Here is a 115,343-nt window from a genome sequence, read left to right as displayed (position 1 = left end):
AACGTCCGGGAATTTTTGAGATGAAAAAAGGAGAGAATTTCTCTAATTTATTGAATTTTGCTTCCGGATTCAATGAGTTTGCTTATACCGCTTCAGTGAATGTTTTACAAAAAACAGGAAAAGAGTTTAAGGTTGCGGATATCCAAGCTTCACAGTATGGTAGTTATATTCCTTTGAATGGAGATGTGTATCGTGTTTCAAAAATTCTGAACCGTTTTGAGAATCGTATTATCATTCAAGGAGCAGTATTTAGACCCGATACTTATTCCTTCTATCAAGGAATGCGTGTTACAGATTTGATCCGTCAAGCCGAAGGATTAAAAGAAGACGCCTATTTAAAAAGAGCTCGTATCATTCGTTTAAAGTCAGATTTGACTTACGAGAATGTAACTATTGATTTGTCCAAAGCAATGTCGGGTGATTTTGAAGCGAATTTAGCTTTAAAAAAGGAAGATGTTCTAACGGTATATTCTGTTTTAGATTTCAAAGAAGAATATAAAGTTACCATTGATGGTGAAGTAAACAAACCAAATGTATATGACTATCAGGATAATTTAAGTCTTAACGATTTGATTATTGCGGCTGGTGGGTTAACAGGTTCAGCCTCCAAACGTGTTGAAATTGCGAGAATGATCAAAGCTGAAAATATTGATGATACCAATCCTAAGAAAGTTGAATTGTTTACTATAGAAATTACACCCGATTCGAATGAACAAATTACTAATTTTGAATTGAAACCATTTGATGTTGTTAATATTAGGCGAATGGCTGTTACCGATAAACCAGAAATGGTCCTTATAAAAGGGGCAGTTGCTTACCCAGGAAAATATGTATTGGCCAATAAAAAAGAAAAAATCTATGATGTTATTGTAAGAGCAGGAGGATTAACATCGATGGCGAGTTTGAATGGAGTGAAAATAAAAAGACCTATAAAAGCCGCTCAAATTGAAGATTTAGAAAATGTGAATTTGAATTTGGGTAAAAAAGACAGTATTCAAAACAAATTAGAAAAGAAACTCAAAGAAGATTTAAAATACGCCACCATACCTGTAGATTGGACTAAAGTAGCCAAAAATCAAACCGGGAATGCGAATGTTACGTTATTGCCTGGAGACGAAATTGAAGTTTCTACTTACAATGAAACCGTAAAAGTGGCCGGGAATGTACTATTGACTTCTGAGATTCCATACGTAAAAGGCAGGGGCTTTAATTATTATCTGGATGCCGTTGGCGGACTTGATGCCAAAGGATGGAGAAAGAATGCCTATATTATCTATCCTAACGGTCAAGCTGCAGTATCTCATAGTGTTTTATTGTTTTTTAGGTCGACTCCAACCGTTCTGCCTGGTTCCCAAATTATAGTCCCAGAAAAACCAGAAGTCAAAAAAATGAGTGCTGGAGAATGGGTGAGTATTGCTTCTGTGTTAGTGAGTATGGGGGTTTTGTTGGTGACAGCTATTAAATGAATCAGATATGGGTTATATGTTGTGGGTTATGAGTTGTCGGTTTAAAAGTTTAAAAGTTGTTTAATGAGTTTAGACAACAGCAAACAGACAACAGCAAACAGACAACAGAGAACAGAGAACAGACAACAGACAACAGAGAACAGACAACTTACAACAGATAACCAATAACGGTTAACCAAAAACCGATAACAGAAAACATAAAACCGACAACGGAAATATGGAAGAACAAATACCCAACGACGAGATTTCGTTAAAAGAATTGATAGAAAAGGCTAAGGAATGGTATAGCTATTTACTTTCCCAATGGAAAATCATTGTATTGGCAGGGATTGTAGGAGCTGCTTTGGGGTTAACGTATTCATTTGTTAAAAAACCAATTTATACCGCTACATTGTCTTTTGCTTTGGAAGATGAAAAAGGTGGAGGCGGATTAGGAGGAGCTCTTGGCTTGGCTAGTTCTTTTGGTATTGATCTTGGCGGCGGTGGAGGAAGTATATTTACGGGTTCTAATTTGACCGAGTTATTCAAATCCCGCTCCATGGTAGAAGAAACCTTAATGACTCCTGTTACGGTTAATGGAAAAGTAATTTCTTTGGCTGAAATGTACATTCAAAATAACGAATGGAGAGACAGCTGGAAGGAGAATCCTAAATTCAAGAACATACAATTTTTACCCAATACCAAACGCAAGTATTTTACTCGTGTGCATGATAGTATTTTGGGTGAAATTTATCAGAATTTATCTAAGTCTTCTTTAGCTGTGGCTCAAAAAGACAAGAAAATAGCTATTATTTCTATGGATGTAGCTTCAACCAATGAAATGTTTTCGAAGTATTTCTGTGAAGCGCTTGCTAAACAAGTAGGGCAGTTTTATGTGACGACCAAAAGCAAAAAAGCCCGTGCCAATATGGAAATTTTGGAACGTCAAACCGATTCCATTCGTGCCGAGCTCAATGGCGCCATTACGGGAGTAGCGGTGGCTAATGATAATACTTTTATGCTAAATCCTGCACTCAATGTGCGTCGTACACCATCAGCACGAAGACAGGTTGATGTACAAGCAAATACTGCTATCTTAACAGAATTAGTAAAACAAACGGAACTGGCTAAAGTTACTTTACGTAAAGAAACGCCTTTGATACAGGTAATTGACCGCCCTATTTTGCCATTACCAAAGGAGCGTTTTGGCAAAGCCAAAGGGTTAGTGATGGGGGGATTTTTGGCTGGTTTTTTGATGGTGTTGGGGTTGATTGTTAGGAGGTTGTTGAAGGAGTTGGCAGTTTAAGGGTTTAAATTGTTTAAAGTTTAAAGTTGTTTAAAAGTTTAAAGTTTAAAGTTGATGAGGCTTAACCGCAAAGTTCACAAAGGAGTTGCAAAGAACGCTAAAATAGCATTTATAATTATTCTTATGGCCCGACCCTAAAGGGTGTTGAAAAAAGAGAGATGGATTTTCGTTTTGCCCCAGCCCTAAAGGAGCAGAAAATAGGGGATATAGTAATTAATAATAGAATAGATTTATTGTTTAAAGGTTTATATCCTGTAAACATAAATGTAGAATAGCTGTATATAAATGAAAACAGGAATAACTTTTAGTGCCTTTGATTTGTTTCATGCGGGCCATGTAAAAATGCTAGAGGAAGCCAAACGGCATTGTGACTATTTAATCGTAGGATTGCAAACGGACCCTACACTGGATCGTCCGGATAAAAACCAACCAGCACAAACTGTGGTGGAGCGTTACATTCAATTGAAGGGTTGTAAGTTTGTGGATGAGATTGTTCCTTATGCGACCGAACAGGATTTAGAGGATATTTTGCGTTCTTTTAAAATTGATGTTCGAATTGTAGGAGATGAATATCGAGAGCAAGATTTTACAGGAAGGATGTATTGTGAAGCCAAAGGGATTGAATTGTATTTTAATACAAGAGATCATCGTTTTTCGAGTTCTGGGTTGAGGAGAGAGGTGCATCAGAAGGAGATGAATAAAAAATGATAATTAAATATATATAATTAGGAAGATATGTTAGATAATAAAACAATTTTAATAACAGGAGGAACGGGTTCTTTAGGTAAAGCACTTACGTCTCATATTTTTAAAAATCACCCAAATATAAAGAAACTTATCATTTTGTCCAGAGATGAACAAAAACAGTTTCAAATGGCTCAAGAGTTTCCTGAAAGCCAATTCCCGCAGATTCGTTTTTTGTTGGGGGATGTAAGAGATGAACAAAGATTGGTGAGAGCTTTTCAAGGTGTAGATGTTGTAATACATGCTGCTGCCATGAAACATGTGCATTTGGCTGAATATAACCCGGATGAATGTATAAAAACTAATATCGGAGGAGCTCAAAATGTAATTCATGCGGCTTTGCAAACAAGTGTTAGTAATGTTGTGGCATTGTCAACGGATAAAGCCTGTGCACCGATTAATTTGTACGGTGCTACTAAACTAACATCGGATAAATTATTTGTAGCTGCAAATAATATTAAAGGAGCTAATCCAATTAAATTCTCGGTTGTTCGATACGGAAACGTAATGGGATCCAATGGTTCTGTTATTCCTTTTTTTATGAAAAAGAGAGATGAAGGCAAGTTGCCTATTACTGATGCGACTATGACTCGTTTTAATATATCCTTGCAAGGAGGTGTTGATATGGTAATGCATGCTATGGAACACGCTTGGGGTGGTGAAATATTCATACCAAAAATACCTTCTTATAATATTACCGATGTTGCCGAAGCGGTTGCTCCTGAATGTACGCTAGATATTATTGGAATTAGACCAGGCGAAAAAATTCATGAAGAAATGATTACTTCTTCAGATTCTTATAATACATACGATTTAGGTAAATATTTTACCATATTGCCATCTGTACCTCATTTTAATCTTAACGATTTTATTGCTACTTTTAGTGCGGTAAAAGTTGATGAAGGATTTAACTATAATTCAGGCACTAATACCGAATGGGAAACTGTAGCTAGTTTGAGAGCATTGATAAAAGAACATGTAGATTCAAATTTTTAAAAATGATTGATAAAGCAATAGCCTACGGTCGTCAAAATATTACAGAAGAGGATATTAATGTTGTTATAGCAGCGTTGCAATCCGATTATTTGACTCAAGGGCCTAAAATTTTGGAGTTCGAAAAAGCTTTTGCAGAATATGTTGGAAGCACTTTTGCAGTTGCGGTTTCAAATGGTACAGCCGCTTTACATTTATGTGCATTGGCATTAGATGTAAAAAAAGGAGATAAAGTGATTACTACACCCATCACCTTTGCTGCTTCGGCTAATTGTGTTCGTTACTGCGGAGGGGAAGTTGTTTTTTCGGATATTGATCCCGAAACCTATCTTTTGGATATTGAAAAAGTAAAAGTATTATTAGAAGCCTCTCCAAAAGGGACTTATAAAGGAATAATTCCCGTTGATTTTGCAGGAAGAGCAGTTGACTTAGAAGCCTATAGAAAGTTAGCAGACCAATATGGTTTGTGGATTATTGAAGATGCTTGCCATGCTCCGGGAGGATTTTCTACGGATTTTAATGCTGAAGTTCAAAAATGTGGGAATAGCAAGTTTGCTGATTTAGCTATTTTTTCTTTTCATCCAGTCAAACATATAGCATGTGGTGAGGGCGGAATGATAACTACTAATGACGAAATCTTGTATAAAAAACTTTTGTCATTGCGGACTCACGGGATTACTAAAAACGAATCCGATTATACAAATTCTATAGACTTTGCGAACGGTACAGCTATCGAAAGTAGTGCTTACCCTGCTTGGTATATGGAAATGCAAACGCTTGGGTTCAATTATAGATTGACCGATTTTCAAGCCGCTTTAGGGATTAGTCAATTGCAAAGAGCAGATGAAGGTATTATAAAAAGAAGAGAAATTGCTGCTACTTATGAAATTGCTTTTAAAGGAAAGTCTTTTGTAAAAGGACAATCTGGAGTTGTAGCCGGTCATGCGTATCATCTTTATGTTGTTGAAGTTGAAGACCGTTTAGGTTTGTATAATTATTTAAGAGAAAATAAAATTTTCGCTCAAATTCATTACATTCCTTGTCATTTGATGCCATATTATAGACAATTTGGATGGAAAGAAGGTGATATGCCAAATGCAGAAGCTTATTACAAAAACTGTTTGAGTTTGCCTATGTATCCGACTTTGACCTTTGAAGAGCAAAAGTTTGTTATTGATAAAATTGAAGAATATTATAAAAAATAATATATGAAAATCCGATACTGTACAAAATGTTTGTTTCCTGAAACAAAACCAGATTTGTTTTTTAATAAAGAGGGTGTTTGCTCTGCTTGCGTTGCAGCTGATCAAAAAGATAATTCAATTGATTGGAAACAAAGAGAAATTGATTTCAATACGATTATTGATAAATATAAAAAAGGGCCGAATGAAATTGGTTACGATTGTTTAATTCCAGTAAGTGGAGGTAAAGACAGTACGTATCAAGCCTATTTTATGAAAGAAGTTTGCGGACTAAATCCTTTGTGCGTTTGTTTTGAAACTACTAATCTGACGGAAGTAGGTCAAGCAAATATTGACAATATTTCAAAAATGGGGATTGATGTAATTTATTTCAAAAAGAATTACAAAGCCTATAAAAGTATGGTTGTTGAAGGATTTAAAAGAGTGGGAGACGAGATGTGGCCAAATCATTTAGGCATTTTTACTATTCCAATTCATATTGCTGTTAGATTTAATATCCCTTTAGTTATTTGGGGAGAAAATCCACAACAAGAGTATGGAGGTCCTGTTGAGTCTATTGAAAACAAACATCTAAACAGAAAATGGTTGGAAGAGTTTGGAGGTTTATTAGGGAATAGAATCCAAGATATGGTGGGCGTAGATGGTCTTACAGAAAAAGATTTAACACCTTATTTCTATCCTTCGGATGAAGATATTGACAGAGTAGGTGTGGTTGGTTTGTTTTTAGGACACTATTTCTTTTGGGATGCTCAAAAGCAACTAGAAATTGTGAAAAAACACGGTTTCGCTGTAAAAGAAGATGGACCTGTTGAAGGAACATATACTAATTATGAGAATCTGGACGAAAAAATGCACGGTTTACATGATTATTTAAAATATGTAAAATATGGTTTTGGACGCGCAACGGATCATGCATGTATTGATGTTAGAAATAACAGATTGACAAGAGAAGAGGGGTTGAAACTTGTTAAACAATATGATGGGAAGTATCCTAATTATGGAGTTGATGAATTTGTGAAATACTCCGGTATGACAAAAGAAGAAATAGATATGATTTTAGACTCTTTCACAAATTCTATTTTATTTGCTCAAGACGAAGAAGGTAATTTCTTGAAAGATGCCCAAGGAAATTTAGTAAGAAACTTTGATTTTGAATAAATAATGGTAGCAATAATTGATTACGGAATGGGTAATGTAGCTTCTGTCCAAAAGGCCTTGAATTTTTTAAAAATTGAGAGTGTCATTACTGATGACCATGAATTAATTAAAAAGGCTAAGACTATTTTATTGCCTGGTGTTGGTTCTTTTGTTCAAGGAATGAAAAATTTGAACGATAGAGGCTTAGTTGAATTGCTTACAGATGAGGTTGTTGTGAAAAAGAAAAATTTCATAGGAATTTGCCTTGGGATGCAGCTGATTATGGAAAAAGGTACGGAGCCTTTCGAAAGTATAGGGCTAGGTTGGGTAAAAGGAAGCGTCGTTAAATTTGAATTGCAAGATTTGAATGTCCCTCATATGGGTTGGAATAATATTCAGGTTTTGAATGAAACCTATTATAAAGAATGTCAAACAGACGATTTTTACTTTATTCATAGTTATCATGTCGTTCCCGAAAATAAGGAAGATATTGCTACAACTGTAAACTATGGTTTTGATGTGGTTTCCAGTATTCAGAAAGGGAATATTTTTGCTACACAATTTCATCCTGAGAAAAGTCAAAATGCAGGATTATCACTTTTAAAAACTTTTTTCGAAATAAATGCTTAAAGTACGAATAATACCTATTTTAACCTTTAATGGTTTTGGGTTAGTCAAAACTAAAAAATTTTCTAATCCTAGAATGGTTGGAAATCCTGTACAAGCCGCTCGAGTTTATAATAGTCGTGGTGTTGATGAATTAGTTTTTGTAGATATTTTTGCTAGTTCACAAAAGCGAAAAGTCAATTTAAAACTTGTTGCTGACGTGATAAAAGAATGCTATATGCCTGTAGCTATAGGTGGTGGTATTGAAACTATTGAGGACATAAACAATTTATTAAAAATTGGTGCAGATAAGGTTATTATCAAAACTAAAGCCTTGTTAGATGCTAAATTTATTGAGAAAGCGGTTGCTTTTTTCGGAAGTCAATGTATTTCTATTTCTATTGATGCTTATGCTACTCCTGATGGATACAAGATTTTTAATAAGTTAGATATTGAGATTTCTCTTGAAGATTTTGTAAGCTTAATGATTTCTTGTAAAGTGGGGGAATTTGTTGTTACGAGCGTTGATAATGATGGTATGATGGATGGTTTTGACATTGATTTAATCAATCGAGTTACAGAGTTGACCAATATTCCGATTATTGCTGCTGGCGGTGGTGGGTCGATGAAACATTACAATGCGTTGTTCTCTCAAACAAAAGTGCAAGCGGTAGGTTCTGCAAGTATTTTTCATTTTACTCAGTTTACTCCTCTGGATATAAAAAATGAATTGAAAAGTATTAATGTTCCGGTTCGAATATAAAAGTATAAAAATTGAAGAAAATTGCTATTATTCCTGCCCGTGGTGGAAGCAAACGTATTCCGCACAAGAATATAAAATATTTTTTTGGAAAACCTATTATCGCTTATGCCATTGAAGCTGCCCTAAAAAGTGGTTTGTATGACGAGGTAATGGTTTCGACGGATAGTGAAGAAATTGCGGAGGTCGCTAGAGAATATGGAGCGAAAGTTCCGTTTATCCGTAGTGCTGATAATAGTAATGACTTTGCCACTACAGTCGATGTATTAATCGAAGTTTTAGATTGGTATAAGGATATGGATTTGCAATTTGATTTTGCAACTTGCATTTATGCCTGTGCTCCTTTTGTAAATGCAAAAGTGTTACATGATTCTTTTGAGATGTTGATTAAAGAAAATTGTGATTGTGTATTCCCAATTCTAGCTTATTCACATCCAATTCAAAGAGCTTTAAAGCTTTCGGATATTGGGAAAATAGCCACTTTTGACGATTCTAATTCCAATGCAAGGACGCAGGATTTAGACAAAGCATTTCACGATGCAGGTATGTTTTATACTTTTGATGTCAAGAAATTAAAGGTAAATAAAAGTTTACGAACACAAGACACTTTTGCCATTGAAATTGACGAGCTTCACGCCCACGACATTGACACAGAAAATGACTGGGTTTTAGCAGAATTAAAATATAAATTGTTTTCGAATGAAATCATATAAGTGTTTGTCAATCCAGATAATTGAATTTGATAATTTTAAAATTGTTCCGCTCCGTTACGAAGATCGTTTGGATATTTTGAAATGGCGTAATGAACAAATTTATCATTTACGACAAAATAAACTGCTTACGGTTGAAGACCAAGAAAATTATTTTAATATTATTGTTGATAAACTCTTTAATCAAGAACAACCCAACCAAATTTTGTTTTCTTACTTAGAAAAAGATGTTTGTATAGGTTATGGCGGTTTGGTACATATTAACTGGATTGATAAAAATGCTGAGATTTCATTTATAATGGATACAGCATTAGAAAAGGATAATTTTCATGCCAATTGGACTAAATATTTATCGCTTATCGAAAAAGTAGCTTTTGAGGATTTAAAATTACATAAAATATTTACTTACGCTTTTGACTTAAGACCACATTTGTATTTTGCGTTGCAAGATGCCAATTTTATTGAAGAAACCCGATTGAAAGAACATTGTCTTTTTGACGGTAAGTTTATAGATGTAGTGATTCATTCTAAAATAAATAATAGATGTTAACTTTTCGAAAAGCGACTTTAGCCGATACTAAACTCTATTTTGATTGGGCAAATGATTCGAGCGTTAGAGAACAATCCTATAACACCAATACAATTGATTTTGAAAGTCATAAAAAATGGTTCGAAAGTAAAGTAGAAGACCACTCCTGTATGTTGTTACTTTTTCAAAATGAGGAAAAGTTAAATGTAGGTCAAATTCGCATTCAGAAAGAAAATGAAAAGGAAGCTTTGATTGGGATTTCTATAGCAGCGGAGCACAGGGGAAAAGGATTAGCAAAGGAAATGTTATTTTTGGCATCCGATTATTTCTTAGAAAATAATAAAGGCTATTTGATAAATGCCTATATAAAAGAACAAAATAGAAGTTCGAAGCAAGCTTTTGAGAAAGCAGGATTTGAGTTTGATAATATAATAAATTATGAAAACTGTATTAGTTTTCATTTTACAAAAAAAGGTTAAAAATGCTAATAGGTACATTTGAAATAAACAAAGGAAGCAAGGTTTTTATCATTGCTGAGCTTTCGGCAAACCATAATGGTAGTATAGACACTGCGGTAGAAACTATTCGCGCGGCAAAACGTGCAGGGGCAGATTGCATTAAACTGCAAACCTATACTGCCGATACTATTACAATTGATTGCGATAAAGATGATTTTTTGATAAAAGGAACCATTTGGGAGGGTAAAAACCTTTACAAATTATATCAAGAAGCCTTTACCCCTTGGGAATGGCACGAAGAAATTTTTAGAGTTGCTAAAGAAGAGGGAATCATCTGTTTCTCTTCTCCATTTGATAAAACAGCGGTTGATTTCTTGGAAACTCTAAATGTCCCGGCTTATAAGATAGCTTCTTTTGAGATTACGGATATTCCTTTGATTGAGTATGTGGCTTCTAAAGGGAAGCCAATCATTTTATCTACAGGCATTGCAGAGCAAGCAGATATTGAATTGGCTTTAGACGCTTGCAGAAGAATGGGCAATACTGATATTGCCTTGTTAAAATGTACTTCTAGTTATCCTGCGCCGATAGAAGAAGCCAATATGTGTATGGTTAAAGATTTGGCCGAGCGTTATAATGTGATCAGCGGTCTTTCGGATCACACTATGGGAGCAACTGTTCCTGTAGTTGCGACTTGTTTTGGAGCTAAAATCATCGAGAAGCATTTTATTTTGGATCGCTCAATAGGTGGTCCAGATGCTTCTTTCTCCATGAATGAAGAAGAGTTTACCGCTATGGTCAAAGCAGTGCGAGAAGCCGAAAGTGCTATTGGTGTTGTTGATTATACACTTACCGAAAAACAGGCGAAAGGAAAAGATTTTTCTCGTTCTCTTTATGTAGTTGAAGATATGAAAGCAGGTGATGTGATTACTGATAAAAATGTACGTTCTATTCGACCAGGGTTTGGGTTGCATCCTAAATATTATAATGAAATATTGGGGAAGATGGTTAAAGAGGATTTGGAGAAGGGGGAACGATTTGAAATTGAATATTGCAAATAGTACAAGTGTTTTTATGATTGATAAGCAAGAAGTTGTATTTCCTTATAAAGCAATTGATTATTATTATTTTTATATAATAGGAATAATGAGTTTAGGAATGTTTATTCCTGATATTAGAATAGGTGTTATTGCTTCTATAATAATATTGTTCCTTATGATTAAGTATTTAAGGAAAGTTTCATTATTCAAGAATTATATTGACGTTTTGGTATTGGTTTATATTGTTTACAATACAATTTCTTTTTTATGGTTTATATTTTCAGGTCTCCCAATTTCAGTTTTTATAAGGGAATATTCGAATTCAATACTCCCAATGTTTTTTTATTATTTTGCTAAGATTGATGATAAAAAAAATAAAAATTTTTATACAGTTACTCTAAAAGCTATTCTTTTATGTTTTGTAATCGGTATTATTTTGTTTCTCCAACAGCCTTATTATTATAGAGCTTATTTAGATTCTCTTGACGGTGTTGGGACTAATATAATTTCAACTACAGATAGTTTTAGGTCGTTAGTAGGACTAACTATGACAGGTTCTTTAGGCGTTGTTGGGGTGGTAATAAGTTTCAGTGAAATTATTGAGAGCAATGGTCGTAAAGGTAAACTTGCATTAACAATATGTATGATTGCCGTGGCTCTAACATTTAGGAGGTCTGCTTTATTTGTAGCTTTAGTTACTTTTTTTGTTTTTCATTATTTCGGTTATATTAAGTATAATCTGTTGCGAAAAAGATATCTACTAGTTGAAATAGTGGTTCTTTTCTTGATAATATTGTATTTAAATGAAAATTTTGGGGATTTGTTATTAATGCTTAATGAACGTATAAAGATGCTATCTGAAGCGGTAGATGAAAGGAGTGGTTCTTGGGTTGATGGATTAATGTATGGAAATCTAATTATAGGAAGCGGTTTGGGAGTATTTGGACATAAAGCAGTAGAATTCAGTAATAAATATGTGCCAGATGGAAATTATGTAAGAATGTTAGCGGAACTTGGTGTTATTGGAACCTCTATTTTTATGAGTATAATGATTGGTACATTTGTAAAAGGCTTAAAAAATCTTAGGATTCATGTTTTAGAATTAGGAATCATATTTGGATTGTGTCTTCAGGCTGTTGGTTCAGATATATTTTCTTTTCAATTAATTGTTCCGGTTTTATGGTATTCAGTAGGAAGAGTAAATAGTAATTAACGGACTGTTTTAAAAAGGATATTTAATCTTTTGATTTAATGTATTTAGCTTATGTGGTCGTTTGATTGTTTAAGTTTGTGTGTTTTGGAGGTTTAGGTTGAAATGTGTGATATAAAATTTGTTTTCAAAAGTAAAATATAGATGATTTATGAATAGTGCAGGGCATTTAATAAGTATTGTAGTTCCAGTTTACAATGTAGAGAAATACTTATGCAGATGTATAGAAAGTATTCTTTCACAAACGTATAAATATTACGAACTAATACTTGTAGATGACGGATCTCCAGATGGTTGTCCTAGTATTTGCGATAGTTATGAAAAAAAACATGAAAACATAATAGTTATTCATAAAAAAAATTCAGGTCTTTCTGCCGCTAGAAATTCGGGGATTGAAATAGCAAAAGGGAAATATATAGCTTTTATTGATAGTGACGATTATGTGCATGAGAGTTTTTTAGAGGTTTTGAAAAATTCTATGATTGAAAATAATGTTTTAATGTCTATGTGTTACTATAGAAAAGTTTATGATTCATTAAGAGTAGAGATATCTGACAGCAAAAATATTATAGTTGCAAATGATTTAGAAGCCATGGATATGCTTTTAAATGATCAGTCAAGATGTTCTGCTTGGGGTAAATTATACGACATTGATTTATTTAAAAATGTGAGGTTTCCCGTTGGAAAAATAATGGAAGATATGTTTGTTATGCCTACCATATTTGAAAAGGCTAAATTCGTGGCTATAACTTCACAAGATTTATATTTTTACAACCAAGAAGGGGAAAGCATAACAAGGTCGGTTTTTAATTATAAAAAACTTGATATGGTAGAAGCTGCATCTTTTTGGAGAAAACATACCAGTTTGCATTATCCTGAACTATTAGAGAAGGCTTCGATTCATTTTTTTACTGTTGTTATTAATAATTGTACGTATTTGACAAAAATGAATGATAGTTATGGGAAATCAAAATACCAAGAGTATAAAAATGAAGTGTTAAATAATTACGAATACATTCTTAATTCAAAATACGCAACGCGGAATACTAAGATCAAAGTAATTCTTTTGAAATTTCAATTATTTAGGTTATTGGTTAAAATAGTAAATAATGGTTGATGTTTTCTAGTGTGTGAATTATAAAAATATAAAAGATGTCAATGAAATCAATTTTTAAGAAATTATTTTTAAAATACAGAAAGAGTATTATTCTTGATCGCTCATCCGAAGTGAATTATGGTTTAGTAAATAATAGTATTAATCCTAAATATCCATGTAGGGTAATTGATTCTAAATGCAATTTTGAAATTGTTAATGAAGGTTGTGTAATATCAGAGTCAAGGTGTTATGGGGATATAATCTTAGGACGGTTTGTTACTATAACGGGGCCTGGTACTGTTATTAAGTCTTTAAAAGAGAAGATTTATATAGGAAGCTTTTCTTCAATTGGGCAGAATGTATGTATAGTAGATTTTAACCATTTATTTGAAAGGATGAGCAGTAGTTTCGTACACCATTTAATTTTTGAAGAAGATTTTAGAAACGATTTAATTTCAAAAGGTCCTGTTGTTATTGAGGAAGATGTTTGGATAGGTTCTAATACGGTTATATTGCCGGGTATTACGATAGGAAGAGGGGCAGTAATTGGTGCTGGAAGTATTGTCACAAAAGATATTCCTAGATATTCAATTGCATTTGGAAATCCAGCTGTTGTTCATTCTAAAAGATTTGATGGAGACATGATCAATTATTTAGAAGAATTGAAGTGGTGGGAGTGGGATATTAATAGAATTGTACGAAATAAAAATCTTTTTATTAATGATCTTAAAAATAGTAATATGGATAAATTAGATCTTTTGATGCTTAAAATTAAATAAAATACGAATATGATTAAGAATAAGAAAGTTTTATTGATTTGTAAGGAAAGTTTTTCTTTTCCTCTTTTTTTTATTGCTAAAAAATTATTGTCAGAAGGGAATGAGGTTGGAGCTTTCTTTATATATCCAGAAGAGAGTTATTTTAATAAGTGTATGTATAATGAAAATACATTTTATAAATACAAAGAAGAACTAAAAGATGTAAAATTGTATGGTTTGTCAGATTTATGTTTTAAATTCAATGAAGTATATAATAATAAATCAGTTGATTTGAGTTATTTGTCAAAGATTGAAAATGAATATTCCCATTTCAAGAATTTTAATCTTCAGCTGACATCTTCTCAATTGACTACGCGGCATTATCATTTTAGAAACTATTTTAAGTACTCATCATTTGCTCAAAATTTGAATTTTCTTGAATTAGGGTATAAGAAAGTAATTGAAGTAGTTGAGGATTTTAAGCCAGATCTTATATTAGATAATGATAATGCAGAACTTTTAAGGACCATTTTAAATGAGGTCGCGTTTAATAAAGAAATTCCATATATTACGGTTAATCATCCTCGATACGAACTTTATAAGATACCAACGTATTGTTTAGGGGTTAGAAATGAAGATTCTTTTATAGAAGAATATTATAAATGTCTAAAATTAACACCAAAAGATTTATCTGAGGATTATGAATATATATTTGAAATGAGGAAAAATTCAAATATAATGTCTCAAGAGTACAAAGGAACTATTACATCTACCTACACACCAAATAGTTTAATTTATGCAACCAAGTATTTGGTGGGAATACTAATGTATTTATATAATGTTTATTTAAAGAATAAAAATTTTAAATTATTAAAGAAAAATAGTATTCTTTATTCCAATCCTATAAAATTGTTTATATACTTTTTAAAGATTGAAATGAAGAGTCAGTATTTATTTAAAAAAAATAAATATTTTGAGAATCCAGTTAAAGATGAGGATTATGTTTATATGCCATTGCATTTAATTCCTGAATCAACAACTTTTGTTTTATCTCCTTTTTTTATTAATGAACTAAATATAATAGAGCAGGTTTCTAAATCACTACCAATAGGTTGGAAGTTATACGTAAAAGAGCATCGGGCAATGATTGGTGAACGAAGTTTATCTTTTTACGAGGATGTGAAAAAAATTCCAAATGTTAAGTTGGTTCATTTTAATTATTATAACGACCCGAAACCTTGGATTGAAAACGCTAAGGGAGTTGTAACAATTACTGGAACTGCGGCTTATGAAGCAGCTATGTTAGGCAAAAAGGCAATTGTATTTGGGGATGTTCCTTTCTCTTTGTTAAAAGGGGTGTTTAAGGTTCGTTCATGCGATGAATTACCGTCACTCATTGCTTCTTTTAAAGAGATTGATAATATACATTCATGTGCCGCATATATTGCAGCAGTAAAAAATTTAGGAGTTGAAGTGAATTTAACATATCTTATTCCTGAAGCAGAAGCTATCTTGAATAGTAATAAAAAATATAATAAAAGTTATTCTGAAAAATTCAAGAATGAAGTTGATAAGTTGTATCTTTTTTATGAAAAATCATACACGAAGTATATTGAGAATAAGTACATAGAAAATGATTCACAGTTGTTTTAGAAGGCTTAACTGTTTTTTTTTATATGAGATAATAAATTTCATTTGTTGTTTTCATTTAAGCTGTATAAAGGGAATTTGTAATTAATAAAAATTTAGGTGAATAAAGAAAATTCTATTGGATTAAACAAGAATGCTGTTAAGTCGGGATCAAGTTATATGTTTTCTGAAATCTTGGTAAAATCAAGTGCAATTATTACAACACCGATATTTACACGGTTGTTAACAACTTCGGATTATGGAATAGCTAGTAATTTTGCAGCTTGGCTTCAAATAGGCTCAGTTATTTTAGGATTAGGCTTGACTTATAGCATAGGTAATGCATATATAGATTTTCCTAATAGACTAAACAGGTATCTTGCTTCAATTCAAACATTAGGAAGCATTGTTTCAGTTTTATTTCTATTACTTGCGATTGTTTTTAGAACACAATTGGGTGAGATTATGGAATTGGATCAAGATCTTGTATTATTAATGTTTGTTTATCTATTGATTTTCCCATCTTTTGTATTTGCTCAGGAGAATTTTAAATTTACTTTAGCATATAAACAAAATATTTTTATTTCTATTTTCAACACGCTCGGGTCTATATTGTTTTGTTTTTTATTTATTTACATATTTAGTAATCAAAAATATTATGGTAGGATTATAGGGTTGATTTTTCCCGTATTTATAATGGGGTCTTTCTTTTTTATTAAAATAATTCGAAATGGTTGGAGTAAGCAGATCAACAAGTATTGGAAATATGCTTTAAAAATTTCATTACCAATGATTCCACACGCATTGGCAATGGTAGTGCTCACGCAATTAGATCGAATAATGATTATTAATATATGTGGAAATTCAGCTGGTGGACTTTATAGTTTTGGATTGACATACGCCTCATTAGCTTTAATTTTTTCGAATGCAGTTATGCAGGCTTTTATTCCATGGTTGTATGTGAGTTACCAAGGTGGGGATTATAAAGGCATTAGAATTTCTAATAACATTATAACATTTGTTATGTGTTTTTTGACCTTTAGTTTAATTTCAGTTGCTCCAGAAATGTTGAAATTGTTAGGTTCTAAAGAATTTTTGGAAGCAAAATATGTTGTTATGCCTTTAGCTATTGGAAGTTTATTTCAATATGTGTATAATACTTATTCAAGTCTCGAATTATATCATAAAAAAACAATTGTCATTTCGATAGGAACAGTTCTAGCGGGAGTGCTAAATTATATTTTGAATCTACTATTTATTCCTAAATTTGGATATATTGCGGCTGGCTATACAACTTTAGTTAGTTATTTTGTTCTTGCATTATTTCACATGTATGCTTGTAATAAAATCTGTAAAAAACGTGTTTACGATGACATATATATTTGGCTTGTTACAATTCTTACAACTATAGCAAGTTTTTTTATTGTTTATTTGTACGAATATTTTATTGCAAGATACTTAGTGTTATTTTTTGTACTATTAATAATAGGCTTTTTTCAAAAAGCTAAAGTTAGAATTGTATACGATTTAATAGCTAATCAATTATTAAAAAATTAGAATATTTTATATTAAACTAGTAAAGGCAACTTTAAGTAGTTGCAAAATGATTATATTATATGGAAATAATAGCATATTACCTGCCACAGTATTACCCGTTTAAAGAAAATAATGAATGGTGGGGTGAGGGTTTTACTGAGTGGACTAATGTTGGTAAAGCAAAACCTTTATTTAAGTCTCATTACCAACCTAAGGTGCCAGCAGACCTTGGGTATTATGATTTGAGAATTGCTAAGGTGAGGGAAAAGCAGGTAGAGTTAGCAATAGAAGCAGGAGTAACAGGTTTTTGCTATTGGCATTATTGGTTTGGTGATGGAAGACGATTATTAGATATGCCATTTCGAGAGGTTCTAAATTCTGGTAAGCCTGATTTTCCATTCTGTTTAGGGTGGGCTAATGAATCTTGGAAATCTAAGGTGTGGAATTCTCAAGACTCTAAAAAGGATGTGTTGTTGATGGAGCAAAGTTATCCAGGGAAAATAGATATTGAAAATCATTTTTTTGAAATTTTACCAGCAATTCAAAATTCTCGATACATGAGAATTGAAAATAGACCAATATTTGTTGTCTATAAGCCTTTTTTAGTACCTGATGTATCTGAATTTATAGATATATGGAATAATCTTGCTAAAACGCATGGTTTTGATGATGGGTTCTTCTTTATAGGTCATACTCTTGATAATAAGGAAAAAGATCCTATTTTAAAAATGGGTTTTGATGCTGTAAATATAGTAAGAACAGGTGAGTATCGATTTAATATGGATGTTATTCGGAAAATTCCACTAAAGCTATTTAGATTTAAGGTTTTAAAAAGACCTCTTAGACTGAGTTATTCATTTATCTCTAAATATTTTATTCAAGAAATTGATAAAACAGAGGATGTATTTCCAACTATTATTCCAAATTGGGATCATACTCCACGTAGTGGAAATTACGGGGTGGTTTTTCATAAGTCATCTCCTGTTTTGTTTAAAAAGCATGTTGTAAAAGCTTTAGAATCAATTAAGAACAAGTCAAATAGTCGTCAAGTTTTATTCCTTAAATCTTGGAACGAATGGGGTGAAGGTAATTATATGGAGCCAGATTTGAAATTTGGAAAAAAATATATAAAAGCATTAAGAAGCGCAATTGAAGAAAATTTTTGTAAGTAATATAATAGTTTATTTATATGAATAAATACATTTTTTTTAATGAGGTATATTATTTAACATCATTTTTTATGCTTTTTTCTTTATTATTAGTTTATTCTATATTTTACAAATGAAAATACTATTAGATAATATAATTTTCTCATTGCAAAAAACAGGAGGTGTTTCTGTTTATTGGTATGAAATGATTAATAGAATTTTAGATGAATCAGATATTAAGACTTCATTTATAGAAGAAGAAGGCTTTAATAAGAATATTTTTAGAAAGGAATTGAAAATTGAATTAAATGATACTATAAAAATTCGAAATAGATTAATTAATTTTTTGTCAAGATATCGAAAGATTAATTTAAAAATGAAGAATGAAAACTTTATTTTTCATTCAACTTATTATAGAACATTAAGTAATGTTGTAAAAAGGAGAAATAATATAAAAGAGATTGTTACGGTTCATGATTTTACGTATGAATATTTCAGTAATGGTTTGAAAAAATGGGTGCATTCTTGGCAAAAGCGAAAAGCTATAGCCGCAGCTGATGTGGTGATTTGTATTTCTGAAAACACCAAAAAAGATTTATTGCATTTTTTACCTCAATTTTCTTCTAAGGATATTAGGGTTATTTACAATGGTGTATCCACGGATTATTATAAAATTCCGCAAGTAAGTAGCGATAGTATTAATCCCTTTTTTTTATTTGTTGGTTCTAGAACCTCCTACAAGAATTTTGACTTTGCCGTCAAAGCAGTTGTTTCTATGGATAACTATCATCTTAAAATTGTTGGGGGGGAGTTATCTCCTAAAGAAAAACAATTATTAGATTACCAGTTAAATGGAAGGTGGACCCATTTGGGTATAATAAATAATAATGAACTGAATGCATGTTATAATGCTGCTTTTGCTTTGCTATATCCATCTTCTTATGAAGGATTTGGTATTCCACTTGTAGAAGCGATGAAGGCGGGTTGTCCATTTATTGCGTTACGATGCTCTTCAATTACAGAAGTTGCTGGCAATGCTGGTTTTTTGATGAATACTTTAAGTATTGATCAATTTAAAGAGGGTGTTGCATTTATTCAAACTGAAAGAGATGAAATTATTGAGAAAGGTATGAAACGATCTCTTCTGTATTCTTGGGATAAATGTTATACTGAGGTTGTATCAGTTTATAACGAATTGTATAAAGAATTAACTATTAATAAAGAAAATAAGTAAGCATGAAAAAAGTAATTGTTTTAGGAGGTGGCGGTTTCATAGGAGGTCATTTGGCAAAAAGATTAAAGAATGAAGGATGTTATGTTCGAATTGCAGATATTAAGAATCATGAGTATTTTGATCATCAAGAAATTTGTCATGAATTTATCTTAGCGGATCTGCGTGATCCTAAGGCAGTTGAATTGGTAATTGGAGAAGGGTATGATGAAGTCTATCAATTGGCTGCTGATATGGGGGGAGCAGGTTATATTTTTACGGGAGACAACGATGCTAATGTAATGCATAATTCAGCGCTTATCAATTTGAATGTGGTTCATGAGTGTGTCAAAAAAAATATTAAAAAGGTGTTTTATTCGTCTTCTGCCTGCATGTATCCTGAGCATAATCAATTAGATCCAGAGAATCCAAATTGTGAGGAGTCATCAGCCTATCCTGCCAACCCCGATTCAGAGTATGGTTGGGAAAAATTATTTAGTGAACGTTTGTATTTTGCGTTTAACAGAAATTATAAATTAGACGTTAGAGTGGCTAGATTTCATAATATTTTTGGTCCTCAAGGTACTTGGATGGGCGGAAAAGAAAAAGCACCTGCCGCTATGTCTAGAAAAGCTGCTGAAACTCCAGAAGGTGGTTCTTTTGAAGTTTGGGGTGATGGTTTACAAACTAGAAGTTTTCTCTATGTTGATGAGTGTGTTGAGGCGGTATTAAGAATGATGGAAAGTGACTTCTTAGGGCCTGTAAATATTGGTTCTGATGAGATGGTAACCATCAATCAATTAGCTGAAATGGCTATCAGAATTAGTGATAAAAATATTGCGATTAAAAATATTACTGGAGATGAGTTTATTCAGAAATACGGCTTTAAATGCCCTGAGGGTGTTAGAGGCAGAAATTCAGATAATAAACTTTATGAGAATAAAATTGGATGGAGAGTATCAGAGCCTCTAGAAAAAGGAATGATCAAAACATTTACTTGGATTAATGAACAAGTGAATAAATAGCTTAATAATAATATTTTAAAGGGTGAAATTTAAGCAAATAGTTAGTGCTTTAATTTCGCCCTTTTCTGCACAATACCTAAGCAATTAGGAGCTAATTTTATAATATGAGTAATAAAATTTTAGTTTTCAATCATATATTTTGGCCTGATAAAATAAATACCGCGAGACATATATCGGAATTAACTGAAGAATTAGTGGCGAGAGGTTGGGATGTTTCAGCAGTTGTAGGTAATCGATTTTATGGGAACCATAAAAAAATAATTACACCTAAAAATGGTGTTTGGAATGGCGTAAAATATAGTAGAACTTACATTCCTCCATTTAATCAAAAAAAAAATTTGCAAAGATTACTGACCTCATTTTGGTTGGTTTTATCATGGATTGTAAAATTGCCTTTTATCGGTAAATATGATGCAATTATTATTGGAACAAACCCTCCATTTGTTTATCTGCTAGTACCCTTCATTAAACTATTCAAAAGAAATACCAAAATTTTGATGTGGGGTTTTGATTTATATCCGGAGGCAATTATTGTGTCAAAAGAGAAATCATTTAGTTTTTTGGGGAAAGTATTAAAAAGTCTTGCTAAATTTTGTTACGGAAAGATTGATGTAATTGTAGATATTGGACCTTGTATGAGAGAAATCTATAGACAGTATAATCACTCTGCAAAAGAAGAAACATTGCCGCCTTGGTCTTTCGTGGAACCAATTGAAATGTTACTACCCCACTTTGAAACTCGTCAAAAGTTGTTTAAAAATGCAAATTTAACTTTGTTGTATACCGGAACAATTGGTAATGCTCATGAATTTGATAATTTTTTGCAACTTGCTAGAGAATTAAACAAAAGGAATGCTTCAGTAGGATTTTGTTTTGCTGGATTTGGGAATCGATTTGATGATTTAAAGTTGCAAATTGTTGATAATGATACAAATATAAGTTTTGGAGGTTTTGTTGAAACAGATCAAGAGCTAGAAGAAAGATTATCGTCTGCAGATATAATGTTAATAAGTTTAAAAGAGGAGTGGACGGGTATTTCAGTACCATCCAAATATTTTTCTGCAATTGCAATTGGAAAGGCTGTTCTTTTTTCAGGAGCGCAAAATTCTGCTCTTAGTGTTTGGACTAGAGAATATGATTTAGGATTTCAAGTACAAAAAGAAACAATTGATAAAGTTGCAAATGTTTTATGTGAAATAGCAAATAATCCAGAATTGATTTCAAAAATGAAAGAAAACTCATTTAAAATATATCAAGAGAATTTTTCTAAAAAAGTGATATGTGACAAATGGTCTTTACTTTTAGAAAGGACTATTAATTATCCTATGAAATAGGTTTTTAACAGTTTATTATGGGGAGAGTATTAGTTACTGGTGCAAATGGTTTTTTAGGGAAATATATTTATAAAAGTTTATTGGAAAGTAATGCACTTTTTAGTTTATCAAAAACAACTGGAGATTACAAAGTTATACTAGAAAATGAAACTCCAATTTTTAATGAAAATTACGAATTAGTTGTACATTCAGCAGGTAAAGCTCATTCCGTGCCTAAAACTGATGCTGAAAGAAAACAGTTTTACGAAGTGAATGTTAAAGGTACTGAGAATTTATTAAAAGGGCTAGAAAGCATAGGTGTACCAAAACAGTTTGTTTTTATTAGTTCAGTTTCGGTTTATGGTCAGGAGTTTGGTAAAGAAATAAATGAAGATTACAAGCTTGAAGCAAAAGATCCTTATGGTTTGAGTAAAATTGAAGGTGAAGTATTGGTGGCAAAATGGTGTGAAAAACATAGTGTAGTTTGCACTATTTTGCGGTTGCCATTATTGGTAGGAAAAAATCCTCCTGGAAACCTAGGAGCAATGATAAGAGCAATAGAAAAAGGCTATTATTTTAACATAGGTGGTGGAAAAGCTAGAAAAAGTATGGTGCTGGCACAAGATGTTGCCTTCTTTATACCAAAAGTCGCAATGATAGGAGGGACTTATAATTTAACAGATGGTTTTCATCCTAATTTTAAGGAGTTGAGCTCGGCTATTGCAAAGAATAAAAACAAAAAAGTACCTTTTAATTTGCCCCTATTTATTGTGAAGTTAATGGGATATGCTGGTGACTTGTTGGGGAATAAAGCCCCAATTAATTCCTCTAAAATTAAAAAAATCACTTCTGATTTGACCTTTGATGACACTAAGGCCAGAGAAGTTGCGGGATGGAAGTCTCAAAGAGTTTTAGATTGGTTTAGAGTTTAAAATTGTTTAATTTTTAACAGGAACTGGAAATGTATAAATGAATATAAAAGTATATTCTAATTAAAAACAAGAATGATAGAAAACAATAAAAACAACTATGTCCTCATTATGGCAGGTGGTGTGGGAAGTCGGTTTTGGCCTAAGAGCCGTAATCACTTTCCGAAACAGTTTATAGACATATTGGGAATTGGGAAATCGTTGTTGCAACTTACTTACGAGCGATTTGAGAAAATTTGTCCAAGAGAAAATATTTATATACTGAGCAATCAACAGTATTTGGGATTGATACAAGAACAACTGAACGGTATAGCGGTAAACAATGTTTTATTGGAACCAAGCAGGAACAATACAGCTCCTTGTATAGCCTATGCTTCCTATAAAATATTGAAACAGAATCCAGATGCCAATATAGTGGTGGCACCCTCGGATCATTTGATATTGAAGGAAACGGAATTTTTGAATAAAATTGAGCAAGCCCTTGGTTATACCGCAGCAAACGATGCTTTAGTTACCCTTGGTATTAGTCCAACACGACCGGATACTGGTTATGGGTATATTAATTTCCAAAAAGAGGGGATTGATGGTGTTCATAAAGTTGCCAAATTTATGGAAAAACCTGTTTTAGAAAAAGCTCAAGAATATTTGATCATTGGTGATTATTTATGGAATGCAGGGATTTTTATTTGGAGTGCCCAAAGCATCCAAACTGCTTTTCAAAAATATGCCTCGGAAATAGATGTTTTGTTTGCGAAAGGAAATGAAGTTTATAATACAAGTACTGAAATTGATTTTATAAATAAAAATTACCCTAACAGTCCGAATATCTCTATTGATTATGCGATACTGGAAAAAGCGGATAATGTCTATACCATTCCTGCCGACATTGGTTGGTCTGATTTGGGTACCTGGGCTTCGTTGCATGAGGTAGTGGAGAAAGATAAAGATAACAATGCTTTGAGTGTGGATCACTTTTATCTGGAAGATACTACCAATTGTATTATTCAATTGCCTAAAGGGAAAGCGGCTGTAATTAAAGGGTTGGATGATTTTATTGTGGTTGATGATGGTAAAGTGTTATTGATTTACCCGAAAGGGAATGAGCAGGAGATAAAGGCTGTTGCAGGGGATATGGTAGTTGAGTTTGGGGAGGAGTATTTGTAGAAGTGAATAGTGAATGGTGAATAGTGAGTTGTGAATGGTGAATAGTGAATAGTGAATAGTGAATAGTGAATGGTGAATAGTGAATAGTGAATAGTGAATAGTGAATGGTGAATAGTGAGTTGTGAATGGTGAATAGTGAATGGTGAATTAGCTTTTGGTGATGTTCCCTTTGGCAGTATAACAAGATTTTGGCTCTCGACAGTACTTCGACTTCGCTCCGTACAAATTTTTCTGGATCAATACCATTAAGATTAAGGATTTCTTGCTAGAATTATTCTAAATGCAGCTCTCGCAAAGGCGCAGAGACGCAAAGAAAACGGTTTTAGACTTTGCAGCTTAATGGCTCTGCCAGAAAAATCAAAGTTTAACTTAATGAGTTTGCGCTCGAGGAGACAGGTGAGTTGTGAGATGAGAGAAGTGAGTTCTCGGTTGTCAGTTTAAAGGTTTAAAACTGTTTAATGGATTCAGAGTTTAAAGTTGTTTAAGTTCCAGTATGGGATTGAATTATTTATATATTGAAGGTATTTCAATTCAAATGTTGTATTGCGGGATTTGATTATTGGAGCGGAGTTCGTTGTGAGGACGCTTCCTTTTTCAGTAGGACAAGATTCTGGAATGTTATATTTTATTAAATAAAAAACATGTATGTCAGAAAATAATAAAATTCCTCGATTAATCAAAGGCGGAATTCATACCGACCAAAGAGGGCAGATTTCCTTTGTTAACGATATGAAATTTGATGCTATTGAGCGGTTTTATATCATTAGTAATTCGGCTGAGAATCCTTTGCGGGCTTGGCAGGGGCATAAAATAGACAATAAATATTTTTATTGTATTCAAGGTGCTGTAAGAGTGCATTATGTAAAAATAGACCACTGGGAATTGCCTTCGAAAGATTTGAAAGTTGAAAGTGTGATACTTAGTGCTGATCAAAGCAATGTTCTTCATGTTCCAGAGGGTTATGCCAATGCCATTGAATCGCTGGAAGTGGGGTCTAAATTGATTTCGTTTTCTACTTTACTGCTTGATCGGACTTCGGAAGATGATGTGCGGTTTGATAGTGATATGTGGGAGTTAGTGAGTGGTGAATAGTGAATGGTGAATAGTGAATGGTGAATAGTGAATAGTGAATAGTGAATAGTTAGAAGTGAATGGTGAATAGTGAATGGTGAATGGTGAGAAGTGAGAAGTGAGTGGTGAGTGGTGAGTGGTGAGTGGTGAATAGTGAATAGTGAATAGTGAATAGTGAGAAGTGAGTGGTGAGAAGTGAATAGTGAATAGAGAATAGTGAGAAGTGAGTGGAGAATAGTGAATGGTGAATGGTGAATAGTGAGAAGTGAGTGGTGAATAGTGAATAGTGAGTGTGAATAGTTAGAAGTTACTTTTAAAAAGATAAAAAATTATAATATGAACATAGAGCAAACTTATATTAAGGATTTAGTTATACTGACTCCTGATGTATTTGAGGACGAAAGGGGTTATTTTTTTGAGGCCTACAACAAAAATAAATTGAGTGGGTTGGGAATTGATATTGAATTTGTGCAGGACAATCAATCCTTTTCACAAAGGGGAACTTTGCGGGGTTTGCATTACCAGAATCCGCCTTTTGCTCAAACTAAATTAGTTCGAGTATTACAGGGAGAGATAATGGATGTTGCTGTCGATCTAAGGAAAGACTCCCCTACTTACGGGAAACATTTTGGAATCAAATTAACAGCCGAAAACAAAAAACAATTGTTAGTTCCACAAGGTTTTGCCCATGGATTTTCGGTATTGAGTGAAACCGCTGTAGTGCTTTATAAGTGCGATCAGTTTTATAATAAAGCCAGCGAAGGGGGTATCCGTTTTGATGATACAACTTTAAACATCGATTGGGGAATGGATTTAAAAGATGCTATTGTATCCGGAAAGGATTTGGTTTTACCTGATTTTGCAGGGTGTAATAGTGAGTTTTAAGTTGGTAGTGAATAGTTAGTAGTTAGTAGTTAGTCGTGAATAGTTAGTGGTGAATAGTTAGTCGTGAATAGATAGTCGTGAATAGATAGTCGTGAATAGTTAGTGGTGAATAGTTAGTGGTGAATAGTTAGTAGTTAGTCGTGAATAGTTAGTAGTTAGTCGTGAATAGTTAGTGGTGAATAATGAAGAGTGAATATTGACTGTCTATTTGCTAAAATAAATTTTCTGTATATAAATTATGAAAAAAATATTAATTACCGGTGCCAATGGGCAATTGGGTTCTGAATTGAATGTTCTGTCAAAAATATATAACCAATTTGAATGGGTTTTTACGGATCGAGAAGAGTTGGATTTGTGTAATTTGGAGAATTTAGCTGCCGAATTAACAAATATCAAACCGGACTATATCGTTAATTGCGCAGCTCACACTGCTGTGGATCGAGCCGAATCAGAATATGAATTGTCTGATGTTTTGAATCATAAATCCGTTGCTGTAATGGCAAATTGGAGTGAAAACAACACTTGTAAATTGATTCATATTTCCACCGATTATGTTTTTGATGGTACTGCAGCAACTGCTTTAACCGAAACTGCAGCAACTGCTCCGATAAATGTATATGGTGTGACTAAATTGGCTGGAGAACAAGCGTGTATGCGTGAAAATCCATCGGCTATTATTATCAGAACCTCATGGGTGTATTCTAGCTTTGGAGCCAATTTTGTAAAAACGATGTCTCGTTTGATGCAAGAAAGAGATTCTTTGAGTGTAGTCAATGATCAAATTGGAAGCCCTACCTACGCGGCCGATTTGGCTCAGGCTATAATGACCATTATTATGCATCCAAATTGGGAATCTGGCATTTATCATTTTTCGAATGAGGGAGCAATTAGTTGGTATGAGTTTGCTTTGGCCATTCAGGAAATTGGTGGTTTTGATTGTGCTGTCAGCGGTATTCCATCTTCGGCTTATCCAACACCAGCAAAACGCCCTCAATATTCATTATTGGACAAAACCAAAATTAAAGCTACTTTTGGGGTAGTTGTTCCGGGATATAGGGAGAGTTTGGTGAAGTGTATGGAGCAACTAATTAGTACGAATTAAAAACGAATTTAACGAATTCTACTAATGGATAAAATACTTTTTAAGGAAGAGAGTTTTAAAATCATTGGTGCTTGTATGAAAGTACATCGTTCATTAGGAGTAGGATTCTTGGAGGCGGTTTATGAAGAAGCATTAGAGAAAGAATTTTTGATTCAAAATATTCCTTTTAAAAGACAGCTGAAATTGGAATTATATTACGAAAATGTGAAATTGAGTAAGTATTATAGAGCAGATTTTGTTTGCTATGATGGAATTGTTTTAGAAATTAAAGCTGTAGTCCATATTCCAGATATATTCTACGAGCAGTTGAGAAATTATTTAAAATGTACCAATATGGAATTGGGTATGCTAATTAATTTTGGTATGCTATCATTGAATTATAAAAGAATAATTAATTTGAAAAATTCGGATTAATTCGTAAAATTAGAAGAACTATGAAAGGAATAATATTAGCTGGAGGATCTGGTACCCGTTTGCATCCGTTAACGCTTGCGATGAGTAAGCAAATGATGCCTGTTTATGATAAACCGATGATTTATTATCCATTGTCGACATTGATGATGGCAGGGATCAATGAAATATTGATTATTTCGACACCGCATGATTTGCCTAATTTTAAAAAATTATTGGGAGATGGATCGGCTATAGGTTGTCAATTTAGTTATGCGGAACAAGCAATTCCAAATGGTTTGGCGCAAGCATTTGTGATTGGAGAAGACTTCATTGGTTCGGATTCTGTTGCTTTGGTATTAGGAGATAATATTTTCTTTGGAGCCAATATGCATGAATTATTGCAATCGAATACCAATCCTGAAGGGGGAGTTGTTTTTGCTTACCATGTTTCGGATCCAGAGCGATATGGTGTTGTAGAATTTGATAAAAATCTGAAAGCGCTATCTATCGAGGAAAAACCTTTAGTCCCAAAATCAAATTATGCGGTTCCAGGGTTGTATTTTTATGACAATTCAGTAGTGGAAATAGCAAAAAATATTCAACCTAGTGCCAGAGGAGAATATGAAATTACCGATGTGAATAAAGTGTATTTGGAACAAGGTAAATTGAAAGTTGGAATTTTGAGCCGTGGTACCGCTTGGTTGGATACCGGAACTTTTAACAGTTTGATGCAAGCAGGACAATTTGTACAGGTTTTGGAAGAACGTCAAGGATTGAAAGTAGGTTGTATTGAAGAAATTGCTTGGAGGCAAGGTTTTATAACTGAGGATCAACTAAGAGAATTGGCCGAGCCATTGAAAAAGTCGGGGTATGGAGAGTATCTTTTAGGACTTTTGAAATATAAAATTTAGTTCAGGGAATAGCAGCAGAAGGCAGAATTTAGATTGCAGTATTTAATTCTATAAATAACAGTATTTGTTAAAATAAATTTTCAAACCATATTAGTCATGTAAGTTTTTAGGCTGAATAATGCTAAGTAAAAACTAAGTCCATTTAAGTAAATACAAAACTTTTTTTACTTTAACTAATATTTGGAAAGCTAGTTTTCTTTTTCTTTTATGACTTATATGTTTCAAAATTAATTGCTTTTTAAAATAGAATTTAGCGGAATGCAGAAAACGGATAACCGATAACCTCCTATAATGAATTACATTACCTTACTTTTTTTATTTATTGATGTTGAATTGCTTTATTTCAAGATTGCCGATTTTTATAATATTATTGACAAACCCAATAGCCGTTCTTCGCATACATCAATAACATTGCGCGGCGGAGGAGTTATTTTTCCTATAGCGATTTTAACAGCTTGCATCCTGGGATATGTTTCTTGGGCATTAACAGTTGCGGTACTTTTGGTGGCAATTGTTAGCTTTATTGACGATATAAAACCTTTATCTCAATTGCCCAGATTTGCTTCTCATGCTATAGCTATTGGCTTGGTTTTTTATGATTTGAATTTGTTTACTCAAGCACTTTGGCTTTTGCCTATTGTTTTTATCTTATTAATCGGATGGGTGAATGCGTTTAATTTTATGGATGGCATCAACGGGATAACTGTAATGTATGCCTTTGTGGTTATTGTTAGTTTTTCTTTTTTAGAAATAAATAAAGAGAGTCTTCCGTTATTATGGACTATGGAATTGTCTTGTTGTGCTTTTGGAATTTTTAATGTTCGGAAAAAAGCCAAAACATTTGCCGGTGATGTTGGAAGTATTAGTATGGCTTTGTTCTTGGGCTTTTTTATGATAAAAACGATTTTGGTTTCGGGTCAAGTTGGTTATCTCCTTTTTTTATCCGTGTATGGAATTGATGCCGTTATTACCATTTTTACACGAATAAAAAAGAAAGAAAATATTTTGGAACCCCACCGTTCTCATTTGTACCAATATTTGGCGAATGAATTAGGCTATTCCCATATTCTAGTTTCTTTTATGTATGCCTTTATCCAGCTACTGATTAATGTACTGTTGATTTTTTTAGATTCAAAAGGCAGTTTGTCTCTACCTATTGTGATTTGCTTATTGTTGTTTCAAATTACAATTTATGTATGGATTAGAAGCCGAGTGGTTCAGAAAATTAATTTGACATAGATTTACTGATTGTGGGACAAAAAGATCATTTTCTTATTTCTAGATTAAATTTTAAGTCAATGTTAAAGCGTGTTTTTGATATTGGATTTTCTATTCTAATGCTTTTTGTGTTTTCGTGGTTGCTTTTGACTGCTTGGTTCTTGGCTGTTATCGATACTCAAACAAATGGGATTTTTACACATGATCGTATTGGCCAATTTGGGAAAAAGTTTAAAATTTACAAATTGAGAACAATACAAATTAATTCAGATGGTGAAGGGAAAGGTATAAAAATTTCAAAAATTGGTCAACTACTTCGAAATTACAAATTAGATGAGTTGCCTCAGTTTTTTAATGTTTTGAAAGGAGAAATGAGTGTTGTAGGTCCAAGACCTGATATTGCGGGTTATTATGATTTGTTAGAAGGTGAGAATCGGAAAATTTTGGAATTAAAACCAGGATTAACCAGTTTGGCTTCTTTAAAATATTACAATGAAGACAAGCTTTTGGACAATCAAGAAAATCCTTTGCGATATAATGACGAAGTGCTATTTCCAGATAAATTGAAACTGAATTTGGCTTATTACCATCACCAGAGTTTGTATGAAGATTTAAAGATTATTGTCGCAACTGGAAGATTTGTAGTTGTAAAAATTATAAGTTAAATCTTAATTTTGTAATTCTTTATTTTTTTATTGTTTAAAATAGGTCTAAAATTGATTTAATTAAGGTGTTGCATTTTTGTTAAATGGTTGTAGATAGTCATTTTATGTATTTCGTCAGAAATGTAATATTCTATAGTGTAATTTTACTTCTAGATGTATTTTAATTTGTAATTTTGTATTCTTCCTTTGTTTCTTTTAAGAAAATAAAAAACGCTAAAAAATGAATGAAAATTCCCTTTATTCTGGATTTTTGTCAAGAGCCAATTTGAGATTAAGCATTCGTAATTTGAGTTACCTGCCAAGGTGGATTATTGTTATGATTGATTTTTCGGTATTGATAATTACCTTTTTCTTTACCCTTCTTATTTTTAGAGGAACAGGATTAAAATACATTAATACAACTCATGATGTCTTTTTTATTACTTGCTTTTTTGGAACCAATATTTTCTTTTTTTGGTTGTTTAGAACCTATTCGGGTATAATACGACATTCGTCCTATATAGATGCAGTGAAACTTTTGTTTTCGCAAATGTCGGTATTGGTTGTTTTTTTGGTGTTTAACTTTGCTTATGAGTTGCTAAATGATGAACGAATATTCTTGACTACAGCACTTTTTATCAATGTGGTGTTGTCGTTTTGTGGTTTGTTTTTGTATCGTGTCGTGGTCAAGCAAACTTTCGAAATGTATTTGTCTGAGAAAAGCGCTACCAAATTAATACGAACTATAATTTACGGAACAGACGCCAACGCGATTTCGGTTGCGAATGCTTTGAAATTTGAAACGCCAACTCGTTTTAAGATTGTGGGTTTTGTGGATCGAAACAACCAAAATGCTTCAAAGCGTATGTTGGATTTACCCATTTTGGTTCAAAAGAAAAAACTACCTTCATTAATGCGTTCTGTTGGAGCTGAAGCGGTTATTATGGCCGATAAAAGTTTAGGGAAAGAAGAGCAATTGGTAATTGTAGATCAGTGTTTGGAATTTAATTACAGAGTTTATACAGTGCCTTTGATTACGGACTGGGAAAATCAGAAAGAAATTTCACAAAAGGTAAAAAACATACAGATTGAAGATTTATTAGAGCGAAAACCAATTGTATTGGACAATAAATCCATTTCGAAGCAACTCAAAGATAAAACGGTTTTAATTTCGGGAGCAGCAGGTTCTATTGGAAGTGAAATTGTAAGACAGGTTTTAACTTTTAATCCTAAAAGAGTAATTATATTAGATCAAGCTGAAACCCCTTTGCATCATTTGAGTCTTGAATTGGAAAAATTGCATTCGAAATCAAAGATTCATCATGTTATTGCCGATGTTCGAAATAAGGAGGCGATGAACAGGGTTTTTAAAACGTTTAAACCACAAGTTGTTTATCATGCTGCCGCTTATAAACACGTGCCATTGATGGAAGAAAATCCTTCACAAGCGATTTTGACCAATATAGAAGGAACCAAGAATCTAGCTGATTTATCCTGTGAATATGAAGTGATAAAGTTTGTTATGGTTTCTACAGATAAAGCGGTTAATCCGAGCAATGTTATGGGAGCCAGCAAACGAATTGCTGAAAAATACGTGCAATCTTTGCAGATTAAAAATATAAAAGAGAACAAACTCAATGCTACAAAATTCATTACCACTCGTTTTGGAAATGTTTTGGGATCAAATGGCTCCGTAGTTCCTTTGTTTACGAAACAAATTGCAAATGGAGGTCCAGTAACGATTACTCATCCTGATATTATTCGTTATTTTATGACCATCCCAGAAGCTTGTCAACTGGTATTGGAAGCTGGTGCCATGGGGAATGGAGGAGAGATTTATATTTTTGATATGGGGAAACCAGTTAAAATTTTGGATTTGGCCAAAAAAATGATCAAACTGGCCGGATTTATTCCTGATAGAGATATAAAAATTGATATTGTGGGATTGCGACCCGGAGAAAAATTATATGAAGAGTTGTTAAACGATACAGCAAAAACAATTCCTACTTATCATGAAAAAATAATGATTGCTGAAGAAATTCAAGATGAGTTTGAGAATTTGCATGTTGACATAAATGAACTGATAGGAATTGCTAATTACTTTGACAATGATGATATTGTTGCTAAAATGAAAGTTATCGTTCCAGAGTTTAAAAGCATGAATTCCACTTTTGAAATTTTAGATAAATAAAATTTTAAAATTAAGATATAGAAAAGGTTTACAAGGGATGTCCTTGTAAACCTTTTTTGATTATGAAAGTTTTTTTGTCTGGTGGGAGGTTTTGAGTTTTGGGGTGTTAGTTGTTAAAGGTTTAATGATTCTTCACTAATTGGGAGGGTCTGAATAGTTAAAAAAAGCAAACACTATTCTTTAATGATTACATTTGCGGTTTTATTTAAATCAGTGACAATTACCAATTTTAGTTCCAAAATAATGAGCAGTAGTAATACCCCAAATACGGAATGGCTGTTTGAGATAACACCCAAGAATAAATTTTTCTCTTTGAACCTTAAGGAAGTTTGGCAATATCGCGATTTGCTTTTTCTTTTTGTAAAAAGGGATATTGTTACCGTATACAAACAAACGGTTTTGGGGCCATTATGGTACTTGATACAGCCGTTGTTTACTTCGATTACCTTTACCATAATTTTCAATACCGTTGCCGGAATTAATACGGGAACTGTGCCTCCATTTTTATTTAATTTGGCCGGGATTACGGTTTGGAATTATTTCACAGCCTGTATCAACGGGACATCAGATACGTTTAGAAGCAATGCCAGCATCTTTGGTAAAGTTTATTTTCCTCGAATTATAGTTCCAATTTCTATTGTAATTTCCAATTTGCTGAAATTTGGAATTCAGTGTGGCATATTTATTGTTTTTTATCTTTTTTATTATTTTAAAGGAGCCGATATCAGTTTGAATGCTACGGTTGTGTTTTTCCCTTTATTAATTCTATTAATGGGAGTTCTAGGGTTAGGATTAGGTATGTTGATTTCGTCTTTGGTTACCAAATACAGGGATTTTAATTATTTGATAGGTTTTGGGGTACAATTGTTGATGTACCTCTCGGCTGTAATGTATCCTATGGCTTTATTACAGGAAAAAATGCCAAAATACAGTTGGTTAATTCAATATAATCCGTTGGCTTATATTATAGAAACAGCGCGGTATATGTTACTCAATGTAGGGCAAATCTCGATTTTAGGATTGGTATATACTTTTTTGGTAACGGTTGGTGTATTTTTTGTAGGATTGTTAATTTTTAATAAGACCGAAAAGAGTTTTATTGATACGGTGTAGGTGAATGGTGAATGGTGAGTGGTGAATGGTGAGAAGTGAATGGTGAATGGTGAATGGTGAATTGTGAATGGTGAGTGGTGAGTGGTGAGAAGTGAATGGTGAATGGTGAGTGGTGAGAAGTGAATGGTGAATGGTGAATTGTGAGTGGTGAGAAGTGAATGGTGAGTGGTGAATGGTGAGAAGTGAATAGTTAGAAGTGAATAGTTAGAAGTGAATGGTGAATAGTGAGTGGTGAGAAGTGAGTGGTGAGAAGTGAATGGTGAATGGTGAGAAGTGAATGGTGAATGGTGAGAAGTGAATGGTGAATGGTGAGAAGTGAGAAGTGAGAAGTGAGAAGTGAGTGGTGAGAAGTGAGAAGTGAGAAGTGAGAAGTGAGAAGTGAGAAGTGAGAAGTGAGAAGTGAGAAGTGAGAAGTGAGAAGTGAGAAGTGAGAAGTGAGAAGTGAGAAGTGAGAAGTGAGAAGTGAATGGTGAATGGTGAATAGTGAGTGGTGAATAGTGAGTGGTGAGTGGTGAGAAGTGAGTGGTGAGAAGTGAGTGGTGAGAAGTGAATAGTTAGAAGTTAGAAGTTAGAAGTGAATGGTGAGTAGTGGGAGGTGTATAGAAAATTATTAAGGTTAAAATAACTTGAATGGATCATAAAGAATTAGATGTTTGGAAAAAAAGTATGGACTTGGTTGAGTCAATTTATACTCTTACTCAGCGATTTCCAGATGTTGAAAAATATGGTTTAACGAGTCAAATGAGAAGGGCTGCGGTTTCGATTCCATCAAACATAGCTGAAGGTGCTGCTCGAAAAGGGAATAAAGAATTATTACAGTTTCTGTATATTGCTATTGGTTCGCTTTCTGAATTGGAGACGCAATATCTTATTGCAATACGATTGACTTTTATAGAAAAAGAGGAGGTTTTGGAAAAACAAATGATTGAAGTGAAAAAGCTTTTATTAGGATTTAAGAATTATATAAGTAAAGTGTAGTTAGAAGTGAGTAGTTAGAAGTGAATAGTGAGAGGTGAATAGTGAGGGGTGAATAGTGAGGGGTGAATAGTGAGGGGTGAATAGCGAGAGGTGAATAGTGAGAGGTGAATAGTGAGAGGTGAGTAGTTAGAAGTGAGTAGTTAGAAGTGAGTAGTTAGAAGTGAGTAGTTAGAAGTGAGTAGTTAGAAGTGAGTAGCGAGAGGTGAATAGTGAGAAGAGAGAAGTAATCGCGGCTCTTACGGAGTATTAATGAAACGAGAATTATATTGTATATAAAAAAGAGTAAGGTGAAGCGTAATTGTGAATAGTATGAAGGCAATCTCTATTCACTATTCACGGCTCACGAATTATGAAAGATATTATATTAAAAGCTGAAAACATCTCCAAACAATACCGCTTGGGTCAAGTAGGTACGGGAACTTTAAGCCACGATTTGAATCGTTGGTGGCATCAAGTACGTGGAAAGGAAAATCCCTACTTGAAAATTGGTGATACCAATGACCGCTCAACAAAAGGAACCAGCGAGTATGTTTGGGCACTTCAAGATATCAATTTTGAAGTAGAACGAGGTGAAGTTCTGGGAATCATTGGGAAAAATGGAGCTGGGAAGAGAAACTTTTTGATGAAAAATGTAGAATGAAAAATGAATTGAAAAACACTGAAGACATAATTTTATCTGATATTCGGTTAATCATCTATCAGACAAAAGAAGTAGTGAGCAAAATTATTACTTCTAATGTTGCTAGTATGTACTGGAAAATTGGTAATAGAATAAATTCTGAAATGCTTGACAATCAGAGAGCCGAATACGGGAAGCAAATTGTCGCTACACTGTCGCGACAATTGACAATCGAGTATGGTCGTTCCTACGAAGAGAAAAACTTGCGCAGAATGATACAATTTGCTAATCAATTTTCAGATATTGAAAATGTCGCTACATTGTGGCGACAATTGAGTTGGTCCCATTTTAAGATATTGATACCAATAAAAGATGAGTTGGAAAGAGATTTTTATACTCAAATGTGTCGCATAGAAAATTGGAGTGTCGATACGCTCCGTAAAAAAATAAATAGTTTACTGTTTCAGAGAACAGCCATTTCTAAAAAACCAGAAGAATTAGCTAAATTAGAAATACAGCAACTCAAAAGTGAAGATATTCTAACGCCCGATTTGGTTTTTAGAGACCCTTATTTATTAGATTTTCTAGGATTAAAAGATGTTTATCAAGAGAAGGATTTAGAAAAAGCGATTTTGAGAGAAATTGAACAATTTATTTTAGAGTTAGGCAATGGTTTTGCTTTTTTAGAGCGACAAAAAAGAATGCAAATTGATAACGAAGATTATTATTTAGATTTGCTTTTTTACCATCGTAAACTAAAAAGATTAGTTGCAATTGAATTGAAAATTGGAAAGTTTGAAGCGAGTTATAAGGGGCAAATGGAACTTTACTTGAGATGGTTGGAAAAACACGAAAAGCAAGAAGATGAAGAAGCACCTATTGGACTTATTTTATGTGCAGAAGGGAATAAAGAACAAATAGAACTATTACAACTGGATGCCACAAATATAAAAGTTGGGGAATTCATAACTCAGTTTATCCCAAATGAATTGCTAAAACAGAAATTGCATAAAGCAATACAATTTTCGAAAAGTAAAATAGATAGAAAATAAAATTAGTGTTTTTGTGATTACCTATGGTATGAAAAATCAATACAAAGACGATAACCGATAACAGTGAAAGATATTATATTAAAAGCTGAAAACATCTCCAAACAATACCGCTTGGGTCAAGTAGGTACGGGAACATTGAGCCACGATTTGAATCGTTGGTGGCATCAAGTACGTGGAAAGGAAAATCCCTACTTGAAAATTGGAGATACCAATGATCGCTCTACTAAGGGAATCAGTGAGTATGTTTGGGCTTTGCAGGACATTAATTTTGAAGTAGAACGAGGTGAAGTTCTGGGGATCATTGGTAAGAATGGAGCAGGAAAATCTACCCTATTAAAAATATTATCTAAGGTTACGGCGCCTACAACAGGATGCATAAAGTCTCGCGGGCGAATCGCTTCCTTGCTTGAGGTGGGAACTGGTTTTAACCCTGAATTGACGGGTAAAGAAAACATATTCCTGAACGGAGCGATTCTTGGAATGACCAAAAAAGAAATAGCCTCCAAGCTTGACGAAATTGTTGAATTCTCCGGTTGCGAGCGCTATATAGACACACCCGTAAAACGCTACAGCAGTGGTATGACCGTACGTTTGGCTTTTGCTGTAGCCGCATTTCTAGAGCCTGAAATTTTGGTGATAGATGAGGTACTTGCCGTAGGTGATGCCGAGTTCCAGAAAAAAGCCATTGGCAAAATGCAGGATATCTCCCGTGAAGGAGGCAGAACGGTTTTGTTTGTGAGTCATAATATGGCGGCGGTGAAAAGTTTGTGTACGAGGGGGATTGTGATGGAGAATGGGAAGGTGGTTTTTGAGGGGGGGATTAATGATAGTGTTAAAAGGTATTTACAGGGAGATATTATTAATATTAAATTAGCAGATATTAAAAATCGTATTGGAAATAAAAAAGTTTTATTTGACAATGTTCAAGTTTATGGAGCTGAAAAAGGTATAAAACCAATGACTGGTGAGCCAATGAACATAGTATTTAATATCGTAAACAGAGATTTAATTAATTCTAGTGAAATTAGATTTGATTTAAGAATTGATGATGATTTTGGGCAAAGATTAGTTTGGGTTAGTTCAATTTTAAAAGATTTAGAAACTTTAGATAATCCTGATAAAATTATAATAAGCTTCAAAAAGACTCCTTTTGAATTTGGGATGTACTTTGCCACAATATATTTAGGTGTACATAATGAAGATGCGGATTGGATTGATAATGCTTTTACATTCAATATAGAAGCTGGCAATTATTTTTCATCAAAGAAGAAGCAACCAAATGGGCAAAGTAAAATTAATGTTGATTTTGATATTTCTTATAAATAAATTATGAAAAAAATAATATATAAACTTATCAATAAGTTTGGATTTAGAATAGAAAATAAAAAGAAAGCTATTGAAAGAGAAACGAAGCTTTTAAACAAATACAATATTAACGAAAATTTTGAATTAATTTTTAAATCAAGAAAATTCATTCATAGTTTAAGTCAGAAATATAAAGATCTTTATATAATCAATCATAATAAAGGATTTATAGTAAGTTTTTTAAATTTGAAAATCTATGTAGAAAGCGCTGAAGAATTTTTTATTTTAAGTGAAGTCTTTATAGAGAATGATTATAATTTTAATTCTAGTACAAAAACTGTTATAATTGACATTGGGGCTAATATTGGTATTTCATCTTTGTTTTTTTCAAATTTAGATTATGTAGAAAAAATATATTCTTTTGAGCCTGTAAAAGATACTTATAATCAGGCAGTATATAATTTTTCATTAAATAATTCATTTTGTAAAGTTTGCAATATTCAAAATATTGGTTTAGGGGGTAATACAAGAAAAGAAGTTTTTGCATTTAATAAACTTATTAAAGGAAACACAGGTGTTCGTGGAGAGTTAAGTCCTAGTTATTTAAATAATCAAGATGTTGATAAAGTTGAGGTTCAGATTATCAATGCTAGTGAGGAATTTTGCAAAATAATAAAAGGGAATCCGAATAGAAAAATCGTTGTTAAAATGGATTGTGAAGGGGCAGAATACGAAATATTTGAAAATATTCGAGATTCTGGAATTTTATCGTCTATAGATGTTTTTATGCTTGAATGGCATGATAAAGGAGCCGAACAAATTGAAAATATTTTAAAAAATGCTGGATTTGAATATTTTTCAAAATCTTTATCACCTATTTCAGGATTAATTTATGCATATAAAAAATGAGTTCCTTAGTTTCTGTCATAATACCTGTTTATAATCGAGCTCATTTGATAGAAGAAACTTTATTAAGTGTTTTGCACCAGACTTATGAAAATTGGGAATGTATTGTTGTCGATGATTGGAGCACGGATAATATTAAAGAATTAATTGCTTCCGATGTGTTCCGCGATTCCAGATTTAAGTTTTATGAGAGGCCATTTAATAAAAGAAAAGGAGCAAATAGTTGCAGAAACTACGGTGTAGAGAAAAGTATTGGTGATTTTCTATTGTTTCTTGATTCAGATGACATATTAAAAAATAATTGTTTAAGAACCAGATTAGATGTTTTTGTAAAGTTTCCATTTCTTGATTTCGCAATCTTTTCAATGGGATTGATTAAAGATAACAAAATGGAAAATTATAAATATCCAGATTTAACTAATGCAAATAGGGAAGAATTAATTAGTTTATTTATTACAGGTCCATTACCATGGAATATGACAAGGCCATTGTGGAAGATAAGTTTTTTTTTAAATCAAATAGGATTTAATGAAGAGTTAGATATGTTCGATGATGATGAGTTTAATCTGAGAGTGATATATAGTTCTGAGATTAGGTTTAAATTTATAGATAATACAGACTGTTATTATCGACTATATGATGACAATCTCTCAAAATATAAGAATAGTATATTTCTAGAAAAATTATTTCGAAGTCATCTTTTGTTTTTAAAAACAATAAATCAGAAATTTGATTTAGATGATAAAATTAAATTTAAAAAAGAATTACAGCAAAACGTCTATGGAATAATGGAAGGTTATCTTAGATTGAAGAATGTTGATAAAAGAATTTTTAAATATAATATTATATACTTTTTCAGCAACTTTAAGGCGTCATTTAGTTTTAAATTTTTTATTTTTTTTAAGTATATTTTGTCTAGTTATTCTGAAGAAAAAAAAGGCAGTTACAAAATCAATAAATTTTTAGATTCTAAAATCAAGCAAATTATCAATAAATGTTAATTTCCATAATAATTCCAACTTATAATCGTGCCTATTTAATCGGTGAAACCTTAGACAGTATTTTGGCACAAACCTATACCAATTGGGAATGTATTGTTGTCGATGATGGGAGCACAGATAATACCGCAAAAGTTGTTAGAAAATATATAAAAGAGGATAAAAGATTTCAATATTATTCGAGACTAAATGATAGAACTAAAGGCGCCAATACTTGTCGTAATTATGGGTTTGAATTATCTAAAGGTGAGTATATTAAGTGGTTTGACAGTGATGATATAATGCATCCAAGTTTACTCGAAAAACAATTGAATTCAATTGACAAGAATATTGATTGTAGTGTTTGTAAAGTGGCTTATTATGATTTTGAAAATGATGATATTTTAAAGGAGAATACTATTTCTTCGGATCATTTAATTGAAGATTATTTAGTAGGTGAGGTTACTTTTTATATCTCAGGCCCATTATGGAGTAGACTTTTTTTAAATAATCAAAAAGAATTATTTGATGAAAAGATATCTAACCTAGATGATTGGGATTTTAATTTGAGAATGTTGTATCAAGAACCTTTTATTGTTTGCATTGACGAGCCATTAATTCAATATAGGATACATGAAACCTCATTGTCACAAGAAATAGACAAACTTAATTTTAGGGAATTAGAATCTGAATTTAGAGCAATTAAGAAGCATATATTCTTATTAAAAAAAAATAAAAAAGTTGATCAAAAAATATTAAAAAGACATTTGAAGAATCGTTATCAGTTTATTTTAAGAAAAGCTTTAATTGAAAATAATAAATATAAATTTTATTATTTTAAGAAACTTTTAATTATCCAATGCCAATTATTAGATTTTTTAGAAATGATTAAAATTACAATAGGATTTACAGTTTATATTTTTTTAAAAAAAGGATATAAACTCCTATAATAGCACTTCTAAGCAAAATAAAACACATGACTAACTCATTTATAAATCCGATATTATCCAAAGAAACGCTTGAAAGCCATATTATTCGGAGTGAAATTTTTAAGGCAGTTTCTAATACAGTTCCGTTTTTTTATGGAAAAATTTTAGATTCGGGTTGTGGCAGTATGCCCTATAAAGAATTTATTTTAAAGAATGATAAGGTTAGAGATTATATTGGTTTAGATATAGATTCGGGGCTTAACTATGAGGATGTAATAGCGGATGTTTTGTGGGATGGTTCTGCGATGCCATTTGAGAATAATACTTTTGATATTGTAATTTCTACAGAAGTTTTGGAGCATGTGCCAAATCCTGATGCTTATTTATTGGAAGTGAAAAGGGTTTTAAAGCCAGGTGGTATGTTTTTTTTTACAGTGCCTTTTTTAATGTCTTTACATGAAGTGCCGAATGATTATTATAGGTATACTCCATTTGCTTTAGAAATGATTTTTAAAAGAAATGGTTTTACTGATGTTGAAATAAAGCCTATGGGAGGTTACAATGCAGCCATTGCACAAATGTTGGGTTTGTGGGTGAATATGTATTTGTGGGGTAAGAAAAAGAAATTAATGCGAGTAATTGCAAAACCCATCATTAATTTTTTGTATAAAAAAGATAAGGCGCCGTTAAATTTTAAAAAATCAACTATGATAGTAGGCCTATCTGGAACAGTTATAAAACCAATATTATAAAATGAAAATCCTTTTTGTTTCGATGCCATCTGTTCATGTCATTCGCTGGATAGAAAATCTAAAAGACACTTCCTATGAACTGTATTGGTTTGATGTTTTGGGAAGAGGCAGACTAGAAACTTTAGATTCGGTTCATCAATTTACTGATTGGAAAAGAAGAAAAATAGCAATTATAAAAGGAGAATATTTTTTAAGAAAAAAAGTTCCGTTTATTTATGAAAAAATTATTTCATTTCTTGAAGTAACCGCAAATGAAGCTTTAGAAAAAATAATTTTAGAAATTCAGCCCGATATAATTCACAGCTTTGAAATGCAAGGATGTTCCTATCCCGTTTTAAAAACAATAAATAGATATCCTGCAATAAAATGGCTGTATTCCTGTTGGGGAAATGATATTTTTTATTACCAGCCATTTCCGGAACATTCAAAAAAAATAAGACAGGTTTTACAGCGGGTTAATTACTTGCATACGGACTGTCAGCGTGATTATATATTGGCACAACAATTAGGTTTTGCTGGAAAACATATAGGGGTTATTCCTGGGGGTACGGGGTATCAATTGCAGGAATTAGAATCTTATAAATTACCAATAACGGAACGAAAAATAATTCTAGTAAAAGGGTACGAACACCATTTGGGTAGGGGATTGAATATTGTTAAGGCTTTGCAAGCTATACAAAATGAAATAGATGATTATGAAGTGGTGGTTTTTGGAGCACATCCTAAAGTAATTGATTACATAGAATCCAATCAGCTTGATTTTACAGTGTATGACAGGCATGGGCTTTCACATCAAGAATTGATGGAGGTAATGGGGAAATCATTGCTGTATATTGGTAATAGTATTTCTGATGGGATGCCGAATACGCTTTTGGAGGCGATAGTTATGGGGGCTTTCCCTATCCAGTCTAATCCTGGACGAGTGACGGAAGAGATTATTAAAGATGGGGAAAATGGCTTTTTAATTAACAATCCGGAAAGTATATTTGAGATTCAGTGGCATATCGTAGAGGCATTGAAAGATACTGCCCGATTAATAAATGCCCAAAATATAAATGCTGCTATTGCTAGAAGACAATTAGATTATTATTCAAACCAGAATAAAGTGGTGAAATTATATGAAAGATTAAGATAGATGCTCGCCATAATAATCCCATACTACAAACTTACTTTCTTTGAAGCTGCATTGCAATCGTTGGCTAGTCAAACCAATCAACAATTTAAGGTTTATATTGGAGATGATGCGAGTCCAGAGAATCCATTACTGTTATTGGAAAAGTTCAGGGGAAAATTTGATTTTACCTATCATCGATTTGAAGAAAATTTAGGAGGGATTTCACTTCCTGAACAATGGAAGCGCTGTATCGCCTTGTCAAGTAATGAGGAATGGATTATGATTTTGGGAGATGATGATGTATTGAGTGCTAAAGTTGTAGAATCTTTTTATGATAATTTGCCAGAAATACAAACAGAAAGAATAAATACTGTGCGGTTTGCTACACAAATTATTGATGAAAACGGTACAGAAATAACGGAGGTTTTCCATCATCCGATTAGAGAAAAAACAACAGAATTTTTGATAAAGAAATTCTCCAAAGAGACTAGGAGTTCTTTGAGCGAATATATTTTTAATAAAAAGGTTTTAGTTGAAAAATCATTCCGAAATTTTCCTTTAGCTTGGCATTCTGATGATATGGCTTTTCTAGAATTTTCTAATTTTGGCAATTGTTATTCTATCAAAGATAGCATTATGTTTGTAAGGACTTCAGCTATTAATATTACTGGAGATACGTCCTTTAATAATTTAAAAAATAAAGCTACATTTGAATTTTGCGCCATACTGTTTGATGAATATTCGAATATGTTTTCAAACGAACAAAAAAGAGTGATTCTCAAAAAGTTGGAAATGGCTTTTTTTAACATCCCATCAATAGCGAATTACCGAATTTTATTTTTTTATTATTGGAATCAATTAGGAACGAAAGCGACGGTTGGTTTTCAAATTCACATGCTGCGAATTGTAATTATTCTGGCATTGAAAAAAGTAAAATTATTTGATTTTGTGCAATCAATTCATTCAAAAATATATCAGAAATGAATAATTTCTTTCTAGTCATTCCTACTCGGGATCGTTTGGAACATCTGTCCAATTTGTTATTGGATTTGAATGCTTTTTCAAGTCGTATTTCACAAGTTATCATTGTCGATCAAAGTCAAATCTCAATAAAAAAAGAAATCGAAGAGTTGTCATTGCTGTATCCTTATGTATTGGTTGAAAACGAGAGGATTAATTCTGTAAATAACTCTAGAAATAAGGCATTAGCATTTTACAAAGAGGAAGAATGGCTGTTTTTTTTGGATGATGATTTGAGAATTTCCAGTATTGCTTTTGAGCAAATCATCAAAAGGTTGGAACCTAATATTATTGATGTGCTTATTCCGGGAATTCAGTTTGAAAGAATGAAAGATACTGAATTTGTATATCATACTGTTTTGGATACGATTGCTAAACCTCATAATTTTTCGAAAGGCAGATTTCGCCTCCAAGTGTGTTCTGGTATGAATATTGTCAAAAAATCAGTTTTTAAGGAAGCGGGATTTTATTTCGATGAGCATTTTACAATTTGGGGAGATGATTGGGACTATGGGATGCGGTTGTTGAAAGCTGGTGCTAATATTTATTATCAGCCAGAAATATTAGTTGAACATTTGCATGCTCCTTCGGGCGGTCAGAGGGATAAAGGAAAATCATTGAATTTAGCTTTAGAAAAACAAAAATTGTATTTTTATTTCTATAGGAAGCATTTTTCCAAAACTGTATTAAAACAACAATTGTATTTGGGAATCATAGAAGGGGTTAAAATTCTGTTGCGTTCAGGAAATAGCAGCTATCTAAAGAATGTGATAAGAGGATATAGAATGTCAAATTTAAAAGAGAAGTAATAATGCGAATAGGCTTCAATCCCCAAAAAGATAAAGAACAGGAACCTAGTGGTTTTTTTCATCAGGTGGTCATTCCTGTGTATATACCTAGTCAGGATGGGTATTTTAAGGATGGTTTTGATATTTTAAAACTTTGTTTAAATTCTCTTTTTAAAACCTGTCACGATAAAACGTATTTTACAGTTGTAAATAATGGGAGCTGTGATGCAGTAAAGATTTATTTGGATGAACTTTTCAACATGAAGAATGTTCATGAAGTTATTCATACTAGCAACATAGGAAAATTAAATGCTGTTTTAAAAGGGCTTGCGGGTAATCAATTTACGTTAATAACTATTACAGATGCAGATGTACTTTTTTTAAACAATTGGCAAGAAGAAGCATATGCAGTTTTTGAAGCTTTCCCCAAAGCAGGTTCGGTTTCACCTTGTCCTAACTCAAAAGCACTTAAATATTATACTGCCAATATTTTGCTTGAAAAAGTGGTTTCAGAATCATTGAGATTTAGTAATGTAAAGAATCCTAAGGCAATGCAGTCTTTTGCTGATAGTATTGGTAATTTCAAGCTTTTTAATATTTATAATCTGAAAAAATATTTGACAGTTACAAATAATGGTATTGAAGCTGTCGTTGGAGGGGGGCATTTTGTAATGACTTATCGCTCTGCAATTTTTCATAAATTATCACAATTATATTCAAATTTCAAGTTAGGAGGCGAAAGTGAGAGGGAATTTTTGGATAAGCCCGTTTCTTTTAAAGGCTATTGGCGTTTATCAACGGCCGATAATTATGCCTATCACATGGGGAATACTCTTGAAGATTGGATGCCAAAACAAGTGGAAAACTTGAAAGAAAATAATTTTGTGCATGATAAAGCACCTCAATTAGCAAAAGTCAAATCGTATACTATTGTTAATTGGTTTAGAATCAAAGTTTTTTCCAAGATATTATTCAGAAAATCCATCTGGAGATTATTTCTAAGGTACAAAGGATTGACAAAAGAAGAAGCTACCGCGTATTAGCATTGAGGTAAATATTTTCGTTAAAATCATGTAATTTTCAAATTACTTGATTTAGGTTAAAATTTAATACGAGTTTCTGATTTTTAATTAAATATATGTTGATGAAAAACATAGTTATAATTCCTGCCCGTGGCGGATCGAAGCGCATCCCAGAAAAGAACATTCAATTGTTTGGGGGATTGCCTTTATTGGTGCATTCCATTCAATATGCTTTGGCTAATAGTACTATTATAGATGATATTTATGTTTCTACAGATGATTCTACCATCAAAAGAGTAGCTTTGGCTAATGGAGCTAAAGTTATTGATAGGCCAGAAGCGCTCTCGGGTGATTTGGAGCCTACAATTACTGCAGTGAAACATGTTTTAGAATCTATTGAATCTGATGTTGAAAATGTGATTTTACTACAACCGACAAATCCTCTTCGACCACAAAATTTGTTAAAGGAAGCTTTTGATATTTATAAAAAAGGGAAATACGACAGTCTTTTTACCGTTACCAGAAACCATCAAAAATTCGGAAAAATAACTGAAAATAAATTTCAACCCTTTAATTATACTATTGGGCAACGCAGTCAGGATCTGGAACCTTTGTTTTTCGAAAATGGACTGTTATATATATCTAAAGCATCTTTGATTTTGCCTCCCGACTGTACTCTAGCCGATAGCAAAATTATTTCTGAAAACGCTTTTCCATTCGAAGTAAATCATATTTTTGCCAATATAGACATTGATACGCCAGAGGACTTGGAATATTCGGAGTATTTACTTAAGAAACACACTCTCTTCCGATAGGAGTTGGTAGTGAAAAAAAACGAATTAAACTTTAGATAAAATGGTAGCAGAATCGTATTCCCTTCTTGAGAGGGGCTAATGGTGATTTTTTTCAAAGTAAATTGAACTTCAAAGCAAAAAATAAAAAATGAATCCATTTATAGAAATAGCCGGTAGAAAAATCGGTCCCGATTATCCTCCTTTAGTTATTGCCGAAATTGGTATCAATCACGAAGGGTCATTAGAAGTAGCCAAAGAAATGGTTGATGCGGCCCAACGAGCAGGAGCTGAGGTAGTAAAACATCAAACTCATATTGTGGAAGATGAAATGTCTGGAGCTGCCAAAAAAGTTATTCCAGGAAATGCAGATGTTTCCATATATGAAATCATGGAGCGCTGTTCGTTGAATGAAGCAGATGAATTGGAATTGAAAATGTACGTGGAGCGTAAAGGGATGATTTTTATTTCTACCCCCTTTTCCCGTGCCGCTGCGGAACGATTGAAAAAGTTTGATATTCCCGCTTATAAAATTGGATCTGGCGAATGCAATAACTATCCATTATTGGAGCATATCGCCTCCTTTGGTAAGCCCGTTATTTTGAGTACCGGAATGAATACCATAGAAAGTATCCGAAAAGCGGTTGCTATTTTTGACCGTCATGAAGTGCCGGTGGCTTTGTTGCATACGACTAATTTATATCCAACCCCAATACATTTGGTTCGGTTTGGGGCGATGATGGAAATGCACCATGCTTTCCCCGATAAAGTATTTGGATTGAGTGACCATACGTTGAATAACAATGCCTGTTTGGGAGCAGTGGCTTTGGGCGCCAGTATTTTGGAACGTCATTTTACGGATCACATGCAACGCACAGGTCCGGATATTGTATGTAGTATGGATGAGCGAGCCACAAATGAGTTAATTGTAAATTCTAATGAGATTTGGCAAATGCGCGGGGGAGTCAAGGAACCTGCAAAAGAAGAACAAGTAACTATTGATTTTGCTTTTGCCACAGTTTGTGCTATCGCTGATATAAAAAAAGGAGAAGTATTTACCAAAGAAAATATTTGGGTGAAACGTCCTGGAACAGGGAAAATACTAGCGGAGCATTTTGATGCTATTTTGGGTAAAAAAGCAACTCGAGAAATTGATAATGATGTTCAGTTGACTTGGGAAGATATTGAATAATTCATGTCTAGTTAACCCTTTCAGAGTTCAAAACTCTGAAAGGGTTGGTTGATTATAAAAAAAATAAATGAAAAAAATCGTATTTCTAACGGGTACTCGTGCCGATTTTGGTAAAATAAAATCATTGATTTCAATTCTGGAACAACAACCCGAATTTGAAGTTTTTGTGGCGGTAACGGGTATGCATTTACAGGAAGAATATGGTTATACTTTGTTGGAAATTCAGCGTTGTGGGTATAAAAATATACACACTTTTCAGAATCACACTCATGAGACCACTATGGATTTGACCTTGGCCAAAACCATCGAAGGACTTTCTAGTTATGTAAAAACGGTGAAGCCAGATTTAATTCTCGTGCATGGGGATCGTGTAGAGACTTTGGCAGGAGCCATAGTTGGGTCTTTGAATAATATTTTGGTAGCGCATATTGAAGGTGGCGAAGTATCGGGAACGGTTGATGAATTGATTCGGCATAGTGTGAGTAAACTGAGTCATATCCATTTTGTTTCAAACTCGGAAGCAGCCAAAAGGCTGAAACAAATGGGAGAAATCGCAGCATCTATTTTTACAATTGGTTCACCAGATATAGATGTAATGTTTTCAGATCAACTTCCTGACTTAAAGGTTGCAAAGAAATATTATCAAATTGATTTTGATTTGTTTGGAATTGTAATGTTTCATCCTGTTACCACTGAAATAAAGGAAATGGAACAGTATGCAACTCATTTTGTCAATGCTTTATTGGCGGACAGACATAATTATATTGTTGTTTTTCCCAATAATGATTTAGGAAGCAAAACGATCTTGGCAGCTTATGAGCGATTAAAAGGCAATTCGAGATTCCGAATTTTTCCTTCCCTGAGATTCGAATATTTTTTAACATTATTAAAAAACAGTCAATTCATTTTAGGGAACAGTAGTGCCGGAATTCGCGAAGCACCTTATTACGGAATTCCGATTATCAATATTGGCACTCGGCAACAAAACAGAGCCGTTCATGCGGATATTATTAATGTCGATTATAATGAAAGGAATATTTCTGAAGCCTTAAGAATAATCGATTCCCATAAAGTAATACAATCAGATGATGATTTTGGGCAAGGCAATAGTGCCGAACTATTTCTAGAATCCCTCCAAAAAGAGGCCTTTTGGCAAATGAATCATCAAAAACAATTTAGAGATCGATAATTTTTTCAACCCTTTCAGAGTTTTGAACTCTGAAAGGGTTGAGTTTTGAACTCCGAAAGGGTTAGGAAGATAGGGTTGAAATAAAGCAGAAAAATTTAAAAGTAGTTTATGCAAAACGAAAAATACAAAAAAGAGCCTTTAGTTCCAGGGAATTATTACCACATTTATAATCGGGGTAATAATGGAATTGATATTTTTTTTGAAAATAGCAACTATGAATATTTTTTAAAGCTATATCATCAGTATGTACATCCTTTTGCCGAGACTTTTGCTTGGTGCTTAATGAAAAATCATTTTCATTTTTTGGTGTATATTCGGGATGAAAATGAAGTTTTGCTTGATTCACTGGAATATTCAACCGTAGAAAAGCCAAAAGTTTTAGATGCTTCAAAACAATTCGGACATTTGTTTAATGCCTATACACAAGCCATCAATAAACGATATTCTAGGACAGGAAGCTTATTCGAAAAACCCTTTGAACGAAAGAAAGTGAGTTCCGAAAAGTATTTGCAAAATTTAATTTACTACATTCATAATAATCCTGTTCATCACGGTTTTACTAAAACAGCCAATGAGTATCCTTGGTCTTCTTATGAGAGTATTCTTTCAGAGATGCCGACTAAACTAAGAAGAGAGGATGTTATTAGGATTTATGGATCTAAAGAAAATTTTATTGTCTACCATAATGAAGAACAAGATTTGAAAAATATTTTCGATATAAGTATTGATAAACGATAATAAGTACCCTTTTGGAGTTTCAACCCTTTCAGAGTTCAAAACTCTGAAAGGGTTCTGAAAGGGTTAGGGAAAAAAACATAAATAAAATTAAAATTGACACCAAATAATAAAATAGTCATTCTTTTACCTGACGGAATTGGTCTTCGCAATTTTGCGTATTCCGATTTTCAGGCTATTGGAGTACAAGAAAATTTCGAAGTAGTTTTTTGGAACAATACTCCTTTTGATTTAACCCAATTGGGTTTTAAAGAGATTAAAATTCAAAACTCCAAATCACACCCACTTACGGAGACCTATAAAAATGCCCGTAAACAAATTGAATTAAACCTTAATATTAGGAGAACAAAAGATTCTGTTTACAATACGTATCGATTCCCTTTTTCGTATGCCACCACTCTAAAAGCACTAAAAAGTGGAGTAACGCAATTTTTGTCAATTACCCATTCTTCGACTTTTGGATTAAAACGCATTCGACATAAAATTAAGCAAGAGGAACGCAAAACCTTGTATTACCATCAATGTTTGGAAACTTTGCAAAAGGAACAGCCAGCGATGGTTTTTTGTACCAATCAGCGACCAATGACGGCAATTGCACCATTGTTGGCTGCACAAGAATTAGGTATTCCTACGGCAACCTTCATTTTTTCCTGGGATAATTTGCCCAAGGCGACTATGGTTGTAGAAACTGATTATTATTTTGTTTGGAGTGATTTAATGAAAAAAGAATTACTGTTTTATTATCCATATATAAAAGAAGAACAAATTTTTGTTACTGGGACTCCACAATTTGAATCTCATTTTGACACGAATAAGTTGCTCTCAAAAGAAGTTTTTTTTGAGCAGAACGATTTAGATTTGAATAAAAAATACATTTGTTATTCGGGTGACGATGTAACGACTTGTCCGGATGATCCGAAATATCTCGAAGATGTTGCAAAGGCTATTCGTGAATTAAACCAAAAAGGGCATTCATTGGGTATTGTTTTTCGACGCTGTCCTGTTGATTTTTCAAATCGATATGATGAGGTTTTAGAAAACTATAAAGATGTAATCACGCCAATTGCTCCACTTTGGAAAAAAATAGGTGATGGTTGGAATACTGTTTTACCTACTCAAGCTGATATTGATATACAAATGAATACCATAGCACATACTGAGTTAGTGGTTAATTTAGGTTCTTCGATGGTCTTTGACTATGTAGCTCATAATAAGTCTTGTGCTTTTATTAATTACGATGTTGCTACTAAAAAAATATCGGATTGGTCGGTAAAAAAGATATACAATTACGTTCACTTTCGCTCTATGCCCAATAAAGATACTGTTTTATGGATAGACAGTCCAGAAGCGATTGCTGGAATAATAGAAAAAGCAATTGCATCAAATTCTTTGGTTATAGAAAACGCGCAAAAATGGTTCGAAATTATCAATCAACATCCTCCACAAGAAGCTTCGAAACGTATTTGGGAAGGAATTAAAACCATCATTTCTAAAGAATAATCCTTTTCTTTGCATCTAAATTAGAATACAATTTTTTACAATCAATTATGTTTTTCAATTCCCTGGCTTTTGCCATTTTTTTGCCCATAGTGTTTTTCTTGTATTGGTTTGTTTTTAATAAAACGAAGAATACCCAAAATGCACTCCTTATCGTCGCCAGTTATTATTTTTATTCCTGTTGGGATTGGCGGTTTTTGTTTCTGTTGGTTTTCTCTACATTTCTAGATTATTATACTGGGATTCAAATTGAGAAAAGTACCAAAGATAAAGGGCGTAAATTTTGGTTTTGGTTGAGTATTGGTGTCAATTTGGGATTCTTAGGAATTTTTAAATATTATAACTTTTTCTCCGCTTCGTTTGCACAAATGCTGACCTCAGTAGGATTCAAAGCGAGTCCTATTTTACTGGATGTCATCTTACCGGTTGGGATTTCATTTTATACGTTTCACGGATTATCCTACGTGATCGATATTTATTACAAACGCATCAAAGCCGAATATAATTTTGTCGATTACTCTTTGTTTGTGAGTTATTTTCCGCTTTTGGTGGCGGGTCCTATTGAAAGAGCCACTCATTTATTACCTCAGGTTAAAGTTAAAAGAGAATTTAATTTGGCTCAAGCCAAAGAAGGAATCTGTCAAATCATTTGGGGATTGGTCAAAAAAGTGGTTATTGCCGATACTTGTGCTACGTATGCTAATGCTATTTTTGATAATTACACCTCTATGAATTCATTGTCGTTGATTTTGGGAGGGGTTTATTTTGCGTTCCAAATTTATGGTGATTTTTCAGGATATTCGGACATGGCCTTGGGAATGTCAAAATTGTTTGGGTTGGATTTATTGCGAAATTTTAATTACCCTTATTTTTCAAGGGATATAGCTGAGTTTTGGCGTCGTTGGCACATTTCACTATCCTCTTGGTTTCGGGATTATCTCTACATACCGCTAGGCGGAAGCAAAGGGTCGAAAGCTATGCAAGTCCGCAATGTCTTCATCATATTTGTAGTGAGTGGTTTTTGGCATGGTGCCAATTGGACCTATCTGGCTTGGGGATTCATCAATGCGGTTTATTTTTTGCCTCTTTTACTATTGAATAGAAATCGAAGTAATGTTGATGAAATTCAATTGAAATGGAATTGGGATTCGGTTAGAACAGTAGTAAGTATTGTCACTACCTTTATTTTGAGTACTATCGCTTGGGTGTTTTTTAGAGCCAAAACCATAACTGATGCCTGTTTGTATCTGAAACGAATAGTAATAAACAGAGAGTTTACTAGTCAGTATCTTGTAAATGAGCGTTACAACTATGAATTAGTATTGATGGTCGGTTTGTTTGTTCTAGTCGAATGGAACAATAGAACCAAAGTCGAGCCTCTATCAGGGAAATACAATACGGTAAAGTTGGTTTTGGCGATAGCTGCCATTCTCGCTTTTGGAACCTATTCGGATTACAAAGAATTTATATATTTTCAATTCTAATGCAAAAGTTTTTACTATTCACTTTAAAAATACTTATCTTGACAATAGCTGTGGCCGTTGTTTTAGATTTTGTATACACCGCTATTTACCTTCAGTCGAGTAATCGCGGTAAAATAGATCATGTTTACAACTCCAAAAATGAAAATTTTGATGTTGTTATTTTAGGATCTTCCAGAGCTAACAACCATTTTGTTGCCCAAATGTTTGAAGACAAAGGATTAAAAACCTTTAATTATGGGATGAGCGGAGGTCATTTGTTTGAAGCAGATTTGTTATTGAAATTAATGGTAGAGCGACATTATAAAATTAAAAACGTAATCCTAGAAGCCGATTTGAATTTGTCTAATGAACATAGAGATTTTGGTATTTCAAGTAAATTTTTGCCCTATTTACATCAATCGGAATTGATTAAAGAACATTTTTTTAATGAATTAGATTTTAAAGAGTTGTATTATATTCCTTTTTATCGATATATAAAATTTGATGAACGTATTGGTTTTCGGGAATTTCACGAAGTTGCTTTAAAAAAACCTACGAACACTTTGGATAATAAAGGATATTACCCTTTGGGCAAGAAACCAAATGCCAATATGAAAAACAATATTGCCAATTTGAAGCCTTTGAAACATAATAAATACTACGATCAAATCAAGCAAATTTGTAAAGAAAACAATATCAATTTCATAGCAGTAATGACGCCAATGTGTGAAAATGTTAAGGGAATTAATTATTTTGATAAAGTGCAACAACTCTATCCTGAAATTCATAATTATGAGGATGTTGTTATCGGGGATCAATACTTTTCGTCTTGCGGACATATGAATGATACTGGTGCGAGAATGTTTACAGCCCGAATTTTAAAAGACTTTTTTTAATTGCTCGATAATTTTATAGAATTATTTAATTTTTACTGATGAAGGATTTTTTGTTTTTTGTATTCAAAATACTGATTGTAACTTTTATAATAGCTGTTGTATTAGATTTGGTTTATTCAAATGCTTTTTCATCTTCAAATAATAGAGGGAAAATTGGGTATATATTCAATTCAAATCCCAAAAAATATGATGTTGTGATATTAGGTTCATCAAGGGCCAATAATCATTTTGTTTCTCAAATGTTTGAAGATAAAGGATTGAAAACTTTTAATTTTGGTATGCAAGGCTCTAAATTATTTGAGTCGGATTTGGTTTTAAAGTTATTATTGGAAAATAAAAATAAAATAAAAAATGTAATTATTGATGTGGATGTAACCTTAAGATCAGGAAAGAATTCGGAAGCTACAATTTTAAAGTTTTATCCTTTTTTAAAATCTTCATCAGTAATAAAGACACACTTCAGACACTTACCCGATTTTAATTTAAATTACTATATCCCGTTTTATAGATATCTAAAATATGAAACTAAAATTGGTTTTAGGGAAATGTTTTTTTGTAGTATTAATAAAAAAAGCAAGGAACTAAATTATGGAGGATATTCCGCTTTGGAAAAAAATAAAAACAAATTAGAAGAAAATTTATTAGGTGCAAACCCCGAAAGGAGTCAGTATTACGAAGAAATAAAGCAAATTTGCAAGAACAATAAAATTAATCTGATAGCAGTAATGACACCGATGTGTGAAAATACCAAAGGAATTAATTATTTTGATAAAGTACAAAAGTTATATCCCGAAATTCATAATTATGAAAATGCAGTAAAGGAGGATAAATATTTTTCGTCTTGCGGGCACATGAATGACACAGGTGCAAGATTATTTACTACCCAAATTATAAAAGATTTTTTTAATAAATAAAATATGCACATCGCCTTTTTAACCCCCGAATATCCTCATGAACATGTCAAGCATGCGGCTGGAATTGGCACGAGTATTAAGAACTTGGTCTTGGCTTTGGTTAAAGAAGGTGTAACAGTCTCCGTTTTTGTTTACGGGCAAAAAGAGTATGCAGTCTTTCAAGAAGAAGGCATAACAATACATGTGATAAAATCTCAAAAATATAAAATGCTGGGTTGGTATTTGCATCGAAAATACATTCAAAACTATATTAACACCTATATTGTTTCCGAAGGAATCGATTTGATTGAAGTAGCAGATTGGACGGGAATTACGGCTTTTATGAATTTAAAAGCACGAGTGGTAATCCGATTTCACGGAAGCGATACTTATTTTTGTCATTTGGAGCACAGAAAACAAAGGCTTAAAAATTTTTGGTTTGAAAAATTAGCGGTAAATAATGCTCATGCTTTTATTACACCTACTCGTTTTGCTGGAGAACTGTCAAAAAAGCTTTTTGGTATTAAAAATAAAAAAATTGAAACCATTCATCATGGATTGGATTTGAATCAATTTCAAAATCACAATCCTTTGGTTTATGAGAAAGGCTTGATTTTATATATTGGTACTATAATCCGGAAAAAAGGGGTGCTGGAGTTACCGGATATTTTTAATAAAGTTCGAAACAAGTACCCAGAAGCTAAATTGGTTTTAATAGGAAGTGATTCTTTTGATATTAAAACCAAATCGAAATCGACTTGGGGATTATTCCAAGGAAAGTGTCCTACAGATGATGATTTAGAACATATTACTTATTTAGGAAAAGTTCCATACAAAGATGTTCAGGATTACATAAAAAAAGCTCATGTTTGTGTGTTTCCTACTTTTGCAGAAACTTTAGGAATGGTTACAATTGAGGCTATGGCTTTGCAAAAGCCAGTGGTCAATAGCAATATAGGTTGGTCACAAGAATTAATTGTTGATGGCGAAAGCGGTTATTTGGTACATCCTAAAGATCACGATAAGTTTGCCAATAAAATAGTTAGTTTGTTAAAAGATGAGGATTTATGCAGTATTATTGGAAGCGCTGCAACAGCAAGAGTGGTAACTATTTTTGATGTAGAAAAAACAGTTGAGCAAAACATGGTTTTTTATAAATCGATAATAAGTTAATTTGATTAAACTAAGGATTTATTGAGTAAGTGTGCATAAAATTATATACTATTTTTACCCAATTTTGTTTCAAATGAAATTGTATTGGAAAACCTAATTTTGGAAAATGATTAAAATTTATACAGACAAAACTTTTATTAATCAAGATTATAGGAAAATAATATTCCCGTTGTTGTTTGATTTGTGTTATGCAATGAATAAAACACTGCTAAAAAAATATACTATAGTGGATACCATTCATGAATCGGATGTCGTAATAGTTCCTGTTGAAATAGGTTATTTTTATACTGTCAGGAAGCAAAAATGGCTTTATGATTTTATTGATGATGCTAATAAATTAAGGAAAAATGTTTGGGTGTATACCGCTGGAGATTTTGGCATTACTTTAATCAAGGATGTATACACATTTAGGCTAGGCGGTTTTGAGAGTAAATTTGATGCCAAAACATTCATTTTGCCCGCTTTTATCAGTGACCCTTATTTAGAAATGGAGAAAAAATTTATTCCTGTAATCAAATCAAAACACCCAAAAATTGGTTTTGTGGGTCATGCTAATGGTTCTTTTTTTAAATGGGGAAAAGAATTTTTAATTTATGGCTATTATAATTTACAAAGGATCAGCAGAAAGATTTTTTCAGATTATCAATCATTTTATCCTTCCAGCATTAGACGGTTTAATTTTCTAATGGCCCTGAAAAAAAATAGTTTGATTGAGACAGATTTTATATTAAGAGATAAATACAGAGCAGGTGTTTCCAATGAATTAGAAAGAAAACAAACAACGAAAGCCTTTTTTGATAACATATATGATAACCCTTATACTTTTTGTTTAAGAGGTGCCGGTAACTTTTCAGTTCGGTTATATGAAACTTTGGCAATGGGAAGAATTCCTCTTGTAATAGATACTGATTTCAGATTGCCATTGAACCATAAAATTATTTGGAATAATCATTGTGTAATTGTTTCAGAAAACAATTACATGGCAGAATTAATTGATTTTCATAAAACTATAACTGATGATGAATTTATACAAATGCAAATAAATAATAGGAGTTTATGGCTGAATCATTTAAACAGGGAAGCCTATTTTGCTGAAATTCACTCTGTTTTCAAAGAATTAGTCTAATATGAAATTCGCACTAATTATCTGCACCTATATGCGTCCCAAACCTTTGCTTCAATTGTTGCAGTCGGTAAGGGAACAATCGCTATATCCATATGAAATTTTAATCGTTGACGGTTCTATTAATAGTGAAACTCAACAAATAATAGCAGATAATCCTTTTCAAAATCTAAAGTATTATCTAGTTCCAAATGAGCATCGTGGTTTGACCAAACAGCGTAATTTTGGAATAAGCCATGTTGGAAATGATATGGAAGTGGTTTGTTTTTTAGACGATGACACCATTTTAGAAAAAGATTATTTTGAGCAATTGCTCAACTCCTACAAATTGCATCCACATGCATTAGGAGTAGGGGGTTATATTTGCAATGAGACAAAATGGGAGTTTGTCGGACTAAATTATCAACCAAAAATAAATGAGTTTTATTATGATGAATGGAAAAGAAAAGATGGAAGCCGATTTGTTTTAAGGAAAAAATTAGGATTAGACAGTGATTGTCCCCCAGGATTTTCATCTCTGTTTTCACACGGAAGAAGTGTTGGTTTTCTACCTCCAAGTGACAAAATCTATGAAGTCGAACAGTTAATGGGTGGGGTTTCTTCTTTTAAGAAAAAGGTTTTTGATACTTTTCAATTTTCCACCTATTTTGAAGGGTATGGTTTGTATGAAGACGCCGATTTTTGCTTGAGAGTTGCCAAAACTGGTAAATTGTATCTCAATACTAAAGCAAAATTGCATCATTATCATGAAGCTTCAGGTCGCCCCAATCAATACCAATACGGTAAAATGGTGGTTCGAAATGGATGGTATGTGTGGAGGGTTAAAAATCCAAGTCCCAATGCAGCGGATTTCTTAAAATGGCATGCTATTACTTTACTTTTGACATTGATTCGTTATTCTAATGTAATTACAACGAACCAAAAAAAGGAAGCTTTAACCGAAGCGCTTGGGAGGACGATTGGCTGGTGGAGCTTGTTTTTTAGTAAACCAAAAGAATAAAAAATATTTATGAATTTATTCCAACTTATATATTCTGATTACAAGAAACATCAAAAATACGGTGGACATTTCTTTGTAATTGTATTTTTTACTCAAGGATTTTGGGCGGTTTTACAATATAGGATTGCTCATTTTATTTATTCGAAATTGAAATGGCAACCTTTTCGATTTCTTGGTTTGTTGTTAATGCTTTTTTGGCAGAAATTAATTGAAATTACCACTGGAATATCAATCCCCGCATCATCAAGGATAGGGCATTCTTTTTATATTGGTCATTTTGGAGGTATTATTATCAATGCAAATGCTGTTATAGGTAACAATTGTAATATTTCGCAGGGAGTGACAATTGGAGTTTCTGGGCGTGGTGAAAAACGAGGAACACCAGTTTTAGGAGATGAAGTATATATTGGTGCAAATTCTGTAGTTTCTGGCAATATTACTATTGGGAATGAAGTTTTAATAGGAGCTTGTTCTTTGGTAAATGATTCTTTTCCTAATAGAACAGTAGTTTTGGGTGTCCCAGCAATAATCATTTCTCAAAACGGTTCTAAAGGATATATTTAATGAAATTACTAATCGTTTCAGCGGCCCCATTTATTTTTAAGGATGAAAAATGTTTTGCCTACAGTCCTTATGTAAAAGAGTTGGTTATTTGGGAGAAATATGCAAATGAAATATCGTTTTGTTGTCCAGTTTGGAAGAATCAAAACGGATTACTAGTTGAAGAAATTACATTTGATATAAAAAAGCATTTTAAATTAATTGATTTTAATTTAAATAATTTCACTAATCTAGTTAAGGCTTTTTTTTATGCTTTTTGGAATAGTATAATTATTTTCAAAGCCATGCAACAAGCCGATCATATTCATTTGCGTTGTCCTGGCAATATTGGTTTATTGGGTTGTATTATACAAATTTTATTTCCTAAAAAACCCAAAACTGCAAAATACGCTGGTAATTGGGATCCGAAAGCAAAACAACCTTGGAGTTACCGTTTGCAGAAATGGATTTTGAGCAACACTTTTTTGACCAAAAACATGCAGGTATTGGTATATGGCGAATGGGATGGTAGTAAGAAGAATATCAAACCTTTTTTTACCGCTACCTATTCGGAAGTAGATAAAGAGCCGTTAAAAGAATTGGATTTAAAAGAAACCATACATTTTGTTTTTGTGGGAGCATTGGTTCCAGGGAAAAATCCTTTATATGCGATACAATTAGTTGAAGGATTATACAGAAAAGGGTATGATGTGTCTTTGGATTTGTTTGGAGAAGGGATGGAACGTAAAATTTTGGAAAAGTATATTGCTTCAAATCGTTTGGATAATTTTATAAAACTGAACGGAAATCACAATCAAGAAACCTTAAAAAAAGCGTACCAAGAGAGTCATTTTGTGCTATTAGCATCCAAAAGTGAAGGTTGGCCAAAAGCACTGGCAGAGGGTATGTTTTGGGGTTGTGTTCCTGTGGCTACTCCAGTTTCTTGCGTTCCTTATATGCTTGATTATGGAGAAAGAGGTTTGTTGTTGCGCGTGAACTTGGAACAAGATATTCAACAATTGGAAGCACTATTTACGAATGAAAGTGATTTTAAATCTAAAAGAGAAAAAGCATCCAATTGGTCACGCCACTATACCTTGGATGTTTTTGAAGGAGAAATAAAAAAAATATTAAAATAGTATAAATGAAGAAGTATTTAGTTGGGATTTTGGTTTTTGGAATTTTAGTAGTGTTATTGATAAACTACAGGACACCATTTTTTCAACAAGATGGAGGAGGTTGGTCCATAGGATATGGACAGTCTACTGTTTATCCCAAAGAAATAAATGTGAAAGAAAATGCTATTTATTCTATCGAGAAATTAAAAAAACAAAATGACAGTACCGTTTTTCTTGCGGATCCTTTTTTTGTAAAAGAAAAAGGAGTTTTTTATTTGTTTTTTGAACATAAAAAAACAAAATCAAATGGCGATGTAGGTGTATTGACTTCAATTGATGGTAAAAATTACAAGTATAGTGGCACGGTTCTGACACAAAAGTTCCATTTATCCTATCCACAGGTTTTTAAATATCGAAATGATTTTTATATGGTGCCAGAATCCAAGCAGGCCAATGCAGTTTTGTTATACAAAGCCTATCGATTCCCTTATGATTGGAGGGTTTGTGACACTTTGATTGCTAATGTTCAATTTAAAGATCCATCAATTTATGTGTCTGATTCTTTGAATATAATGGTGGCATCTGACGGTAAATTAAATATGTATGTATATCAAGCCGATTCCCTTTTTGGAAAATGGAAGTTGCATAAAAAACCAATTGCTTTAATGGGAACTGAGGCTCGAGCAGGAGGACGATTTTTTGCGGATAAAGAAGGATTAATTTTGCCTATACAAAATTGCACCAATGGGTATGGATTTGGCTTGTCTTTGTATCGATTTTCTTTCAAAAATGGATCGTATACCACTAAAAGAGTTTCTCCCTATTTCTTAAAAGGCAACACGGAAATAAAAGAATTTAATGCTGGAATGCATCAGTTGGATATACAACAATTAGGACCAAATGAGTTTTATTATGTATATGATGGGAACCGATTGAATAGTGATTCTAAAAAAATAAATATTTGGGGTCCGTTAAAATGGACTTATATCGATTTTAAAAATTGGATTATAAATCAATGAGAATTCTCCAAATCATAGATTCCCTGGAAGCTGGTGGTGCTGAACGTATGGCAGTAAATTATGCCAATACACTAGCTGCTGAAGTTGAGTTTTCGGGTTTGATTGCCACTAGAAAAGAAGGTGCTTTACTAAATCAGATTCATCCAAGTGTTTCCTATTTGTTTTTGAACAAAAAAAGGCAGCTTGATTTTGGAGCACTTTATAGATTACATTATTTTGTTAAAAAAAATAAAGTAACTCATGTTCATGCGCATAGTACTTCCTTTTTTATAGCTTTTTTATTAAAAATGATTCGTCCGTCTATTAGCATTATTCGACATGATCATTATGGGAATAATGAATTTTTAGCCGTTAGACCTCATTTTGTATTGAAGCTGACAGCTTCTTTTTTTTGTGGAATTATCGCAGTTAATCAAAAATTAAAATCGTGGTCTGAGTTAAAACTTAAAGCTCGAAATGTTATTTATTTGCCAAACTTTCCAGTGAACGAAGCAGGTATCGTTGCAGAAACAAAACTAAAAGGAATTGAAGGAAAACGAGTTGTATCTTTGGCCAATTTAAGGGAACAAAAAAATCATTTTTTAGTATTGGAAGTAGCCAAAAAACTCAAAAAATCTCGTCCAGATTGGACTTTTCATTTGGTTGGAAAAGATTTTGAAGATGAATATTCCTTTCAAATTAAAAATCAAATTATTGAGTTTGATTTAGTAAATAATGTATTTCTGTATGGTTCCAAATTAGATGTAGAAAACATACTTAATCAAGCTTCAATAGCCATTTTGACCTCTCAATCAGAAGGTTTGCCTGTAGCGCTATTGGAATATGGATTGAATAAAAAAGCGGTCGTGGTAACGAATGTAGGCGAAATTGGTTCTATTGTAGAAAACAACAAAAATGGATTTATAGTAGATTCCAATAATTCAGATTTGTTTTATAACGCTATTCTAAAACTTGTGGAGGATAAAAAGTTAAGACTTGAATTTGGTAATGCACTTTATAATACGATACAAGGTAATTATACTGCTGAAAGTGTATTAAAAAAATATTTAAATTGGTTGCAAACTATTTAAAATGAAGAAAGAAGAATTATCCTATGTTTATTTGGTGCTATTTCATGCTTTTATGGGAGTATTGATTTTTGCATTGCCTTTTCTTTCAAAAATATACACTTTAGGAATATTGGTGTTTGGTGTTTTTTATATTGTTAAAACGAAGAACAAGAATAATGAAGTTCTAATGCTATCAGCTTATATAGTTAGTGTTGAGGTGCTTTTAAGAATGACTGATGGAATGATTCTAAATGAGTTTGGGAAATATTCTGTTATGTTTTTTATGTTTTTGGGTCTGATTTATTCTGGATTTTCAAAGAATGCATTGATGTATTGGATCTTTTTAGTATTACTGGTTCCAAGTATTGTTTTGTCAACAGTTTCCTTAAATTTTGATACGGATATTAGAAAAGCAATTGCTTTTAATATTTCAGGTCCCGTATGTTTGGGAATTAGTGCTATATATTGTTTTCAAAGAAAAATAACTTTTGATCGATTAAAAGGAGTTATTTCAGCTTTTTCGTTGCCCTTAATTAGTATTGTGGTGTATCTGTATTTATACACACCTAGTGTAAAAGATGTAGTTACGGGAACGCAATCCAATTTTGAGACCTCAGGAGGATTTGGACCCAATCAAGTATCAACAATATTGGGATTGGGTATATTTGTGTTTTTTGTACAATTACTATTGAATTCTAAAAACACATTGCTGCAACTTTTAAATGGTGGTTTGGTACTCGTTTTTGCTTTTAGAGGAATCGTAACTTTTTCAAGAGGTGGAGTGTTTACTGCAATAGTTATGATTATTTTATTTATGGCAGTGCTCTATTTTCAAGCTAATTTCAATACGAAACCCAAGATAGGTTTGATTATTATACTCGCTTTAGTGGCTGGATTGGGAGTTTGGGGATACAGTTCCATACAAACTGGTGGTTTAATCGATAAGCGATATGCTAATGAAGATGCTTTAGGTCGAAAAAAACAAAGTCAACTGAGCGGTAGAGAAGTGCTTATTGCATCTGAATTTCAAATGTTTCTGGATAATCCTTTTTTAGGAGTTGGAGTGGGTAAAAATAAGGAATTGCGAAAACAACAAACAGGAATTGATTTGGCGACACACAATGAAATTACCAGAATGTTAGCAGAGCATGGTTCTCTTGGTTTAATAGATTTGATGATTCTTTTTTTTACACCATTATTTTTATTTGTAAATAATCGCCAAAATTTATTGGCGTTATCTTTTTTGGCTTTTTGGTTATTTACAATTAATCATGCTGCTATGCGTCTTGCTGCCCCTGCATTTGTTTATGCATTATCATTATTAAAAGTTTATACTATTGAAGAACCTACTCTACATAGGGAATAAATTGTCCAAACATGGAGTTACTCCAACGACTATTGAAACTCTTGGCCCACTTTTGGAGCAAGAAGGGTTCAATATATGCTACAGTTCTTCAAAAAAAAATAAATCATTACGCTTAGTCGCCATGTTGTACACTGTGTTTCGATTTAGAAAAGCAGATGCAGTATTGATTGACACCTATAGTACGACCAATTTTTGGTATGCTTTTGGCACTTCTCAGTTGTGTAGGGTTTTAAGAATAAAATATATTCCTATTTTGCATGGAGGCAATTTAGCTTTTAGGTTGCATCAGAATCCTAGAATTTGTAAAATGATATTCAAAAATTCTTATCATAATGTATCTCCTTCTCTTTTTTTAAAGGAACAATTCAATACTTTGGGGTATAAAAATGTAATTTATATTCCAAATGCAATTGAGCTTCATAATTATCCTTTTTTGGCACGAATAAAAGCCTCGCCAAATTTATTATGGGTGCGTTCCTTCTCAAGAATATATAATCCTATGATGGCGGTTCAGGTATATTACGAATTAAAAAAGACATATCCATTAGCAACCTTGCGAATGGTTGGGCCTGAAAAGGATGGGAGTTTAGTAGAAGCCAAACAAAAAGCCAAGGATTTGGATTTAGATATTCATTTTACAGGAAAATTATCTAAACTTGATTGGATCAAAATTTCAAAAGAATCTGATATTTTTATAAATACAACCCATTTTGACAATATGCCAGTCAGTATAATTGAAGCGATGTCATTGGGATTGGCAGTGGTTTCAACTAATGTTGGTGGAATCCCCTATATGTTAGAGGAGCAAAAAGAAGCATTATTAATTCCAGATAATGATGTAGAAAAAATGGTTGATGCTCTAAAAAGTTTGATAGAAAGCCAGGTTTTGTTTACTGAACTGGTTTTGAATTCTAGGCAAAAAGCGGAACAGTTTGAATGGGTAAAGGTTAAACTCAGTTGGATGAATATTTTAAAATAAAAGTTTAATTTTTTATAGATTATGATTAATATACAATCTTTAATTAAAGAGTATGAGTAAAAAGAAAAAAATGCACTTCGAAATTTCAGAACGTAAAATACTTTTACGGTTTTTTGATGTGGTTTTTGTTTTGTTAAGTTTGTATGGAATTGGACTTTTTTTTGAATTTAATTACTTTGAATTTTCAACTTCAAATTTCTATTGGACAATTGTGTTAGCATTTTATTTAAATGCTTTTGGCGCTATTTTTGAAATGTATAATTTGCAAGTGGCAAGCAATCATTTTCAAGTATTGAGAAGTGCTATTTTGACAACTTCTACAACCGTAATATTCTATTTATTAACGCCTGTTTTTTCTCCTCAATTGCCCAAAAATAGGTGGCAATTGCTTGTTTTTTATGGTACAATTTTTATAGCATTGTATGCTTGGAGAATGATTTATGTTCAGTTTTTAGCTTCACATCGTTTTGTTCAAAAAGCGATTTTAATATGTGATAGAGAGCAAGTACAGGAATTGGTATTGGGATTGGAACAAGTGGATCCACATTATAAAATAATTGGATATGTGAATTCCGATTTTTATTCTAAAACTGAGTTTGAGTATCAATATGTAAAACATATTAGAAGAGATGATTTGAAGTCGTTTGTTTCTGAAAATGGAATTTCGGAAATAGTGGTGGCTTGTCAAAAAACCGATGGAATTACTCCTGAATTATACCAACAATTACTTCATTTTTTAGAATCAGGAAAGAGTATTCGGGAATATACACAAGTATATGAAAGCAAAACACAGCGTATTCCTGTTCAGTATATTTCTCGGGACTTTTATCGATTTTTTCCTTTCAGTCGCTCCAATCAAAATAAATTATACATTTATTTAATACGATTATTTGAAGTTGTTTTTTCAATAATTGGATTGGGTGTTGGATTGTTATTGTTGCCTTTACTGTTGGTTGGGAACCTGTTTTGGAATAAAGGGAAATTATTATATACTCAAAAAAGAGTAGGTAAAGATGGTGTAGTGTTTAAAATCATAAAGTTTCGTACCATGGTTAAAAATGCCGAAAAATCAGGAGCTGTTTTTACGAAAACAAATGATACCAGAATTACTAAATTTGGAAAATTTTTGAGAAAAACCAGAATTGATGAAATTCCACAATTTATAAATATTTTAAAAGGAGAAATGGCTGTAATTGGACCAAGGCCTGAGAGACCAGTATTTGTTAGGGAAATTGCTCAAATTATGCCATTTTATGAAACACGCCATATCATAAAACCGGGTCTTACGGGATGGGCTCAAGTCAATTATTCCTATGGGGAAAAATTAGAAGACAGCTTGGTAAAACTACAATACGACTTGTATTATATTAAGCATCGAAGCATTTACTTGGATTTAAGTATAGCTTTTAAAACTATTTCTACCGTTTTGTTTTATAGAGGACAATAATAAGTTATTGTTTTAATTGTCGGGAATATACAATCTAAAGATAAGGCATTAAAGTTCATTGGAAATAGAAATGAATTTTAATGCCTTGTCTGTTTTTAATAGGTTGTAGAATACTATACCATTAGCACATATAAAATAGCCCAATCTATTCGTTCTTTTTCTCCAATACGTCCTCAGAAAATAATTCCACAGCGAAGGCTATGCAATGATTTTTATCGTTGTCTTGAAAAAAAATAACTTCGCATCTTTGTGGACTATTTTACATCCACTAATGGTATTATATGATAATTGGAATTCGCTTTTTATGTTTTATAGCTACGCGAATTAAGATTGTAAAATTGGTAATCAATATTGGTAAAACAATCATTAAATGTACTTTAGGAATGATTATAAAGAAATATAAAAGCATCATTATTATATTTATTATACAAAGTTTGTAAGTCCATTTGGGATTTTTAGTACTCCAAAAATAGAGCAATACAAATAGTGCTGGATTAAACAACAAAATATTATAGTTATATTCCAGTTCGTGATGAAAAGAATAAAAACCTAAAAAGGTAAATAGCAAACCCAATAAAGCGATGCTAAATAAATACACAAAATCGATGCTTTTTTTGTTAATCAAAATGACAAACCCTAAGAATAATAAATAGGTGTAAGCATTATTCCACCAAGAAGTTGGGATTTCTTTTTCAAAAGTAAGTATGGTTATGGGTTCTTTGGAAAAGGGTTGATTGTTATATTTAATTTGTTTTAAACTTTCCAGTAATTCAAATGGTAAAAATATTTTAGTTCCCATTTGGTCTACTTTTGTTCCAAAAACAATACTAGTTCCTAGTTTTTCATAAAAATGATTGTCAAAATAAGGGTATAAAATTGTTCGATATGTTTTATCGGTGTCTACTTTCTTTTTGATTACCGTTGATTGCAGCGTTTTGTTGATTACATCTACTACTTTTGAAGTGCAATTGTTATCTATGAATTTATATTTGTACAATCGCTCATCAGAAAGCATAGATTGAGCTAAATTGTCAAATAATTTTTGTTTTAGTTCAAACGGAATGTTTAATTCTTGCTCAAAAACATCTCTTTTCTCATAGTTGTATTGATTAATAAAATCGATATACCTGTCGTTGACAATGAAATAGTCTAAATCTCCTTTAGCAAATTTTGGAACAAAATTGGGCGTTTGAAAATCAAAAGCACCATAATTATAAACGATGTCTATATTGTTTTCTGAATCACTTACTCGTATCGCTGTGTGGCCAAATAAGGAATACGATTCATTCCCAGTTCCACATGTTAAAACACTAATTTTGGCATTTTTTGACAAAGAAACACTTTGGGCAAGTGTGCTATATACTGAACTCAATACAATAATGCTAATTAAAATTTTTCTAAAAAGGAGCGATTTCATAATCATGAGATTTTTTCTTCGAGTTTTATTTAAAGTGGTATAAAAAATAGCTATTTAGTTGGTGAATAACGATAAGTCAATTTTTAGAGAAAAAACATTCGAATACAGAGCAGTGCTTTGGTTGCCCAATGCCGTCAATGCATAATCAACAGCAATACCTTTGTATTTGAAACCCAAACCAATATTGGGTTGAAAGCCTATTTTTTTTGAATTGTCTAATTGGGTTACCTGTTGGAAATTTCCGACTCCTGCTCTCAAAAACGCTAAATCGGAATACCCAAATTCCAAACCAATGGCAGGGTCAATACTTACAAAAGAGGTAGAAATTAAATCATTGGTTTGTGTGAATTGCATGTTCATGTTGGCGGTCGTCAATAGACTATAATCATCATGAAATTCAAATTTTTTAGCTACACCCAGTTGTGCTTTTGGTGGAGTGATTTCGGTACTTTCTGGAATTTCTTGGTTTTCACCAGGAATAGCATCGGCTATTTTTTGATAGGCTTCTTCATTAATATTCCAAATGTTGTAGGTAGTGGTAATGTCGCGAAGCATGAAACCAAATTGCCAGTTATTTTTTTCAAATTGCAGTCCAAGATCAAAACCGAAACCCCAAGAAGTTGCAAAATCTCCAATTATTCGGCGAATAATTTTGGCATTTACGCCATATTGAAACCCTTCAACAGGTAATTTTACAGCGTATGAAAAAGTGAATCCATAGTCGGCAGTTGAAAACAGTTTAATTCGGTTGTAATCGATATTGCCTTCATTGTCTATTAAATCAGTTGTATTCAAAATATCATCAACTCCAAAACGAATTAATGATAACCCCCATGCACTTCTGTCATCAATAGGACTGGCATAAGCAGCATAATCGTATTTGGCAATATTGGCGAAGTAATTGGAATGCATTAACGAAATTTGATTCTCTTTCAAATGAATTAGTCCTGCTGGATTCCAATAGCAGGAATTGACATCTGCTGAGGATGCTACAACTGCATTTGACATTCCCAAAGCTGCAGCATCTACACCTATATTCATAAACTCATTCGAGTATTTTCGAACAGTTTGACTGTAGGTAGCGTTTACAACGAAAAGAAGTAAGAAAAGGATTTTTTTTTTCAAAGGTTTTTGTTTGTAGACTTGATGCGTTTTAAATTTTTGTCAAAAATAAAGTTTTTTAATGATGTAGCTACTTCAATTCAATTAATTAATGCTTTTTGATGGTTCAAAATAAAAATCTCTCATATAAAACGAGCATCGCTTTCACATATTGTATTAAATTTGTCACGTATATCAAACAAATTATAACTTATGAACATTAAAAAACACATTCCGAATACCATTACATTGCTTAATCTTTTCTGTGGCTGTATTGCAGTAGTATTTGTAAGTAAAAATCAATTTGAAATGGCTTTCTTTTTTGTTTCACTTGGAATATTTTTTGATTTCTTTGATGGGTTTTTTGCTCGCTTGTTTAAAGTTACCGGTGAATTGGGGCTGCAATTGGATTCTTTGGCAGATATGGTTACCAGTGGCGTAGTTCCAGGTTTTGTAATGTTCAAAATGATGCAAAGCAGTTCAGTTGCAATGAGTGAAGGTTACCTGCAATTTTTTCCATATTTAGGATTTATTATTACTTTGGGATCATGTTATCGCTTGGCTAAGTTCAATATAGATACTCGTCAAACCGATTCGTTTATCGGTTTGCCCACTCCTGCCAATGCTCTTTTTATATTGAGTCTTCCATTGGTGTTGCAGTATTATTCAAACGACTCATTAGCAGTACTTGAAATCTTTACAGAGAAATGGGTTTTATTGGTAATAACGTTGTTTAGTGCTTATATTTTAAATGCCGAAATTCCTTTATTTTCTTTAAAAATCAAAAAATTTAATTTCAAGGATAATGCGCTTCAAATTATTTTTTTAGCAATCTCTGTTTTGTTGTTGTTTTTTCTACAGTATTTAGGAGTTGCATTGGTTATTATTTTCTATGTGTTGCTTTCGGTAATCAATAATATGTTGAAAAAAAAGTAATTTTTTTGAATGAAAAGAAAGAATACACGAACGACCTACAGTAGGAAGGTCAAAAAGAAAAACTCCATTTTGCCTGCTCAATTAATAAGGTATTTTGTGTTTGGATTTTTACTTTTTGTTGTTCTGTCTTTAGGGTATCATTACCGTTCTAGTTTTGCTTATTATTTAGGTTTTAAATCTCATTTTAATAAGGAAACCAATGTTTTTTCTGAAGCCCGTAATTTAAAAGTTATGGAGAAAAGCGAGGGAAAAGTTATAGGTTTGGATGTTTCCGAATATCAAGGAAAAATTCGATGGTCCTATGTAGATACTATAGAAGAAAAATATCCATTGCATTATGTTTTTGTTAGAGCAACAGTAGGAAAAGATAGGGTTGATCATCAATTTAAGAGAAATTGGCTTGGCGCCAAAGAAAATAAAATGATTCGTGGCGCTTATCATTATTATCGTCCAAATGAGAATTCCCTCGAGCAAGCCGAACTTTTTATAAAAACAGTAAAGCTTAAAAAAGGGGATTTACCACCCGTTTTGGATATTGAAAAGCTACCAAAAGAACAATCTTTAGAACGTTTAAAAATTGGTTTACGCCGTTGGTTGAAAGCAGTTGAATTGCATTATGGAGTGCGGCCAATAATTTATACAGGAGAGAAATATTATGACGATTTCTTGAAAGAAGAGTTTAGTGATTATCTTTTTTGGATCGCTAATTATAATTTTTACAGGGAAGAAATTCAGGACGATTGGCTCTTTTGGCAATTTACTGAAAAAGCAAAAGTACCCGGAATCGATTATAAAGTAGATGTCAATATTTACAATGGAGATTTACAACAATTGCAATATATTACAGTAGAGTAGTGTTCAGGTTTCAGGTTTCAGAAAACAGATTTCAGAAAACAGATTTCGGGTTTGAGATTTCAGATTTCAGGTTTTGACTATTAAATAGCTCTTATTGATGTTGTTTCTTTTTCTCTGAATCTGAAATCGGCTAACTGTTTTTCTAAAATTCTAACTTCTTTTTTCTTAATTCAAAATTCTGACCTAGGTATACACGACGCACCATCTCGTCTTCAACCAATTCTTCAGGGACACCAGCTTTTAGAATTCCACCTTCAAACATAAGATATGTTTTATCCGTGATGGCTAATGTTTCCTGTACGTTGTGATCAGTGATTAGAATTCCAATATTCTTATTTTTCAATTGAGCAACAATTCTTTGAATGTCTTCAACGGCTACTGGGTCAACACCGGCAAAAGGTTCGTCAAGCAAAATGAATTTAGGGTCAGTGGCTAAGCAACGGGCAATTTCAGTACGACGACGTTCCCCTCCTGAAAGCAAATCACCTCTGTTGGTTCGAATGTGTTCCAAACTAAATTCCGCAATTAGGCTTTCCATTTTGGCAATTTGATCTTCTTTGGATAATTTGGTCAATTGCAATACACTTAAGATGTTGTCTTCAATGCTTAGTTTTCTAAAAACAGAAGCTTCTTGCGCCAAATACCCAATTCCTTGTTGGGCTCTTTTGTACATTGGGTAATCTGTGATATTCAAATCTTCCAGATAAATATTTCCGGAATTTGGTTTTACCAATCCCACAATCATATAAAAAGAGGTCGTTTTTCCAGCACCATTTGGTCCCAAAAGCCCCACAATTTCACCTTGGTTTACTTCTACCGAAATGCCTTTTACAACAGAACGCCCTTTGTATGTTTTTATTAAATTCTCTGCTCTTAATTTCATGTTTTAAAGTTGCTAAGTAGCATAGTTACTGAGTAACTAAGTTTATATTGTTGCAAAGAAACGAATTTCGTTTATTTGGTTTTAGGTTTTAACTTCAATTTTAGTTTTTTAATCGTGTAACTAGAATTTGAAAAAGGATGAACTCTTATCTGATTTCTGACTCCTGCTACCTATTTTTGCTCCTCCAATGCTTCCCAGAATTCATAAGCTCTTCGCAAATGAGGTACTACAATTGTACCACCTACAAGGGTTGCAATTCCCATGGCTTCCATCATTTCTTCTTTGGTAACGCCTTCTTTATGGCTGGTTTCCAAATGGTATTTTACGCAATCATCACAACGTAATACCGCCGATGCCACTAATCCCAGTAATTCTTTGGTTTTTACATCCAAAGCTCCTGCCGCATAAGCATTCGTATCTAGATTGAAAATGCGTTTTACAATTTTATTATTGTCCGCCAATAATTTTTCGTTCATTTTAGAACGGTAATCGTTAAATTCTTGAATGATATCAGACATTTTCTTTCTTTTTGTTATACACTACAATTTTTGAAATCAAGATACTTACTTCGTAAATAAGTAACATTGGGATCGCTACAATGGTTTGACTCACCACATCGGGAGGCGTAACAATTGCTGCCACAATTAAAATTATTACTACTGCATATTTCCAATATTTTCTTAAAAAAACAGGCGTGACTAAGCCTAATTTTGTTAAAAAATAAATAATTATAGGTAACTCAAAAAATAATCCACTGGCCAAAATACTTGTTTTTACCATACCTATATATGATTCTAGTGTAAATTGGTTTTTTACAACATCACTAACGGTAAAGGTAGCCACAAAATTAACAGACATTGGAATAACCACATAATATCCAAAAAGGACACCCATAAAAAAAAGTAACGAAGAGGTGGATATAAAGACTTTGGCATTTTTTTTCTCTTTTTCATAAAGAGCTGGGCCAATGAATTTCCATACTTCCCACAAAATATATGGAAAACTTAGTATAAAACCAGCCAAGATGCACATCCAAACAAAGATGTTTACCTGTCCTTCCATTTCAGTGTTTTGAATGATAAAAGGCATTTCAGTGATACAAATACTATCTGCAAAACCCAATTGATGCGATAAATCACAAAAAAAAGTGTAAGTGAAAAAAGAGGGTCTTGTTGGGCCGAAAATAATCACGTCAAATAAATAATCACTAATAAAATAAGTGACACATGCCATAATAATAACAGCTGTGGTACTTCGAACTAGAAGCCATCTTAATTCTTCAAGATGGTCTAAAAAGGACATTTCGCCTAGGTTTTTCTTTGCCATTATACGATTCCTTCTTTTAAAATATCATGTAAATGCAATACACCTTTATATTCACCATTATCGACAACTACTAATTGAGTTATAGAGAAGTCTTCCATGATATTAAAAGCATCAATTACCATTTCATTTGAGTTTGTCATTTTTGGGCTTTTTGTCATAATATCTTTTGCCGTCAATTCCGTAAAAGTATCTCTGTCGTTTAGCATTCTACGAATATCACCATCAGTAATTATCCCGATCACTTTGTTGTTTTCTACTACAGCTGTAACTCCAAGTCTTTTTTCTGAAATTTCAAAAATAACTTTTTTAATAGGTGTGTCTGGTCCTACTTCAGGTTTTAGTGAGTTCTCAAGCATATCTTTTACACGAAGTAATAATTTTTTCCCTAAAGCTCCTCCAGGATGATATTTAGCAAAATCTTCAGCTTTAAAATCACGCATTTCCATCAAGCAAACCACCAATGCATCTCCCATAACTAATTGAGCAGTAGTGCTATTTGTTGGAGCCAAATTTAATGGACAGGATTCTGTGTCTACTGTTGTATTTAATACAAAATGAGAACCTTTGGCCAAAAAGGATGTCATATTTCCAGTCATTCCAATTAAGGTATTGCCAAAACGAGTCAATAGAGGGACCAAGGATTTAATTTCGGGACTATTGCCGCTTTTAGAAATACAAATGATAACATCTTCATTTTGGATCATTCCTAAATCTCCATGAATAGCTTCCGAGGCATGTAAAAATAATGAAGGAGTGCCGGTAGAATTGAATGAAGCTACCATTTTTTGAGCAATAATAGCACTTTTTCCAATGCCGGTCACAACTAATCTTCCTTTGGAATTATAAATGCATTGTACCGCTTCCGCAAAAGTATCGTCAATGAAATCAATTAGTTTAGCAATTGATTTGCTTTCCGATTCAATTGTTTTCTTGGCATTTGCCAATATATTTTCTTTTGTAATCAAAACAGATAATTTTAAATTTGTATGTGTAAAAGAAAGTTGTATCTTTATGTGCCGCAAATTTATACAAAATACCACATATTAAAGAATGAATTCAAACGAAATTGACATACATAAAGAATTAAAGAAATATTTTGGCTTTAGCCAATTTAAAGGCTTGCAAGAAAAAGTCATAACAAGTTTACTCAATAAACAGAATACGTTTGTTATAATGCCAACTGGCGGGGGGAAATCTCTTTGTTACCAACTGCCTGCTTTAATTCAGGAAGGGACAGCAATAGTTGTATCTCCTTTAATTGCATTAATGAAAAACCAAGTAGATGCCATTCGAAGTCTATCTTCCGAAAATGGAATTGCCCATGTTTTAAATTCTTCTCTGAATAAAACTGAAATTACTCAAGTTAAATCGGATATTACCGCAGGTATAACGAAATTGTTATATGTAGCACCAGAATCCTTAACTAAAGAAGAATATGTAGCTTTTCTTCAAACGGTACCTATTTCATTTGTTGCAATAGATGAAGCCCATTGTATCTCAGAATGGGGTCATGATTTCAGACCGGAGTATCGTAATTTAAAAAATATTATTAAGCAATTGGGCGAAGTTCCCATAATAGGTCTTACTGCAACTGCTACTCCAAAAGTACAAGAAGATATCTTGAAAAATTTGGATATGGCAAATGCTACCACATTTAAAGCATCCTTTAACAGGCCTAATTTATATTACGAAGTTCGTACCAAAACCAAAAATATTGAATCGGATATTATTCGGTTTATCAAACAACATAAAGGAAAATCGGGAATTATTTACTGTTTAAGTCGCAAAAAAGTAGAGGCAATTGCCGAAGTTTTACAAGTAAACGGTATAAGTGCCGTGCCCTATCATGCTGGATTAGATGCTAAAACAAGAGCCAAACATCAAGATATGTTTTTGATGGAAGATGTAGAAGTTGTTGTAGCGACTATTGCCTTTGGTATGGGAATTGATAAACCCGATGTTCGTTTTGTAATTCATCATGACATTCCAAAATCTTTAGAAAGTTACTACCAAGAAACTGGACGTGCAGGTAGAGATGGCGGGGAAGGACATTGTTTGGCGTATTATTCATACAAAGATGTTGAAAAATTAGAAAAATTTCTATCTGGAAAACCTATTGCAGAGCAAGAAATTGGTTTTGCATTATTGCAAGAAGTTGTAGCTTATGCTGAAACATCAATGTCTAGGCGTAAATTTTTATTGCATTATTTTGGTGAAGAATTTGATAGTGAAACAGGAGAAGGAGCGGATATGGATGATAATGTTCGCAATCCAAAATCAAAAGTGGAAGCCAAAGACGAAGTGCTGAAATTATTAGAAGTAGTCAAGAAAACCAAACATATTTATAAATCCAAAGAAATTGTTTTCACCTTAATTGGGCGTGTGAATGCAGTTATAAATGCTCATAAAACAGATTCCCAATCTTTTTTTGGTTCAGGATCTGATCATGACGAGAAATATTGGATGGCCTTATTGCGACAAGTTCTTGTGTCTGGTTTATTGTCTAAGGATATAGAAACTTATGGTATTATAGAAATCACAAAAGAAGGATTGGCATTTTTAAAAAGCCCACAATCTTTTATGATGTCCGAAGACCATGAATATAATGAATCCGAAGATGAAGCTATTGTGACTGCGGCAAAATCATCAGGAACTTCTGATGAATTGTTGATGTCAATGTTGCGTGAATTGCGAAAAAAAGTAGCCAAAAAATTAGGTGTTCCTCCTTTTGTGGTTTTTCAAGATCCTTCTCTGGAAGATATGGCTTTGAAATACCCAATTTCTCAAGCTGAATTGATTAATATTCACGGTGTTGGAGAAGGAAAAGCTAAAAAATATGGTAAAGAATTTATTGAATTAATTAACCGTTACGTAGAAGAGAACGATATAATTCGTCCCGATGATTTGGTAGTAAAATCAACGGGTGTCAATTCCATTAACAAGTTATATATCATTCAAAATATAGACAGAAAGTTGGCACTGACTGATATCGCTTCCGCAAAAGGGTTGAAAATGGATGATTTGATCAAAGAAATGGAGCAAATTGTATATTCTGGAACCAAATTAAATATAAAATACTGGATTGACGAAATGTTGGATGATGACCAACAAGAAGAAATTCATGAATATTTTATGGAATCAGAATCTGATAGTATTGAAAAAGCACTCAAAGAATTTGATGGAGACTATGATCTAGATGAATTGCGCTTAATGCGAATAAAATTCATTAGTGAAGTTGCGAATTAGTTTACAGAATATAGAACTCAGATTTCAGGAAAAAAGTCTCAAAGTAAAAAATTTTCTCATAAATCAAAAAGCCGATTTTCATTTGAAAATCGGCTTTTTGATTTATAGACCGATAAAGTGCAGACTGAAAAATGCTTTCTGCTACCTAATTACTGATATACTTCCCCGCGATGTGGTTTCAAAGCATCGCGTACCTGAATCATATTTTCTTCAGTCACTACCATATAAGCTATCGCATACATTTCATCCAAGATTTGGAAACCAGTACTATTTATTGATAGTTTTTCAATGAGTATGTATTCTTTCAAATGAATCTCGTGGTGTTCGGCTGTTTTTGCCGAAGCGGGGCCTCTAAAATCCCATATTAGTTTTATTTTTCTGGACATTATATTTTTATAAATTTCATTTGATTTTAAAAATGTAAAGTTACAAAGTTTAGTATAATTAATTTTTTGTATATATCGTATATATCGTATATATTTGTGTAAAATTTATTCCCAATGAGAAAATTAATAGACATAGATGAAGCTACTTTGACGAAATTGAAAGTAATTTCGATATTTGAAAAAACAAGTGTCAAGGGATTGATAGAAAATGCAGTGCAAACGTACGTTAAAAATAAGCAATCTGATCAATTTAATAACTTATCTGATGAAGAAAAAGAGGATATGGGAATGCTTCTTTTAATGCAAGAAGCCGATAGAAATGAAAAAGTTAGTGAGGAAGAAATCTTCAAAATGTTAGGTAAATGAAAGTTGAATACTTAAAGCAATTTTCTAAAGATGTATCCAAAATTAATGATGAATCGTTGAAAACTAATTTATTTGATGTTATTATAGTTTTAAAAAACACAGAAAATTCTAATCTGATATCTAATCTAAGAAAGATGAAAGGTCATTCAGAAGCTTACAGAATAAGAATTGGAAAATATAGATTAGGATTTTACTTTGATGGAGAAGTGATAGAATTAGCTAGATTTGCCAAAAGAGAAGATATTTACAAGCTTTTTCCATAAATTCAGAATATAAAAACATGCCACAAGAACTCCTATTACAGGTTTCACCAGAAATCGCTTCCAATGAGTCGTTACTCAAAGATTATTTGTCCAAACAAATTAAAGTTTCGGCTAATGATATTCAGCAAGTAATTATTTTGAAACGATCCATTGATGCCCGTCAAAAGGCAATCAAAATCAATTTGAAGGTTTTGATTTATTTAAAAGGAGAGCCTTTTCAGGAACATAAAATAGAACTTCCCGATTATAAGAATGTATCATCTGCACAAGAAGTTATTGTTGTTGGAGCAGGGCCAGCAGGGCTTTTTGCTGCTTTACAATTGATCGAATTGGGGTTGAAACCAATAGTTATCGAACGCGGGAAAGACGTTCGTGGTCGTCGTCGCGATTTGAAAGCGATCAATAGAGACCATATTGTTGATGAAGATTCCAATTATTGTTTTGGTGAAGGAGGTGCAGGAACTTATTCAGACGGAAAATTATATACAAGATCTAAAAAACGTGGAGATGTTACCAGAATTTTAGAATTATTGGTTGCTTTTGGAGCTTCGGGAGACATTTTAGTTGATGCACATCCGCATATTGGAACCAATAAATTACCTCAAATTATTCAAGATATTCGAGAAAAAATTATCGAATGTGGTGGGAAAGTTTTATTCGAAACGCGGGTTACCGATATTTTGATAAAGAATAATGAAGTAGAAGGAATTGTAACTCAAAAAGGAGATACTATTTTAGCGAATAAATTAATTCTAGCTACGGGACATTCTGCTCGTGATATTTTTGAATTATTAGATAGAAAAAAAGTACTTATAGAAGCCAAGCCTTTTGCCTTGGGCGTAAGAGCCGAACATCCACAATCACTAATTGACAGCATTCAATACAGTTGCGATTACCGAGGTGAACATTTGCCGCCAGCTCCTTATTCGATAGTGAAGCAGGTTAATGGTCGCGGTATGTACTCGTTTTGTATGTGTCCAGGAGGTGTAATTGCACCATGCGCCACTAGTCCTGGAGAAGTGGTTACCAATGGTTGGTCTCCATCCAAACGGGATCAAGCCACCGCTAATTCTGGAATTGTTATTGAATTAAAGCTTGAAGATTTCAAGCCTTTTGAAAAGTTTGGCGCTCTTGCTGGAATGGAATTTCAAAAAAGTATCGAGCAAAAAGCATGGCATTTAGCAGGTCAGACTCAAAAAGTACCCGCACAGCGCATGGTTGATTTTACACAAAATAAAGTTTCATCAAGTATCCCAAAAACATCTTATGTTCCTGGGACTACTTCGGTAGAAATGGGACAAGTCTTTCCTGGATTTTTATCTCAAATATTAAGAGAAGGATTTACAGAATTTGGAAAATCTATGAAAGGCTATCTAACAAATGAAGCCATTTTACATGCGCCAGAATCGAGAACTTCTTCACCTGTTCGTATTCCTAGGGATGCTATTTCTTATGAGCATTTGCAAATAAAAGGATTGTATCCATGCGGAGAAGGTGCTGGTTATGCAGGCGGAATTATTTCGGCAGCGATTGATGGCGAAAAATGTGCTTTGAAAATAGCGGAGGTACTGAAATAGCTTTAAAAATGTTTTGATTTATCGCTCTTTGTTATAATCAATTTGTTGTTTAATTAACGAATTTATTCATCTTCTATAGTTATAATTTTACCTACCCTATTATGCATTATAAAGCCCCTAGATTTGACACATTTCGTTTTCTTTTGTTTTCATTTTTCATTTTTCTAGTTAATACTACTTTATATAGTCAAAATTTAAATGATAATCAAACTGAAATTGAAGCTATATTAAATTACATAAAAAAGAGTGAAAGGAATAATGAAAAAATAGATTTATACTTTAGTTTGTGTAAACTATATCAAAAGAGTGATATTGTTAAATCCAATTATTATGCCGAGGAATTACTCGATTTTGCTAAAAAGGTTAATAATAAAAAAGGAATTGCCTATTATAATTTGATAAAATCATATAATTATATTTATGAGGGGAACTATAATAAAGCCATAAGTGTATCTTTAGAAGCTGCTTATATTTTAAAAGAAAAAAAATATTTTGATTTATATCTTGATGCAATATATTTTCAAGTTGTTGCCAATTATTTTTTGGGTAATTATCAAGATTCAAATAGAATAGCTTTTGCTGCCATTTCTAAATATAAAAATGGACAAAACTATAAACAAATAGGATTACTCTTTAATTTGATAGGAGCTAATTATTCAAGTTTAGATAAGTCTCATTTAGCTTTACAAAATTTTGAACGAGCATCTTATTTTTTTCTAAAAGCAAAAGATAATTTTGGTTTGTTAAAGTGTTATAATCAAATTGCTGATATTTATTTTAAGTTAAATCAAGATATACATGCATTAAATTATTCAAAAAAAGCAATTCAAATTGCAAACGAAATCAAAAATATTGACATTCAAAGTTATACCATTTTGTTGTTGTTTAATACCGAAATTAACCTTAAACTAAAGAAAGTAGCACCTGTTTCAAGCAACTTAAATAAAATCAATGTTTTATTACAAAAGATAGATAACAAAGGGTTAAAGGCATTTTATTATTTGTTACATGCAGATTTGTGTTATTTAAAAAAAAATTACGATTTAAGTATTATTTATTGTAATAAAGCGAAAGAGTTGAATGTTGATTACGAAAACTCAAAAACACGTATTGATTATCAATTAGCAAAATCTTACCATCAAATTAATCAAACTGCAGAAGCTAGTATTTATTTTAAAAAAATAGAGCAAGAGTTGATAAAGAATAATTCACAATACATTGGTATCAATACTGCTGCTTTTTATTTTGATTACGCAGATAATGAAAAATCCATAGGGAATTATAAGAAAGCGTATGATTTATTAAAAAAATATTCTGAATGGCAAAAAAATAAAACGGAAAATGAAAATAAGGAGCGAATTCTGTATTTGTTGACTAAATATGATTTGAATCAAAAAGAGATTGAAATCAAAAATAATTTCATTGACAAGCAAAAAATGATTTTGGAATTGCAGAAAAGTAATTATAAAATGTATTTTTTTATTACAATATTGTTATTTGCTGTTTTGTTATTTTTATTTTTCTTTTATAAGTTTAAAAAAGAAAAGATTTTTAATCAGTTAGTATCTGAAAAAAGTAAAACAATTGAAGAAAAAAACTTGCTAATAGAAAATTCATTAGCCAAACTCGAACAATTACTCAAAACAAAAGAAGTTTTGTTAAAAGAAATACATCATAGGGTTAAAAATAATTTGCAATTGGTAATGAGTTTGTTACGAAGTCAAGCTAGAAATGGAGCCGATAATGATATTCATGATTTTATCGAGAAAAGTCAGTCCAGAATTGGAGCAATAGCATTGATCCATCAAAATTTATATCAAAGTCCCCAAGTAGAAAAAGTCGATATACAAGAATATATTAGCTGTTTGTGTGAAACAATTATTGAATCATCCTCAAAGGATACAACAAAAATAGTTGCAAAAGTTAATGCAAATAATGTGTTTTTAGATATCTCAATAGCGATTCCAATTGGCTTAATAATTAATGAATTAATAACAAATGTGATTAAATATGCTTATCCCAATGTTTCTACTGGTTTGATTAGCATTGATATAAAAAACGTGAACGATACTGTATATCAACTTGTTGTAACAGATTATGGGATTGGTATTGATTATCAATATAAAAAGAAAAATTCATTTGGGATGGAGTTAGTGTCTTTGTTGGTAGAACAAATAGGGGGTAGTCTATCGCTTATTAATGAGGAAGGATTACAATACAATATAATTTTTGATAGTAATAATCATGAGTAAACCGCTGATACTTGTAGTCGAAGATGAATTTTTGATAGCCAATGATATAAAAAACATATTGACTGATAATGGATATGAAGTCATTGCTAATGTTTCTAATGTAGCAAAGGCCAAGGAAATTATCAATTTGAATAAACCACAATTAATACTTTTGGATATCAATCTAATAGGAGAGGAAGATGGGATAGACTTAGGAAATTATCTGTTGCATTTAGACACCATTCCTTTTTTGTATTTAACCTCTTTTGCCGATACTGTTACATTGGATAGAGCGAAAAAAACAAGGCCTTATGGTTTTTTGGTAAAGCCTTTTAAATCAATTGATTTGTTGACTACTGTTTCGATTGTTTTAAATAATTATATCCATAAAAAAATTGATATAGTACGATCTGATGAAGTAATAACTGATGATTCGCCTTTGAGAATAAAACAGGTTGTGAGTTATATTAACGAACATATTAATGATAAAATTGAAATTGATGATTTGGCGGCTATAACCCGTTGGAAAAATCATCATTTTATACGAATGTTTTCAAAATATATTGGCATGACCCCTTATCAATATATACTTAAAATTAAAATAGAAAGAGCCAAATCCTTATTAATAGAAACAACAGAGCCTATTGCAAATATAGCTACCGACCTAGGTTTTAGTGGCTATAGTAATTTTTGTGTCGCTTTTAAAAAGTTGAATAATAATGAACCTCCTGACTCTTTTAGAAAAAGAAATACTGCTTTTAATTCCAGCTTGATTTGATCGTATACTGTTTTTGAAATACGATTATTGAATCTTTATTTTAGAGGTATGTGATTGATTTTTAAATTCTTAAAAATTAGTTGGTATTGCCTTAGCTTAAATAGGTAATAGTGTGTATAATTTGAATTTTTAATACCCAACAAATATATATTAGTCCAACAAGATTGTCTTTTGTAGAAACTTATATATTAATAAGTTTCAGAAATTCTCTCACATATTTATAAATTATGATTCTCGCAAAGACGCAAAGGCGCAAAGTGATTCGTCCGATCTTAGCGCCTTTTGCGTCTTTGCGAGAAAAAAAGCTTAACCCTATTACTCTTGGTAAAGAAACATCGAGATAGAAATGTATTTGGTTTAATTTTTATTTGGTATAAATCCAAAATCTTGACTGCTTAATCAAACTGGATAGTTTTATAAAAGCGAGAACTCGAGATTTATTTTTAAATGAAGAATGCTATTGTATTTTTAAATTAAAAATTTGGTTTTGAAGAAGAATTTAGAAGAAATAGCTTTCAAATATATAATCTGGTTTGAATATGATTACAACTATAGGTGTACTTCTTTGTAGACACTGTATTATAAAATGTTGTATATCAAAATTATATCCATAATCAATAGGTGATGGCAATTTTCAATCATCTTAATGATTCTGTGTTATTTACTTTTGCTCCAAAATAAGTTTTCAACAAAAAAGCTTGTTTTAATTATTAGTTGTTAATGCTAGTTTTTTAGCGTAAGCAAAAATACCACCTTTTTGCCAGTTGTTTTTATTAATAGAAACATCCAAATTGAATTTTTAAAACCTTTTTATGAAAAAAAAATACTTTAATTGCAATAGTAGATCTATTGTGTTTTTGTCTTCTCTTGCCCAATTCTTTTTTAGTTGCCTTTTTTTACTAATTTTTCTTTTTAGTGAGTGTCTTACTGCGCAAACCGCCGCAACAAGAATTTATACGGACTGGAATGGGTATTGGTCTTCTAATGGTGCTACTGCTGCTGGAAATCAGCCAGATTCTGAAAATAATTTATTGGCTTTTCGAGTTGGGACTACGGTGTTTTCTACTGGGGTCAATGATGCAGCTTTAACTGCCAATGGGGTAACTTTTACCCCTTCTAATTTTAGGAGTTTGCCAATTTATACGATTAACGGAACTAATTCTGTTTTTCTTCAAGGCTCCATGATTGATGGTAGTTTAGCAGTAGCAGCAATGGTTCCTCCATTAAATGGCGCATCAGGTACTCAGGCTGAATTTGCTTCTAAACTCACAGATGGATTAAATGGTTTGAGCTTAGGAGTTGGAGTTGCTAATATAGTTGCCGGTTCCGAGGAGTTTACAGTTGGGTCTGGAGCTATTTTTACTTCTTCAATAGGTGACGGTAAACCTGATATTTTGGTCACTCAAGTAGCGCAACCTAGTAATTCAAAATTTGATGTGATAAAGTTTGTAAATTCATCCGGCGTTACTATAGGTAACCCAATTTCAATAAATTTTATATCAGTTCCTGTTTTAGGTACTTATAGTTTAGATTTAATTAATCAAAATGGAACCTTATTTGCTAAAGCTTCTACAAGGGAGATAAGACTGTTGTCATTAGAACTTTCGGATTTAGGTATTACTTCAGCTAATGCCTCACAAGTTGCTAAACTTGTTGTAACTTTTTCAGGAGAGTCAGATTGTGCATTTATAGCAGTAAATTCTGCTTCATTGCAAGTACCAGAACCTTCTTTGGCATTAGTTAAGACCGCTGTAGTAGGAGGTTCTGGTGCCGTAGGCGATGTGATTACGTATACTTTTGCAGTAACCAATACTGGAAATGTTCCCTTAACCAATGTTTCGGCAACCGATGCCTTGCCAGGAATTGTTTTAACAGGAAATCCAATTGCTACTTTGGCAGTTGGCGCAACAAATAGTACAATTAAAGGAACCTATACCATCAAACAATCTGACGTAGATGCAGGTGATGTGACTAACAGTGCATCTGCAAGCGGTACGGACCCAGATGGGAATACTGGCATTTCAGATATTTCGGGATCAACTATCTTACTTGATGATCCTTTAGTTACTACTTTACCTCAAACGTCCTCATTGGCTTTGGTAAAAACAGCAGTAGTATGCGGAACAGTAGCAGTAGGCGATGAGATTACGTACACTTTTGCGGTAACCAATACTGGAAATGTTACGTTAAGCAATATCGCTGTAACCGATGCGATGGTTGGAGTAACGATAACGAATAGCCCAATAGCAAGTTTAGCACCAGGCGCTACTAATTCAACAGTAACAGGAACATACGCCATCAAACAATCGGATATCGATGCTGGAAAAGTAGTCAATACGGCAACAGCCACAGGAAAGAATCCGCAAGGAGTTGATGTAAGCGATGTTTCAGGAACAGCCAACACTAATAATACGCCAACCGATACGCCATTACCGGCAAGTGCAGGAACAAGCGGCAGTTTGGTAATCTGCGCAGGAAGTACAGTAACAGAAGCGCAATTATATGCATCCATTACAGGAGAAGCAGTGGGAGGAACTTGGACGCCAGCGTTAGCAGGAGCCGGGACTTACATGTACACACAAGCCGCGACTTCACCTTGTACAGTTGACAATACATCCACTGTAACAGTAACCGAACAAGCATTACCGGCAAGTGCAGGAACAAGCGGAAGTTTGGTAATCTGCGCAGGAAGTACGGTAACAGAAGCGCAATTATATGCATCCATTACAGGAGAAGCAGTGGGAGGAACTTGGACGCCAGCGTTAGCAGGAGCCGGAACTTACACGTACACACAAGCCGCGACTTCACCTTGTACAGTTGACAATACATCCACTGTAACAGTAACCGAACAAGCATTACCGGCAAGTGCAGGAACAAGCGGAAGTTTGGTAATCTGCGCAGGAAGTACAGTAACAGAAGCGCAATTATATGCATCCATTACAGGAGAAGCAGTGGGAGGAACTTGGACGCCAGCATTAGCAGGAGCCGGGACTTACACGTACACGCAAGCTGCGACTTCACCTTGTACAGTTGACAATACATCCACCGTAACAGTAACCGAACAAGCATTACCGGCAAGTGCAGGAACAAGCGGCAGTTTGGTAATCTGCGCAGGAAGTACAGTAACAGAAGCGCAATTATATGCATCCATTACAGGAGAAGCAGTGGGAGGAACTTGGACGCCAGCATTAGCAGGAGCCGGAACTTACACGTACACGCAAGCCGCGACTTCACCTTGTACAGTTGACAATACATCCACCGTAACAGTAACCGAACAAGCATTACCGGCAAGTGCAGGAACAAGCGGAAGTTTGGTAATCTGCGCAGGAAGTACAGTAACAGAAGCGCAATTATATGCATCCATTACAGGAGAAGCAGTGGGAGGAACTTGGACGCCAGCGTTAGCAGGAGCCGGGACTTACACGTACACGCAAGCCGCGACTTCACCTTGTACAGTTGACAATACATCCACCGTAACAGTAACCGAACAAGCATTACCGGCAAGTGCAGGAACAAGCGGAAGTTTGGTAATCTGCGCAGGAAGTACAGTAACAGAAGCGCAATTATATGCATCCATTACAGGAGAAGCAGTGGGAGGAACTTGGACGCCAGCGTTAGCAGGAGCCGGGACTTACACGTACACACAAGCCGCGACTTCACCTTGTACAGTTGACAATACATCCACCGTAACAGTAACCGAACAAGCATTACCGGCAAGTGCAGGAACAAGCGGAAGTTTGGTAATCTGCGCAGGAAGTACAGTAACAGAAGCGCAATTATATGCATCCATTACAGGAGAAGCAGTGGGAGGAACTTGGACGCCAGCATTAGCAGGAGCCGGGACTTACACGTACACGCAAGCCGCGACTTCACCTTGTACAGTTGACAATACATCCACCGTAACAGTAACCGAACAAGCATTACCGCAAGTGCAGGAACAAGCGGAAGTTTGGTAATCTGCGCAGGAAGTACAGTAACAGAAGCGCAATTATATGCATCCATTACAGGAGAAGCAGTGGGAGGAACTTGGACGCCAGCGTTAGCAGGAGCCGGGACTTACACGTACACGCAAGCTGCGACTTCACCTTGTACAGTTGACAATACATCCACCGTAACAGTAACCGAACAAGCATTACCAGCAAGTGCAGGAACAAGCGGAAGTTTGGTAATCTGCGCAGGAAGTACAGTAACAGAAGCGCAATTATATGCATCCATTACAGGAGAAGCAGTGGGAGGAACTTGGACGCCAGCGTTAGCAGGAGCCGGAACTTACACGTACACACAAGCCGCGACTTCACCTTGTACAGTTGACAATACATCCACCGTAACAGTAACCGAGCAGCCTCAATACCAACCTACAATAGGAACGGTAACACAACCTAACTGTAGTTCCGCTAATGGTAGTTTCCAAATTATAGATTTTAATTCGGCTAATATTTATGAATTCACACCGAGTGATGTGAGTATTTCATCATCTGGATTGGTAAACGCTAATGCTGGAAGCTATACTTTCACAGTAACCAACACAGCAGGTTGCATATCTTTACAATCAGCAGATATTGTTATCTCAAATGTTATATGTGCCGTAACCGAAACGACTCCAAGTATTAATGGATTACCAGGTGGAACAACAGCGACATTAGTAGCCAATGACACCTTAAACGGAAGTCCAGTAGTGATCGGAACCAACCCAGGAGAAGTAACCTTGGCAGGAGTAAGTGTCCCAACAGGATTAACCTTGAATGCAGATGGAACAGTAAGCATTGGAGCAAATACCCCAGCAGGTAATTATAGTGTAGAATATAGAATCTGTGAAGTAACGAATCCAGCCAATTGCGAAACAGTAATTTCAGTGGTAGTAGTTGGAGTTCCAGTAATAGATGCCGTAACCGAAACGACTCCAAGTATCAATGGATTACCAGGCGGAACAACAGCGACATTAGTAGCCAACGACACCTTAAACGGAAGTCCAGTAGTGATCGGAACTAACCCAGGAGAAGTAACCTTGACAGGAGTAAGTGTCCCAACAGGATTAACCTTGAATGCAGATGGAACAGTAAGCGTTGGAGCAAATACCCCAGCAGGTAATTATAATGTAGAATATAGAATCTGTGAAGTAACGAATCCATCCAATTGCGAAACAGTAATTTCAGTGGTAGTAGTTGGAGTTCCAGTAATAGATGCCGTAACCGAAACGACTCCAAGTATCAATGGATTACCAGGCGGAACAACAGCGACATTAGTAGCCAACGACACCTTAAACGGAAGTCCAGTAGTGATCGGAACCAACCCAGGAGAAGTAACCTTGACAGGAGTAAGTGTCCCAACAGGATTAACCTTGAATGCAGATGGAACAGTAAGCATTGGAGCAAATACCCCAGCAGGTAATTATAGTATAGAATATAGAATCTGTGAAGTAACGAATCCAGCCAATTGCGAAACAGTAATTTCAGTGGTAGTGGTGAATACAATCGATGCTCAAGATGATGCATTATTACCCATATACGGTACATTTGGTGGCACAACCGATAACATACTGTTGAACGACACCGTAAATGGAGTGTTATTAACAACATCTACAGTAAATACAGTAACCGTATCCGAAGTAGGAAGCTACCCAGCAGGCATAACAATCAATACCGATGGTACTTTGAATGTTGCCGCTGGTACAGTAATAGGATCTTACGTATTGCAGTATCAAATATGTTCTGTGGTAGTGCCATTAGTATGTGATACCGCTAGCATCACTATAGACATAGAAAAAGTACCCGATCCGGCACCACCAGTAATTTTTGCAGATATTGATTTGGCAGGTCCAATATCGAGTAGCACAACAACGCAAACAGTTTTGAATGTTTTATCGAATGATTTTGTAGCATTGGATCCAGCTACTATAAGCAATGTAGCAGTAACTACTGTTACAGCGGATCCAAGTGGTTATATGACATTAAGCGCTGATGGTAGTATTGCATTAGCGGCTAATACCCCAGCAGGAACGTATACATTAACCTATTCTATTTGTGAACTAGTACGCCCAGCTAATTGCACTACAGCCGTTGTAACAGTAACAGTTACTTGTAATTCATCTACAGCAATTTCAGGAAAAGTATTTAATGCTTCAAATAATGCGCCATTGGCCAATGTACCAATTACTTTAAAACCAATAAATACTACTACAGGTCCAGTTTTATTGCGTCTAACCAAAGCAGATGGCTCCTATTCATTTACAGGAATGATACCAGGGGATTATGTAATACAAGTACAAGATGCTAATTTGAATGCAGCCCAAGGATTGTTTAATACAACTCCAAGTTTTTTAATACTCCAAGTAGAAGATTGTAATTTTCAGCAATTGGATTTCGGATACGATACGACCGATGTAATAGTGCTTGGTGATTTTGTATGGTACGATTTGAACAATAATGGGCTACAAGACGAGTGGTATGATGCCAATAATGATGGTCTTGTAACCCAAAACATACCAGATGCAAATGGCGTAATTGATTTCAGTAAATGGGAATGGATTGATTTTAATGGCGATGGAAGTTATAAAGGGATCCAAAATGCGGGAGAATTGAACGCAGCCGGATTTGGTAATGGAACCACAAATGTTCCTAATATATTTGTAACGGGTCCTAATGGATTCTCCAGAAGCGTAACGATGGGAGTTGAAGGCTATTGGAGAACAAGAGCGCCACAAGGAGCTTATGGAGAATATAAAATTGAGTTTATAAAAGAAGCTAATTTCGAACAAGCTTCTGAGGCGATGTCAGCTTCTGGATTGGTTAAAGTATTGCCAAGCGGGATACTAAAACAAGCGCGTACAGAAAAATCAAAAAGTTATGTTGACTGTGGTTTAACCACCAATACTATTTTGTACGCTCAGTTTACAGAATCAGTAAAAGTTAATTTGAATTTAGATTTTGGAATCAGTTGTAAAACCTATGCCGATATTCTAGCGGTCAATGACGATGCAGGAACAGTAGATGGAACTCAAGCACTAACAGGAGTTCTCAATGTATTGTCAAATGACACAATCAATGGATTGCCGGCTAAGGCTTCAGATGTAAGTATCACATTGACACCAAGTCCAAATTTCACAATAGGAACAGATGGGCTGTTGAATGTGTTGGGCAATACACCAGGGGGTAGCTATAGCTTAAATTACAGCATTTGTGAGAAAGCCAATCCTAGCAATTGCAGTCAAGCCACGATCACTATTGTAGTAGAAAGGCCTAGTATTGCTTTAGTGAAAACGGCAAAATTCAGGGATGAGAACAACGATGGATATGCACAGCCAGGGGAAACCATTACCTACAGTTTTGAAATTACCAATACAGGTAATACACCATTGAGTAATGTAACTATTAGTGATCCATTACCAGGAGTTATCATGTCAGGATCTCCATTAACATTGGCCATAGGAGAAGTCAGTACGACACATTTCTCGGGCTTGTATTTTATTAAGCAATCAGATATTAATTTAGGAAGTATTTCAAATCAAGCTACTGTTTATGGTACAGCACCAAGCGGAAAAGTAGTAGAAGATAAATCGGACGAGTTGAATTTGGTGGATGATAATCCAACGGTACTGAGTGTTTCGGGCTGTGCAATAGAAGTCTTCAATGCAGTGTCACCTGATGGTTCGGCAGGGATCAATGACAAGTTTTATGTAAAAGGCTTAGAATGTTATCCGGAGAATTCGATAGAGATCTTCAACCGTTGGGGTGTTTTAGTATTCGAACGCGAGCATTACAATAATGAAGATAGGGCTTTTAAAGGAGTTTCCGAAGGTCGAGTAACCATAGAGAAATCATCAGAATTACCCGTAGGAACCTATTTTTATATACTGAAATACAGAGACAGTGCCAATAATGCATTTGAGAAATCAGGATATTTGTATTTGAACAGAAAATAGTTGGATAAGTCCCTAAGCTTAAAAAAAACACACACATGAAAACGAAAATAATAGGGTTGGTATTAATGCTTTTATCCTTTGTAGGCTTTGCCCAACAAGATGCACAATACACCCAATACATGTACAATACAATAGTCGTGAATCCAGGTTATGCAGGATCTCGACAAGCCATGAGTATTTTTGCATTACACCGCAATCAATGGGTAGGAATAGATGGCGCACCGGTGACGAACACCTTTTCGATCAATACACCAATAAATGATAGTAAAGTAGGCTTGGGATTGTCATTTGTAAACGATCAAATAGGGCCATCGGATGAGAACAATATAGCCGTTGATTTCTCATACACTATCCCTGTAAATTATAAATATAAAATGTCATTTGGAATAAAAGGTAGCGCAAATTTATTAAACGTTGATTTTACAAAACTGAAACAAAATCCAGGCGATGCTATTTTTGAAGAGAATATCGACAATAAATTTTCGCCCAATATTGGAGTTGGATTTTACTTGCATTCGGATAATGGTTATTTAGGATTGTCAGCGCCCAATTTAATCGAAACGGTACATTTTGATGGGACGGCCACCTCGAGTTCAAGCAGCCATATTGCCACCGAGAAAATCAATTATTACCTGATAGCAGGATACGTATTTGATTTAAATCCAAGTCTAAAATTCAAACCCTCGTTGCAAAGCAAATACGTACAAGGAGCACCACTTCAGGTGGACGTGAGCGCCAATTTCATGATGAACGAAAAATTCGTAGCGGGATTAGCCTACAGATGGAGTGCTGCGATGAGCGCCATGGTGGGCTTCCAAGCCAGCGATTCATGGTTTATAGGATACAGTTATGATTTTGACACAACAGAATTGGCACAATACAATTCGGGTTCCCACGAAATCTTTTTGCGATACGAATTGTTTAACAAGTTTGACAAAATTATCTCCCCAAGATTCTTTTAAAACCACACCTATGAAAATTAAAACTACACTATATAGCCTTTTTATATTGCTTTTGTTGACCTCAGGGTACGCCCAAAAAAAAACAGTTGCCAAAGCGGATGTCAATTACGATCGTTATGCTTATGTCGATGCCATAGTCAATTATGAGAAAGTGGCAGCCAAAGGATACCAAGACGAAAAGATGTTTCAAAAGTTAGGGAATGCCTATTATTTTAAAGCCGAATTGCCACAAGCATCAAAATGGTATGAGCAACTATTTACATTGTATCCCAATCAAGAGGCCGAATATTATTACCGCTACTCACAGACCTTAAAATCAACAGGAGATTACAAAAAGTCGGATCAAATGTTGGAACAGTTTAATTTAAAAAGTGGTAACGATAAAAGAGGGATATTATTCAAAGAGAATAAAAATTATCTAGAGGAAATCAAGGCCAATTCGGGACGTTTTCAAGTAGTGGATGCAGGAGTTAATTCGGCATTTTCAGATTATGGGAGTTCCTTTTTAGGCGATAAATTAGTATTTGCTTCCGCAAGAGATACTGGAGGCGTTTCCAAGAAAGTATTCAAATGGACCAACAAATCCTTTACCAATTTGTATGCATCAGAGATGAAACCCGATGGAGAGATGGGAATTCCGGAACGATTTGTACGTACTATCAATTCGAAGTTCAATGAATCAACTCCGATATTTACCCAAGACGGCAAAACCATGTATTTTACACGAAACAACTACCTAGAGGGCAAAAGAGGAAGAGATTCGAGTAAAAACACTTTATTAAAACTCTACAAAGCCACATTGGATACAGAAGGCGAGTGGAGCAATGTAACAGAATTGCCATTTAACAGCAATGAATACAGCGTGGCTCACCCAGCATTAAGCCAAGACGAAAAAACCCTGTATTTTGCCTCGGATATGCCTGGGACATTAGGGCAGTCGGATTTGTTTAGGGTTAAAATCAATCAAGATGGTACGTATGGAACTCCAGAGAATCTAGGGCCGGAAATCAATACCGAAGGCCGAGAAACCTTTCCGTTTGTATCGGAAGAAAATGAATTGTTTTTTGCCAGCGATGGCCGCCCAGGTTTAGGAGGATTGGATATTTTTGTTTCTAAAATTGAGATAGAAGAAAATTTATGGTGTGTTCAAAACGTTGGGGAGCCAATAAATAGTAATCAAGATGATTTTGCGTTTTTAATCAATAAAAAGCGCAATGGATTTTTCACATCCAATAGAGAAGGCGGAAAAGGATACGATGATATTTACCGATTTGTGGAGTACAAAAAATTGATTTGTGATCAAGTGCTTTCAGGCTTGATAACAGATCAAGAAACCAAAGAAGTAGTATCAAATGCAAAGATGAGTTTATTTGATTCCAATTTCAAACCGTTGCAAGTTGCCCAGACCGATGCTCAGGGCAGGTATAGTTTTCCCGTAGATTGCAGCAAAAAATATTATGTAAGAGCCGAGAAAGAGGACTATGAAACCAAAGAAGGATTAGTTAGATCAAAAAGTTTCAGTGGAAGCAAAGACTACTCGATGGAGTTGGAGCGAAGAATCAAGCCAATAACCGTAGGAACAGATTTGGCTAAAACCTTGGACATTCCGATGATTTATTTTGATTTGGACAAGTCATACATTCGTAAGGATGCCAGTTATGAGTTGGCCAAAGTATTGACCGTTATGCAGCAATACCCAGCGATGAAAATCGAAGTGCGTTCGCATACCGATAGCCGCCAAACCGCTGCTTACAACGAGAAATTATCCGATAGAAGAGCCAAAGCTACAGTGGCTTGGTTGGTTAAAAACGGTATTAATTCAGCACGATTAATCGGGAAAGGGTATGGAGAATCTCAATTGGTTAATCCATGTTCCGATGGTGTAAAATGTTCCGAAGAAGAACACCAAGCCAACAGACGAAGCGAATTTATAATTGTTTCGATGCAGTAAATACCATTTGTTTTACACAGATGCTGCATTGGAAAGTTACTGTTTCAATTGGTATATAAATTAAAATAGTTAAGGCTCCGATTTTTTAATCGGAGCCTTTTTTTTAAATAGCTCCCTCTTATTTTTAAAACAAAAGAGAATAATCTTTCTTCTTTTTTAAAGTTGTTCGTTTTCATTGTATATTCCAGCTACACAAAATCTAATATAGAATTTGGTTATTATTTTTTTTGACTTAATACACAACCAAACATTAAATATTATAGAAACGAATTTCATTCTTAAGAGGTTTTAGGAATGTGTTTTTCTATAAATTGCAATATTTCATTATGATAATGTTGGTCAATAGTATTCACAGCCATTAAAAACAGCTGAAAAGATTAATGTCATTCGACTTAATATTTGGTGTTTAAGTATGTAACTCGATTGATTTTAATGTATTGTCAAAAAAGTAATTTCAGTGCTCTCCTGTATTGAAAACCCCTTTTTTATTGGTCTCAAAAATAGTTAAAACGATGTGCTTTAGTGTGTTTTCCTTTCAGGTTCTAAAAATATCCACCGCAAATTCGTAAATTATTTTTTTTCCAAGTCTTTAAATATCCGAATTTGCGATGGATTTTACTTTTCAACATCGCAGACTTTCAGTCTGCCAAACCAATCTATGGACTTTAAGTCCATAGTGGTTTAATTGTTTATCTCTTCTAAATTTAAAAGAAAAGCAAAATTTAAGGCTACATCTTTTAAATAATCAAAACGACCACTTGCTCCACCATGCCCAAAATTCATATTAGTGTGAAGCAATAACAAGTTATTGTCGGTTTTCATATCTCTTAATTTGGCTACCCATTTAGATGGTTCAAAGTATTGTACTTGACTGTCGTGTAGGCCAGTTGTAACAAGCATATTAGGGTAGTTTTTCTTTTCTACATTTTCATAAGGGCTATAACTTTTCATGTATAAATAAGCATCTTTATTTTTTGGGTTCCCCCATTCGTCAAATTCATTCGTAGTAAGCGGAATACTTTCATCAAGCATAGTGTTTACTACATCAACAAACGGAACCGCGGCAATGACACCATTATAAAGTTCTGGTGCTAAGTTTACAACAGCTCCCATCAAAAGGCCACCTGCACTTCCTCCCAATGCATACAAATGTTCTTTGCTGGTGAATTTTTCTTGAATTAAAAATTGGGAACAATCAATAAAATCAGTAAATGTGTTTTTCTTTTTCATCAGTTTACCATCTTCATACCATTGACGTCCCATTTCTTGGCCCCCTCGAATGTGTGCAATAGCAAATGCAAAACCTCTATTTAATAAACTCAAGCGGTCACTTGAAAATCTCGCGTCTGTACTGTTTCCATAACTTCCATACGCATAAAGTAGCAAAGGTGCTTTTCCGTTTTTTTGAAATTCTTTTTTGTAAACAATTGAAATGGGAATTTTAGTGCCGTCTTTTGCGGTTGCATACAAACGTTCTGTTTTATAATCTTTTGAATTGTAACCACCCAAAACGGTTTGTTGCTTCATCAATTTTTTGTCTTTTGAAATCATATTATAATCAAAAGTAGAATTTGGAGTAGTCAATGAAGTGTACTCAAAACGGAAGGTTTTGCTGTTGTATTCCGGATTTGGTCCAAAATCTGCGGTGTAAGTTGGCTCGCCGAAATTGATATAATGCTCCGAATTGTCCTTTGCGTTTCGAACTCTCATACTTGCTAAACCATTTTTGCGTTCATTGATTACTATGAAATCTTTAAATTCTTCAACTCCTTGTAGTAAAACATCAGATCGATTAGGAATAACTTCTTTCCAATTGTCAGATTCTGTTTTGTCTAAAGGACATTCCATTAATTTGAAATTATTGGCACCATCTTTATTGGTTCGAATTAAAAATTTATTGTCTAAAGTAACAACATCATAAAGTACGTCTTTTAATCGAGGTTGAAAAACAGTGAAAGAATCCGTTGGATTTTCGGCTTTTATCATTCTGATTTCAGAAGACATTGTGGCAACCGAATAAATCATAATGTATTTGTTGTTCTTGGTTTTTGCAACACCGATGTAATTGCTAGGATCCTTTTCCTGAAAGACTTCTACATCATTCGTGCTTTCGGTACCAAGTGTGTGACGGAATATTTTTTCGGACAATAGCGTAACCGGATTTTTTGAAGCATAAAAAAAAGTTTTGTTGTCACTTGCCCATACCGCCTGTCCTTCGGTATTAATAACGGCATCCTTGAGAATTTTTCCAGTTTCTAGGTTTTTGATGTAAATAGTATATTGTCTTCGGCTGACTTCGTCTACTCCAAAAGCCAATAATTTATTGTCATCACTTATTTCAAAACCAGTTACACCATAGTAGGAATGTTCTTTCGCCATCTCATCGACGTCTAATAGTACTTCTTCTTTAGCCTTTAGAGTTCCTTTTTTTCGGCAATACTTATAATATTCTTTCCCGTTTTCTGTTCGAGTATAATAAAAATAGCCGTTTTTGAATAAAGGAACACTTTCGTCTTTTTCTTTTATTCGAAGTTTCATTTCTGTAAATAAATCAGCTTGTAATTTTTGGGTAGCGCTCATTACTGTTTCTAGATAAGCATTCTCTGCTTTTAGATAATCAACGGCTTTTGTGCTATCAGGTCCTTTTCCAAAATAATCATACATCCAATAATAAGGATCGTTGACGCTCTCTCCATGAATGGTTCGAATATGCTCTTTTTTATCGGCTATTGGGGCGGTTGCTTTTTGGAATTGTGCCATTACAGGATAGGAAAATAAAAATAAAATTAAAACTGATTTTTTCATTTTATAAGGTTTGATTAGAATTTTGACTTATAAAGCCAAATGTAAAAATCAAATTTAATTATAATTTCGGTTTTTTAACATTAAAACATATTGTAATTTGGAGTTTTAACAATTGTTTGATTTTTATTTAGCTTTTTTATTAATCGTTTAAAAATAAAAAACCTCGAGTCAATCGAGGTTTTTAAAGTGTTTATGGAGTTTAATGTATTATGGAATCAAGATAATTTTTCCAGTGCTTTTTCGGCTTTCCAGATAATCATGTGCCAATTTCCCTTCGGATAGTTTGAAAGTAGTCGGTGCTGCAATGGTAATATCTCCATTTGCAATCCAATCAAATAAATGATGTGCTCTTTTAATTCGTTCTTCTTTCGATTTTAAATAACTCCACAAATCGCCACCCGTTAATGTTTTGGATGTATCCATCAACATTCTTGGGTTTACCAATTCGGGATCACCACCGGCCATACCGAAGAATACAACTTGGCCACATTCTTTAGTGATTTCAAAACTATCTGTCAAAGTACTGCCAATACTATCGTAAACAACATCAACACCATTTTGGCAAAAATCGAATACCTGTGTTTTCCAATTTTCAGAATATAGAAAAACAGCGTCGGCTCCATTTTGTTTTGAAACGGATGCTTTTTCAGCAGATGATGTTAGTCCGATAACTCTCGCGCCCAAAAGTTTACTGATTTGTGTTAAGAATTGCCCAACTCCTCCAGCAGAAGCATGAACCAAAACGGTTTCTCCTTTTTGTGTTTTGTGACTGTCAGTTGCCAAATAATGAGCGGTTAAACCTTGTAATAGAATTGTAGCTGCAATTTCAAAAGAAATATTTTCAGGAATCGGAATTACATGCTCAAGAGGAACGGCAACGAACTCGGCATTGGCAAAAGGAACGTCGGCAAAAGCTACTCGGTCTCCAATTTTAAAATCAGCATTTCCATTGGTATCGACTACAATACCAGCACCTTCGTAACCCGCTATAAAAGGTGGATTTCCTTTGAGGTGATAATTCCCTTTTCGTCTGTACACATCGGCAAAGTTGAGGCCAATAGCTTTCATTTCGACCAAAATCTCATCGGTTTTTAAAATTGGTGCAGGTATTTCTTTATATTCAAGAACATTGGAGTCTCCAAACTTGGAGAAGGTAAGTGCTTTCATATGTTGATATGTATTGTTTTTTATCGGTCATATGTAATTTGCATGCCTAATTGGTGCTACTTGCCAATTTAAAGTTATGCTCATTTCATATTTCATTTTTTTGAGGATGCAAAGAAAGCTAAATTTTACGGGTTAATAAAAGATTGATTCTCCTTTTTTGATATCCAATTGTTATGGGTCATTTCAAATTTTATTTCGTTTTTACCGTGAGTGCCAATTTCTGCCCAGCCTGCTTTTCTATAAAAATATTCCGCTCTAGTCATTGGTGAAGTGCCTAGCCAAAGAGTGTTTTTTGTCTGCTCAAAATACCAATCAAGCATGTTATCATGAAGCTGTTTGCCAATTCCTTTTTTCTCAAATTTAGGATTTAAAAACAATGCCCAAATATTATTTTCTTTTAAATCTACAATTGCAAAACCAACAATTTCATTATCAATTTCACAAACCCAACCTTTTCCTCTTATTGTTAAGAATTCTTTGCAATCTTCGTCTGTTACCAAGTTAGGGTCTGACAAAGTATTTTCTGTTACCGAATTTCGCACTGCTTGAATCTGTTTAATATCTTCAATTAAAGCTTTTCTAATGATCATTTTTTTAATTTATTGAATTCTTTTTTTGATGTATAAAAGTAAATAAATCAGCCAGATTTTGGTTTTTAAATTTTATTTAAATTAATGATCATAGCTTATCACCCTTGATAGTTTCCATTGATTGTTTACTTTTTTCCAAATCATTACAAATTTAAAAGTGCCAATTTCTTCTTTTCCGTTTTCCATATGTCGGAATTGATGAACACCAATTTCAATTGCTCCAAAATCTTTTATGGGATGCACCTCAAGGCTTCCTTTTACCAGTTGTCTAGTGAGTTTGTTTTCGTTTTTAAACATTTTTTCAAAATTGGTAAAAACGGTTTCGTAAGAAAGTAATCCGCCATTGTCTTGATACCATTCAAGATCTTCGGTAAAAAGTGGTTTGAATTTGGCCATATCTTTTGCATTAAATGCATCGAAAAGGACAGTATCCATTGCTGCAATTTCGTTGTATAATTCTTGAGAAGTTGGCGCTACTTTTTTTTCTTGCGCCTGAGTTAAATTTAAACCTATGATTAATAGGAATAAGAGGAAAAATACTTGGTTTTGTACAATTTTTTCTTTCATTTTCTTTTAAATTAGTAAGGTGTTGAAATTAAGCTTTATTTTTGAAATTGTAGTTTTTTAGTATTTTGTAGGGAGGAGTAATTTTGCACGTTTTAGGTCTATTTTTTCATCTTGGGTAACTTCCAAGAAATAATCCGATTGCCATTTCTGTGTTTTTTGGGCTTGTTTACTAGTAGTGCGATCCCAAGGAGGATAAACTCGGATAGCCCGTTTTCCTTCTTTTGTATCTGAAACAATTTGGTTATTAATAAGAACAGATTTTGGAAAAATAAATAATCCGAAGTGATCTCCTTTTCGGGCGCTAATGATAAATACATCAATAGCATCGGTACTATCAAAAGGTTGGATAGGTCCTTGGTTTACTCTTTTCCAAAGTGTCACAAATTGTCCAATTTTGGTTGGTGTAGTTTTTGCAGTTCGAAATAGAATATTTACATTATTTATCATGAAAGCACAGGCACCATATTCAGTACTTTCGGGTTCAAGAACAAATTGCGATATTTCGAAAGTACCATTTTTACTCAATATTTTTTTGGTATAAATGAAATCTTGGGGTAATTCTTCAATTGATATTCTTGGTTTTTTGAGGTTCATTTATGGAGAATTTTAATTATTGTCAAAGGCATAAAAAAAGGCGAAAATACTATCTCGCCTTTTAAATGATATAATTATTTTTTACTTTTCAGCTTATCTTTAAATACTTTTTCAAATTTTTCTAATTTGGGTTGAATAACCATTTGACAATAAGGCTGATTTTTATTATTGGCATAATAGTTTTGATGATAGTCTTCGGCTTTGTAAAATTTAGTAAAAGGTTCCAGTGTTGTTACAATTGGGTTGTCATATACCTTTGCGTTTTTTAATTCAGCAATAATTGACTGCGCTTCTTGTTTTTGTTCTTCATTGTTATAAAAAATTACAGAGCGGTATTGTGTACCTCTGTCTCCTCCTTGTCTATTCAGGGTTGTAGGATCGTGTACGGTAAAAAACACCTTGAAAATTTCATCCAAAGTAGTTACGTTTTTGTCAAAAGTAATTTGTACAACTTCGGCATGTCCAGTGGTGCCAGAGCAAACTTCTTCATAACTTGGATTCAATGTTTTGCCTCCCGAAAAACCCGAAACAACCGATTTTACTCCTTTCAAGTTTTCATAAACAGCCTCCACACACCAGTAGCAGCCACCGCCTAAGGTTATGGTTTCAAAATTAGATTGTGTCATTTTTTTTGTAGTATTATTGTTTTGAGAATAAAAAGTTCCAGTAATAAGTAAGCAAGCTAATAGGATTAATATCGTTTTCATTGTTTGTTTATTTAGCATCAGGTTCAAAATCAAGGGCTATAGAATTCATACAGTATCTTTTGCCGGTGGGAGCAGGGCCATCATCAAATAAGTGTCCCAAATGACCGCCACATCTACCACATAAGGCTTCAATTCTTTCCATTCCGATTGAATTATCGTTTTTGAATACCACACTTTTTTTATTTTCCTGTTCAAAAAAACTGGGCCATCCACAACTGCTGGCAAATTTGGCTCCAGAACGAAAAAGCAGATTGCCACAAGCAGCACAGTAATAGGTTCCTTTGACATCGGTGTTCCAGTATTTACCTGTAAAGGCTCTTTCGGTATCGGCTTTTCTAGAAACCAAATAAACATCTTCTGGTAAGATTTTTTTCCATTCGGCATCAGTCAAATTTAGTTTTGTAGTGTCGGTATGAGAATAATATGGGTTGCCAGGTTTGCTCTGATTGTTTTCGATTGGTGTCATAGCGTTATTTTTTGTTTCTTTATTCTGCCCACAAGCTTGAAAAAAAAAGAAAGGGAGAAATAGTAAAATGCAAAAAAATGAGGTTCTTGTTTTCATAAGGTTTGTTTTTTTATACTCCAAAAGTAGAGAGCAAATAACAATCAAAATGTCGGTTATTTTACAAATCAATTTCTATTTATAAAATCTTTAACAGTTGTTAGCTAATTAAAATTGGTTTCAGTTTTTTAAAAAGAGTAATAGTGCTTTTTATATACCTAATCGCATGTTGATTAAATGCTTTTTGAATCCTACCTTTTCATATGCTTTTATTGCCGAAGGGTTGTCATTATATACATCCAATCGCATCTCAAATATGCCTTGTGAACGAATCCAGTTGCTTAATGCTTCAATAATTTGTTTATTTACTCCTTTTCCGCGATGGTCTGGATGGGTGTACATAAAACCCAAATACGCAAATAATTCATGGTTCAAATAGGATTTTGCATTCTCAATTCGAGCATATCCAGAACCAATAATTTGATCGTTCAATACGGCAACAACGACTTCAACATCATGAGCAGTAATCATTTTTTTTAGATCGTAATAGCTTATTTCTCCCTCTTTCAGTGTTGGATCAAAAGGGCGTTCAGCTGCAATAATTCCTTGTTCAAATTCCAATAATATTGATAGGTCTTCGGGGATTGCTTTTCGAATATAAATCATATAATTGATTTCAAATTTAGAGTATCAAATATACAAAAAAGAGTAGTCGTAATTTCTAAGGTTAAGTATTTAAAGGTTTCTCAAAAAAATAGCTTCCACAAAAAGCAAAAGAATGTTAAAGCCTTTACAAAGGATATCTTTTTTGTACTTTTGTTTCATCAATACGTACTATGGAAGAAGAAAAAGTAATATTAGTAAATGAGTTAGATGAACAAATTGGTTTAATGCCAAAATTAGAAGCACATGAAAAAGCTATTTTGCATCGTGCTTTTTCTGTTTTTGTTTTAAATGAGAAAAAGGAAATTATGCTCCAACAACGAGCCCATCAAAAATATCACTCTCCTTTATTATGGACAAATACTTGTTGCAGTCACCAACGCGAAGGGGAAACAAATATTCAAGCAGGCAGTCGAAGATTGTTTGAAGAAATGGGTTTTAATACCGAGTTGAAAGAACTTTTTCATTTTATATATAAAGCCCCTTTTGATAATGGTTTGACAGAACATGAACTCGATCACGTTATGATTGGTTATTATAATGGAGAACCAATGATTAACACAGAAGAAGTTGAAGACTGGAAATGGATGAAAATTGAAGATGTAAAAAGTGATATGCTTTTGAATCCATCAAAATATACTGTTTGGTTTAAAATTATTTTTGATGAGTTTTATCATTTTCTAGAAGAACATACACTATAACAAGATTGCAGATTTCAGTTTCCAGAATTCAGGAAGTCAATAAATTACAGAAAATAATCTACAATCAAAAAACTATATGAGAGTAACCATATCCAGAAAAGCCCATTTTAATGCAGCGCATCGCCTGTATCGAAAAGACTGGACATTCGAACAAAATGATTCCGTTTTTGGCAAATGCAACAACCCTAATTTTCACGGGCATAACTATGAATTAATAGTAAGTGTCACTGGCGAAATAGATCAGGAAACAGGCTATGTCATGGATGTAAAATTCCTTACTGATATTATCAAAGAAGAAGTAGAGAATCAAATGGATCACAAAAATTTGAATCTCGATGTTCCGGAATTTCAGGATTTAAATCCTACAGCAGAAAATATTGTAGTCGTAATTTGGAATAAAATACGAAAAAGAATAAAATTAGACTTGGATTTAGAAGTGGTTCTTTATGAGACACCTCGCAATTTTGTAACTTATAAAGGAGAATGATGGAACTAAAAGTAGGAGATAAAATTCCAAAGTTTACTGCAAAAGATACTTATGGAAATGATTTTGATAGTCAAGAAATAATAGGTAAAAAGCCATTGGTTATTTATTTTTATCCAAAAGACAATACTCCAGGATGTACCGCGCAAGCCTGTAGTTTTAGGGATCAGTATGAAGATTTTAAAGATTTGGGAGCAGAGGTAATTGGGATTAGTAGTGATAGTGTTGTGTCACATCAAAAATTTACTCAACGTTTCAAATTGCCTTTTATACTTTTGTCCGATTCAGAAAAAAAAATAAGAAAACTATTTGGTGTTCCAGCAGGATTATTTGGGTTATTGCCTGGCAGAGTAACTTATGTTGCTGATAAAACAGGAACAATCATTATGACATTTGACAGTATGATGGCTACGCGTCATATTCCAAAAGCACTTGAAGCCATTAAAAAATTACAGCAATAGATTGACAAAATAGTATTATTGTTTGATCGCAAAAGTGTTGAAATTTGTATTAAAAAAAACAAGATGAAATCAAAAATATATCCATTACGTTTCGAAGCTATTCTTAAAGAAAGAATTTGGGGGGGCGAAAAATTAAAAACAATTCTAAACAAACCAATTACTTCAAATATTACTGGAGAAAGTTGGGAATTGTCTACTGTTGAAGGTGATGTTAGTGTTATTGCAAATGGCGAGTATAAAGGAAAAGCATTGAGCGAATTAATCAATGAATTTCCAAATGAAATTTTGGGAACGGTAGTTTATAAAAGATTTGGGAGTCAATTCCCATTACTTTTTAAATACTTAGATGCTCGTGAAGATTTATCGATTCAAGTACATCCTAATGATGAATTGGCCAAAAAGCGACACAATTCATTTGGAAAAACTGAAATGTGGTATATTATGCAAGCTGATGATGATGCTAGAATTATCGTTGGATTCAAAGACAATTCTAATCCTGAAGAGTATTTAAAACATCTAAAAGACAATACTTTGGTGTCTATTCTTGATGATGTAAAGGTAAAACCCGGTGATGTTTTTTTTCTGGAAACAGGAACTGTTCATGCCATAGGAGCTGGATTATTAGTGGCCGAAATTCAACAAACGTCTGATATTACCTATCGTTTGTATGATTTTGATCGAAAAGATGCCAATGGAAATACCAGAGAATTACATGTGGATTTAGCATTAGACGCAATTAATTATAAAAAAGTCAATACTAATAAGGAATATTTCAAGGAAGTTAATCAATCGAATAATATTGTAGCATGTCCTTATTTTACAACCAATTTTATTCCTTTAGAGAATGATAAAAAAGTTGAAAATACAGGATTAACTTTTACAGTATATATGTGTATTGAAGGTGCTTTTGAAATAGAATATGATGCAGTAACCTATTCATATAGAAAAGGAGATACTGTTCTTGTTCCCGCAGCTATGAAGTCTTATGATCTTAGGGGAAAAGCTTCTATTTTAGAAATTTACATTTCATAGTTGGGATTAGAAAGATTATGTGTACTTTTGCAAACGCAAATTAAATAAAAAATAAAATGGCAAACGTTAAGAATTTAAAGAAAGACATCAACTACGTTTTAGGAGATATTATTGAAGCAGTTTACTTGTTTGAAATCGCTACAACAGGAAAACCAACTGACGAAACGAATGCATTAATTGATGAAGCTATTGCTGCTTTTGACGTTTTGATCACTAAAGTGAATGCGAAAAATGTTGAAAATAAGAAAGCACATTTCAAACAAATAAATGTAGAATTAGAACAAACTGCTAATCAATTGATTACTAAAATCAACGATTTACAGTAAAAAAAAAGGCAAAAAAAGTCTGGATTTATTTTGGAAAAACGAAATACAGACTTATATTTGCACCCGTAATGAGTCGCCAGCGTAGCTCAGTTGGCTAGAGCAGCTGATTTGTAATCAGCAGGTCGTGGGTTCGAGTCCCTCCGCCGGCTCAAAAAAACCATCTATTCATTTAGATGGTTTTTTATTTGAAAAGGCAGATTTATTACACAAACATATTGAGTCCGCCAGCGTAGCTCAGTTGGCTAGAGCAGCTGATTTGTAATCAGCAGGTCGTGGGTTCGAGTCCCTCCGCCGGCTCTTTAAGAAAACCATCTAACTTTTGTTAGGTGGTTTTTTCGTTTATAGCTGTTTTAGGATCAAGCCAAAAAAGGATTGATCCATAATTAAGTCAATAATCGGTTTTTTTAGACATTCATCGAAAATAGTATTAATAAAGTAAATTCTGATGTATATTTAATAACCACGTTTATAGGAGGTTAAGTTTGTGGTAGATTTAGGGCAAAAAGGAAGTACTTATGATTATCTAATGAAAACTCACTAATTTAAAGTAAGTATTTTATCTATTAAAACAACAAATAGATGTATTTAAACGATTATATTTGCATTTAAACAGTATATGATGTAACTTTAAGTAATGATATTTGTTGGCATAAAAGATTTTGTTTTATTATAAACAACTTTTATATTTTTTAATTTAACTTTTTTTATAGTGTTTTTTATTGAAAATAAGATACTATAAAATCATTTGAAATTAAGGGAATTAGAAAAATAGTAAACTTGATTTTTTTTACTAATAATTAGAATAACCATTCAATTAATTTTTAAAACAATCGTTATTATGAGACTAATTTTTATTTGCTTACTTCTTTTCAGTATGATTGGAGTATCAGCACAAGGATTAAGATTTGGGGATAGTGAATATTTTACTTTCTCAGCATTTGGAAGCCCTTCAATTTCGGTAAACGAAAGTGATCTTAATTTTGGTGTAGACATTGAATTGGTGTCCTATGCAAAGTACATTAGATTTGGTGTAAATAGATTTCAAAATTTAGAGGGATCCTATACACAATTCATGGGTTCGGCTGGTTTAAATTTAACTAGTGGTTATTTTGAAAATTTAAGATATTATGGAGGATTGCGATTGGGTTTAATATACCGAACCAACGTTTATCCTACAGGTGGTGTCGAATGCGGAGTAGATGTTGATTTGTCAAAAGACTTATATGTAGGGTTAAAAGCAGCTTATGGCTATAGATCGGATTTAATGGCCATTTCACTTCCAACTAAATGGGAAGAAAGTACTTCTATTAGGATTGGATATGCGTTTGAATAAAAAAGGACTATTATAAATGGAAAGTATTATGGTTGTTAGAAGTTGTTTTTTTAAATTTCATTACTAGTGATTCAATACCTATGTAAATAATTTATATCCAAAAAAAAACCGCCTTTTGATGGAGGGCACTGAAAAAGTCCCTATTTTCAAAAATCATTAAAAAAACCGATTAAATAAGGCTTTGATTTTGTTTAATCGTCTTTTTTTAGTCAAATTTAATCTTCTTAGATTACAAGGGGCTTATAATAACTAAAAGGAGCGAAACCATAGTGTTTTCGCTCCTTTTCAGTTATTTTCATTTTCCTTATTCGAGAGACTTTTTCAGTGCCCTCTTTTGATGAGGCGGTTTTTGGTGTTTTAAGAAGTACTTAGATTAATTTCCTTCACTTTTTTTGATAGTATTCACATATTTAGTCAATTTCTCACCATACAAAGATTTTGCTACTTTAGGAGTCATTGATTTTTGAATAGTATCCAAATATTTGATGTTAATATCATAAATTTCAGCCAATGCAATATAAGGTGAAACTTCATGGTCTTTATTGTTTACCGCAAAATTTGTAGCATATAAGTATTTACGTTTGACATTATTGTCTTGTAAAATAGATATGCTATCTATTGCTTTGGTATTCTTCCTTTTTATGGCTTTGAATTTTTGTTCGATCAAGGTTAGATTTTCATCTGTGAAGCGAGCGTTTATTTTGCGATATTCTTCGAATAATTCATGGTTTTTTGAACCTGTTATTTTAGCACTTGAAAGATAGGTATCTAAGTTAGTATCGATATTTATAGTTCCTGGTTCTGCAAAAAACATAATGTTGTTGTCAAGGGAATTGGTAACTCCTCGGTCAAGAAATAAATACAGCATTTCGGGTGATTTTAAATCAATGTTACATTCAAAATTTGAGTTTCCATCAATTTTTATGCTATCTATAGCAACAAGAGATGGTTCAACATATCGCTGTATATATAAAGTACCTTCTTTAAGTCCTTTTATATTTCCTGTGATGTGTAAATTGGTTTTAGATTCATTTTTGTTACAAGAAACCAACAGGAATAGGGTAACAAAAGCAATAATAGAATTTTTCATGTGTAATTAATATTTGTGTTGTAAACTTAAAACGCTGTTTTCATTTTTGAATTAAAACGATTTTAAGTTTGTTTATTTTTGACGCAAAATAAAGAAAATTGTTGGAATGAATCTATTTAACGGGAATGATTTTCAAAAAAAATCCCAATCTAAACTAGATTGGGATTAAATAAAGAGTTATTAGGATTATCCTTTCAGCCATGTGTTTCTCAAATTTGCTTTAGAAGCATCTGTTGCATCCATACCTTCGGTATCTATGTAAGGGAATTTTACAACTCCTTTTAATATTTGTTCTTTACCGTCACGTTTTATTTTTAGGGTAATTGGGTCGTTTTCTTTCCATTTCATACTCTCTGTAATCATATCGTATATGTTATCCAAAGAATATGGAATGTCATTAATGCTAACAATGATATCTCCACCTTTTAGATCAAGTGTGCTATAAAATATGTTTAATTCTTTATTTGGGGCAACATATATTTCTTTGGTTGCTTGATTTACGCCAATATAGGGTACTTGACCTTTTAGAAAGATTCCTTCAGGAGTTTTTTGTGTTATTTTTGTCACTCCTACTTTTGATAGAAAATCATAATAAGGAATAGGAGTTGGTCCTGAAACGTATTTTGAGAAAAATTCCCCAACTTCAGGATAGGTTAGTGAAGTTATTTTTGCAAACAATTCTTCATCGTTAAAGGGTTTTGATACGCCGTATTCGTTTGATAATTCGTGCATTAGATCTAATATACCTCTTTTACCTTCGCTTTTTTCTCTAATTATAATGTCTAAGCACATTCCGATTAAGGCTCCTTTTTCATATACATTTAGGTATTGATCTTTGTATGGTTCTGTTAGAACATTTGCACTCATAACCGTAAATGGCATTGTATCATTCATGGTATTGGCATGCTCTATTTTTCCTGCCATACGGGTATAAAATTCAGTTTCTGGAATTAATCCTTGGTTTATTTGGAATAAATTGGCAAAATATTCCGTTACGCCTTCATACATCCATAAGTGTTGAGACATTTTTGGGTCATTGTAATCAAAATATTGAATTTCTTTGGAATGTACTGTTAATGGAGTAAGTATATGAAAGAATTCATGTGAAACTACATCTTTCATTTGTTTTACCAATTCTTCTTTTGGCATCATTTCTGGCATGACAACTGTAGTAGCTGTAGGGTGTTCTAACGCTCCAAAGCCTTTAGCATCTGTTGGAGTCATTGAAGATAGATATAAAATAACAGTATATTTTTTAGTAGAATTGACTTTTCCTAAAAATGTTTTTTGTGCAGTCATCATTACTTTCATCTCTGGAGTAATATTTTCTGCAGTAAATTTTCCTGATGGCGAATAAACAGCAATTTGAATATCCATACCGTCTACCATGAAAGTGGTGTAATCTGGTTTAGAATACATGATGGGATTTTCTAATAATTCTGAATAAAGTGGCATTTCAAAAAGATCTACAGTTTTAGAACCGTCTTTATCAATCATTGAAGTGGCTCCCCAAAGTGTTTCTGGGTGAGTAATGGTAACTTTGTAGGGTATTTCTTTTTTGTCTTGAAAATATCCTATAAAGCCATGTAAGTTTAACATGAAGTTTTTGCCTGCATCAATATTAGTTCCTGATGGAGAAAATACATCATCTTTCCCAAAACCTCTTCCTTTTTCGATATCGAAAGTATCGTTTACTAAATAGGTAATCTTCACCAATGCCTTTGCGTTTTTTATTACCCAAGTATTATCATCGGTTTTAGTTACCGTCAATAAATTTCCTTTACTGTCGATTGCCTTAAAGTCGGCAATATATTTACCATAATTATCAGTTGAATATGTTCCAGGTACCGTTTTAGGTAGACTGAATGTGATGTCATTCGTTTTTATTTTTGGGGCTTTTACCGTAACCAATACTTGGTCATCTTTTACATCAATCAGATTAATGCTTACTTCTATCTCTTCTTTTTTTGAATCTGTTGTGGTTGTAGTGCTTGCTTTACTTGTCCATATAAGACATGAAAAAGCAAGTGCAAAAAATAATTTTTTCATATTGTAAGTGTTTGTTTTCAAATTAGTGTTTCAGAACTTTAAATTGTTACAAAAATGCTTTGAAAAATTTAAAAAAGAATAAAAAATATTTCTTCTAATTTTAATAGGGCTTATTTTAGAGTCTATTCTTTAAAAAAAAAGCAAAAAAAAACTCCTGAAATACAGGAGTTTAAAAGGTTAGGTTAGTCTAGTTTGTTTTTTATGTAATATTTACCATCTAAATCTTCGTCAAAGTCGTCAATCTTTAGAGGTTTTGGTTTCGGTTTACTTGCGATCGCTTTCTTTTTCCACATTTCGTATTTCTCTGTTGGCATTTTCTTTTTCATAATCTCAAGAACTTCTTTTTCGTCTAAACCGAATTCTTTCTTAATAATCTCAAAAGGATTTCTTTCTTCTTGGGCCAATGTAACAAGTTTTTCTGTTTGTTCCCAGTTCAATTCTTTGCGGTTACTCTTTTTCATCACGTGAAAATTAATTCTATTTTTTGTTAATGATTAATAAATCTGATTTTAAATCTTATTCAATATTAATAAAAAATTGTATTACTTTTTATTTTAATTAAAAAAATTTTCATTTTTTTTTATTGGTTATAGCTGAAGTAGAAAACAATGTCATTTAAGGTGTTTTACTTTTACTTCTAATAAATATTTGGACACCGATTAATTGGATTATTATTGAATAATCTGTGCGGATCTTTTTATGCTGTCGCTAATTAGTTACATTAACTTTGCAGGTTTTAATTTTGCCAAACAATTCAATGGGATTTTTAGTGTAAATTGAAGTTTATTTAATGAATCGAAAGGTGAGATTTATTCTAGGTCCAATTGGTTTTGTTGTCTTTGGTACTTGGTGTTTCCAAAAATGCTGTGTTGCTCCTTTCATTAACAACAAGCTCCCATGCTCTAATATGATATTCATTTTTAGATCAGAATTGATCTTGTGTTTTAATTTAAAAACGCGTTCCGTACCAATACTTAGGGAGGCAATTATAGGGTTAATTCCAAGTTCTTTTTCATCATCAGCATGCCAACCATTACTGTCGTTTCCATCTCTATAATGGTTTAATAGAACCGTGGTGAATTTATTTTCGGTGATATTTTCTACAAGAACTTTTATCTTTTGCAAAGGTAAAGTCCAATTTAGAGGTTGCATCACGAAATTGGAATAGGAGTAAGGCTTACCTTCATTTCCATATAATGCAGTTAGTCGTGGTTGTAAATGTTTTTTGCCATAAACCGTAATATAGTCATGTTGCCAAGGAGTATTATTCATTAGTTCCTGAAAAAGCACATCGGCTTCTGTTTTCGATAGAAAATTTGGGAAATAGGTAATATCGGCATCTGGAAGATTAAGATGTATAGGGTCGGAATTAAATAGTGAATTCATAAAACAAAAATAAAGAGAAAAACAAAATATTCAATTTCGTTTTTCTCTTTAGTATAATAATCTTTTTAAATATGCTATCCTTCTGAATGGTCTTGCAGTAAATTTTTATAAATAAAACCAGCTACGATTGCTCCTAATATAGGTGCTACCCAAAATAACCAAAGTTGAGATAATGGTTCTCCACCCACAAATAAGGCTTGCGAAAGTGATCTCGCTGGATTTACTGATGTATTTGTAATTGGAATACTAATTAAATGGATAAGTGTCAATCCCAATCCTATAGCGATTCCTGCAAATTTTCCATTTGCAAATTTATCCGTTGCTCCAAGAATTATTAAAAGGAAAAACAATGTAAGTACAAATTCAGCAATGAATGCCGCTTGCATGGAATAACCGTCGGGAGAAAATGCACCAAAGCCATTTGAAGCAAAAGCACCTGCTTTTGTATTGTCTATCATGAAACCTGCTTTTCCTGAAGCTATTGTATAAAGAGTTCCTGCCGCAGCTATTGCACCAACACATTGAGCAATAATATAAGGAAGTAATTCTTTAGCCGAAAATCTTCCACCAGCCCATAGTCCAAAAGAAACTGCGGGATTAAAATGTCCTCCTGATATGTGTCCAACAGCATAAGCCATTGTTAATACGGTTAAACCAAAAGCCAGTGAAACTCCTATAAATCCAATTCCTAGATCTGGTATCCCTGCGGCAAACAGCGCACTACCACAACCTCCAAAAACCAACCAATACGTTCCGAAAAATTCTGCAAAAAGTTTTTTCATAATAAAAAAATTAAGTTAATAGTTACTATCATAAAATGTATAAAATTGCTACAATACAGACTCATTACAAATGAAAACCGATTGTATGAGTAACGAATTTATAAAATTTTTAACACATAATACCTATAACTTTATTTTTTTTACTGCTGATAATCAGTATGGTTGCTGTTTTTTAAATTTTACATTCATTATTATTATAGCAACTAGTATAAGGAGAATTCCTATCCATTGAATGAATACCACTTCTTCATTTAACAGAAAGTAAGCCATCATAACAGATACAGGTAATTCTATAGCCGAAACAATACTGCCGAGTCCAATTCCTGTTAACGGAAAACCTGCATTCATAAGCATTGGCGGAATAATAGTCCCAAACAGTGATACTGTTATTCCCCATTTAAGGAATATGGCAAAATTAAAGGGAGTGGTTTGTGTGGCAATTGCAAATCCAATTACAATAGTGAGACCACCTAAAAGCATGAATAAACTGCGTTTTGCATTCGAAATTCCAAGTCCAACGCGATTGGCTGTAAACATTGTAGTAGTAAATGAAGAAGCGGCTAACAGTCCTAAGATAATTCCACGCCAATCCAATTGGATTTCATTTTTCAAAATGTTTGTCGCCAGAAGGGTACCCATTAAGACAATTAAAGCGGCAATTATTTTTTGTGTGGATGGAATTTTTCTTTCTAATATCATTTCTAATAATAGGCCAATCCAAACAGTTTGCATTAACAAAACAATGGCAATAGAAACAGGAATGTATTTAACGGCCATGTAATAAAAAACACTGGTCAATCCCAGTGAAGTACCAGCTATCATTAATTGAAAAATGTTCTTTGGAGTAGGTTTTACAACTTCATCAGTGTTTTTAGATTTTTGGAATGCATTTATGATTAATATACCAATGATTCCTAATATAAATTGAGCAATTGTTACTTCTGCTGTGGTATAACCTTCGGCATAAGCCATTTTTACAAAAGTTGCCAGCATGCCATAGCTTGTAGCGCCTAATCCTACCAAAAAAGTTCCTTTTAATACTTGATTCTTTATCATTTCTATATTTTTAAAAAGCGGCCAAAGATATAGTATTTTAAATTGGAAAAAATAATGAATTGTATTTTAAAAACTATCTTCTTCCATGAGAGAGTTTTAAATTGTGCTAAAATGCATTCCCCAATCATAATTTTTCAATATGATTCGTCTTTACTTTTTTAAAAAATTAAATTCCAAATGGTCTGTATTGGTAATATTTGAATAGTGGTGATCTGAAGATTACTGTTTTTTAAATCGTTTTTTATTTCAATTAGTGGCATAACCGAACAGCCTCAACCGGCAATGATAGCTTGTTTTACAGCTTCATTTCAGGTAAGTTCTAATTTCGTTCGGACATTTAATTTATGAAGTAAAATAAATTGTTTCATAACTTGTCTTGTTCCCGAACCTTATTTTATTTGAATTATTGGCAATTTTATTTCCAAAATCGGTTACATATAGTTTTCAGTCAATCATTTCTGTAAGTGGAATGTCAAATTGATCTTGAAAATTTTTTAGCTGAATCGAAAGTGTTGGTTGAGTTAAATGTAATTCTTGTGCAATTTTGGTAATGTTTTGATATTGTGTTGCTAGAAGGAATACGTTTAATTAATGCAAAGTATGGTCCATAAAAATATTTTATATTCATCATTACAATTATAAATAAAAATTTATGATTGATTCGTTTCACCTTTGCAGCAAATAATGTGTTTCACTTTAATATCTAAAATAAATATGCAAAATAAGTTTGAATTTCAATTGATTGAAGGTTTATTTTTACCACAGGAAGCAGGTAAAGTGGTCTTGACTCTTATTAATGATAAAATAAAATATCATGCTTTGGAAAATTTTAGTGATAAAATCCGATTTGATTCGGATAATAATCATTCAAAAGAACGAATTAAAGACTTGAATCAAGCGAGTGATTCACTAAAAGAGTTGATCGAATTTGCGAAACAAAACAATAGGCAGCTCAGAATTAACAGTAGAATTGAAATTGTCTTAGAATAATAATCAAAACAAAAATCATAAAATATGAACTTAGATTTACTTGTAGAAAACCTAACAAATCCTGCCTTATTGTTTTTTTTGCTTGGCATAATAGCCGTATATCTCAAAAGTGATTTGGAAATACCAAACAATACTTCCAAGTTTATTTCTTTATATCTCCTCTTTTCAATTGGATTTAAGGGAGGTCAAGAACTCGCTCACAGTGTTTTTACTTTAGATATTATGTGGTCAGTGATTTTTGGAATAACAATTTCGATTTTAATACCCTTATATACTTTTTTTATTCTAAAAAGAAAGTTTAGTATTGATAATGCTGGAGCAATTGCAGCTGCTTATGGCTCAGTTAGTGCAGTAACATTTGTGACTGCAGTTTCATTTTTAGAAATGCAAGATTACGCTTTTAGCGGTCACATGGTAGCAGTAATGGCTCTTATGGAAGCTCCAGCCATTATCGTTGGTGTCATATTAATACGTATGTTTAATAAAAAAAATGATTCTCCTTCCAAAATAAGTTCAATAATAAAACATTCTTTTACAAACGGAAGTGTACTATTAATTATAGGCAGTTTAATCATCGGAATGTTAGCAAGTGATAAACAAGCATTAGGAATAAAACCATTTACCACTGATATTTTTAAAGGTTTTTTGGCAATTTTTCTTCTAGATATGGGAATTGTGAGCGGAAGAAAATTAGGGGATTTTTTTAAAAGTGGTTGGTTTAGTTTTGTTTTCGCAATTGTAATACCTCTAATAAATGGATCTGTTGTTGCATACTTTAGTCAATTGGTCACAAATGATATCGGTAACCGATTCATATTTGCCGTGCTCGCAGCTAGTGCATCGTATATTGCAGTGCCTGCAGCTATGAAAATTGCTGTTCCAAAAGCCAATCCTGGTTTGTTTTTGCCCATGGCATTGGCCGTAACTTTTCCCTTTAATATTACATTTGGAATGCCAATTTACTTGTCAATAATAGTTGGGTGATGTGTTTTTTCAAGTTCTTTGTGTGTCAAATCACTCAAATGAAGACGTAAAGCATCAACTGATATGTTGATTTCCCAAAAACATAATGCTAATGAAGTCAATAATGACAATAAGCTAGCAGCAAACAAATAAATTCCGGCTACCTGATGGTCCAAAAATAAAACCAACATAGTGAAAACCGATAGAAAAAGACTCATTACACCAGCCATTTGCATGTAACGTATAAGGGTAAGTCTAATGTTAAGGTTCTTTATTTCAAGTAATATCATGCTATTTTCTTTTTCTTTATATGCTTTTTTCAAGCCTCTGATAATAGTAGCAACCGTCAAAAAACGATTAGTATAAGCCAATAGAATCAATGATGTTGCTGAAAATAATAAAGCAGGAGTTTCAATGTGAAGTGTCATTTGTGGTGTTTAATTTGAAGTTGCAAAGTTCGGTATTTTTATGCACATTCAAATGGCATTCTTTATAAAATAGGATAGAAAGATCGAAGTGTATATTGAATTCATATCTATTTCTATATTATTTGATTTGAAATATAGTTTAGGTAAGGAGCTTAAACCTGCTATCCGTTACAATCTTATGAGCCGAACACCGGCTCATAAGGATTTCCACTACTATCAGGGCTAGAACACCCGTTTTCAAGAGAACATATTCGTAAAATTAAAGAACCTTATATATAGGTAAAGAATAAACAAAGAAAATCCGCGTCTTACCGCGCCCAATTATATTAAGTTAAGCTTTGTTTTTTCTCACCAAGACGCCAAGGCGCCAAGTTTAGAACAGTTTTCTTTGCGCCTTCGCGCCTTTGCGAGAACTGTGTTTGTTAATAGGACACAGCTATACAGAGCTAGAAAAACCACATTATATTAAGGAAGGGAATTAAAATCCGCGCTCCTCCGCGGTTTCGCATTAGCGAATCCGTCAAATCCGCATCCCACCGCGCCTAATTATATTGAGTTAAGCTTTGTTTTTCTAGCCAAGAGGCAAAGGCGCCAAGTTTAGAACAGTTTTCTGTGCGCCTTCGCGCCTTTGCGAGAACTGTGTTTGTTAATAGGACACAGCTATATAGAGCTAGAAAAACCACCTTATATTAAGGAAGGGAATAAAAATCCGTGATCCTCCGTGCTTTCGCATTAGCGAATCCGTCAAATCCGCGTCCCACCGCGCCGAATTAGATTAAGTTAAGCTTTGTTTTTCTCGCCAAGATGCCAAGGCGCCAAGTTTAGAACAATTTTCTTTGCGCCTTCGCGCCTTTGCGAGAACTGTGTTTTTTAATAGGACACAGCAATACAGAGCTAGAAAAACCACCTTATATTAAGGAAGGGAATTAAAATCCGCGATCCTCCGTGCCTTTGCATTAGCGAATCAATAAAAACCGCATCCTACCGCGCCGAATTAGATTGAGTTAAGCTTTGTTTTTCTCGCCAAGATGCCAAGGCGCCAAGTTTAGAACTGTTTTCTTTGCTCCTTCGCGCCTTTGCGAGACCTATATTTTATAATAAGATACAGCTATTAAAGCCCCACTATATAAAGGAAGGGAATAAAAATACGCGCTCCTCCGCGCCTTCGCATTAGCGAATCCGTCAAATCCGCGTCCCACCGCGCCGAATTAGATTGAGTTAAGCTTTGTTTTTCTCGCCAAGAAGCAAAGGCGCCAAGTTTAGAACTGTTTTCTTTGCTCCTTCGCGCCTTTGCGAGACCTATATTTTTAATAGGACACAGCTATAAAAGCCCCACTATATAAAGGAGGGAATAAAAATCCGCGCTCCTCCGCGCCTTCGCATTAGCGAATCCGTCAAATCCGCGTCCCACCGCGCCGAATTAGATTAAGTTAAGCTTTGTTTTTCTCGCCAAGATGCCAAGGCACCAAGTTTAGAACAATTTTCTTTGCGCCTTCGCGCCTTTGCGAGAACTGTATTTTTTAATAGGACACAGCTATAGAGAGGTACAAAGACCACTTTATATTAAGGAAGGGAATATAAATCCGCGATCCTCCGTGCCTTCGCATTAGCGAATCCGTTAAATCCGCGTCCCAAAGAGTGATAAAAGTCTATTAGTAAAACCCAGGCGAATACAACCAGGAACAAAGAGTAGTACTAACAAGCCGTAAAAAGGGCAATACATCTGGTATTAATCCCTTCTGAAAAGGCACAAAAAGTAATAAAACCGTAAAAAGGGCCTAAAATTTTCAGTAAGAACGATGGATTTGATAAAAAAGGGGTTGTATAAAGCACAATATACCAATAGATTAAAAAATAAATCAAAAAAACCTCAAAAAAGTCATTGTTTAAAGGGATAAAGGGTCTACTTTTGCACCCGCAACAGCGACTAAGTTCTTTAAAACACTGACAAGTAATAAAAATCACAAAGAAGATTTATTTTCAAAAAAGATTAAAAAAAGCTTGTGGGAATTAAAAGAGTATGTTACTTTTGCACCCCGCTAAACGCGCAACGTTCCTTGAGAGGCTGATAAGAAAAGAGAAGAAACTGAGAAAAATATTTTTCAAAAAAACTTCAAAAAGTTCTTGCCAGTTACAAAAAGAATTGTTAGTTTTGCACCCGCTTTGAGAGACAACGAAAAGCGGATTAAACTATAAGAATACGTTCCTAGACATATTGAATTGACAGCCGTTTTAACAGAGATGTTAAAACAAAAGAATAAGAGTAATAGAATCGAAAGATTTGAGAATAGACCACTAGAATTGGAGTCGCATAATAATAGCTTAATTAATTAAGCGCACAATATACGATGAAGAGTTTGATCCTGGCTCAGGATGAACGCTAGCGGCAGGCTTAACACATGCAAGTCGAGGGGTATTGTTCTTCGGAATGAGAGACCGGCGCACGGGTGCGTAACGCGTATGCAATCTACCTTTCACAGAGGGATAGCCCAGAGAAATTTGGATTAATACCTCATAGTATAGTACAACCGCATGGTTGAACTATTAAAGTCACAACGGTGAAAGATGAGCATGCGTCCCATTAGCTAGATGGTAAGGTAACGGCTTACCATGGCTACGATGGGTAGGGGTCCTGAGAGGGAGATCCCCCACACTGGTACTGAGACACGGACCAGACTCCTACGGGAGGCAGCAGTGAGGAATATTGGACAATGGGCGCAAGCCTGATCCAGCCATGCCGCGTGCAGGATGACGGTCCTATGGATTGTAAACTGCTTTTGCACAGGAAGAAACAACATTACGTGTAATGTCTTGACGGTACTGTGAGAATAAGGATCGGCTAACTCCGTGCCAGCAGCCGCGGTAATACGGAGGATCCAAGCGTTATCCGGAATCATTGGGTTTAAAGGGTCCGTAGGCGGTTTAGTAAGTCAGTGGTGAAAGCCCATCGCTCAACGGTGGAACGGCCATTGATACTGCTAGACTTGAATTATTAGGAAGTAACTAGAATATGTAGTGTAGCGGTGAAATGCTTAGAGATTACATGGAATACCAATTGCGAAGGCAGGTTACTACTAATGGATTGACGCTGATGGACGAAAGCGTGGGTAGCGAACAGGATTAGATACCCTGGTAGTCCACGCCGTAAACGATGGATACTAGCTGTTGGGAGCGATCTCAGTGGCTAAGCGAAAGTGATAAGTATCCCACCTGGGGAGTACGTTCGCAAGAATGAAACTCAAAGGAATTGACGGGGGCCCGCACAAGCGGTGGAGCATGTGGTTTAATTCGATGATACGCGAGGAACCTTACCAAGGCTTAAATGTAGATTGACCGGACTGGAAACAGTTTTTTCGCAAGACAATTTACAAGGTGCTGCATGGTTGTCGTCAGCTCGTGCCGTGAGGTGTCAGGTTAAGTCCTATAACGAGCGCAACCCCTGTTGTTAGTTGCCAGCGAGTCATGTCGGGAACTCTAACGAGACTGCCAGTGCAAACTGTGAGGAAGGTGGGGATGACGTCAAATCATCACGGCCCTTACGCCTTGGGCTACACACGTGCTACAATGGCCGGTACAGAGAGCAGCCACTGGGTGACCAGGAGCGAATCTACAAAACCGGTCACAGTTCGGATCGGAGTCTGCAACTCGACTCCGTGAAGCTGGAATCGCTAGTAATCGGATATCAGCCATGATCCGGTGAATACGTTCCCGGGCCTTGTACACACCGCCCGTCAAGCCATGGAAGCTGGGGGTGCCTGAAGTCGGTGACCGCAAGGAGCTGCCTAGGGTAAAACTGGTAACTAGGGCTAAGTCGTAACAAGGTAGCCGTACCGGAAGGTGCGGCTGGAACACCTCCTTTCTAGAGCTTTAGTGTTAGTTGAAAGACACGCTAAAGAAAGAAGACGAAGAGACTATTGGTTACAGATTTAAGGTTATATTACTCTTGCTGTTAATTTAAAAAAATAATTGAAAGATTTAAAAATTTAAAAATTTAAAGATTAAAAAATTCGCAAGAATGGTTCAATCTTTAAATCATTTAATCTTTAAATCAAAGAAAAAAGAG

Annotated in this window: 103 protein-coding genes, 2 tRNA genes, 1 rRNA gene and 1 pseudogene (1 of these 107 only partly in view); 85 read left to right on the top strand and 22 right to left on the bottom strand. The window is 33.5% G+C overall.

Annotated elements, in window-relative coordinates; all coding sequences use genetic code 11:
- The 62 genes and pseudogenes from OZP06_RS04095 to OZP06_RS03790 all read left to right on the top strand — a co-directional run.
- Window positions 1-1,466, top strand: partial view of an SLBB domain-containing protein gene (locus tag OZP06_RS04095; protein WP_269223794.1) — the 3' portion only. It extends 967 nt beyond the left edge of the window; the window shows 1,466 of its 2,433 coding nt (coding positions 968-2,433); the start codon falls outside the window, past its left edge; its stop codon occupies window positions 1,464-1,466.
- A gap of 217 nt (window positions 1,467-1,683) precedes the next feature.
- Entirely contained in the window at window positions 1,684-2,751 is a 1,068-nt protein-coding gene (locus OZP06_RS04090) for a Wzz/FepE/Etk N-terminal domain-containing protein (RefSeq protein WP_269223793.1), read from the top strand.
- 285 nt (window positions 2,752-3,036) lie between these two features.
- Window positions 3,037-3,459 carry an adenylyltransferase/cytidyltransferase family protein gene (locus OZP06_RS04085; RefSeq protein ID WP_269223792.1) on the top strand — a complete coding sequence of 141 codons (423 nt, stop codon included), beginning with the start codon at window positions 3,037-3,039 and terminating at the stop codon, window positions 3,457-3,459.
- 27 nt (window positions 3,460-3,486) lie between these two features.
- Window positions 3,487-4,491, top strand: a complete 1,005-nt coding sequence (pseB, locus tag OZP06_RS04080; RefSeq protein ID WP_269223791.1) for a UDP-N-acetylglucosamine 4,6-dehydratase (inverting) — start codon at window positions 3,487-3,489, stop codon at window positions 4,489-4,491.
- Between the two features lie 2 nt (window positions 4,492-4,493).
- Window positions 4,494-5,693, top strand: coding sequence for a UDP-4-amino-4,6-dideoxy-N-acetyl-beta-L-altrosamine transaminase (gene pseC, locus OZP06_RS04075; RefSeq protein ID WP_269223790.1), 1,200 nt, complete (start codon window positions 4,494-4,496; stop codon window positions 5,691-5,693).
- A 3-nt stretch (window positions 5,694-5,696) separates the two neighbouring features.
- A complete protein-coding gene (locus tag OZP06_RS04070) occupies window positions 5,697-6,848 on the top strand; it encodes an N-acetyl sugar amidotransferase (protein ID WP_269223789.1) in 1,152 nt (383 codons plus the stop codon).
- A gap of 3 nt (window positions 6,849-6,851) precedes the next feature.
- Window positions 6,852-7,457, top strand: coding sequence for an imidazole glycerol phosphate synthase subunit HisH (gene hisH / locus OZP06_RS04065; RefSeq protein WP_269223788.1), 606 nt, complete (start codon window positions 6,852-6,854; stop codon window positions 7,455-7,457).
- Window positions 7,450-8,196 carry an imidazole glycerol phosphate synthase cyclase subunit gene (locus OZP06_RS04060; protein ID WP_281324275.1) on the top strand — a complete coding sequence of 249 codons (747 nt, stop codon included), beginning with the start codon at window positions 7,450-7,452 and terminating at the stop codon, window positions 8,194-8,196. The genes hisH and OZP06_RS04060 overlap by 8 nt, the downstream gene beginning before the upstream one ends.
- A gap of 11 nt (window positions 8,197-8,207) precedes the next feature.
- Entirely contained in the window at window positions 8,208-8,906 is a 699-nt protein-coding gene (gene pseF / locus OZP06_RS04055; protein WP_281324274.1) for a pseudaminic acid cytidylyltransferase, read from the top strand.
- Window positions 8,893-9,453: a GNAT family N-acetyltransferase gene (locus OZP06_RS04050; protein ID WP_269223787.1), complete on the top strand. Its 561-nt coding sequence runs from the start codon at window positions 8,893-8,895 to the stop codon at window positions 9,451-9,453. Before pseF ends, OZP06_RS04050 begins: the two co-directional genes overlap by 14 nt.
- Window positions 9,447-9,911, top strand: a complete 465-nt coding sequence (locus OZP06_RS04045; protein WP_281324273.1) for a GNAT family N-acetyltransferase — start codon at window positions 9,447-9,449, stop codon at window positions 9,909-9,911. The genes OZP06_RS04050 and OZP06_RS04045 overlap by 7 nt, the downstream gene beginning before the upstream one ends.
- A gap of 2 nt (window positions 9,912-9,913) precedes the next feature.
- Window positions 9,914-10,951, top strand: coding sequence for a pseudaminic acid synthase (gene pseI, locus OZP06_RS04040; RefSeq protein WP_269223785.1), 1,038 nt, complete (start codon window positions 9,914-9,916; stop codon window positions 10,949-10,951).
- Complete coding sequence (locus tag OZP06_RS04035; RefSeq protein ID WP_281324272.1) at window positions 10,878-12,143, top strand: hypothetical protein; 1,266 nt, start codon at window positions 10,878-10,880, stop codon at window positions 12,141-12,143. Before pseI ends, OZP06_RS04035 begins: the two co-directional genes overlap by 74 nt.
- Before the next feature lie 148 nt (window positions 12,144-12,291).
- Complete coding sequence (locus OZP06_RS04030; protein WP_281324271.1) at window positions 12,292-13,257, top strand: glycosyltransferase family 2 protein; 966 nt, start codon at window positions 12,292-12,294, stop codon at window positions 13,255-13,257.
- A 41-nt stretch (window positions 13,258-13,298) separates the two neighbouring features.
- Window positions 13,299-14,015, top strand: coding sequence for a CatB-related O-acetyltransferase (locus tag OZP06_RS04025; protein ID WP_269223780.1), 717 nt, complete (start codon window positions 13,299-13,301; stop codon window positions 14,013-14,015).
- A gap of 9 nt (window positions 14,016-14,024) precedes the next feature.
- Window positions 14,025-15,647 carry a hypothetical protein gene (locus tag OZP06_RS04020; RefSeq protein WP_281324270.1) on the top strand — a complete coding sequence of 541 codons (1,623 nt, stop codon included), beginning with the start codon at window positions 14,025-14,027 and terminating at the stop codon, window positions 15,645-15,647.
- A gap of 96 nt (window positions 15,648-15,743) precedes the next feature.
- Window positions 15,744-17,180, top strand: a complete 1,437-nt coding sequence (locus OZP06_RS04015; RefSeq protein WP_269223777.1) for an oligosaccharide flippase family protein — start codon at window positions 15,744-15,746, stop codon at window positions 17,178-17,180.
- A 59-nt stretch (window positions 17,181-17,239) separates the two neighbouring features.
- Window positions 17,240-18,331, top strand: coding sequence for a glycoside hydrolase family 99-like domain-containing protein (locus tag OZP06_RS04010; RefSeq protein WP_269223776.1), 1,092 nt, complete (start codon window positions 17,240-17,242; stop codon window positions 18,329-18,331).
- 109 nt (window positions 18,332-18,440) lie between these two features.
- On the top strand, window positions 18,441-19,541 hold the full coding sequence (locus tag OZP06_RS04005) for a glycosyltransferase family 1 protein (RefSeq protein WP_281324269.1): 1,101 nt from the start codon (window positions 18,441-18,443) through the stop codon (window positions 19,539-19,541).
- Window positions 19,542-19,543: 2 nt separating this feature from the next.
- Window positions 19,544-20,542, top strand: a complete 999-nt coding sequence (locus OZP06_RS04000) for an NAD-dependent epimerase/dehydratase family protein (protein WP_281324268.1) — start codon at window positions 19,544-19,546, stop codon at window positions 20,540-20,542.
- Window positions 20,543-20,646: 104 nt separating this feature from the next.
- Window positions 20,647-21,876, top strand: a complete 1,230-nt coding sequence (locus tag OZP06_RS03995) for a glycosyltransferase family 4 protein (protein ID WP_281324267.1) — start codon at window positions 20,647-20,649, stop codon at window positions 21,874-21,876.
- Between the two features lie 17 nt (window positions 21,877-21,893).
- Entirely contained in the window at window positions 21,894-22,787 is an 894-nt protein-coding gene (locus tag OZP06_RS03990) for an NAD-dependent epimerase/dehydratase family protein (protein ID WP_269223771.1), read from the top strand.
- 72 nt (window positions 22,788-22,859) lie between these two features.
- Window positions 22,860-23,948 carry a mannose-1-phosphate guanylyltransferase gene (locus OZP06_RS03985; RefSeq protein WP_269223770.1) on the top strand — a complete coding sequence of 363 codons (1,089 nt, stop codon included), beginning with the start codon at window positions 22,860-22,862 and terminating at the stop codon, window positions 23,946-23,948.
- Between the two features lie 645 nt (window positions 23,949-24,593).
- The gene (locus OZP06_RS03980; RefSeq protein ID WP_269223769.1) at window positions 24,594-25,040 is read left to right on the top strand and encodes a dTDP-4-dehydrorhamnose 3,5-epimerase family protein; all 447 of its coding nucleotides are present in this window, start codon (window positions 24,594-24,596) and stop codon (window positions 25,038-25,040) included.
- A 315-nt stretch (window positions 25,041-25,355) separates the two neighbouring features.
- On the top strand, window positions 25,356-25,904 hold the full coding sequence (rfbC, locus tag OZP06_RS03975) for a dTDP-4-dehydrorhamnose 3,5-epimerase (protein ID WP_281238859.1): 549 nt from the start codon (window positions 25,356-25,358) through the stop codon (window positions 25,902-25,904).
- A gap of 238 nt (window positions 25,905-26,142) precedes the next feature.
- The gene (gene rfbD, locus OZP06_RS03970; RefSeq protein WP_281324266.1) at window positions 26,143-27,006 is read left to right on the top strand and encodes a dTDP-4-dehydrorhamnose reductase; all 864 of its coding nucleotides are present in this window, start codon (window positions 26,143-26,145) and stop codon (window positions 27,004-27,006) included.
- 24 nt (window positions 27,007-27,030) lie between these two features.
- The gene (locus tag OZP06_RS03965) at window positions 27,031-27,420 is read left to right on the top strand and encodes a GxxExxY protein (RefSeq protein WP_269223767.1); all 390 of its coding nucleotides are present in this window, start codon (window positions 27,031-27,033) and stop codon (window positions 27,418-27,420) included.
- Window positions 27,421-27,440: 20 nt separating this feature from the next.
- Complete coding sequence (gene rfbA / locus OZP06_RS03960; RefSeq protein WP_281324265.1) at window positions 27,441-28,310, top strand: glucose-1-phosphate thymidylyltransferase RfbA; 870 nt, start codon at window positions 27,441-27,443, stop codon at window positions 28,308-28,310.
- A 291-nt stretch (window positions 28,311-28,601) separates the two neighbouring features.
- Window positions 28,602-29,549, top strand: coding sequence for a glycosyltransferase family 4 protein (locus OZP06_RS03955; protein WP_281324264.1), 948 nt, complete (start codon window positions 28,602-28,604; stop codon window positions 29,547-29,549).
- A 59-nt stretch (window positions 29,550-29,608) separates the two neighbouring features.
- Window positions 29,609-30,193: a sugar transferase gene (locus tag OZP06_RS03950; protein WP_269223765.1), complete on the top strand. Its 585-nt coding sequence runs from the start codon at window positions 29,609-29,611 to the stop codon at window positions 30,191-30,193.
- A gap of 220 nt (window positions 30,194-30,413) precedes the next feature.
- Window positions 30,414-32,363 carry a nucleoside-diphosphate sugar epimerase/dehydratase gene (locus OZP06_RS03945; protein WP_269223764.1) on the top strand — a complete coding sequence of 650 codons (1,950 nt, stop codon included), beginning with the start codon at window positions 30,414-30,416 and terminating at the stop codon, window positions 32,361-32,363.
- Window positions 32,364-32,606: 243 nt separating this feature from the next.
- The gene (locus tag OZP06_RS03940; protein ID WP_281324263.1) at window positions 32,607-33,476 is read left to right on the top strand and encodes an ABC transporter permease; all 870 of its coding nucleotides are present in this window, start codon (window positions 32,607-32,609) and stop codon (window positions 33,474-33,476) included.
- 630 nt (window positions 33,477-34,106) lie between these two features.
- Window positions 34,107-34,454 (top strand): four helix bundle protein, encoded by a 348-nt coding sequence (locus OZP06_RS03935; RefSeq protein WP_281238866.1) that lies wholly within the window; start codon window positions 34,107-34,109, stop codon window positions 34,452-34,454.
- 349 nt (window positions 34,455-34,803) lie between these two features.
- A pseudogene (locus tag OZP06_RS03930) lies at window positions 34,804-35,064 on the top strand (ATP-binding cassette domain-containing protein); the annotation flags it as partial.
- A gap of 26 nt (window positions 35,065-35,090) precedes the next feature.
- Window positions 35,091-36,125 carry a PDDEXK nuclease domain-containing protein gene (locus OZP06_RS03925; RefSeq protein WP_269223763.1) on the top strand — a complete coding sequence of 345 codons (1,035 nt, stop codon included), beginning with the start codon at window positions 35,091-35,093 and terminating at the stop codon, window positions 36,123-36,125.
- A 63-nt stretch (window positions 36,126-36,188) separates the two neighbouring features.
- Window positions 36,189-37,451: an ABC transporter ATP-binding protein gene (locus OZP06_RS03920; RefSeq protein WP_281324262.1), complete on the top strand. Its 1,263-nt coding sequence runs from the start codon at window positions 36,189-36,191 to the stop codon at window positions 37,449-37,451.
- A gap of 3 nt (window positions 37,452-37,454) precedes the next feature.
- The gene (locus tag OZP06_RS03915) at window positions 37,455-38,339 is read left to right on the top strand and encodes an FkbM family methyltransferase (protein WP_269223762.1); all 885 of its coding nucleotides are present in this window, start codon (window positions 37,455-37,457) and stop codon (window positions 38,337-38,339) included.
- Window positions 38,336-39,337, top strand: coding sequence for a glycosyltransferase family 2 protein (locus OZP06_RS03910; RefSeq protein WP_281324261.1), 1,002 nt, complete (start codon window positions 38,336-38,338; stop codon window positions 39,335-39,337). The genes OZP06_RS03915 and OZP06_RS03910 overlap by 4 nt, the downstream gene beginning before the upstream one ends.
- Complete coding sequence (locus tag OZP06_RS03905; RefSeq protein WP_281324260.1) at window positions 39,331-40,263, top strand: glycosyltransferase family 2 protein; 933 nt, start codon at window positions 39,331-39,333, stop codon at window positions 40,261-40,263. The genes OZP06_RS03910 and OZP06_RS03905 overlap by 7 nt, the downstream gene beginning before the upstream one ends.
- 26 nt (window positions 40,264-40,289) lie before the next feature.
- Complete coding sequence (locus OZP06_RS03900; RefSeq protein ID WP_281324259.1) at window positions 40,290-40,994, top strand: methyltransferase domain-containing protein; 705 nt, start codon at window positions 40,290-40,292, stop codon at window positions 40,992-40,994.
- A 1-nt stretch (window position 40,995) separates the two neighbouring features.
- Complete coding sequence (locus tag OZP06_RS03895; RefSeq protein ID WP_281324258.1) at window positions 40,996-42,129, top strand: glycosyltransferase; 1,134 nt, start codon at window positions 40,996-40,998, stop codon at window positions 42,127-42,129.
- Window positions 42,130-43,092: a glycosyltransferase family 2 protein gene (locus OZP06_RS03890; protein WP_281324257.1), complete on the top strand. Its 963-nt coding sequence runs from the start codon at window positions 42,130-42,132 to the stop codon at window positions 43,090-43,092.
- Complete coding sequence (locus OZP06_RS03885; RefSeq protein ID WP_269223755.1) at window positions 43,089-43,937, top strand: glycosyltransferase; 849 nt, start codon at window positions 43,089-43,091, stop codon at window positions 43,935-43,937. The genes OZP06_RS03890 and OZP06_RS03885 overlap by 4 nt, the downstream gene beginning before the upstream one ends.
- 2 nt (window positions 43,938-43,939) lie before the next feature.
- Window positions 43,940-44,959 (top strand): glycosyltransferase family 2 protein, encoded by a 1,020-nt coding sequence (locus tag OZP06_RS03880; RefSeq protein ID WP_281324256.1) that lies wholly within the window; start codon window positions 43,940-43,942, stop codon window positions 44,957-44,959.
- Between the two features lie 101 nt (window positions 44,960-45,060).
- The gene (locus tag OZP06_RS03875) at window positions 45,061-45,753 is read left to right on the top strand and encodes an acylneuraminate cytidylyltransferase family protein (protein WP_269223752.1); all 693 of its coding nucleotides are present in this window, start codon (window positions 45,061-45,063) and stop codon (window positions 45,751-45,753) included.
- A gap of 127 nt (window positions 45,754-45,880) precedes the next feature.
- Window positions 45,881-46,921: an N-acetylneuraminate synthase family protein gene (locus OZP06_RS03870; protein ID WP_281324255.1), complete on the top strand. Its 1,041-nt coding sequence runs from the start codon at window positions 45,881-45,883 to the stop codon at window positions 46,919-46,921.
- Between the two features lie 67 nt (window positions 46,922-46,988).
- Complete coding sequence (gene neuC, locus OZP06_RS03865) at window positions 46,989-48,110, top strand: UDP-N-acetylglucosamine 2-epimerase (RefSeq protein ID WP_269223751.1); 1,122 nt, start codon at window positions 46,989-46,991, stop codon at window positions 48,108-48,110.
- A gap of 108 nt (window positions 48,111-48,218) precedes the next feature.
- Complete coding sequence (locus tag OZP06_RS03860; RefSeq protein WP_281324254.1) at window positions 48,219-48,848, top strand: hypothetical protein; 630 nt, start codon at window positions 48,219-48,221, stop codon at window positions 48,846-48,848.
- A gap of 93 nt (window positions 48,849-48,941) precedes the next feature.
- Window positions 48,942-50,345, top strand: a complete 1,404-nt coding sequence (locus tag OZP06_RS03855) for a UDP-glycosyltransferase (protein WP_348651439.1) — start codon at window positions 48,942-48,944, stop codon at window positions 50,343-50,345.
- Window positions 50,346-50,392: 47 nt separating this feature from the next.
- Window positions 50,393-51,826 carry an MBOAT family O-acyltransferase gene (locus OZP06_RS03850; RefSeq protein ID WP_269223749.1) on the top strand — a complete coding sequence of 478 codons (1,434 nt, stop codon included), beginning with the start codon at window positions 50,393-50,395 and terminating at the stop codon, window positions 51,824-51,826.
- Entirely contained in the window at window positions 51,826-52,701 is an 876-nt protein-coding gene (locus OZP06_RS03845; RefSeq protein ID WP_269223748.1) for a hypothetical protein, read from the top strand. Before OZP06_RS03850 ends, OZP06_RS03845 begins: the two co-directional genes overlap by 1 nt.
- Before the next feature lie 38 nt (window positions 52,702-52,739).
- On the top strand, window positions 52,740-53,615 hold the full coding sequence (locus tag OZP06_RS03840) for a hypothetical protein (protein ID WP_269223747.1): 876 nt from the start codon (window positions 52,740-52,742) through the stop codon (window positions 53,613-53,615).
- Window positions 53,616-53,618: 3 nt separating this feature from the next.
- Window positions 53,619-54,767 (top strand): glycosyltransferase family 4 protein, encoded by a 1,149-nt coding sequence (locus OZP06_RS03835; RefSeq protein WP_281324253.1) that lies wholly within the window; start codon window positions 53,619-53,621, stop codon window positions 54,765-54,767.
- A gap of 106 nt (window positions 54,768-54,873) precedes the next feature.
- Window positions 54,874-55,893 (top strand): hypothetical protein, encoded by a 1,020-nt coding sequence (locus OZP06_RS03830; RefSeq protein ID WP_269223746.1) that lies wholly within the window; start codon window positions 54,874-54,876, stop codon window positions 55,891-55,893.
- Between the two features lies 1 nt (window position 55,894).
- Complete coding sequence (locus tag OZP06_RS03825) at window positions 55,895-56,890, top strand: glycosyltransferase family 2 protein (RefSeq protein ID WP_281324252.1); 996 nt, start codon at window positions 55,895-55,897, stop codon at window positions 56,888-56,890.
- A 9-nt stretch (window positions 56,891-56,899) separates the two neighbouring features.
- A complete protein-coding gene (locus OZP06_RS03820; protein WP_269223745.1) occupies window positions 56,900-57,454 on the top strand; it encodes a serine acetyltransferase in 555 nt (184 codons plus the stop codon).
- Complete coding sequence (locus OZP06_RS03815) at window positions 57,454-58,569, top strand: glycosyltransferase (RefSeq protein WP_281324251.1); 1,116 nt, start codon at window positions 57,454-57,456, stop codon at window positions 58,567-58,569. The genes OZP06_RS03820 and OZP06_RS03815 overlap by 1 nt, the downstream gene beginning before the upstream one ends.
- A gap of 5 nt (window positions 58,570-58,574) precedes the next feature.
- Window positions 58,575-59,567 (top strand): hypothetical protein, encoded by a 993-nt coding sequence (locus tag OZP06_RS03810; protein ID WP_269223744.1) that lies wholly within the window; start codon window positions 58,575-58,577, stop codon window positions 59,565-59,567.
- Entirely contained in the window at window positions 59,564-60,637 is a 1,074-nt protein-coding gene (locus OZP06_RS03805; RefSeq protein WP_281324250.1) for a glycosyltransferase family 4 protein, read from the top strand. The genes OZP06_RS03810 and OZP06_RS03805 overlap by 4 nt, the downstream gene beginning before the upstream one ends.
- 1 nt (window position 60,638) lies before the next feature.
- A complete protein-coding gene (locus tag OZP06_RS03800; RefSeq protein ID WP_281324249.1) occupies window positions 60,639-61,982 on the top strand; it encodes an O-antigen ligase family protein in 1,344 nt (447 codons plus the stop codon).
- Window positions 61,954-62,961 (top strand): glycosyltransferase family 4 protein, encoded by a 1,008-nt coding sequence (locus tag OZP06_RS03795; RefSeq protein WP_281324248.1) that lies wholly within the window; start codon window positions 61,954-61,956, stop codon window positions 62,959-62,961. Before OZP06_RS03800 ends, OZP06_RS03795 begins: the two co-directional genes overlap by 29 nt.
- Window positions 62,962-63,013: 52 nt before the next feature.
- A complete protein-coding gene (locus OZP06_RS03790; RefSeq protein ID WP_269223741.1) occupies window positions 63,014-64,408 on the top strand; it encodes an exopolysaccharide biosynthesis polyprenyl glycosylphosphotransferase in 1,395 nt (464 codons plus the stop codon).
- Window positions 64,409-64,685: 277 nt separating this feature from the next.
- Here the strand turns inward: OZP06_RS03790 and OZP06_RS03785 are convergent, their stop codons facing one another.
- On the bottom strand, window positions 64,686-65,825 hold the full coding sequence (locus OZP06_RS03785) for a DUF4105 domain-containing protein (protein ID WP_269223740.1): 1,140 nt from the start codon (window positions 65,823-65,825) through the stop codon (window positions 64,686-64,688).
- Window positions 65,826-65,879: 54 nt separating this feature from the next.
- Window positions 65,880-66,866 carry a PorV/PorQ family protein gene (locus tag OZP06_RS03780; protein WP_281324505.1) on the bottom strand — a complete coding sequence of 329 codons (987 nt, stop codon included), beginning with the start codon at window positions 66,864-66,866 and terminating at the stop codon, window positions 65,880-65,882.
- Between the two features lie 273 nt (window positions 66,867-67,139).
- Between OZP06_RS03780 and OZP06_RS03775 the strand changes: the two genes are divergently transcribed.
- Together OZP06_RS03775 and OZP06_RS03770 are read left to right on the top strand one after the other, a co-directional pair.
- Window positions 67,140-67,862, top strand: coding sequence for a CDP-alcohol phosphatidyltransferase family protein (locus OZP06_RS03775; RefSeq protein WP_281324247.1), 723 nt, complete (start codon window positions 67,140-67,142; stop codon window positions 67,860-67,862).
- A gap of 9 nt (window positions 67,863-67,871) precedes the next feature.
- Complete coding sequence (locus OZP06_RS03770; protein WP_281324246.1) at window positions 67,872-68,717, top strand: glycoside hydrolase family 25 protein; 846 nt, start codon at window positions 67,872-67,874, stop codon at window positions 68,715-68,717.
- A 142-nt stretch (window positions 68,718-68,859) separates the two neighbouring features.
- Here OZP06_RS03770 and lptB read toward each other — a convergent pair whose 3' ends face one another.
- From lptB to OZP06_RS03750, 4 genes are all read right to left on the bottom strand, one after another.
- Complete coding sequence (gene lptB, locus OZP06_RS03765; protein WP_281238896.1) at window positions 68,860-69,600, bottom strand: LPS export ABC transporter ATP-binding protein; 741 nt, start codon at window positions 69,598-69,600, stop codon at window positions 68,860-68,862.
- 170 nt (window positions 69,601-69,770) lie between these two features.
- Complete coding sequence (locus OZP06_RS03760; protein ID WP_116762053.1) at window positions 69,771-70,118, bottom strand: carboxymuconolactone decarboxylase family protein; 348 nt, start codon at window positions 70,116-70,118, stop codon at window positions 69,771-69,773.
- Complete coding sequence (tatC, locus tag OZP06_RS03755) at window positions 70,111-70,926, bottom strand: twin-arginine translocase subunit TatC (RefSeq protein WP_281324245.1); 816 nt, start codon at window positions 70,924-70,926, stop codon at window positions 70,111-70,113. Before tatC ends, OZP06_RS03760 begins: the two co-directional genes overlap by 8 nt.
- On the bottom strand, window positions 70,926-71,891 hold the full coding sequence (locus tag OZP06_RS03750) for a KpsF/GutQ family sugar-phosphate isomerase (RefSeq protein ID WP_269223738.1): 966 nt from the start codon (window positions 71,889-71,891) through the stop codon (window positions 70,926-70,928). Before OZP06_RS03750 ends, tatC begins: the two co-directional genes overlap by 1 nt.
- A gap of 85 nt (window positions 71,892-71,976) precedes the next feature.
- Here OZP06_RS03750 and recQ point away from each other — a divergent pair, with 85 nt between their 5' ends.
- A complete protein-coding gene (recQ, locus tag OZP06_RS03745; RefSeq protein WP_281324244.1) occupies window positions 71,977-74,172 on the top strand; it encodes a DNA helicase RecQ in 2,196 nt (731 codons plus the stop codon).
- 149 nt (window positions 74,173-74,321) lie between these two features.
- Here recQ and OZP06_RS03740 read toward each other — a convergent pair whose 3' ends face one another.
- Window positions 74,322-74,558, bottom strand: a complete 237-nt coding sequence (locus OZP06_RS03740) for a hypothetical protein (RefSeq protein WP_269223737.1) — start codon at window positions 74,556-74,558, stop codon at window positions 74,322-74,324.
- Window positions 74,559-74,672: 114 nt separating this feature from the next.
- On the opposite strand from OZP06_RS03740, the gene OZP06_RS03735 reads away from it, so the two are divergent.
- The 9 genes from OZP06_RS03735 to OZP06_RS03695 all read left to right on the top strand — a co-directional run bounded on the left by OZP06_RS03735 (window position 74,673) and on the right by OZP06_RS03695 (window position 90,604).
- Window positions 74,673-74,924, top strand: coding sequence for a hypothetical protein (locus OZP06_RS03735; protein WP_269223736.1), 252 nt, complete (start codon window positions 74,673-74,675; stop codon window positions 74,922-74,924).
- Window positions 74,921-75,187, top strand: coding sequence for a plasmid stabilization protein (locus OZP06_RS03730; RefSeq protein WP_269223735.1), 267 nt, complete (start codon window positions 74,921-74,923; stop codon window positions 75,185-75,187). Before OZP06_RS03735 ends, OZP06_RS03730 begins: the two co-directional genes overlap by 4 nt.
- Window positions 75,188-75,204: 17 nt before the next feature.
- On the top strand, window positions 75,205-76,764 hold the full coding sequence (locus OZP06_RS03725; protein WP_269223734.1) for an FAD-dependent protein: 1,560 nt from the start codon (window positions 75,205-75,207) through the stop codon (window positions 76,762-76,764).
- A gap of 542 nt (window positions 76,765-77,306) precedes the next feature.
- Window positions 77,307-79,016, top strand: coding sequence for a sensor histidine kinase (locus OZP06_RS03720; RefSeq protein ID WP_281324243.1), 1,710 nt, complete (start codon window positions 77,307-77,309; stop codon window positions 79,014-79,016).
- Window positions 79,009-79,773 (top strand): response regulator transcription factor, encoded by a 765-nt coding sequence (locus tag OZP06_RS03715; RefSeq protein WP_269223730.1) that lies wholly within the window; start codon window positions 79,009-79,011, stop codon window positions 79,771-79,773. Before OZP06_RS03720 ends, OZP06_RS03715 begins: the two co-directional genes overlap by 8 nt.
- 812 nt (window positions 79,774-80,585) lie before the next feature.
- On the top strand, window positions 80,586-83,729 hold the full coding sequence (locus OZP06_RS03710; RefSeq protein WP_281324242.1) for a hypothetical protein: 3,144 nt from the start codon (window positions 80,586-80,588) through the stop codon (window positions 83,727-83,729).
- The gene (locus tag OZP06_RS03705) at window positions 83,723-87,691 is read left to right on the top strand and encodes a gliding motility-associated C-terminal domain-containing protein (RefSeq protein ID WP_281324241.1); all 3,969 of its coding nucleotides are present in this window, start codon (window positions 83,723-83,725) and stop codon (window positions 87,689-87,691) included. Before OZP06_RS03710 ends, OZP06_RS03705 begins: the two co-directional genes overlap by 7 nt.
- Window positions 87,692-87,726: 35 nt before the next feature.
- Window positions 87,727-88,653 (top strand): type IX secretion system membrane protein PorP/SprF, encoded by a 927-nt coding sequence (locus tag OZP06_RS03700; protein WP_269221603.1) that lies wholly within the window; start codon window positions 87,727-87,729, stop codon window positions 88,651-88,653.
- Window positions 88,654-88,663: 10 nt separating this feature from the next.
- The gene (locus tag OZP06_RS03695; protein WP_281324240.1) at window positions 88,664-90,604 is read left to right on the top strand and encodes an OmpA family protein; all 1,941 of its coding nucleotides are present in this window, start codon (window positions 88,664-88,666) and stop codon (window positions 90,602-90,604) included.
- 681 nt (window positions 90,605-91,285) lie between these two features.
- On the opposite strand, the gene OZP06_RS03690 is transcribed toward OZP06_RS03695, so the two are convergent.
- The 8 genes from OZP06_RS03690 to OZP06_RS03655 form a co-directional block, all read right to left on the bottom strand.
- Window positions 91,286-93,409 (bottom strand): S9 family peptidase, encoded by a 2,124-nt coding sequence (locus tag OZP06_RS03690; RefSeq protein WP_281324239.1) that lies wholly within the window; start codon window positions 93,407-93,409, stop codon window positions 91,286-91,288.
- Window positions 93,410-93,616: 207 nt separating this feature from the next.
- On the bottom strand, window positions 93,617-94,576 hold the full coding sequence (locus tag OZP06_RS03685) for a quinone oxidoreductase (protein WP_281324238.1): 960 nt from the start codon (window positions 94,574-94,576) through the stop codon (window positions 93,617-93,619).
- 125 nt (window positions 94,577-94,701) lie between these two features.
- On the bottom strand, window positions 94,702-95,166 hold the full coding sequence (locus tag OZP06_RS03680) for a GNAT family N-acetyltransferase (protein ID WP_269223724.1): 465 nt from the start codon (window positions 95,164-95,166) through the stop codon (window positions 94,702-94,704).
- A gap of 81 nt (window positions 95,167-95,247) precedes the next feature.
- Complete coding sequence (locus tag OZP06_RS03675) at window positions 95,248-95,733, bottom strand: nuclear transport factor 2 family protein (RefSeq protein WP_281324237.1); 486 nt, start codon at window positions 95,731-95,733, stop codon at window positions 95,248-95,250.
- A 57-nt stretch (window positions 95,734-95,790) separates the two neighbouring features.
- Window positions 95,791-96,327: a MepB family protein gene (locus OZP06_RS03670; protein WP_269223722.1), complete on the bottom strand. Its 537-nt coding sequence runs from the start codon at window positions 96,325-96,327 to the stop codon at window positions 95,791-95,793.
- A gap of 74 nt (window positions 96,328-96,401) precedes the next feature.
- A complete protein-coding gene (gene msrA / locus OZP06_RS03665) occupies window positions 96,402-97,034 on the bottom strand; it encodes a peptide-methionine (S)-S-oxide reductase MsrA (RefSeq protein ID WP_269223721.1) in 633 nt (210 codons plus the stop codon).
- 7 nt (window positions 97,035-97,041) lie between these two features.
- Window positions 97,042-97,596 carry a peptide-methionine (R)-S-oxide reductase MsrB gene (msrB, locus tag OZP06_RS03660; RefSeq protein WP_281238912.1) on the bottom strand — a complete coding sequence of 185 codons (555 nt, stop codon included), beginning with the start codon at window positions 97,594-97,596 and terminating at the stop codon, window positions 97,042-97,044.
- Between the two features lie 150 nt (window positions 97,597-97,746).
- Window positions 97,747-98,202 (bottom strand): GNAT family N-acetyltransferase, encoded by a 456-nt coding sequence (locus tag OZP06_RS03655; RefSeq protein ID WP_269223720.1) that lies wholly within the window; start codon window positions 98,200-98,202, stop codon window positions 97,747-97,749.
- Between the two features lie 170 nt (window positions 98,203-98,372).
- Here OZP06_RS03655 and idi point away from each other — a divergent pair, with 170 nt between their 5' ends.
- From idi to OZP06_RS03615, 8 genes are all read left to right on the top strand, one after another.
- On the top strand, window positions 98,373-98,900 hold the full coding sequence (idi, locus tag OZP06_RS03650) for an isopentenyl-diphosphate Delta-isomerase (RefSeq protein ID WP_269223719.1): 528 nt from the start codon (window positions 98,373-98,375) through the stop codon (window positions 98,898-98,900).
- A 76-nt stretch (window positions 98,901-98,976) separates the two neighbouring features.
- Complete coding sequence (locus tag OZP06_RS03645; protein WP_281324236.1) at window positions 98,977-99,387, top strand: 6-carboxytetrahydropterin synthase; 411 nt, start codon at window positions 98,977-98,979, stop codon at window positions 99,385-99,387.
- Window positions 99,387-99,845: a peroxiredoxin gene (locus tag OZP06_RS03640; protein ID WP_281240399.1), complete on the top strand. Its 459-nt coding sequence runs from the start codon at window positions 99,387-99,389 to the stop codon at window positions 99,843-99,845. The genes OZP06_RS03645 and OZP06_RS03640 overlap by 1 nt, the downstream gene beginning before the upstream one ends.
- Window positions 99,846-99,908: 63 nt before the next feature.
- Window positions 99,909-100,877, top strand: coding sequence for a type I phosphomannose isomerase catalytic subunit (locus OZP06_RS03635; protein WP_281324235.1), 969 nt, complete (start codon window positions 99,909-99,911; stop codon window positions 100,875-100,877).
- A 56-nt stretch (window positions 100,878-100,933) separates the two neighbouring features.
- Window positions 100,934-101,203 (top strand): hypothetical protein, encoded by a 270-nt coding sequence (locus OZP06_RS03630; RefSeq protein WP_269223718.1) that lies wholly within the window; start codon window positions 100,934-100,936, stop codon window positions 101,201-101,203.
- Window positions 101,204-101,278: 75 nt separating this feature from the next.
- A tRNA-Thr gene (locus OZP06_RS03625) sits at window positions 101,279-101,352 on the top strand.
- Between the two features lie 74 nt (window positions 101,353-101,426).
- Window positions 101,427-101,500: transfer RNA gene (locus tag OZP06_RS03620), tRNA-Thr, on the top strand.
- Window positions 101,501-102,041: 541 nt separating this feature from the next.
- Window positions 102,042-102,536, top strand: a complete 495-nt coding sequence (locus OZP06_RS03615) for a hypothetical protein (RefSeq protein WP_269223717.1) — start codon at window positions 102,042-102,044, stop codon at window positions 102,534-102,536.
- A gap of 373 nt (window positions 102,537-102,909) precedes the next feature.
- Here the strand turns inward: OZP06_RS03615 and OZP06_RS03610 are convergent, their stop codons facing one another.
- From OZP06_RS03610 to OZP06_RS03585, 6 genes are all read right to left on the bottom strand, one after another.
- On the bottom strand, window positions 102,910-103,626 hold the full coding sequence (locus OZP06_RS03610) for a DUF4369 domain-containing protein (RefSeq protein ID WP_269223716.1): 717 nt from the start codon (window positions 103,624-103,626) through the stop codon (window positions 102,910-102,912).
- 186 nt (window positions 103,627-103,812) lie between these two features.
- Window positions 103,813-105,675, bottom strand: coding sequence for a peptidase M61 (locus OZP06_RS03605; protein WP_269223715.1), 1,863 nt, complete (start codon window positions 105,673-105,675; stop codon window positions 103,813-103,815).
- A gap of 182 nt (window positions 105,676-105,857) precedes the next feature.
- Window positions 105,858-106,136, bottom strand: coding sequence for a DUF2805 domain-containing protein (locus OZP06_RS03600; protein ID WP_269223714.1), 279 nt, complete (start codon window positions 106,134-106,136; stop codon window positions 105,858-105,860).
- Window positions 106,137-106,458: 322 nt separating this feature from the next.
- Window positions 106,459-107,061 (bottom strand): alpha-ketoglutarate-dependent dioxygenase AlkB, encoded by a 603-nt coding sequence (locus tag OZP06_RS03595; protein ID WP_281324234.1) that lies wholly within the window; start codon window positions 107,059-107,061, stop codon window positions 106,459-106,461.
- Window positions 107,062-107,135: 74 nt separating this feature from the next.
- On the bottom strand, window positions 107,136-107,843 hold the full coding sequence (aqpZ, locus tag OZP06_RS03590; RefSeq protein WP_269223713.1) for an aquaporin Z: 708 nt from the start codon (window positions 107,841-107,843) through the stop codon (window positions 107,136-107,138).
- 153 nt (window positions 107,844-107,996) lie between these two features.
- Window positions 107,997-108,899, bottom strand: coding sequence for a DMT family transporter (locus OZP06_RS03585; RefSeq protein WP_269223712.1), 903 nt, complete (start codon window positions 108,897-108,899; stop codon window positions 107,997-107,999).
- Window positions 108,900-109,613: 714 nt separating this feature from the next.
- Here OZP06_RS03585 and OZP06_RS03580 point away from each other — a divergent pair.
- Both OZP06_RS03580 and OZP06_RS03575 read left to right on the top strand, forming a co-directional pair.
- On the top strand, window positions 109,614-109,889 hold the full coding sequence (locus OZP06_RS03580; protein WP_269223711.1) for a hypothetical protein: 276 nt from the start codon (window positions 109,614-109,616) through the stop codon (window positions 109,887-109,889).
- Window positions 109,890-109,913: 24 nt separating this feature from the next.
- Window positions 109,914-110,873, top strand: coding sequence for a sodium-dependent bicarbonate transport family permease (locus OZP06_RS03575; protein WP_281238921.1), 960 nt, complete (start codon window positions 109,914-109,916; stop codon window positions 110,871-110,873).
- On the opposite strand, the gene OZP06_RS03570 is transcribed toward OZP06_RS03575, so the two are convergent.
- Complete coding sequence (locus tag OZP06_RS03570; RefSeq protein ID WP_281238922.1) at window positions 110,849-111,280, bottom strand: DUF2721 domain-containing protein; 432 nt, start codon at window positions 111,278-111,280, stop codon at window positions 110,849-110,851. The genes OZP06_RS03575 and OZP06_RS03570 overlap by 25 nt on opposite strands.
- Window positions 111,281-113,625: 2,345 nt before the next feature.
- Between OZP06_RS03570 and OZP06_RS03565 the strand changes: the two genes are divergently transcribed.
- A 16S ribosomal RNA gene (locus OZP06_RS03565) occupies window positions 113,626-115,139 on the top strand.
- Window positions 115,140-115,343: the final 204 nt, after the last annotated feature.

It is taken from the genome of Flavobacterium sp. IMCC34518, from assembly GCF_027111095.2.
Classification (GTDB): Bacteria; Bacteroidota; Bacteroidia; order Flavobacteriales; family Flavobacteriaceae; genus Flavobacterium; species Flavobacterium praedii.
The sequence above is the reverse complement of the archived record's forward strand: the minus strand, read 5'-3'. Positions and strand labels throughout refer to the sequence as shown.

Excerpts from the sequence above, each read along its gene's own strand:
- OZP06_RS04090 (WP_269223793.1), top strand. The coding sequence starts at position 1,684 with ATGGAAGAACAAATACCCAACGACGAGATTTCGTTAAAAGAATTGATA.
- OZP06_RS04085 (WP_269223792.1), top strand. The coding sequence starts at position 3,037 with ATGAAAACAGGAATAACTTTTAGTGCCTTTGATTTGTTTCATGCGGGC.
- pseB (WP_269223791.1), top strand. The coding sequence starts at position 3,487 with ATGTTAGATAATAAAACAATTTTAATAACAGGAGGAACGGGTTCTTTA.
- pseC (WP_269223790.1), top strand. The coding sequence starts at position 4,494 with ATGATTGATAAAGCAATAGCCTACGGTCGTCAAAATATTACAGAAGAG.
- OZP06_RS04070 (WP_269223789.1), top strand. The coding sequence starts at position 5,697 with ATGAAAATCCGATACTGTACAAAATGTTTGTTTCCTGAAACAAAACCA.
- hisH (WP_269223788.1), top strand. The coding sequence starts at position 6,852 with ATGGTAGCAATAATTGATTACGGAATGGGTAATGTAGCTTCTGTCCAA.
- OZP06_RS04060 (WP_281324275.1), top strand. The coding sequence starts at position 7,450 with ATGCTTAAAGTACGAATAATACCTATTTTAACCTTTAATGGTTTTGGG.
- OZP06_RS04050 (WP_269223787.1), top strand. The coding sequence starts at position 8,893 with ATGAAATCATATAAGTGTTTGTCAATCCAGATAATTGAATTTGATAAT.
- OZP06_RS04045 (WP_281324273.1), top strand. The coding sequence starts at position 9,447 with ATGTTAACTTTTCGAAAAGCGACTTTAGCCGATACTAAACTCTATTTT.
- pseI (WP_269223785.1), top strand. The coding sequence starts at position 9,914 with ATGCTAATAGGTACATTTGAAATAAACAAAGGAAGCAAGGTTTTTATC.
- OZP06_RS04035 (WP_281324272.1), top strand. The coding sequence starts at position 10,878 with ATGAAATATTGGGGAAGATGGTTAAAGAGGATTTGGAGAAGGGGGAAC.
- OZP06_RS04030 (WP_281324271.1), top strand. The coding sequence starts at position 12,292 with ATGAATAGTGCAGGGCATTTAATAAGTATTGTAGTTCCAGTTTACAAT.
- OZP06_RS04025 (WP_269223780.1), top strand. The coding sequence starts at position 13,299 with ATGAAATCAATTTTTAAGAAATTATTTTTAAAATACAGAAAGAGTATT.
- OZP06_RS04020 (WP_281324270.1), top strand. The coding sequence starts at position 14,025 with ATGATTAAGAATAAGAAAGTTTTATTGATTTGTAAGGAAAGTTTTTCT.
- OZP06_RS04010 (WP_269223776.1), top strand. The coding sequence starts at position 17,240 with ATGGAAATAATAGCATATTACCTGCCACAGTATTACCCGTTTAAAGAA.
- OZP06_RS04005 (WP_281324269.1), top strand. The coding sequence starts at position 18,441 with ATGAAAATACTATTAGATAATATAATTTTCTCATTGCAAAAAACAGGA.
- OZP06_RS04000 (WP_281324268.1), top strand. The coding sequence starts at position 19,544 with ATGAAAAAAGTAATTGTTTTAGGAGGTGGCGGTTTCATAGGAGGTCAT.
- OZP06_RS03995 (WP_281324267.1), top strand. The coding sequence starts at position 20,647 with ATGAGTAATAAAATTTTAGTTTTCAATCATATATTTTGGCCTGATAAA.
- OZP06_RS03990 (WP_269223771.1), top strand. The coding sequence starts at position 21,894 with ATGGGGAGAGTATTAGTTACTGGTGCAAATGGTTTTTTAGGGAAATAT.
- OZP06_RS03985 (WP_269223770.1), top strand. The coding sequence starts at position 22,860 with ATGATAGAAAACAATAAAAACAACTATGTCCTCATTATGGCAGGTGGT.
- OZP06_RS03980 (WP_269223769.1), top strand. The coding sequence starts at position 24,594 with ATGTCAGAAAATAATAAAATTCCTCGATTAATCAAAGGCGGAATTCAT.
- rfbC (WP_281238859.1), top strand. The coding sequence starts at position 25,356 with ATGAACATAGAGCAAACTTATATTAAGGATTTAGTTATACTGACTCCT.
- rfbD (WP_281324266.1), top strand. The coding sequence starts at position 26,143 with ATGAAAAAAATATTAATTACCGGTGCCAATGGGCAATTGGGTTCTGAA.
- OZP06_RS03965 (WP_269223767.1), top strand. The coding sequence starts at position 27,031 with ATGGATAAAATACTTTTTAAGGAAGAGAGTTTTAAAATCATTGGTGCT.
- rfbA (WP_281324265.1), top strand. The coding sequence starts at position 27,441 with ATGAAAGGAATAATATTAGCTGGAGGATCTGGTACCCGTTTGCATCCG.
- OZP06_RS03955 (WP_281324264.1), top strand. The coding sequence starts at position 28,602 with ATGAATTACATTACCTTACTTTTTTTATTTATTGATGTTGAATTGCTT.
- OZP06_RS03950 (WP_269223765.1), top strand. The coding sequence starts at position 29,609 with ATGTTAAAGCGTGTTTTTGATATTGGATTTTCTATTCTAATGCTTTTT.
- OZP06_RS03945 (WP_269223764.1), top strand. The coding sequence starts at position 30,414 with ATGAATGAAAATTCCCTTTATTCTGGATTTTTGTCAAGAGCCAATTTG.
- OZP06_RS03940 (WP_281324263.1), top strand. The coding sequence starts at position 32,607 with ATGAGCAGTAGTAATACCCCAAATACGGAATGGCTGTTTGAGATAACA.
- OZP06_RS03935 (WP_281238866.1), top strand. The coding sequence starts at position 34,107 with ATGGATCATAAAGAATTAGATGTTTGGAAAAAAAGTATGGACTTGGTT.
- OZP06_RS03925 (WP_269223763.1), top strand. The coding sequence starts at position 35,091 with ATGAAAAATGAATTGAAAAACACTGAAGACATAATTTTATCTGATATT.
- OZP06_RS03915 (WP_269223762.1), top strand. The coding sequence starts at position 37,455 with ATGAAAAAAATAATATATAAACTTATCAATAAGTTTGGATTTAGAATA.
- OZP06_RS03910 (WP_281324261.1), top strand. The coding sequence starts at position 38,336 with ATGAGTTCCTTAGTTTCTGTCATAATACCTGTTTATAATCGAGCTCAT.
- OZP06_RS03905 (WP_281324260.1), top strand. The coding sequence starts at position 39,331 with ATGTTAATTTCCATAATAATTCCAACTTATAATCGTGCCTATTTAATC.
- OZP06_RS03900 (WP_281324259.1), top strand. The coding sequence starts at position 40,290 with ATGACTAACTCATTTATAAATCCGATATTATCCAAAGAAACGCTTGAA.
- OZP06_RS03895 (WP_281324258.1), top strand. The coding sequence starts at position 40,996 with ATGAAAATCCTTTTTGTTTCGATGCCATCTGTTCATGTCATTCGCTGG.
- OZP06_RS03890 (WP_281324257.1), top strand. The coding sequence starts at position 42,130 with ATGCTCGCCATAATAATCCCATACTACAAACTTACTTTCTTTGAAGCT.
- OZP06_RS03885 (WP_269223755.1), top strand. The coding sequence starts at position 43,089 with ATGAATAATTTCTTTCTAGTCATTCCTACTCGGGATCGTTTGGAACAT.
- OZP06_RS03880 (WP_281324256.1), top strand. The coding sequence starts at position 43,940 with ATGCGAATAGGCTTCAATCCCCAAAAAGATAAAGAACAGGAACCTAGT.
- OZP06_RS03875 (WP_269223752.1), top strand. The coding sequence starts at position 45,061 with ATGAAAAACATAGTTATAATTCCTGCCCGTGGCGGATCGAAGCGCATC.
- OZP06_RS03870 (WP_281324255.1), top strand. The coding sequence starts at position 45,881 with ATGAATCCATTTATAGAAATAGCCGGTAGAAAAATCGGTCCCGATTAT.
- neuC (WP_269223751.1), top strand. The coding sequence starts at position 46,989 with ATGAAAAAAATCGTATTTCTAACGGGTACTCGTGCCGATTTTGGTAAA.
- OZP06_RS03860 (WP_281324254.1), top strand. The coding sequence starts at position 48,219 with ATGCAAAACGAAAAATACAAAAAAGAGCCTTTAGTTCCAGGGAATTAT.
- OZP06_RS03850 (WP_269223749.1), top strand. The coding sequence starts at position 50,393 with ATGTTTTTCAATTCCCTGGCTTTTGCCATTTTTTTGCCCATAGTGTTT.
- OZP06_RS03845 (WP_269223748.1), top strand. The coding sequence starts at position 51,826 with ATGCAAAAGTTTTTACTATTCACTTTAAAAATACTTATCTTGACAATA.
- OZP06_RS03840 (WP_269223747.1), top strand. The coding sequence starts at position 52,740 with ATGAAGGATTTTTTGTTTTTTGTATTCAAAATACTGATTGTAACTTTT.
- OZP06_RS03835 (WP_281324253.1), top strand. The coding sequence starts at position 53,619 with ATGCACATCGCCTTTTTAACCCCCGAATATCCTCATGAACATGTCAAG.
- OZP06_RS03830 (WP_269223746.1), top strand. The coding sequence starts at position 54,874 with ATGATTAAAATTTATACAGACAAAACTTTTATTAATCAAGATTATAGG.
- OZP06_RS03825 (WP_281324252.1), top strand. The coding sequence starts at position 55,895 with ATGAAATTCGCACTAATTATCTGCACCTATATGCGTCCCAAACCTTTG.
- OZP06_RS03820 (WP_269223745.1), top strand. The coding sequence starts at position 56,900 with ATGAATTTATTCCAACTTATATATTCTGATTACAAGAAACATCAAAAA.
- OZP06_RS03815 (WP_281324251.1), top strand. The coding sequence starts at position 57,454 with ATGAAATTACTAATCGTTTCAGCGGCCCCATTTATTTTTAAGGATGAA.
- OZP06_RS03810 (WP_269223744.1), top strand. The coding sequence starts at position 58,575 with ATGAAGAAGTATTTAGTTGGGATTTTGGTTTTTGGAATTTTAGTAGTG.
- OZP06_RS03805 (WP_281324250.1), top strand. The coding sequence starts at position 59,564 with ATGAGAATTCTCCAAATCATAGATTCCCTGGAAGCTGGTGGTGCTGAA.
- OZP06_RS03800 (WP_281324249.1), top strand. The coding sequence starts at position 60,639 with ATGAAGAAAGAAGAATTATCCTATGTTTATTTGGTGCTATTTCATGCT.
- OZP06_RS03790 (WP_269223741.1), top strand. The coding sequence starts at position 63,014 with ATGAGTAAAAAGAAAAAAATGCACTTCGAAATTTCAGAACGTAAAATA.
- OZP06_RS03785 (WP_269223740.1), bottom strand. The coding sequence starts at position 65,825 with ATGAAATCGCTCCTTTTTAGAAAAATTTTAATTAGCATTATTGTATTG.
- OZP06_RS03780 (WP_281324505.1), bottom strand. The coding sequence starts at position 66,866 with ATGAATATAGGTGTAGATGCTGCAGCTTTGGGAATGTCAAATGCAGTT.
- OZP06_RS03775 (WP_281324247.1), top strand. The coding sequence starts at position 67,140 with ATGAACATTAAAAAACACATTCCGAATACCATTACATTGCTTAATCTT.
- OZP06_RS03770 (WP_281324246.1), top strand. The coding sequence starts at position 67,872 with ATGAAAAGAAAGAATACACGAACGACCTACAGTAGGAAGGTCAAAAAG.
- lptB (WP_281238896.1), bottom strand. The coding sequence starts at position 69,600 with ATGAAATTAAGAGCAGAGAATTTAATAAAAACATACAAAGGGCGTTCT.
- OZP06_RS03760 (WP_116762053.1), bottom strand. The coding sequence starts at position 70,118 with ATGTCTGATATCATTCAAGAATTTAACGATTACCGTTCTAAAATGAAC.
- tatC (WP_281324245.1), bottom strand. The coding sequence starts at position 70,926 with ATGGCAAAGAAAAACCTAGGCGAAATGTCCTTTTTAGACCATCTTGAA.
- recQ (WP_281324244.1), top strand. The coding sequence starts at position 71,977 with ATGAATTCAAACGAAATTGACATACATAAAGAATTAAAGAAATATTTT.
- OZP06_RS03740 (WP_269223737.1), bottom strand. The coding sequence starts at position 74,558 with ATGTCCAGAAAAATAAAACTAATATGGGATTTTAGAGGCCCCGCTTCG.
- OZP06_RS03735 (WP_269223736.1), top strand. The coding sequence starts at position 74,673 with ATGAGAAAATTAATAGACATAGATGAAGCTACTTTGACGAAATTGAAA.
- OZP06_RS03730 (WP_269223735.1), top strand. The coding sequence starts at position 74,921 with ATGAAAGTTGAATACTTAAAGCAATTTTCTAAAGATGTATCCAAAATT.
- OZP06_RS03725 (WP_269223734.1), top strand. The coding sequence starts at position 75,205 with ATGCCACAAGAACTCCTATTACAGGTTTCACCAGAAATCGCTTCCAAT.
- OZP06_RS03715 (WP_269223730.1), top strand. The coding sequence starts at position 79,009 with ATGAGTAAACCGCTGATACTTGTAGTCGAAGATGAATTTTTGATAGCC.
- OZP06_RS03710 (WP_281324242.1), top strand. The coding sequence starts at position 80,586 with ATGAAAAAAAAATACTTTAATTGCAATAGTAGATCTATTGTGTTTTTG.
- OZP06_RS03700 (WP_269221603.1), top strand. The coding sequence starts at position 87,727 with ATGAAAACGAAAATAATAGGGTTGGTATTAATGCTTTTATCCTTTGTA.
- OZP06_RS03695 (WP_281324240.1), top strand. The coding sequence starts at position 88,664 with ATGAAAATTAAAACTACACTATATAGCCTTTTTATATTGCTTTTGTTG.
- OZP06_RS03690 (WP_281324239.1), bottom strand. The coding sequence starts at position 93,409 with ATGAAAAAATCAGTTTTAATTTTATTTTTATTTTCCTATCCTGTAATG.
- OZP06_RS03685 (WP_281324238.1), bottom strand. The coding sequence starts at position 94,576 with ATGAAAGCACTTACCTTCTCCAAGTTTGGAGACTCCAATGTTCTTGAA.
- OZP06_RS03680 (WP_269223724.1), bottom strand. The coding sequence starts at position 95,166 with ATGATCATTAGAAAAGCTTTAATTGAAGATATTAAACAGATTCAAGCA.
- OZP06_RS03675 (WP_281324237.1), bottom strand. The coding sequence starts at position 95,733 with ATGAAAGAAAAAATTGTACAAAACCAAGTATTTTTCCTCTTATTCCTA.
- OZP06_RS03670 (WP_269223722.1), bottom strand. The coding sequence starts at position 96,327 with ATGAACCTCAAAAAACCAAGAATATCAATTGAAGAATTACCCCAAGAT.
- msrA (WP_269223721.1), bottom strand. The coding sequence starts at position 97,034 with ATGAAAACGATATTAATCCTATTAGCTTGCTTACTTATTACTGGAACT.
- msrB (WP_281238912.1), bottom strand. The coding sequence starts at position 97,596 with ATGAAAACAAGAACCTCATTTTTTTGCATTTTACTATTTCTCCCTTTC.
- OZP06_RS03655 (WP_269223720.1), bottom strand. The coding sequence starts at position 98,202 with ATGATTTATATTCGAAAAGCAATCCCCGAAGACCTATCAATATTATTG.
- idi (WP_269223719.1), top strand. The coding sequence starts at position 98,373 with ATGGAAGAAGAAAAAGTAATATTAGTAAATGAGTTAGATGAACAAATT.
- OZP06_RS03645 (WP_281324236.1), top strand. The coding sequence starts at position 98,977 with ATGAGAGTAACCATATCCAGAAAAGCCCATTTTAATGCAGCGCATCGC.
- OZP06_RS03640 (WP_281240399.1), top strand. The coding sequence starts at position 99,387 with ATGGAACTAAAAGTAGGAGATAAAATTCCAAAGTTTACTGCAAAAGAT.
- OZP06_RS03635 (WP_281324235.1), top strand. The coding sequence starts at position 99,909 with ATGAAATCAAAAATATATCCATTACGTTTCGAAGCTATTCTTAAAGAA.
- OZP06_RS03630 (WP_269223718.1), top strand. The coding sequence starts at position 100,934 with ATGGCAAACGTTAAGAATTTAAAGAAAGACATCAACTACGTTTTAGGA.
- OZP06_RS03615 (WP_269223717.1), top strand. The coding sequence starts at position 102,042 with ATGAGACTAATTTTTATTTGCTTACTTCTTTTCAGTATGATTGGAGTA.
- OZP06_RS03610 (WP_269223716.1), bottom strand. The coding sequence starts at position 103,626 with ATGAAAAATTCTATTATTGCTTTTGTTACCCTATTCCTGTTGGTTTCT.
- OZP06_RS03605 (WP_269223715.1), bottom strand. The coding sequence starts at position 105,675 with ATGAAAAAATTATTTTTTGCACTTGCTTTTTCATGTCTTATATGGACA.
- OZP06_RS03600 (WP_269223714.1), bottom strand. The coding sequence starts at position 106,136 with ATGAAAAAGAGTAACCGCAAAGAATTGAACTGGGAACAAACAGAAAAA.
- OZP06_RS03595 (WP_281324234.1), bottom strand. The coding sequence starts at position 107,061 with ATGAATTCACTATTTAATTCCGACCCTATACATCTTAATCTTCCAGAT.
- aqpZ (WP_269223713.1), bottom strand. The coding sequence starts at position 107,843 with ATGAAAAAACTTTTTGCAGAATTTTTCGGAACGTATTGGTTGGTTTTT.
- OZP06_RS03585 (WP_269223712.1), bottom strand. The coding sequence starts at position 108,899 with ATGATAAAGAATCAAGTATTAAAAGGAACTTTTTTGGTAGGATTAGGC.
- OZP06_RS03580 (WP_269223711.1), top strand. The coding sequence starts at position 109,614 with ATGCAAAATAAGTTTGAATTTCAATTGATTGAAGGTTTATTTTTACCA.
- OZP06_RS03575 (WP_281238921.1), top strand. The coding sequence starts at position 109,914 with ATGAACTTAGATTTACTTGTAGAAAACCTAACAAATCCTGCCTTATTG.
- OZP06_RS03570 (WP_281238922.1), bottom strand. The coding sequence starts at position 111,280 with ATGACACTTCACATTGAAACTCCTGCTTTATTATTTTCAGCAACATCA.